The 95020-nt window shown below is 60.3% G+C and carries 90 protein-coding genes and 1 pseudogene; 43 read left to right on the forward strand and 48 right to left on the reverse strand.

Annotation, left to right across the window (positions count from 1 at the left end; all coding sequences use genetic code 11):
* The coding region (locus tag EKA13_RS03795) for a benzoate/H(+) symporter BenE family transporter (protein ID WP_065758076.1) at positions 1-1193 on the forward strand (1193 nt) is incomplete at its 5' end.
* 2 nt (positions 1194-1195) lie between these two features.
* Here EKA13_RS03795 and lpdA read toward each other — a convergent pair.
* A complete protein-coding gene (gene lpdA / locus EKA13_RS03800; protein ID WP_065758077.1) occupies positions 1196-2596 on the reverse strand; it encodes a dihydrolipoyl dehydrogenase in 1401 nt (466 codons plus the stop codon).
* Between the two features lie 154 nt (positions 2597-2750).
* Between lpdA and cfaB the strand changes: the two genes are divergently transcribed.
* On the forward strand, positions 2751-3935 hold the full coding sequence (gene cfaB / locus EKA13_RS03805; RefSeq protein WP_065758078.1) for a C17 cyclopropane fatty acid synthase CfaB: 1185 nt from the start codon (positions 2751-2753) through the stop codon (positions 3933-3935).
* A gap of 13 nt (positions 3936-3948) precedes the next feature.
* Here the strand turns inward: cfaB and cls are convergent, their stop codons facing one another.
* Positions 3949-5388: a cardiolipin synthase gene (gene cls, locus EKA13_RS03810; protein ID WP_065758079.1), complete on the reverse strand. Its 1440-nt coding sequence runs from the start codon at positions 5386-5388 to the stop codon at positions 3949-3951.
* Between the two features lie 127 nt (positions 5389-5515).
* Here cls and EKA13_RS03815 point away from each other — a divergent pair, with 127 nt between their 5' ends.
* Positions 5516-6043, forward strand: coding sequence for a DUF3617 domain-containing protein (locus EKA13_RS03815; protein ID WP_065758080.1), 528 nt, complete (start codon positions 5516-5518; stop codon positions 6041-6043).
* Here EKA13_RS03815 and EKA13_RS03820 read toward each other — a convergent pair.
* From EKA13_RS03820 to EKA13_RS03830, 3 genes are all read right to left on the reverse strand, one after another.
* Positions 6040-6600, reverse strand: coding sequence for a gamma carbonic anhydrase family protein (locus EKA13_RS03820; RefSeq protein ID WP_065758081.1), 561 nt, complete (start codon positions 6598-6600; stop codon positions 6040-6042). The genes EKA13_RS03815 and EKA13_RS03820 overlap by 4 nt on opposite strands.
* Positions 6601-6624: 24 nt before the next feature.
* Positions 6625-7512: a GTP cyclohydrolase FolE2 gene (gene folE2 / locus EKA13_RS03825; protein ID WP_065758082.1), complete on the reverse strand. Its 888-nt coding sequence runs from the start codon at positions 7510-7512 to the stop codon at positions 6625-6627.
* A 71-nt stretch (positions 7513-7583) separates the two neighbouring features.
* Positions 7584-7967, reverse strand: a complete 384-nt coding sequence (locus tag EKA13_RS03830; protein WP_065758083.1) for a glutamine synthetase — start codon at positions 7965-7967, stop codon at positions 7584-7586.
* 121 nt (positions 7968-8088) lie between these two features.
* Between EKA13_RS03830 and zigA the strand changes: the two genes are divergently transcribed.
* From zigA to EKA13_RS03845, 3 genes are read left to right on the forward strand one after another with little or no spacing between them, the layout of a single operon-like run.
* The gene (gene zigA, locus EKA13_RS03835; RefSeq protein WP_065758084.1) at positions 8089-9297 is read left to right on the forward strand and encodes a zinc metallochaperone GTPase ZigA; all 1209 of its coding nucleotides are present in this window, start codon (positions 8089-8091) and stop codon (positions 9295-9297) included.
* Complete coding sequence (locus tag EKA13_RS03840) at positions 9297-9932, forward strand: DUF1826 domain-containing protein (protein ID WP_065758085.1); 636 nt, start codon at positions 9297-9299, stop codon at positions 9930-9932. Before zigA ends, EKA13_RS03840 begins: the two co-directional genes overlap by 1 nt.
* Before the next feature lie 42 nt (positions 9933-9974).
* On the forward strand, positions 9975-10943 hold the full coding sequence (locus EKA13_RS03845) for a CobW family GTP-binding protein (protein WP_065758161.1): 969 nt from the start codon (positions 9975-9977) through the stop codon (positions 10941-10943).
* On the opposite strand, the gene EKA13_RS03850 is transcribed toward EKA13_RS03845, so the two are convergent.
* The gene (locus EKA13_RS03850) at positions 10944-11336 is read right to left on the reverse strand and encodes a DUF3301 domain-containing protein (protein ID WP_065758086.1); all 393 of its coding nucleotides are present in this window, start codon (positions 11334-11336) and stop codon (positions 10944-10946) included.
* Between the two features lie 116 nt (positions 11337-11452).
* Between EKA13_RS03850 and pdxY the strand changes: the two genes are divergently transcribed.
* Complete coding sequence (gene pdxY, locus EKA13_RS03855; protein ID WP_065758087.1) at positions 11453-12325, forward strand: pyridoxal kinase PdxY; 873 nt, start codon at positions 11453-11455, stop codon at positions 12323-12325.
* Here pdxY and EKA13_RS03860 read toward each other — a convergent pair.
* Positions 12322-12807 (reverse strand): acyl-CoA thioesterase, encoded by a 486-nt coding sequence (locus EKA13_RS03860; RefSeq protein ID WP_065758088.1) that lies wholly within the window; start codon positions 12805-12807, stop codon positions 12322-12324. The two genes, pdxY and EKA13_RS03860, sit on opposite strands and share 4 nt — an antisense overlap.
* A 317-nt stretch (positions 12808-13124) precedes the next feature.
* On the opposite strand from EKA13_RS03860, the gene EKA13_RS03865 reads away from it, so the two are divergent.
* Positions 13125-14885 (forward strand): cation:proton antiporter, encoded by a 1761-nt coding sequence (locus tag EKA13_RS03865; protein ID WP_065758089.1) that lies wholly within the window; start codon positions 13125-13127, stop codon positions 14883-14885.
* Between the two features lie 74 nt (positions 14886-14959).
* On the opposite strand, the gene EKA13_RS03870 is transcribed toward EKA13_RS03865, so the two are convergent.
* From EKA13_RS03870 to uvrD, 3 genes are all read right to left on the reverse strand, one after another.
* Positions 14960-15367 (reverse strand): SMI1/KNR4 family protein, encoded by a 408-nt coding sequence (locus EKA13_RS03870; RefSeq protein WP_065758090.1) that lies wholly within the window; start codon positions 15365-15367, stop codon positions 14960-14962.
* A gap of 111 nt (positions 15368-15478) precedes the next feature.
* A complete protein-coding gene (locus EKA13_RS03875) occupies positions 15479-16330 on the reverse strand; it encodes a Tim44 domain-containing protein (RefSeq protein WP_065758091.1) in 852 nt (283 codons plus the stop codon).
* A gap of 245 nt (positions 16331-16575) precedes the next feature.
* Positions 16576-18759 (reverse strand): DNA helicase II, encoded by a 2184-nt coding sequence (gene uvrD, locus EKA13_RS03880; protein ID WP_065758092.1) that lies wholly within the window; start codon positions 18757-18759, stop codon positions 16576-16578.
* Between the two features lie 236 nt (positions 18760-18995).
* On the opposite strand from uvrD, the gene EKA13_RS03885 reads away from it, so the two are divergent.
* The gene (locus EKA13_RS03885) at positions 18996-21866 is read left to right on the forward strand and encodes an EAL domain-containing protein (RefSeq protein ID WP_065758093.1); all 2871 of its coding nucleotides are present in this window, start codon (positions 18996-18998) and stop codon (positions 21864-21866) included.
* Positions 21867-22038: 172 nt separating this feature from the next.
* Here the strand turns inward: EKA13_RS03885 and zwf are convergent, their stop codons facing one another.
* Complete coding sequence (gene zwf / locus EKA13_RS03890) at positions 22039-23481, reverse strand: glucose-6-phosphate dehydrogenase (protein WP_065758162.1); 1443 nt, start codon at positions 23479-23481, stop codon at positions 22039-22041.
* 104 nt (positions 23482-23585) lie between these two features.
* Here zwf and hexR point away from each other — a divergent pair, with 104 nt between their 5' ends.
* The gene (gene hexR / locus EKA13_RS03895; RefSeq protein ID WP_065758094.1) at positions 23586-24452 is read left to right on the forward strand and encodes a transcriptional regulator HexR; all 867 of its coding nucleotides are present in this window, start codon (positions 23586-23588) and stop codon (positions 24450-24452) included.
* Positions 24453-24571: 119 nt separating this feature from the next.
* A complete protein-coding gene (locus EKA13_RS03900; protein WP_065758095.1) occupies positions 24572-24790 on the forward strand; it encodes a PA3496 family putative envelope integrity protein in 219 nt (72 codons plus the stop codon).
* On the opposite strand, the gene EKA13_RS03905 is transcribed toward EKA13_RS03900, so the two are convergent.
* Positions 24732-25679, reverse strand: a complete 948-nt coding sequence (locus tag EKA13_RS03905) for a LysR family transcriptional regulator (RefSeq protein ID WP_176717392.1) — start codon at positions 25677-25679, stop codon at positions 24732-24734. The genes EKA13_RS03900 and EKA13_RS03905 overlap by 59 nt on opposite strands.
* Positions 25680-25882: 203 nt before the next feature.
* Between EKA13_RS03905 and EKA13_RS03910 the strand changes: the two genes are divergently transcribed.
* Complete coding sequence (locus tag EKA13_RS03910) at positions 25883-27298, forward strand: acetyl-CoA carboxylase biotin carboxylase subunit (protein ID WP_065758097.1); 1416 nt, start codon at positions 25883-25885, stop codon at positions 27296-27298.
* A 13-nt stretch (positions 27299-27311) separates the two neighbouring features.
* Positions 27312-29120: a sodium-extruding oxaloacetate decarboxylase subunit alpha gene (gene oadA, locus EKA13_RS03915; RefSeq protein ID WP_065758098.1), complete on the forward strand. Its 1809-nt coding sequence runs from the start codon at positions 27312-27314 to the stop codon at positions 29118-29120.
* Between the two features lie 79 nt (positions 29121-29199).
* On the opposite strand, the gene EKA13_RS03920 is transcribed toward oadA, so the two are convergent.
* Together EKA13_RS03920 and EKA13_RS03925 are read right to left on the reverse strand one after the other, a co-directional pair.
* Complete coding sequence (locus tag EKA13_RS03920) at positions 29200-30021, reverse strand: amino acid ABC transporter permease (protein WP_065758099.1); 822 nt, start codon at positions 30019-30021, stop codon at positions 29200-29202.
* Positions 30018-30839: an ABC transporter substrate-binding protein gene (locus EKA13_RS03925; RefSeq protein ID WP_065758100.1), complete on the reverse strand. Its 822-nt coding sequence runs from the start codon at positions 30837-30839 to the stop codon at positions 30018-30020. The genes EKA13_RS03920 and EKA13_RS03925 overlap by 4 nt, the downstream gene beginning before the upstream one ends.
* Before the next feature lie 110 nt (positions 30840-30949).
* Between EKA13_RS03925 and EKA13_RS03930 the strand changes: the two genes are divergently transcribed.
* Positions 30950-31849 carry a homocysteine S-methyltransferase family protein gene (locus tag EKA13_RS03930; protein ID WP_065758101.1) on the forward strand — a complete coding sequence of 300 codons (900 nt, stop codon included), beginning with the start codon at positions 30950-30952 and terminating at the stop codon, positions 31847-31849.
* A gap of 4 nt (positions 31850-31853) precedes the next feature.
* On the opposite strand, the gene EKA13_RS03935 is transcribed toward EKA13_RS03930, so the two are convergent.
* From EKA13_RS03935 to EKA13_RS03945, 3 genes are read right to left on the reverse strand one after another with little or no spacing between them, the layout of a single operon-like run.
* Positions 31854-32528, reverse strand: a complete 675-nt coding sequence (locus EKA13_RS03935) for a GNAT family N-acetyltransferase (protein WP_065758102.1) — start codon at positions 32526-32528, stop codon at positions 31854-31856.
* A 16-nt stretch (positions 32529-32544) separates the two neighbouring features.
* Positions 32545-32991, reverse strand: a complete 447-nt coding sequence (locus EKA13_RS03940; RefSeq protein WP_065758103.1) for a GNAT family N-acetyltransferase — start codon at positions 32989-32991, stop codon at positions 32545-32547.
* Between the two features lie 11 nt (positions 32992-33002).
* Entirely contained in the window at positions 33003-33632 is a 630-nt protein-coding gene (locus EKA13_RS03945; protein WP_065758104.1) for an FMN-binding negative transcriptional regulator, read from the reverse strand.
* A gap of 90 nt (positions 33633-33722) precedes the next feature.
* Here EKA13_RS03945 and pdxR point away from each other — a divergent pair, with 90 nt between their 5' ends.
* Entirely contained in the window at positions 33723-35252 is a 1530-nt protein-coding gene (gene pdxR, locus EKA13_RS03950) for a MocR-like pyridoxine biosynthesis transcription factor PdxR (protein WP_065758105.1), read from the forward strand.
* Here pdxR and EKA13_RS03955 read toward each other — a convergent pair whose 3' ends face one another.
* The 5 genes from EKA13_RS03955 to aspA all read right to left on the reverse strand — a co-directional run bounded on the left by EKA13_RS03955 (position 35253) and on the right by aspA (position 41238).
* The gene (locus EKA13_RS03955) at positions 35253-36353 is read right to left on the reverse strand and encodes a polyamine ABC transporter substrate-binding protein (protein ID WP_065758106.1); all 1101 of its coding nucleotides are present in this window, start codon (positions 36351-36353) and stop codon (positions 35253-35255) included.
* Positions 36350-37396, reverse strand: coding sequence for a histone deacetylase family protein (locus EKA13_RS03960; protein WP_065758107.1), 1047 nt, complete (start codon positions 37394-37396; stop codon positions 36350-36352). Before EKA13_RS03960 ends, EKA13_RS03955 begins: the two co-directional genes overlap by 4 nt.
* Positions 37397-37528: 132 nt before the next feature.
* On the reverse strand, positions 37529-38521 hold the full coding sequence (locus EKA13_RS03965) for an AraC family transcriptional regulator (protein ID WP_065758108.1): 993 nt from the start codon (positions 38519-38521) through the stop codon (positions 37529-37531).
* Between the two features lie 94 nt (positions 38522-38615).
* Complete coding sequence (locus EKA13_RS03970; RefSeq protein WP_065758109.1) at positions 38616-39611, reverse strand: asparaginase; 996 nt, start codon at positions 39609-39611, stop codon at positions 38616-38618.
* A 202-nt stretch (positions 39612-39813) separates the two neighbouring features.
* Positions 39814-41238 (reverse strand): aspartate ammonia-lyase, encoded by a 1425-nt coding sequence (gene aspA / locus EKA13_RS03975; protein WP_065758110.1) that lies wholly within the window; start codon positions 41236-41238, stop codon positions 39814-39816.
* A 179-nt stretch (positions 41239-41417) separates the two neighbouring features.
* Between aspA and EKA13_RS03980 the strand changes: the two genes are divergently transcribed.
* From EKA13_RS03980 to EKA13_RS04005, 6 genes are all read left to right on the forward strand, one after another.
* Positions 41418-42320: a LysR substrate-binding domain-containing protein gene (locus EKA13_RS03980; protein WP_065758111.1), complete on the forward strand. Its 903-nt coding sequence runs from the start codon at positions 41418-41420 to the stop codon at positions 42318-42320.
* A gap of 160 nt (positions 42321-42480) precedes the next feature.
* Positions 42481-43092 (forward strand): zinc metalloprotease, encoded by a 612-nt coding sequence (locus tag EKA13_RS03985; protein WP_065758112.1) that lies wholly within the window; start codon positions 42481-42483, stop codon positions 43090-43092.
* Between the two features lie 203 nt (positions 43093-43295).
* On the forward strand, positions 43296-43787 hold the full coding sequence (purE, locus tag EKA13_RS03990) for a 5-(carboxyamino)imidazole ribonucleotide mutase (RefSeq protein WP_065758113.1): 492 nt from the start codon (positions 43296-43298) through the stop codon (positions 43785-43787).
* A gap of 10 nt (positions 43788-43797) precedes the next feature.
* Positions 43798-44880 carry a 5-(carboxyamino)imidazole ribonucleotide synthase gene (locus EKA13_RS03995; protein ID WP_065758114.1) on the forward strand — a complete coding sequence of 361 codons (1083 nt, stop codon included), beginning with the start codon at positions 43798-43800 and terminating at the stop codon, positions 44878-44880.
* Between the two features lie 92 nt (positions 44881-44972).
* Positions 44973-45218 (forward strand): GlsB/YeaQ/YmgE family stress response membrane protein, encoded by a 246-nt coding sequence (locus EKA13_RS04000; protein ID WP_065758115.1) that lies wholly within the window; start codon positions 44973-44975, stop codon positions 45216-45218.
* A 52-nt stretch (positions 45219-45270) separates the two neighbouring features.
* Entirely contained in the window at positions 45271-45804 is a 534-nt protein-coding gene (locus tag EKA13_RS04005; RefSeq protein WP_065758116.1) for a DUF3299 domain-containing protein, read from the forward strand.
* 36 nt (positions 45805-45840) lie between these two features.
* Here the strand turns inward: EKA13_RS04005 and EKA13_RS04010 are convergent, their stop codons facing one another.
* Positions 45841-46737, reverse strand: a complete 897-nt coding sequence (locus EKA13_RS04010) for a D-hexose-6-phosphate mutarotase (protein WP_065758117.1) — start codon at positions 46735-46737, stop codon at positions 45841-45843.
* A 72-nt stretch (positions 46738-46809) separates the two neighbouring features.
* On the reverse strand, positions 46810-47211 hold the full coding sequence (locus EKA13_RS04015) for an acyl-CoA thioesterase (RefSeq protein WP_065758118.1): 402 nt from the start codon (positions 47209-47211) through the stop codon (positions 46810-46812).
* Between the two features lie 362 nt (positions 47212-47573).
* On the opposite strand from EKA13_RS04015, the gene EKA13_RS04020 reads away from it, so the two are divergent.
* The 7 genes from EKA13_RS04020 (at position 47574) to EKA13_RS04050 (ending at position 56935) form a co-directional block, all read left to right on the forward strand.
* A complete protein-coding gene (locus EKA13_RS04020) occupies positions 47574-48863 on the forward strand; it encodes an MFS transporter (protein WP_065758119.1) in 1290 nt (429 codons plus the stop codon).
* A 162-nt stretch (positions 48864-49025) separates the two neighbouring features.
* On the forward strand, positions 49026-50027 hold the full coding sequence (locus tag EKA13_RS04025) for a phosphate ABC transporter substrate-binding protein PstS (RefSeq protein WP_065758120.1): 1002 nt from the start codon (positions 49026-49028) through the stop codon (positions 50025-50027).
* A gap of 138 nt (positions 50028-50165) precedes the next feature.
* Positions 50166-52454: an ABC transporter permease subunit gene (locus EKA13_RS04030; RefSeq protein WP_065758121.1), complete on the forward strand. Its 2289-nt coding sequence runs from the start codon at positions 50166-50168 to the stop codon at positions 52452-52454.
* 17 nt (positions 52455-52471) lie between these two features.
* The gene (pstA, locus tag EKA13_RS04035) at positions 52472-54142 is read left to right on the forward strand and encodes a phosphate ABC transporter permease PstA (RefSeq protein WP_065758122.1); all 1671 of its coding nucleotides are present in this window, start codon (positions 52472-52474) and stop codon (positions 54140-54142) included.
* Positions 54143-54224: 82 nt separating this feature from the next.
* Entirely contained in the window at positions 54225-55058 is an 834-nt protein-coding gene (gene pstB, locus EKA13_RS04040; RefSeq protein ID WP_065758123.1) for a phosphate ABC transporter ATP-binding protein PstB, read from the forward strand.
* Positions 55059-55114: 56 nt separating this feature from the next.
* Complete coding sequence (gene phoU / locus EKA13_RS04045) at positions 55115-55873, forward strand: phosphate signaling complex protein PhoU (RefSeq protein WP_065758124.1); 759 nt, start codon at positions 55115-55117, stop codon at positions 55871-55873.
* Positions 55874-56035: 162 nt separating this feature from the next.
* Positions 56036-56935 (forward strand): response regulator, encoded by a 900-nt coding sequence (locus EKA13_RS04050; RefSeq protein ID WP_065758125.1) that lies wholly within the window; start codon positions 56036-56038, stop codon positions 56933-56935.
* Positions 56936-57032: 97 nt separating this feature from the next.
* Here the strand turns inward: EKA13_RS04050 and EKA13_RS04055 are convergent, their stop codons facing one another.
* From EKA13_RS04055 to phoB, 3 genes are all read right to left on the reverse strand, one after another.
* Entirely contained in the window at positions 57033-58373 is a 1341-nt protein-coding gene (locus EKA13_RS04055) for a hemolysin family protein (RefSeq protein WP_065758126.1), read from the reverse strand.
* A 115-nt stretch (positions 58374-58488) separates the two neighbouring features.
* Positions 58489-59763, reverse strand: a complete 1275-nt coding sequence (gene phoR / locus EKA13_RS04060; protein ID WP_245704301.1) for a phosphate regulon sensor histidine kinase PhoR — start codon at positions 59761-59763, stop codon at positions 58489-58491.
* Between the two features lie 97 nt (positions 59764-59860).
* Complete coding sequence (gene phoB / locus EKA13_RS04065; protein WP_065758128.1) at positions 59861-60550, reverse strand: phosphate regulon transcriptional regulator PhoB; 690 nt, start codon at positions 60548-60550, stop codon at positions 59861-59863.
* Positions 60551-60696: 146 nt separating this feature from the next.
* Between phoB and EKA13_RS04070 the strand changes: the two genes are divergently transcribed.
* Positions 60697-61071, forward strand: coding sequence for a COG4315 family predicted lipoprotein (locus EKA13_RS04070; RefSeq protein WP_065758129.1), 375 nt, complete (start codon positions 60697-60699; stop codon positions 61069-61071).
* A gap of 32 nt (positions 61072-61103) precedes the next feature.
* On the opposite strand, the gene ubiA is transcribed toward EKA13_RS04070, so the two are convergent.
* Together ubiA and EKA13_RS04080 are read right to left on the reverse strand one after the other, a co-directional pair.
* Positions 61104-61994 carry a 4-hydroxybenzoate octaprenyltransferase gene (ubiA, locus tag EKA13_RS04075; protein ID WP_065758130.1) on the reverse strand — a complete coding sequence of 297 codons (891 nt, stop codon included), beginning with the start codon at positions 61992-61994 and terminating at the stop codon, positions 61104-61106.
* Positions 61994-62557, reverse strand: a complete 564-nt coding sequence (locus EKA13_RS04080) for a chorismate--pyruvate lyase family protein (RefSeq protein WP_245704300.1) — start codon at positions 62555-62557, stop codon at positions 61994-61996. Before EKA13_RS04080 ends, ubiA begins: the two co-directional genes overlap by 1 nt.
* 157 nt (positions 62558-62714) lie before the next feature.
* On the opposite strand from EKA13_RS04080, the gene EKA13_RS04085 reads away from it, so the two are divergent.
* The 4 genes from EKA13_RS04085 to EKA13_RS04100 all read left to right on the forward strand — a co-directional run bounded on the left by EKA13_RS04085 (position 62715) and on the right by EKA13_RS04100 (position 65108).
* Positions 62715-62882, forward strand: coding sequence for a rubredoxin (locus EKA13_RS04085; RefSeq protein ID WP_065758131.1), 168 nt, complete (start codon positions 62715-62717; stop codon positions 62880-62882).
* 30 nt (positions 62883-62912) lie between these two features.
* Positions 62913-64061, forward strand: a complete 1149-nt coding sequence (locus tag EKA13_RS04090) for an NAD(P)/FAD-dependent oxidoreductase (protein WP_065758132.1) — start codon at positions 62913-62915, stop codon at positions 64059-64061.
* Between the two features lie 188 nt (positions 64062-64249).
* Complete coding sequence (locus EKA13_RS04095) at positions 64250-64525, forward strand: HU family DNA-binding protein (RefSeq protein WP_065758133.1); 276 nt, start codon at positions 64250-64252, stop codon at positions 64523-64525.
* Positions 64526-64733: 208 nt separating this feature from the next.
* Entirely contained in the window at positions 64734-65108 is a 375-nt protein-coding gene (locus EKA13_RS04100; RefSeq protein WP_065758164.1) for a helicase, read from the forward strand.
* Positions 65109-65131: 23 nt separating this feature from the next.
* Here EKA13_RS04100 and EKA13_RS04105 read toward each other — a convergent pair whose 3' ends face one another.
* From EKA13_RS04105 to exbB, 6 genes are all read right to left on the reverse strand, one after another.
* The gene (locus EKA13_RS04105) at positions 65132-66532 is read right to left on the reverse strand and encodes an aminoacyl-tRNA deacylase and HDOD domain-containing protein (RefSeq protein WP_065758134.1); all 1401 of its coding nucleotides are present in this window, start codon (positions 66530-66532) and stop codon (positions 65132-65134) included.
* Between the two features lie 78 nt (positions 66533-66610).
* Entirely contained in the window at positions 66611-68686 is a 2076-nt protein-coding gene (gene recG, locus EKA13_RS04110; protein WP_065758135.1) for an ATP-dependent DNA helicase RecG, read from the reverse strand.
* A 6-nt stretch (positions 68687-68692) separates the two neighbouring features.
* Positions 68693-69613, reverse strand: coding sequence for a hydrogen peroxide-inducible genes activator (locus tag EKA13_RS04115; protein ID WP_065758136.1), 921 nt, complete (start codon positions 69611-69613; stop codon positions 68693-68695).
* A 93-nt stretch (positions 69614-69706) separates the two neighbouring features.
* Positions 69707-70444 carry an energy transducer TonB gene (locus tag EKA13_RS04120; RefSeq protein ID WP_065758137.1) on the reverse strand — a complete coding sequence of 246 codons (738 nt, stop codon included), beginning with the start codon at positions 70442-70444 and terminating at the stop codon, positions 69707-69709.
* The gene (gene exbD / locus EKA13_RS04125; RefSeq protein WP_065758138.1) at positions 70441-70866 is read right to left on the reverse strand and encodes a TonB system transport protein ExbD; all 426 of its coding nucleotides are present in this window, start codon (positions 70864-70866) and stop codon (positions 70441-70443) included. The genes EKA13_RS04120 and exbD overlap by 4 nt, the downstream gene beginning before the upstream one ends.
* Positions 70867-70869: 3 nt before the next feature.
* The gene (gene exbB / locus EKA13_RS04130; RefSeq protein WP_065758139.1) at positions 70870-71844 is read right to left on the reverse strand and encodes a tonB-system energizer ExbB; all 975 of its coding nucleotides are present in this window, start codon (positions 71842-71844) and stop codon (positions 70870-70872) included.
* 192 nt (positions 71845-72036) lie between these two features.
* Here exbB and EKA13_RS04135 point away from each other — a divergent pair, with 192 nt between their 5' ends.
* On the forward strand, positions 72037-72894 hold the full coding sequence (locus EKA13_RS04135) for an SDR family oxidoreductase (protein WP_065758140.1): 858 nt from the start codon (positions 72037-72039) through the stop codon (positions 72892-72894).
* A 12-nt stretch (positions 72895-72906) separates the two neighbouring features.
* Here the strand turns inward: EKA13_RS04135 and EKA13_RS04140 are convergent, their stop codons facing one another.
* The 5 genes from EKA13_RS04140 to EKA13_RS04160 all read right to left on the reverse strand — a co-directional run bounded on the left by EKA13_RS04140 (position 72907) and on the right by EKA13_RS04160 (position 77600).
* Positions 72907-73638 carry a hypothetical protein gene (locus tag EKA13_RS04140; RefSeq protein WP_065758141.1) on the reverse strand — a complete coding sequence of 244 codons (732 nt, stop codon included), beginning with the start codon at positions 73636-73638 and terminating at the stop codon, positions 72907-72909.
* Positions 73639-73697: 59 nt separating this feature from the next.
* Positions 73698-74078: a RidA family protein gene (locus tag EKA13_RS04145; protein ID WP_043861567.1), complete on the reverse strand. Its 381-nt coding sequence runs from the start codon at positions 74076-74078 to the stop codon at positions 73698-73700.
* A 24-nt stretch (positions 74079-74102) separates the two neighbouring features.
* Positions 74103-76211 (reverse strand): bifunctional GTP diphosphokinase/guanosine-3',5'-bis pyrophosphate 3'-pyrophosphohydrolase, encoded by a 2109-nt coding sequence (gene spoT, locus EKA13_RS04150; protein ID WP_065758142.1) that lies wholly within the window; start codon positions 76209-76211, stop codon positions 74103-74105.
* 60 nt (positions 76212-76271) lie between these two features.
* Positions 76272-76535 (reverse strand): DNA-directed RNA polymerase subunit omega, encoded by a 264-nt coding sequence (rpoZ, locus tag EKA13_RS04155; protein WP_065758143.1) that lies wholly within the window; start codon positions 76533-76535, stop codon positions 76272-76274.
* 189 nt (positions 76536-76724) lie between these two features.
* Positions 76725-77600 (reverse strand): LysR family transcriptional regulator, encoded by an 876-nt coding sequence (locus tag EKA13_RS04160; protein WP_065758144.1) that lies wholly within the window; start codon positions 77598-77600, stop codon positions 76725-76727.
* Positions 77601-77842: 242 nt separating this feature from the next.
* Between EKA13_RS04160 and EKA13_RS04165 the strand changes: the two genes are divergently transcribed.
* The 4 genes from EKA13_RS04165 to EKA13_RS04180 all read left to right on the forward strand — a co-directional run bounded on the left by EKA13_RS04165 (position 77843) and on the right by EKA13_RS04180 (position 83193).
* The gene (locus EKA13_RS04165) at positions 77843-79225 is read left to right on the forward strand and encodes a glutamine synthetase family protein (protein WP_065758145.1); all 1383 of its coding nucleotides are present in this window, start codon (positions 77843-77845) and stop codon (positions 79223-79225) included.
* Between the two features lie 18 nt (positions 79226-79243).
* Positions 79244-80737, forward strand: a complete 1494-nt coding sequence (locus EKA13_RS04170; protein WP_065758146.1) for an aldehyde dehydrogenase — start codon at positions 79244-79246, stop codon at positions 80735-80737.
* Positions 80738-80751: 14 nt separating this feature from the next.
* Positions 80752-81522, forward strand: coding sequence for a gamma-glutamyl-gamma-aminobutyrate hydrolase family protein (locus EKA13_RS04175; RefSeq protein WP_065758147.1), 771 nt, complete (start codon positions 80752-80754; stop codon positions 81520-81522).
* 114 nt (positions 81523-81636) lie between these two features.
* On the forward strand, positions 81637-83193 hold the full coding sequence (locus EKA13_RS04180; RefSeq protein WP_065758148.1) for an APC family permease: 1557 nt from the start codon (positions 81637-81639) through the stop codon (positions 83191-83193).
* Positions 83194-83204: 11 nt separating this feature from the next.
* Here the strand turns inward: EKA13_RS04180 and gmk are convergent, their stop codons facing one another.
* Positions 83205-83825, reverse strand: coding sequence for a guanylate kinase (gmk, locus tag EKA13_RS04185; protein WP_065758149.1), 621 nt, complete (start codon positions 83823-83825; stop codon positions 83205-83207).
* Positions 83826-83838: 13 nt separating this feature from the next.
* On the reverse strand, positions 83839-84702 hold the full coding sequence (locus EKA13_RS04190; RefSeq protein WP_065758150.1) for a YicC/YloC family endoribonuclease: 864 nt from the start codon (positions 84700-84702) through the stop codon (positions 83839-83841).
* Positions 84703-84963: 261 nt separating this feature from the next.
* Between EKA13_RS04190 and rph the strand changes: the two genes are divergently transcribed.
* On the forward strand, positions 84964-85686 hold the full coding sequence (rph, locus tag EKA13_RS04195) for a ribonuclease PH (RefSeq protein WP_065758151.1): 723 nt from the start codon (positions 84964-84966) through the stop codon (positions 85684-85686).
* A gap of 14 nt (positions 85687-85700) precedes the next feature.
* Positions 85701-86069 carry a DUF4870 domain-containing protein gene (locus tag EKA13_RS04200; RefSeq protein ID WP_065758152.1) on the forward strand — a complete coding sequence of 123 codons (369 nt, stop codon included), beginning with the start codon at positions 85701-85703 and terminating at the stop codon, positions 86067-86069.
* A gap of 185 nt (positions 86070-86254) precedes the next feature.
* On the opposite strand, the gene EKA13_RS04205 is transcribed toward EKA13_RS04200, so the two are convergent.
* On the reverse strand, positions 86255-87034 hold the full coding sequence (locus EKA13_RS04205; RefSeq protein ID WP_065758153.1) for an exodeoxyribonuclease III: 780 nt from the start codon (positions 87032-87034) through the stop codon (positions 86255-86257).
* Positions 87035-87114: 80 nt separating this feature from the next.
* On the opposite strand from EKA13_RS04205, the gene pyrE reads away from it, so the two are divergent.
* Positions 87115-87756, forward strand: coding sequence for an orotate phosphoribosyltransferase (gene pyrE / locus EKA13_RS04210; RefSeq protein WP_065758154.1), 642 nt, complete (start codon positions 87115-87117; stop codon positions 87754-87756).
* Between the two features lie 81 nt (positions 87757-87837).
* Here the strand turns inward: pyrE and argB are convergent, their stop codons facing one another.
* The 4 genes and pseudogenes from argB to coaBC form a co-directional block, all read right to left on the reverse strand.
* Positions 87838-88743 (reverse strand): acetylglutamate kinase, encoded by a 906-nt coding sequence (argB, locus tag EKA13_RS04215; protein WP_065758155.1) that lies wholly within the window; start codon positions 88741-88743, stop codon positions 87838-87840.
* A gap of 27 nt (positions 88744-88770) precedes the next feature.
* Positions 88771-90150: pseudogene (locus EKA13_RS04220) on the reverse strand (phosphomannomutase/phosphoglucomutase); the annotation flags it as partial.
* A gap of 142 nt (positions 90151-90292) precedes the next feature.
* Positions 90293-90748: a dUTP diphosphatase gene (gene dut, locus EKA13_RS04225; protein ID WP_065758157.1), complete on the reverse strand. Its 456-nt coding sequence runs from the start codon at positions 90746-90748 to the stop codon at positions 90293-90295.
* A 6-nt stretch (positions 90749-90754) separates the two neighbouring features.
* A complete protein-coding gene (gene coaBC, locus EKA13_RS04230; RefSeq protein WP_065758158.1) occupies positions 90755-91963 on the reverse strand; it encodes a bifunctional phosphopantothenoylcysteine decarboxylase/phosphopantothenate--cysteine ligase CoaBC in 1209 nt (402 codons plus the stop codon).
* Positions 91964-92097: 134 nt separating this feature from the next.
* On the opposite strand from coaBC, the gene radC reads away from it, so the two are divergent.
* Positions 92098-92772 carry a RadC family protein gene (gene radC / locus EKA13_RS04235; RefSeq protein ID WP_065758159.1) on the forward strand — a complete coding sequence of 225 codons (675 nt, stop codon included), beginning with the start codon at positions 92098-92100 and terminating at the stop codon, positions 92770-92772.
* Here the strand turns inward: radC and EKA13_RS04240 are convergent.
* Entirely contained in the window at positions 92769-94358 is a 1590-nt protein-coding gene (locus EKA13_RS04240) for an ABC transporter substrate-binding protein (protein ID WP_065758160.1), read from the reverse strand. The two genes, radC and EKA13_RS04240, sit on opposite strands and share 4 nt — an antisense overlap.
* Before the next feature lie 362 nt (positions 94359-94720).
* Here EKA13_RS04240 and rpmB point away from each other — a divergent pair, with 362 nt between their 5' ends.
* Positions 94721-94957 carry a 50S ribosomal protein L28 gene (gene rpmB / locus EKA13_RS04245; protein ID WP_010225868.1) on the forward strand — a complete coding sequence of 79 codons (237 nt, stop codon included), beginning with the start codon at positions 94721-94723 and terminating at the stop codon, positions 94955-94957.
* The last annotated feature ends 63 nt before the right edge of the window (positions 94958-95020 follow it).

Here is a 95020-nt window from a genome sequence, read left to right on the forward strand (position 1 = left end):
TCCGCGACTTTTCTGTGTCCGCCCTGGTGGCCGGCCTGATCGCCACAATGATCTCTTATGCCGGGCCACTGGTGATCGTCTTTCAGGCCGCCCACAGCGCACAGTTGTCGGCGGCCGAATTGTCTTCCTGGGTCTGGGCCATTTCCATTGGCAGTGGTCTGCTCGGGGTGGTCCTCAGCCTGCGCTACAAAGTTCCTGTCGTAATCGCCTGGTCGGCGCCTGGCTCGGCGTTGCTGGTGGCGCTGCTGCCCAACATTGCCTTTGCCGAGGCGGTAGGCGCCTACATCGTCGCCAACCTGATCATCCTTGGCGTGGGCGTGTCCGGGGCGTTTGATCGGATCGTCAGCAAGCTGCCGTCAGCCATTTCGGCGGCCATGTTGGCCGGCATCCTGTTCAGTTTCGGTACGGGTCTGTTCCTGTCGGTGAAAGCGCAGCCCGTGCTGGTCTTGGCGATGTTTGTCACCTACCTGCTGTTCAAGCGCCTGGCCCCGCGCTATGCCGTACTGGCGGTACTGATTTGCGGGGTGAGCCTGTCTCTGGCCAATGGCGAGTTGAAAAGTTCGGAGCTGGTCATTGGCCTTGCGACACCCGTCTTGACCCTGCCGGAGTTCAGTTGGAACGCGGTGCTGAGTATCAGCTTGCCGCTGGTGATGGTCGCACTGACCGGGCAGTTTGTACCGGGGGTTGTCGTGCTGCGTAATGACGGTTATGCCACAGCCGCCAGCCCGATCATCAGCAGCAGTGCGTTCACCAGCCTGTTGCTGGCGCCCTTTGGTTGCCATGGCCTTAACCTGGCGGCGATTACTGCGGCGATCTGCACTGGTCGTGAATCACATGATGATCCACATCGGCGCTACTGGGCGGGTGTTTGCGGTGGTGCACTGTATGTGTTGCTGGGCGTGTTCGGCGCGACATTGGTGTCGTTGTTCAGTGCCTTTCCGGCCGCTTTGATCGCAGCCCTGGCCGGGCTGGCGCTGTTCGGTGCCATTGGTGGTGCGCTTGCCGGTGCGATGAGTGTGCCGGCTGACCGCGAAGCTGCACTGATCACCTTTCTGGTGACGGCATCCGGGATGTCGTTTCTTGGTCTGTCGGCCGCTTTCTGGGGGCTGATCTTTGGCTTGTTCGCTCATCTGTTGCTGAACCTGCGGCGGGTCGCGCCGCAGGTTCGCAGGTCAGGTGTGCAGGCAGACTGAGGTCAGATCTGCATCGCCATGCCTTCGACGTTCATGGCCGCCTGGCGCAAGGCCTCGGAGCGGGTCGGGTGCGGGTGGCAGGTGAGGGCGATGTCCTCGGCCGAGGCGCTGAACTCCATGGCCACGCAGTACTCACCGATCATCTCGCTGACGCTCGGGCCAACCAGATGCACGCCAAGGACTTCGTCAGTGTTGGCATCTGCCAGGACTTTGGCGAACCCTTCGGTTTCATGGTTGATCTTGGCCCGGCTGTTGGCGGTGAACGGGAACTTGCCAACCTTGTAGGCCCGGCCTTCGGCCCTGAGTTGTTCTTCGGTCTTGCCGACGCTGGCCAGTTCCGGGCGGGTGTAGATAACCCCTGGGATCAGGCCGTAATTGACCTCGTGCGCCTTGCCGGCAATTCGCTCGATACAGGCGATCGCTTCGTCCTCGGCCTTGTGCGCGAGCATCGGCCCCGAGGTGACGTCGCCAATGACCCAGATACCCGGAACCGTCGAGCGATGGCCCTCGTTGGCGAGCATGCCGCGCTTGTCGGTTTCCAGGCCGACGGTCTCCAGCCCCAGGCCATGGGTATAAGGGCGCCGTCCGATGGCCACCAGTACATAGTCGGCTTCCAGCGTTTCGGCAGCACCGCCAGCGGCAGGCTCCAGAGTCAGTTGCACGCCGTTCCCGACGACACTGGCCTGGGTCACCTTGGTACCCAGCTTGAAGGTCATGCCTTGCTTGGCCAGTGAGCGTTGCAGGGTTTTCGCGGCCTCTTCATCAGTGCCTGGGCAGATACGGTCCAGGTACTCGATGATGGTGACCTGGCTGCCAAGGCGACGCCATACCGAGCCCAGCTCCAGGCCGATGACACCCGCTCCGATCACGACCAGGTGCTTGGGCACTTCGATCAGGGAGAGGGCGCCGGTGGAGTCGATGATGCGTTGGTGATCAAGGGGCACCCCTGGCAGCGGCGTAGGTTCGGAACCGGTGGCAATGACAATGTCCTTGGCCTGCAGTTCGCTGACGGTCCCTTGCGCGTCGGTTACCTTGACCTTGCCGACGCCGTCGAGACGACCCCAGCCCTTGATCCAGTCGACCTTGTTCTTGCGGAACAGGTACTCGATTCCTTTGGTCAGGCCGGTAACGCTGTCATCTTTTTGCTTCATCATCTGGGCCAGGTTCAAGGTCGGTTTCACCTCGATACCCAGTGTGGCCAGTTCGCCATTGCTGGCGGCGTCGTAGAGTTCAGAGGCATGCAACAGCGCCTTTGACGGCATGCAACCGACATTCAGGCAGGTGCCGCCCAGGGTTGAACGACCTTCCACACAGGCGACGCTAAGGCCCAATTGCCCGGCCCGAATAGCAGCGTTGTAGCCACCCGGCCCCCCGCCAATGATCACGATATCGTAGCTTTTCATTGCTGTACTCCAGGATGAGGTATCGACAATGGGCGCAAGATTAGTCCGTGATTGATGGATTGTATACAATCTGTGGTGTGGACTTATTCAGAAAGTTCTCGCAGATGAACTACCCTTTTCCTCGTGACGTTCTAAGACAACGGGAGGTTTTTTCATGCTTGCGCAACTTCCAGCGGCTCTGCAAAACGTACGGCTGCCACTTCGCCTGAAGTTTTGGAATGGTCTCCACTTCGATCTGGGGCCTGGGCCACACGTCACCATTGTGGTGAAGGACCCACAGCTGATAAGTCAGCTTACCCGTCCTAGCCTTGATGATCTGGGGTCGGCATTTGTCGAAGGCAGGCTGGAGCTGGAAGGTAATATCGGCGAGGTTATCCAGGTTTGCGACGAACTGACTCAAGCGCTGCTTCTGGATGATGACGAGCCACAACCCCAGCGTGCTGCGCATGACAAGACGACTGACGCGGCTGATATTTCCTACCATTACGACCTGTCCAACGATTTCTATCAGCTCTGGCTCGACCAGGAAATGGTCTACTCCTGCGCCTACTTCAAGACGGGCAATGAAACCCTTGAGCAAGCCCAGCAGGACAAACTCGAGCATTTGTGTCGCAAGCTACGGCTGCAGCGCGGTGACTACTTGCTGGATGTCGGTTGTGGTTGGGGTGGCCTGGCGCGGTTTGCCGCCCGCGAGTTCGGTGCCAAGGTCATGGGTATCACCTTGAGCAAGGAGCAACTCAAGCTGGGTCGGGAACGGGTCAAGGCGGAAGGCCTGGAGCAGCAGGTTGATCTAAAAATCCTCGACTACCGGGATCTGCCGCAGGATGGCCGTTTCGACAAGGTGGTGAGTGTTGGCATGTTCGAGCATGTTGGCCATGCCAACCTGGCGTTGTACTGCCAGCGCCTGTTTGGCGCTGTCCGTGAAGGTGGCCTGGTGATGAACCACGGCATCACCGCCAAACATATTGATGGTCGGCCAGTCGGGCGGGGGGCAGGCGAGTTCATTGACCGCTATGTGTTCCCCCATGGCGAGCTGCCGCACCTGTCGATGATCAGTGCTTACATCAGCGATGCCGGGCTAGAGGTGGTCGATGTGGAAAGCCTGCGTTTGCACTATGCCCGGACATTGCACTTCTGGAGTGATCGACTGGAGGCGAAGCTTGATGAAGCCGGACGTCTGGTGCCTGAACGCGCGCTGAGAATCTGGCGATTGTACTTGGCCGGTTGTTCATACGCCTTCGCCAAGGGCTGGATCAACCTGCACCAGATTCTGGCGGTAAAGCCGCTGGCCGATGGCAGTCATACCCTGCCATGGACCCGGGCGGATCTTTATCGCTGACGATGCCTCGCCACTAGAGGATGGGGGAGATCAGCCTGGCGATACGCATGCCCAGCAACTGCAGTCGATGGGTGTCGCGGCTGTCCTCGGCAGTGATTTCCCGAGCCTGTTCGAAGTCGTGCTTGAGCATGGCTTCGACCTGATCGGCAAAGGTCCTGTCGATGGTCAGCAGCATGATCTCGAAGTTCAGGCGGAAGGAGCGGTTGTCCAGGTTCGCGCTGCCGATCGCACTGACTTCATCGTCGATCAGTACAACCTTCTGATGCAGGAACCCGGGCTGGTAGCGAAAGATCCGCACCCCGGCGCGTACCGCCTCTAAGGCAAACAGGCTGGAAGCGGCATAGACGATCCGATGGTCGGGACGTGAGGGCAACAGGATACGCACATCGACGCCACGCAGAACGGCCAGTCGTAGCGCGGCGAAGATCGCCTCATCGGGAATGAAGTACGGGCTGGTTATCCATAGGCGCTCACGCGCTGAATGAATCGCCTCGATGAAGAACAGTGAGCAGGTCTCCTGAGGATCAGCTGGCCCGCTGGCCAGCACTTGGCACAGTACGCCCTCGTCCGGGTACTCATCCGGCAGGATCAATGGCGGCAATTGCCGTGCGGCCCAGAACCAGTCTTCGGCAAAGGATTCCTGCAGGCAGGCCAGCACTGGGCCGCTGACCTGTACGTGGGTATCGCGCCAAGGCGACAGTTTGGGGTTGCCTCCCAGGTACTCATCGCCAACGTTGTGCCCACCGACGAAGCCTTGCAAGCCGTCGACGACGACGATCTTGCGGTGGTTGCGGAAGTTGACCTGGAAGCGATTGAACCAGCCGTGACGGGTGCTGAAGGCACGTATCTCAACGCCGCCTTCACGCAGCGTCTGGCAGTATGCCGAGGGCAGGCCGTGGCTGCCGACACTGTCGTAAAGCACATAGATCTTTAAGCCTTCGGCGGCTTTTTTCAGTAGCAGTGTTTGCAGCCGCCGGCCCAGTTCATCGTCATGGATGATGAAAAACTGCACCAGCACCGTATTACGGGCTTGGGCAATGGCATCAAGGATGGCGCTGAAGGTGGCCTGCCCATCGATCAGTAGTTTGATCTGATTGTTCGCCAAGCAGGGCATGCGACCGAGTTTCGGTAATGCGCGCAAGGCGGCGTAGGAGCTGGAGCTTCGCGCAGCTAATGCTTCTTCCACCCACGGGCGCCAGTTCAGGTCAGTGATGGCCAGGTGCATTTCGCGGTTGGCCTGACGTCGTGCTTTGATGTACGCATCGAAGGTTCGGCTGCCAAACACCAGGTAAGGAATCAGTGTCAGGTAGGGTATGAACAACAGCGACAGGGCCCAGGCGATCGCACCCTGCGCAGTACGGACGCTGACCACGGCGTGGAGTGCAGCACCCACACCCAGCAAGTGGATCAGGCCGATCAGGTAACCGAAGAAGTAGGGGCTGTGGTAATCCATACACATCCTGCTGTCCGCTGGCACTGCCTCTACCAGAGCATGTTCCGGGCAGTACTTGCAACCGAAAGCGTAAATCAGCGTCTAAACCATGTTCCGGCCCGACGCCGGCGTTTCGAGGAGTGACTAGATGAAGATTCGTCTGCCAATACTGGCGCTGGTCTTCGGGTTGGCGAGCCCGTTGGTGAATGCACAGATGTTGCAGCCAGGCCTGTGGGAGTTGACCACCAGCAACATGCAGGTTGATGGCAGGCCGCTGCCGGATATGCAGTTCATGCTCGGCCAGTTGAAAAACCTGCCGCCCGAGCAGCGTGCAATGATGGAGCAGGTGTTGGCCAAGCAAGGTGTCACTGTGGCGGGGAATGGCGTGCGCTCCTGCCTGACTCAGGAGCAGGTCAACAGCGATAACATCCCCTTGCAAGACCCCAAGTCAGGTTGTCGCCAGGAAATCACCGAGCGCAACGGCAATGTCTGGAAATTCCGTTTTAGCTGCCCCAAAGCCCAAGGTGCCGGGCAGGCTCAGTTCCTCAGTGACCGTGAGTTCCTGACCAAGGTCAACGGCACCTTCAACGCTTCGGGAACGCAGCAACAGGGCAGCATGGAAACCCGTGCGGTCTGGCTCGGCAGCAACTGCGGCACCGTTAAGCCACGCACCTAGAACTCGTTCTGCAGCGCCTTGTAGCCCCGCACCAGGTCAACGTTGGTGCGGGCTACGTCTTCGGAGAATTCCGAGGCGCTGATGCTCACAGGAGGAAACTGTGAGAGATCCGTGCTGGCACCCATTCGCGTTGTTGAGGGCACATAAAATTGCGCCGGCAGGTTGCAGCCATCGACCACCGAGTTGTGCCGTACCACGCTGCCGTCGCCGACGGTGCAGTTGAACAGTACGCTGTTGAAGCCGATGAACACCCGATTGCCAACGGTGCAGGGGCCATGGACGATGGAGCGGTGAGCAATCGAGGTGAACTCGCCAATGGTCACCGCGGCCCCTGACTTTGAGTGGATCACCACACCATCCTGAATGTTGGAGTTGGCGCCAATAGTGATGGGCTCCATCGCGCCGTTGCTGTCCACTTCATCAGCCCGAATGACCGCATAGGGCCCAACGAACACATTGTCGGCGATGATCACCTTGCCGCAGATGATTGCCGTTTTATCGACATAAGCGGATTCGGCGATCACCGGTAGATCACCGCTGGGGTTCTTGCGAATCATGGCTATCTCTCCCTTACCAATGAATTACCACTGCCACTGGCTGCGGGCGACTGCATCGTGAGCATGCAAGCTCTCGGCATGTTCAACCTGCAGGCTGAACCCGTCGATCCAGGCATGGCGCCTTAAGGCCAGGTGTAAACGGCGCACGGCATCTTCGCAGAACATCAGGTTCTGACCGTTGGCCAGTGCGAAAGCTTGCTCATCGGCGCGTTTCACTGCGGTCTGCACCGCCGTACCCAGTGCCCCTTCGGCATGATCAATCAGTGCGACGATGGGAAACACACTAACGTCTTGCGTTAAGCGTACCTGCAACGTTGCCAGGCTACGTTGGCTATGGGGCGTGGCAACGATGCCCGCGGCACTGCCTAGCCAGGAGAGCAGCGCATCATGGCTGAGCGGTCGGTTAGCGAAATCGGCGAGAAATTGCTGTTGAATCAGTTGCCTTGCGAGTGCTGCGGAACAGGGGCAGGTTGAGGAATAGGTCACGTGCACATTTAGTTCCACGTGGAACACTTCTTGTTCTAGGCGTGCAGTCAGCACCACGGGATAGGCCTTCCAGCCTGACAGCGGGCTGACCAATGCTGGCTGTTTCAGCATGACTTCAAATTGCAGGCGCAGGTAAGCGCTGTCAGAAAGACCGCAGTGGCTTTCCAGAAAGTGTTCAAGCACCTGATGAATCAGTGCTGGGCAAAGTTCTTTTTGTTCCAGTGCTTCCAGTGCCAGGTACAAGCGCGACATGTGTATCCCGCGTGATTCGCCGTTATCCAGGCTGACGCCGGCATCGGCACTGGCGCGCAGCCGTTGAGCGTTGAACGACACCGGCAAGGCAATGCCGCACATGCCCACCCAGTTCAGTGGTAGTGGCTGGTGTAGTGCCTGAGTGGCAATGTCGGGAAGAGGCAGGGCAGTCATGGGTTGTTCGTCGTGGCGGAAAAGTAGTTTGTTATATTATAACAATGCAGTGTTCTACAAGACTGCAGGGATTACTGGCAACCGCTTACTCGACTGCAGCGCACGCCAAAGCGCTGTCCGTTGGAACTGGATACGCGGTTGATCGTGGTCCAACCGACGCGACGGCTGTAGCCGACCCAGGCTTCACCGTCACTGGCCAGCCCGGTGAAGAAGGTCAGTTGACCGTAGCGGTCGCTGGTTTGTGCCCAGCGACGTTTGCCCTCTATCTCGTACCCGCGCAAAAACACGGTGCTGCCTTTGGTTTGCACACTGTAGTAATTGCCCTCGAGATCCTTGCAGGCCAGCAGGTTTGCGCTGCGCGTGCAGTGCGCCAGCGTGTCGCTGGGTAGTGCCTGCGCGAGGGCGTGCGGGGCAAGTGCAGCGAGGCAAACAAGCCAAGCCCACGGTTGATTCATCAAGACTTCCTCGAGGTGGTTAGCGGTCGTGCGCTTGCGAAGGTGCTTGGAATAAGTGCGCCGTTATAATATAACATCTCGTAAAGCATCTATCGAATGCTGCCCCGATGAGGACCCCACCATGCCCGACCGTCTTCCCGTTACTGTGCTCTCCGGCTTTCTCGGCGCAGGCAAGAGCACGCTGCTCAATCATGTGCTGCGCAATCGCGAAAACCTCCGGGTGGCAGTGATCGTCAACGACATGAGTGAAATCAACATCGATGCCAGTGAGGTGCAACGTAATGTCAGCTTGAACCGTGCCGAGGAGAAGTTGGTCGAGATGAGCAACGGTTGCATCTGCTGCACCTTGCGCGAAGACCTGCTCGAGGAAGTCGGGCGACTGGCTCGAGAAGGTCGGTTCGATTACTTGCTGATTGAGTCGACCGGTATTTCTGAACCACTCCCCGTGGCTGAAACCTTTACCTTCCGGGATGACCAAGGCCGCAGCCTGGCCGACCAGGCGCGGCTCGATACCATGGTCACGGTAGTCGATGGTTTGAATTTCCTGAGTGATTATCAGGCTGCGGAAAGCCTGGCGAGCCGTGGCGAAACCCTTGGCGAAGAGGATGAGCGTTCGATCAGTGATCTCTTGATCGAGCAGGTGGAGTTCGCTGATGTGATTCTGGTCAGCAAGATCGATCTGGTGGGTAGCCACAGCCGTGACGAACTAATGGCGATCCTGCGTAGCCTTAACGCTCACGCGCAGATTGTTCCAATGGTCATGGGACAGGTGCCGCTGGAGCGGATCCTCAACACCGGCTTGTTCGACTTCGACACGGCCGCACAGGCGCCCGGTTGGCTTCAGGAACTGCGTGGCACGCATGTGCCTGAAACGCAGGAGTATGGCATTTGCTCATGGGCCTGGCAGGCTCGGCGTCCGTTGCATCCGCAGCGCTTCTTCGACTTTATCCACAGCCCCTGGACGAATGGGCGACTGCTGCGCTCCAAGGGCTTTTTCTGGCTGGCCAGTAAACTGAGTGATGCCGGTAGCTGGTCTCAGGCAGGTGGCATGGTTCGACACGGATTCGCCGGTCGTTGGTGGCGTTTTGTGCCTCGCGAGCATTGGCCACAGGATCAGGACAGTCAGGCGGCAATCCTCAAGCATTGGAACAGCGCGTGCGGTGATTGTCGGCAAGAACTGGTGTTCATCGGCCAGCATATTGATTTTGCCAGGCTTGAAGCTGAGCTGGCGGCCTGCTTGCTGAGTGACGCTGAAATGGCGCTAGGCGAAGACGCCTGGAGTCAGCTGCCGGACCCCTTTGGTCCGTGGTACGAAGAGGACGCTGCCTGATGTTGGCACCAACGCCTCGTTATGTTCCGCGCCAGGTACTTGGTGAATCACCTCAGGTCCTGGGTGAAGCCTTGCAGGATGGGATCAATCTGGCCGTTTGGGAGCGGCAACTGCCTGTGCATATCGCCGATTTTGCCAGCCTGTTGTTGTCATTGAACCAACCATTGGCGGAGTCGTTCACGTTGGAATTGGACGACGACGGGCAACTTCCGGCATTGCCTGCGGTGGCCAGAGGCTATGCCGACCTGACAGGCTACGATGGCTTCGTCGCCGATGTGGCCTGGCTGGTTGGTGCCTATGCCTGCCTGCTTGATGCTCGTCGGGTTGGGGTACGTCTTACGGCACTGGACAACGCCATGTGCCCGCGTTGGCATGTCGATCACGTACCCTTGCGGCTGCTCACGACCTATGCCGGGCCCGGCAGCGAATGGCTGGAAGAGGCTGTGGATAAACGCGTCCAGCCGCTGCCGGCAGAGGTCGAGCCGGCGCGGGTTCGTCAGTTGGGCTGTGGTGCTGTCGCCTTGCTGAAGGGGGAGAAGTGGTTGGGTAATGAAGGCTGCGGGCTTATCCACAGGTCGCCAGCACTGGCCAACGGTGAGCGCCGTTTGATCCTTAGCCTTGACTGGATGGCCTGAGTCCAGCGCATAGTGTGCGATCTTCCAGGCCTGTTGATGACCATGCTGCAGAACATACCTACCCACGTGATTGCCGGGCCCTTGGGGGCCGGTAAGACCAGTCTGATTCGCCACTTGATGGCTCATCGCCCGGCCACTGAGCGCTGGGCGGTGTTGATAAACGAGTTCGGTCAGATCGGCCTGGATGCGGCGCTGCTCAGCACTGCAGATGACGGCATTGCCATGGGCGAGGTGGCTGGAGGGTGCTTGTGTTGTGTGAACGGCGCACCGTTTCAGGTTGGCCTGGGTCGGTTGTTGCGCAAATCCAGACCAGACCGGCTGTTTATCGAACCTTCAGGGCTTGGTCACCCGGCGCAGCTGTTGGCGCAACTGCGCCAGCCACCATGGCAGGGTGTGCTGGATGTGCAGCCCTTGGTGATGGTGCTGGATGCCCAGATGTTGGCGGGTGGCCAGCCGCTAGCGGACAGTCAGCAAGCCGCATTGGTTGAGGCAGGGTTGTTGGTGCTGAACAAAGCCGAGGCTGTGGATAGTGAAAAACGGGTGTGGATAACCTCCCGATTACCCACCGTGCCGTGCTATTGGACGGAACAAGGTCGGTTACCTCTGGATGAGCTGCTGAAGCAGTCCACCGCAATTGTGGATAAGCCGGCTGTGGATAATTCTGCGTTGCCTGACGGTACCGCACCACTCGGCGCTCTGTGGACAAGTCCATCCGAGCCGATCTGCCTGCACCATCAATCAACTGACGGCTGGAGCATTGGCTGGCGCTGGCACCCGAGTCAGTTGCTCGATGCGCAGCGTATAGAGGGGTTTCTTGCGGGGCTGGTGTGGCGCCGGGCCAAACTGGTTATCCACAGCCCGGAAGGTTGGCAGTCTGCTAACGCATTGGAAGGTAAACCCCTGGTCTGGCAGTCGAGCCACTGGCGGCGTGATTCACGTATCGAACTGATCTTTGCTCAGCCCCAGGATGCTGAAGCGCTGCAACAAGGCATGGCGGCATGCCTGTGTTGATCAGTTGTGCCAGCGGTTGTGCTCCTGGCGCCACTGTTTCATTTCAATCACGTTGTCATGGTGTTGCACTGGCTTGATCTCGAACGGGTAGGGCGCCAGTTCGATTTGCATGGCGTGGGCGCCAAATTGAGTGATGGTGCCGGGGTGGCGTTGCTCCCCGGTTACCGTGAACTCAAAGTTATACACACGGGCCAGGCGCTTCCTGCCATTGGCATCACGGATAAAGGCGATACGTTTGAGCGCGACGTTGCCGTCGAGCAACTCCAGGTCGAGCTTGGCGCAATGCTGTTTGACCCTTTCCAGCGCTTTTTCACGCAGCCCGTGGTTATGCCAAAGCCAAGCACCGACGGTAGCCAGCAGCATCAGTACGGATAGATTTTCGAGGGTCAACATTACATAGGCTCCAACGAGGTGTACTCAGCTTAACCGCCTCCCAGCGCTGTCGTACAGGTGGTATTTAGCGCCATACTGCATGCCTTGTCTCTATTACAACGCATCGGAAGCCTTGCATGAAACGTACGCCACACCTGCTTGCTATCCAGTCTCATGTGGTCTTCGGTCACGCCGGCAACAGCGCTGCGGTGTTCCCCATGCAGCGTGTGGGGGTCAACGTCTGGCCACTCAATACCGTGCAGTTCTCTAACCACACACAGTATGGCCAGTGGACTGGAGAAGTGCTTGCGCCAGCGCAAATTCCTGCGCTGGTGAACGGAATCGCGACGATCGGTGAGCTTGGCAATTGCGATGCGGTGTTGTCCGGTTACCTCGGCAGTGCGGCCCAGGGGCGTGCAATCCTCGCGGTTGTGGCGCAAATCAAGGCGGCCAACCCGGCAGCGCTGTACCTGTGCGATCCGGTGATGGGGCACGCAGAAAAAGGCTGCATCGTGCCCGAAGAAGTCAGCGACTTTCTACGAGAGGAGGCGCTGGCGGCGGCCGATGTGTTGTGCCCGAATCAGCTTGAGCTGGACAGCTTTTGCGGTCGTCGCGCTGAATCGCTCGACGATTGCGTTGCAATGGCACGGTCGTTGTTGAGCCGTGGGCCGAAGGCGGTATTGGTCAAGCACCTGGCCTATCCGGACCGGCAAGCCAATGATTTTGAGATGCTGTTGGTGACCGCTGAAGGCAATTGGCACCTGCGTCGCCCGCTGCTGGCCTTCCCGCGCCAGCCGGTGGGTGTCGGCGACCTCACTGCCGGGTTGTTCCTGGCTCGGCTGCTGTTGGGCGACAGTTGGGTCGCGGCATTCGAGTACAGTGCCGCAGCTGTGCATGAAGTACTGCTGGAAACCCAGGCCTGCGGCAGTTATGAACTGGAACTGGTGCGGGCCCAGGATCGTATTGTGCATCCACGGCTGCGTTTTGAGGCGCAGCGCCTGGCGTTTTAAAGGGCGTCGGCCTTGAGCTCCTGGTAGCGTTTTTCCAGCTCCTGGCGAATCAGGCGGCGCTGCTTACCCTGCAGGAAACGACGCTTTTCTTCGCTGGTTTCCGGCTGACGTGGCGGCACAGGCACGGGCTTGCGGTCGTCGTCGACGGCGACCATGGTGAAGAAACAGCTGTTGCTATGGCGCACCGAGCGTTCGCGGATGTTCTCAGTGACCACTTTGATGCCCACCTCCATGGAGGTGGTGCCGGTGTAGTTGACCGAGGCCAGGAACGTCACCAATTCGCCGACATGCACCGGCTCGCGGAAAATCACTTGATCAACCGAGAGTGTCACCACATAGCGGCCAGCGTAGCGGCTGGCACAGGCATAGGCGACTTCATCGAGGTACTTGAGCAGGGTACCGCCGTGTACGTTGCCAGAAAAATTGGCCTTGTCCGGAGTCATCAGGACGGTCATCGATAGCTGGGCGTTTCCAGGTTCCATAGTGTGCTCACGGTGAGGTTGCGCTGAGTGGGGGGCGCCTGAACGGACGCTTCTTTCCCCGTTACGATTCCCATCATAAAAACGGGACGCTGGCAGGCTCCTTGCCGTCACGCGTTTCAGGTCATTTGGTCGGGCAAATCTGTCGATCTGTTTCTACATATTGCATCGCCAGCCTCATGCAGTGGCGGGTGTTAACCTCAGTTGGCCCATGCAAGGTGGGTTATTCCTACAGATAAAGCATAAAACAGGTGCCGCTCAATCAGATCACTCTGACAGGTACTTGTTTGTTTTTTGTACGTATTCAGGAGGTGTCCGCCATGCATGCCATCAGCTTTATTCAGGATTTGGCGGTGATCATGCTGGTTGCCGGGGTCGTCACCGTGCTTTTTCATCGCCTCAAGCAGCCGGTGGTCCTGGGTTACATCGTTGCCGGGTTCATCATTGGCCCTTATACCCCACCGTTCGGCCTGATTCACGACGAAGACACGATCAAGACCCTGGCCGAGCTCGGGGTGATTTTCCTGATGTTCTGCCTGGGCCTGGAGTTCAGCCTGCGCAAGCTGTTCAAGGTCGGGGCAACCGCCTTTATCGCCGCTTTTCTGGAAATCGTCCTGATGATCTGGATCGGCTTCGAGATTGGCCGCTGGTTTGGCTGGAGCACCATGGATTCGTTGTTTCTCGGGGCGATTCTGGCGATTTCCTCGACCACGATCATCGTCAAGGCGCTCAATGACCTGAAGATGAAGAACGAGCGCTTCGCCCAGTTGATCTTTGGTGTACTGATCGTTGAAGACATTCTGGGTATCGGCATTATTGCCTTGTTATCGGGCATTGCCGTCAGCGGTACGGTCAGCTCCGGTGAGGTGTTTTCCACGGTCGGCAAACTGTCGCTGTTCATGATTGTGGCGTTGGTGGTCGGCATTCTTCTGGTGCCGCGTGTGTTGGCCTACGTGGCGCGCTTTGAAAGCAACGAGATGCTGCTGATTACGGTGCTAGGGCTGTGCTTCGGCTTTTGCCTACTGGTGGTCAAGCTTGAGTACAGCATGGTGCTGGGTGCGTTCCTGATTGGCGCGATTATGGCTGAGTCGCGGCAGTTACTGAAAATAGAGCGCTTGATCGAGCCGGTTCGTGACCTGTTCAGTGCCATCTTTTTTGTCGCCATCGGCATGATGATCGACCCGCGGGTGCTGCTCGACTATGCCTGGCCGATTGCGGTGATTACCGTTGCCGTCGTGCTGGGCAAGATGCTTTCTTGCGGCATGGGAGCATTTATTGCGGGCAACGATGGGCGCACGTCGTTGCGTGTCGGCATGGGCCTGTCACAGATCGGCGAGTTCTCTTTCATCATCGCGGCGCTGGGGATCACCCTGCAGGTCACCAGTGACTTCCTCTACCCGGTCGCGGTGGCCGTGTCGGCGATTACCACGCTGCTGACGCCGTATTTGATTCGCAGTGCAGATCCGTTGTCACAGAGGCTGGCCAAGGTCATGCCGCAGCGTCTGGGCCGAGTACTGTCGCTGTATGGTGAATGGTTGCGCAGTATTCAACCACACGGCGAGGGCGCGATGCTGGCGGCCATGATCCGGCGGATTCTGTTGCAGGTTGGGGTCAACCTGGCCCTGGTGGCCGCGATCTTCTTTAGTGGCGGTTACTTTGCATACCGCATCAGCGCCTGGTTGAGCGGCTGGATCAGCGACACAGGGCAGCACAAGGCCTTGATTTGGGGCGCAGCGCTGTTGTTGTCGCTACCGTTCCTGATCGCGGCTTATCGCAAGCTCAAGGCGCTCTCGATGCTGTTGGCGGAAATGGGGGTGAAACCGGAGGTGGCGGGGCGACATACCCAGCGTGTTCGACGGGTAATCGCCGAGGTGATTCCGCTGCTGTCGTTGTTGGTGATTTTCCTGCTGTTGTCGGCATTGTCGGCCAGTATTCTGCCGACCAGTGAACTGCTGCTGGTGATCGCGGTGGTCGCTGCGGGCGTGGTCGCGTTGCTCTGGCGCTGGTTCATCCGGGTGCACACGCGGATGCAGATCGCTTTGCTCGAAACGCTTGAGCATGATGACGGCCATCACCGCTAGGGTGCGTTGATGGCGCGTCCTGCCAGCGCCAATCGACTGCCCGATGGCCGTTGATGCTTCAGGCGATGTTCAGGTCAGCTTTCCAGCCAGACATCCCGAGCCCAGTGCCAGACCGATTCCCAGTTTTCCTCGGTGACGCATTCTTCTTCGCCCGACCACAACACTACGGTGCCGTCTTCTTCGACGCAGTAGTAGTCATCGCCGTCCTGGCAGAGCGGGATCAGGTCGCGCGGTACGCCCGCATCCCAGGCATTGGCGGCGACTTCAGGCAGGTAGGTGTGCGATTGTGGGTCGGTCGCGGTCACCGGTTCCAGGCTACCGTACACGACATCGCTGACGGTCAGCAGGAACTCTTTGAAGACGAAGGGAATGTTGATGAACAACTGCTCTTCGATCTCGACCAGTTGATCCTCGTCGGGCAACTCCAGTGGAACCGGCACGGGTTCATTGGCTTCACGGAGTTGTTCAATCACTTCTTCCACGGCTCTATCCTCTTACCTTGATGACACGCTGCGCGTTATACCCTAGTAGCGCAATCCGGCAAAAGCAAAACCCCGGGACAGGCCCGGGGTTTTTTGTGCAATGCCTGAAAATCAGCCGTTTTGGCGGATCCCGGCGACCAGCCACGGCTGGTTTTCGCCTTGGGCACGTTCCATGTTCCAGCTTTCGCTGAACACTTCGCCCTGGTCGAAGCGCGAGGTTTTCGACACGCCGCTGAAGGTCAGAGTGGCGATGGTCTTGTCGGCGCGGTCGTCGACACCTTCCAGTTGCACATTCAGGTCATCGATGTAGGTGGACTGGAAGCCCTCGCCCAAGGCCGCGCGCTCCTGCTTGAGGAACTGCAGCATTTGTGGCGTGACGAACTCGGCGATCTTGTCCATCTCGTTCGCGTCCCAGTGCTGCTGCAGCGACTGGAAGTGGTTGCGTGCTGCAGCCAGGAAGCTCTGCTCGTTGAACCAGGCCGGTGCGTTGATGACCGGGCGGGCCGACGAGGCTGGCGAACCACCGAATACCTGCGGCTGTGCTGGTTGCTCGTAGGCTTCACGCTGGAACGGTGCGTGACCTGCTGGCGCCATCTGTGGCTGCTGTTGCTTGCGACGGCGGGCCGCAATGAAGCGGAACGCCAGGAAGGCGATCAGCGCCATGATGATGATGTCGAGGAACTGCATCCCCTCGAAGCCATCACCCATGAACATCGAGGCCAGTAGGCCACCGGCGGCGATACCGGCCAATGGGCCGAGCCAGCGCGAGGCGCCGCTGGCAGCGGCAGGCGCACGGCCTGGCATTGCGGGGGTGGCTGCCGGAGTGGATGGGGCGGCCTGGCGGGTTTGATGGGTCGGTGCTGCGCCCGAGCTCTTGCCGCCGCCGAAGCGTTTGGCATTGGCGTCGAGGCTCATCGTCAGGCCAATGCACAGCGCTAGAGCGATGCTAAGAAAACGTTGCATAGTATGGGAATTCCCGTTTTGTGGATTGCACGCGCGTCATGGTGCACAGGTTGTAGGCTGCATGACCAGCACCATAATGTTTCCAGCTTTTGCTTGATTATGCCTTCATGCTTGACTCAAGCCTGTTGCACGATCAGCTAATACCTGGGGGCCGGTGGCTATGGGGGGCAGGCGGCAATGGCTCAGAACGTTCATGAGGAAAAGAAGCCCGAGCCCATTGCGTTACCTTTGTCCAGAAACGCGACTTAGATGGCTTCCAGCTTGGCATAACCCAGCATCAGCCACTTGCTGCCTTCGGCGAAGTTGACTTGCACGCGTGCCTGCGCGCCGGAGCCTTCAAAGTTCAGGATCACGCCTTCGCCAAACACTGCATGCTGTACCCGCTGGCCGAGGTTGAAGGCGGTTTGCGGGATGTTAGCGCTACCGAACAGGCTGCTCGAATTCTGCTTCTGGCCAGAGCCGAACGGGCGGCTGACGCTGTTGGACAAACGCACTTCCTGAATCAGCCCGGCCGGAATTTCACGTACGAAACGTGACACCTTGTTGTAGGTCTCGCTGCCGTACAGGCGGCGGGTTTCGGCGTAGGTCATGACCAGTTGCTGCATGGCCCGGGTAATGCCGACATAGGCCAGGCGGCGTTCCTCTTCGAGGCGCCCTGGCTCCTCCAGGCTCATCTTGTGCGGGAACAGGCCTTCTTCCATGCCCACCAGGAACACGTAAGGGAACTCCAGGCCCTTGGCGCTGTGCAGGGTCATCAACTGGATGCTGTCTTCATGCTCATCGGCCTGGGCCTCACCGGCTTCCAGCGAGGCATGGCCGAGGAATGCCGAGAGCGGCGAGAGGTCTTCGTCGTCTTCACTGGTTTCAAAGTTGCGCGCTGCGCTGACCAGTTCCTCAAGGTTTTCTACCCGTGCCTGGCCTTTCTCACCTTTCTCTTCCTGGTGATAGACGATCAGCCCTGATTGCTCGATCACTGTCTGGGTCATCAGGTGCAGCGGCATTTCCAGCACCTTCGCCGCCAGGTTTTCGATCAGTTCGATAAAGGCGCTCAGCGCGCTGGCTGCACGGCCCTTGAGGCCCTTGTTGGCGAGCAGCAGGGCCACGGCCTCCCACATCGAGACCTGGGCATGGCGGGCATGCTCGCGAATGGCTTCGACGGTTTTCTCACCGATGCCACGCGGCGGCACATTAATGACCCGCTCCAGTGCCGCGTCGTTGCCACGGCCCTCCAGCAGGCGCAAATAGGCCATGGCGTTCTTGATCTCGGCGCGCTCGAAGAAGCGTTGCCCCCCGTAGATTCGATAGGGGATGCGTTCGCGCAGCAGGGCCTCTTCGAGCACCCGCGACTGGGCGTTGGAGCGGTAAAGGATGGCGATATCGCTACGCGCCGCACCGGTCTTGATCACGCTTTCGATGGTTTCCACCACGTAGCGCGCTTCGTCGTGTTCGTTGAAGGCGGCGTAAAGGCTCAGTGGTTCGCCGTCGCCACCGTCGGTCCACAGCTCTTTGCCCAGGCGCCCGCTGTTGTTGGCGATCAGGGCGTTGGCGGCTTTGAGGATGCCGGCGGTGGAGCGGTAGTTCTGCTCCAGGCGGATCAACTCGGCGTCGGGGAAGTCGCTGGTGTACTGATGAATGTTCTCGATCTTGGCACCGCGCCAGCCATAAATGGACTGATCGTCGTCGCCGACCACCATCAAGCTGTCGCCACCCTTGGCCAGTAGCCGCAGCCAGGCATATTGCACGGCGTTGGTATCCTGGAATTCATCCACCAGCAAGTGGCGGAAGCGGCGCTGGTAATGCTCCAGCAGGCCGGGATGGTCGCGCCAGAGGTCCAGGGCGCGCAGCAGCAGTTCGGAGAAGTCGATGACGCCAGCGCGCTGGCAGGCGGCCTCATAGGCTTCATAAATGCTGCGCATGGTGCCCAGGAACAGGTCGCCGCTGGCTTGAATATGCTGTGGGCGCAGGCCTTCGTCTTTCTGGCCATTGATGAACCATTGCGCCTGGCGTGCAGGCCAGCGCTGTTCGTCCAGGCCCAACTCGCGGATTACGCGCTTGACCAGGCGCTGTTGATCGTCGCTGTCGAGAATCTGGAAATTCTGGTTCAGCCCGGCTTCTTGCCAGTGCGCCCGCAACAGGCGATGGGCCAGGCCGTGGAAGGTGCCCACCCACATGCCTGCCGGGTTGATACCCATCAGTTGCTCGATACGCTGGCGCATCTCGGCGGCAGCCTTGTTGGTGAAGGTCACCGACAGGATCGAGTGCGGTGAGGCCTGCTCGACCTGGATCAACCAGGCGATACGGTGCACCAGCACACGGGTTTTGCCGGAGCCGGCACCGGCCAGGACCAACTGACGGCCAACCGGGGCCGCTACGGCCTGACGTTGGGCATCGTTGAGGGAGTTCAACAGGAGAGAGAGATCATCGCGCATCCGGCCATTCTAGGGGGCAGGGGAGTCAGGGGCAAACCTGGCGTGGAAAATCCGTCGGGGTGACGATCCGCTGGTCATGGCGTGCAGGCTTTGGCCCGCGTGCTTGAGCGGTCGCCATGGTTATGGCGCGTGCATCAGGTTGGTGAATATTTATAACGCAGAGCAGTTTGGTAGTGGTCGATGCTTGTGTATGCTCCGTGCCACGTTTAAGGCTCACCATTACAAGAATACTGCCTATGACCTTCGGTTCAGGCTCTGCGAGCGTCCCTCAGGAAGCACGTCGGAGCATTCGAAAGCAATTTGCCACGCAACTGGCCGTCGAGCGCACCCGCTTGTTGTATCAGGGGTCACTGCTGCCAACGTTGTTCATGCTGCTCAATGGCCTGGTATGCGCCTGGTTGCTGTGGAGCCCGCCACGCTATTTTCAGATCAGTATCTGGATGGTCTGGCTGATGGCCCTGGTTGCCTTGCGAGTGATCCAGGTCGCGGCATTCGACGCGGCCATGCCAGAACGTCAGGCGCAACCGACCTGGTGGCGAATGTTCCTCCTGGGTTCGGCTTTCAGTGGCCTGACCCTGGCCAGCGCAGCGATCGCCCTGGTGCCTACGGATAATTTCGTACAGCAAGCCTGGGTCTTTGGCCTGCTTGGCGCGGCGACACTTTCGGCCAGCATTGCCTACGCTGTCAGCTTGCCCGCCTTCCTCAGCTTCACCTTGCCATGTTTGTTGCCGCCGATCCTCTACCTGTTCTGGAGTGGTGCCGACGAGCACCTGGGTTGGGGCTGGTTGGGCCTCATCCTGCTGGGGGCCTTGTTAGTGGTTGCCTGGCAGGTCAATCGCCTGATTGAGAACGGGTTGCTGCGCCGCTTTCAGAATCAGGCGCTGATTGAACACCTGCAGGCTGCACAGCATCGCAGTGAACAGCTCAACCAGGCCTTGGCCAGTGAAGTCGAGCGGCGACGGCTGATCGAAGACCAGTTGCGTCAGGCCCAGGTCGGCCTGGAGTCGCGGGTTGCGCAGCGCAGCCAGCAACTGGACGCCGCCAATCAGGCGTTGAGCAAGAGCGAACAACGTCTGGCGCTGGCGCTGGACGCCAGTGAGCTGGGTTTATGGGACTGGAACCTGCAGAGCGATGAGGTTCACCACACCCAGCTTCGCGAGTTGTTTGGCCTTGATCCAGAGCAGGTCAAGGCGATGCTGGCTCACCTCAAGCCGCGCTTGCACCCCGACGACCTGCCGTCGCTCAAGCGCACGCTGGTCGAGCATTTGAAGGGGCGCACCGAGGATTACCGTATCGAGTACCGGGTTCGTCACAGCCAGGGCCATTGGTGCTGGATCGAGGACCGTGGCCGGGCTGTCGAGCGCGATGCCGACGGGCGCGTTGTGCGTATGCTGGGGACGCGGCGCGACATCAGCGCAAGCAAGGCTCAGGAAGAGCAGCAACGCTTGGCGGCCACAGTGTTCGAGGCTGCCAGCGAAGGTATTGCGATTCTCGACCCGGATTACGTGCTGCTGGCCGTCAATCAGGCATTCTGTCGGATTACCGGCTACGACCGAGAAGAGTTGCTGGCGCGCAACGTGCTGGAGTTGCCCTGCAGCCGCGACGCGCGGCGGCACCTGTCGGCGATTGACCAGGCTCTGGAGCAGCAGGGCGGGTGGCAGGGCGAGCTGGTTGAGGCGCGCAAGAGCGGTGAGCTCTATCCCCAGTGGCTGCAACTCAATGGTGTGCGGGATGCACAGGGCAACATCAGCAGTATTGTTGGCTTCTTCAGTGATCTCTCCGCGCGGCGCGAGTCGGAAGAGCGTTTGCGCTACCTTGCGCATTACGACGAGCTCACGGGGCTGGCCAACCGTGCGCTGTTCCGATTGCGTTTGCATGAAGCCGGGCAGCGCTTACCTTTGAGCGGTCGTAGCCTGGCCTTGCTGCATATCGACCTCGATCGCTTCAAGCTGTTGAACGAGAGCCTTGGGCATGAGATTGCAGATCAACTGCTGACCCAGATGGCGCGGCGTATCAGCAATGCGTTGCCTGAGGCCGATACCGTTGCGCGGCTTTCCGGGGACGAGTTTGCCGTGCTGTTTGATGGGTACACCAACCTGTCGAGCCTGGTGCGGGTTACGACACGCCTGCTCGACAAGTTGCGTGCACCGTTGCGGGTTGCGGGTCATGAGTTGGTGATCAGTGCATCGGTCGGTATCAGCCTGCTCTCCGACACCACTCGGGAGGTCAGTATGCTGGTCAGCCAAGCGAACATGGCGATGCAGCACGCCAAGCACCTGGGGGGCGACAACTTCCAGTTCTACACCGAAAGCCTGCAGGCCAGCACGTTGGAGCGTCTGCAACTGGAGAATCAGTTGCGCAGGGCGATTGAAGAACGCCAGCTGGAGGTCTACTACCAACCAAAACTGTGCCTGGCCACAGGGCGTCTGACAGCAGCCGAAGCCTTAGTGCGCTGGCATCATCCGCAATGGGGCATGGTACCGCCGAGCGAGTTTATCGGGTTGGCCGAGGAAACCGGGCTGATCGCGCCGATGGGTGAGTTCGTCTTGCGTCAGGCGTGTTGGCAAGCCTGCGAATGGCAGCGTCAGGGCTTGGCACCGATACGTGTCTCGGTAAACCTTTCGGTTCATCAGTTACGTCAGGGCAAGTTGGTCAGCCTGGTGCGTCAAGTGCTTGATGAGAGCGGGCTGGAACCTCATCTGCTGGAGCTGGAACTGACCGAAAGCCAGTTGCTTGACAGTGTCGAGCACATCATTGCGACGTTCCGTCAGTTGCATGAGTTGGGGGTGAAGCTGGCCATCGACGATTTTGGAACGGGTTACTCGTCCCTGAGTTACCTCAAGCGATTCCCGGTGGACTACGTCAAAATCGATCAAACCTTTGTTCGCGGCCTGACCGAAGGCAGTCAGGATGCAGCGATCACCCGAGCAATCATCGTCATGGCCCATAGCCTGGCGCTCAAGGTGGTGGCCGAGGGTGTTGAAACGCAGGAGCAGTTGGCTTTTCTACGTGAGCAGGGCTGCGATGAGGTACAGGGCTATCTGATCAGCCGGCCGGTGGCGGCGTCCAATCTGATGAGTTTGCTGTCGATGCCGCCTGTGTGGTGATGCAGTCGCGTGGCTGAATACCCTGCAAACAAAAAACCTGCCTGGCATTGCGGGTACCAGGCAGGCAAGGGGAGAAGCGTTCGCGCCCAGCCAAGCGCTGGTGTTCAGTATCGGATCAAACGAATCACTATCGGTATTACATAGTAGTCGCTCATTGGCGCGTGTCATGTGCTCAGTTGTGCCATTCCCGGCCTTGATGGGCCAGCAGGCTATGTGCCTGGTCGGGGCCGTTGGTACCAGCGTGGTAGGGCCTGGGGGCCTGGAAGTATTCCTGCCAGCCGTTGAGGATCGGGTCAATCCAGGCCCAGGCGGCCTCGACTTCGTCACGGCGCATGAACAAGGTTGAATCGCCCTCCAGCACATCCAGCAGCAGCCGTTCGTAGGCTTCCCAGCGACGTGTCTGGCCGAACACCTGGGCCAGGTTCAGGTTCAGTTCCACAGGCTCCAGGCGCATGCCTTTGCCTGGGCTTTTGGTCATCATCTGCAGGCTGATGCGTTCGTCCGGCTGCAGCTGAATCAGCAACTGATTGGTCTGTGCGCCCTCGAACAGTTGGTGCGGTACCGGTTTGAACTGAATGACAATCTGCGATGACTTCTTCGCCATCCGTTTACCGGTACGCAGGTAGAACGGTACGCCGGCCCAGCGCCAGTTGTTGATATAGGCTTCAACGGCGACGAAGGTCTCGGTATCGCTGTCGTTGTCGACATCTTTCTCGAAGTAATACGCCGGTACTTCCTGCCCGCCGATCTTGCCCGCGCTGTACTGGCCGCGCACGGTCCGATCCTGGACATCCTGGCCGGTGATCGGCTTGAGGGCCCTGAGGATCTTTACCTTTTCATCGCGCACGGCTTCGGCGTTGAATTGAGCCGGTGGCTCCATGGCTACCAGGCAAAGCAGTTGCAGCAGATGGTTCTGCAGCATGTCGCGTGTCGCGCCAGCGCGGTCGTAGTAGGCCCCGCGGTTTTCGACGCCCAGGGTTTCGCACACACTGATCTGCACATGGTCGATCTGATTACTGCGCCATACCGGTTCCAGCAGGGCGTTGGCAAAACGCAGGGCCATGAGGTTCTGTACGGTCTCCTTGCCCAGGTAATGGTCGATCCGGAACACCTGCGACTCGTCGAGCACGGCGCCAATGGCACTGTTGATTGCCGTTGCCGATTCCAGCGAGTGGCCGATAGGCTTTTCCAGTACGACCCGCGCGTCGCTGTCAGCCAGCCCGGCAATCTGCATATGGCTGATGATCGGCACGAACAGGTCGGGGGCCGTGGCCAGGTAGTAGATCCGCGTCAGCCCGCCTGGTTCGCCGAGGAAGCGTGCCAGACGGCCGAAGTCGGCGCTCTGCGAGGCGTCCATGGGAAAGTAGTCGAGACGCGCGGAGAAGCGCTTCCAGACCTCTTCATCGAAGTCATGGCGGGCAATCTGGGCCCGGCAGCGGCGCTCGGCGAGCAGCCGATAGTCGCTGCGCGGCAGATTTTTTCGAGCCAGCGCAACGATACGCACTTCAGGGTGCAGGCGTGCTTCGCGATACAGGTGGTAGAGCGCCGGAAGCAGCTTGTGCAGGGCCAGGTCACCGGTGCCGCCGAATACCATGATGTCGCAAGGGATAGTCAATACCACCACTCTCCTAGATCGTTTAGCTGGGCGGGTCGCCGGTCATGTAGTATAACTACAAGAAAGCTACAACCCGGTCAGTCGATCATAACCGAGTCCTGCCCTTGAATCTGTTGCAACACATCGCCCAGTCGCGCCATCTGCTACGTAAGTCGGAGCTCAAGGTTGCCGACCACGTGCTGCTCGACCCAGCAGCCGTCATGCATAGCTCCATGGCCGACCTTGCCCACAGCGTCGGCATCAGCGAGCCGACCATCGTGCGCTTTTGCCGCGCCATTGGTTGCTCCGGGTTCCAGGACCTCAAGCTCAAGCTTGCCCAGAGCCTGGCGGCCGGGGCCAGTTTTGGCCAGTTTGCGATCCATGAGGACGATTCGGTTGCCGACTACAGCCTGAAGATCTTCGACACCACCCTGCACACCCTGATGGAAGTGCGTGAGCACCTCGATGCCCAAGCGCTGCAGCGTGCCGTGACCGCCATGGCCCAGGCCCAGCGCGTCGAGTTCTACGGATTTGGCGCCTCCGGCGCAGTGGCTGCCGATGCGCAGCACAAGTTTTTCCGTCTGCTGCTCAGCGCTGCTGCCTATTCCGACCCGCACATGCAGGCGATGTCGGCGGTCACCCTGAAACCGGGTGACGTGGCCATCTGCATTTCCCAGTCCGGGCGCTCCAAGGACCTGCTGATTACCGCCAACCTGGTGCGCGAGAGCGGGGCAACCCTGATTACCCTGTGCCCGAGCCAGACCCCGTTGGCTGAGCTGTCGAGTGTCAACCTGGCCATCGACGTTCATGAAGACACCGAGATCTATACCCCGTTGACCTCGCGGATCGCCCACCTGGTGGTGATCGACGTGCTGGCAATGGGCGTTGCCATGGCCCGTGGCCCGAGCCTGGTCAACCACCTCAAGAGCGTCAAACGCAGCTTGCGCAGCCTGCGCCTGTCGCCCAAGTCGATCAAGGCCCTGGACGACTGACCGCCGCCGACTGTCCCTGTACGGTCGGCAAGGTTCATGGTTTTGTCATCGCCGCGCCGCCAAATCGTCACCGCCATTGCGCACCCTGAAACTCCCGTACTTGACCAGGGAGATTCGCAATGGCTCGTGAATTTGATCGTCCGTACCCGTCCAACGCCAAGGCCCGCAAGCAGCAGGAAAAGGATCAGCGCCGCATGGAGTATCGCCGTGCGATTGAAAGCTATTCCGAGCAGCGCCGCCTGTTGCAGGAAATTGCTGACTACCCCGAATTACAGGCCGTCAACCTCTGGCAGGTATCGGCGGCAGAGTCCCCGAGAAACGCTCAACAAGTGCGCTGATTTGCGCGCGTTCGCTGCGGATGTATGCAAGAAAGGCCAGGGCTACCGGCGACTGCCGCTTGGCCTTGGCCTGTACCACGCACCAGCTTCGGTACAGCGGTAGCTCTTCCACGGGCAGTTCGCGCAACACGCCGGTGGCCAGTTCCAGGTTCAGCGCATGACGCGTCAGCAGTGCGATCCCGAGCCCGGCAATGACGCACTCGCGTTGAGCGTCGGCAGACGCCACCTCCAGTGTCTGGGAGAAGTGTACGCGTTTGTCTTTGAAGTACTCTTCGCAGGCTTTGCGCGTGCCTGAGCCTTGCTCGCGAACCAGCAGCGTGTGGGGCTCCAGGTCTTGCAGGCGCAGGCGTTCGAGCTTGCAGAGCGGGTGGTCAGGTGGCGCCACGGCAACGATCGGGTTGTTCAGGAAGGGCATGAATTCCAGGCCCATGTCCTGCGGCACCATGGACATGATGATCAGGTCATCACGGTTGTCCGAGAGGCGCCGAATCGCCTGGGCGCGGTTGACCACGGTAAGGGTCAGGTTGACCTCGGGATGAAGCTTCTTGAAGGCGGCAAACAGGTGCGGCACGAAGTACTTGGCGCTGGACTCCACCGCCAGTTTCAGTTGCCCCTGCAGAGAGCCTTGCATGTCCGAGAGCTGCATGTCGAAGCTCTCCAGGCGGCCGAAGATGTCTCGGCTGGCGCGCTGCAAAGCCTCAGCGGCTTCGGTGAGGTAGAGCTTCTTGCCCACGTACTCAAACAGCGGCTGGCCGACCAGTTCTTCGAGTTGGCGGATCTGTAGACTAACGGCGGGTTGCGTCAGCGACATCTCTTCGGCGGCTCGGCTGTAGGAGCGCAGATCGCAGACTTCGTTGAAGACTTTCAACTGCCGTAATGTCATACGCATCAATGACTTACGCATCTCTCATCCGGCTCCGGACAAACCTTGTTACGGCACTATAAGCTTTTGCTAATGCAAGGCCTAATAAATATTGATTTTTGTTTATTAAGCGACGGCGCTAGGGTACTTATGCGACTGGCCAGCAACGTATGGTCACGCGCCGACCGGTCTCGCCGGTTCGTCTGTTCCAATGGCTTGGGAATATTCCAGTGATAAAAAAAATCCTGATCGCCAACCGGGGTGAGATCGCAGTACGGATTGTCCGTGCTTGCGCCGAAATGGGCATTCGCTCGGTGGCGATCTATTCCGATGCCGACCGTCATGCACTGCACGTCAAGCGTGCAGACGAGGCTCACAGTATTGGTGCCGAACCCCTGGCCGGTTACCTGAACCCGCGCAAGCTGGTGAACCTGGCGGTAGAGACCGGCTGCGATGCCCTGCATCCTGGCTATGGTTTCCTGTCAGAGAACGCAGAACTTGCAGACATCTGCGCTGAACGTGGGATCAAGTTCATTGGCCCTGCGGCAGAAGTCATTCGCCGGATGGGCGACAAGACCGAAGCGCGACGCAGCATGATCAAGGCCGGCGTACCCGTGACCCCGGGCACCGAAGGCAACGTCGCGGACATACACGAGGCGCTGCGCGAAGGTGATCGCATTGGCTACCCGGTCATGCTCAAGGCCACCTCGGGTGGCGGTGGTCGTGGTATTCGCCGCTGCAACAGCCGTGAAGAATTGGAACAGGCGTTCCCGCGGGTGATTTCCGAAGCGACCAAGGCCTTTGGTTCGGCGGAAGTCTTCCTCGAAAAATGCATCGTCAACCCGAAACACATTGAGGCGCAAATCCTCGGTGACAGCTTCGGTAATGTGGTGCACCTGTTCGAGCGCGATTGCTCGATTCAGCGCCGCAACCAGAAGCTGATCGAAATCGCCCCCAGCCCTCAGCTGACCCCGGAACAGCGCGCCTACATCGGCGACCTGTCGGTACGTGCGGCCAAGGCGGTCGGTTATGAAAACGCCGGTACCGTGGAGTTCCTGCTCGCCGATGGCGAGGTGTACTTCATGGAGATGAACACCCGGGTGCAGGTGGAACACACCATCACCGAGGAAATCACCGGCATCGACATCGTACGTGAGCAGATTCGCATTGCTTCGGGCCTGCCGCTCTCGATCAAGCAGGAAGACATCCAGCACCGCGGCTTTGCCCTGCAGTTCCGGATTAACGCCGAAGACCCGAAGAACAACTTCCTGCCCAGCTTTGGCAAGATCACCCGTTACTACGCGCCCGGTGGTCCTGGCGTGCGTACCGACACGGCGATCTACACCGGCTACACCATCCCGCCGTTCTACGATTCGATGTGCTTGAAACTGGTGGTTTGGGCCCTGACCTGGGAAGAAGCCATGGACCGCGGCCTGCGGGCGCTGGATGACATGCGCGTGCAAGGGGTAAAGACCACCGCCGCTTATTACCAGGAAATCCTGCGCAATCCGGAATTCCGCAGTGGCCAGTTCAATACCAGCTTCGTGGAAAGCCATCCGGAACTGACCAACTACTCGATCAAGCGCAAACCCGAAGAGCTGGCCCTGGCCATCGCTGCTGCCATTGCCGCCCACGCAGGCCTGTGAGGAATACGAAAAAATGTCCAAGAAAATTCATGTAACCGACACGATCCTGCGTGACGCCCACCAGTCCCTGCTGGCAACCCGCATGCGCACCGAAGACATGCTGCCCATCTGCGACAAGCTCGACAAAGTCGGCTACTGGTCGCTGGAAGTCTGGGGTGGCGCGACGTTTGACGCCTGCGTACGTTTCCTCAAGGAAGACCCGTGGGAGCGTCTGCGCAAGTTGCGTGCGGCACTGCCGAACACCCGCCTGCAAATGCTTCTGCGCGGGCAGAACCTGCTCGGCTACCGGCACTACAGCGATGACGTGGTCAAGGCGTTCGTGGCCAAGGCAGCTGTCAACGGCATCGACGTCTTCCGCATCTTTGACGCCATGAACGACGTGCGCAACCTGCGCGTTGCCATTGAAGCGGTCAAGGCCTCCGGCAAGCACGCCCAGGGCACCATTGCCTACACCACCAGCCCGGTACACACCATCGACGCATTCGTGGCCCAGGCCAAGCAGATGGAAGCCATGGGCTGCGACTCGATCGCGATCAAGGACATGGCCGGCCTGCTGACCCCGTATGCCACCGGTGAGCTGGTCAAGGCATTGAAGGCCGAGCAGTCGCTGCCGGTGTTCATCCACTCCCACGACACCGCTGGTTTGGCCGCGATGTGCCAACTCAAGGCCATCGAAAACGGTGCCGACCATATCGACACCGCGATCTCCAGCTTCGCCTGGGGCACCAGCCACCCGGGTACCGAGTCGATGGTTGCCGCGCTCAAGGGCAGCGAATTCGACACCGGCCTGGACCTGGAGCTGCTGCAGGAAATCGGCCTGTACTTCTACGCCGTGCGCAAGAAGTATCACCAGTTTGAAAGCGAGTTCACCGCCGTTGACACCCGTGTGCAGGTCAACCAGGTACCAGGCGGGATGATTTCCAACCTGGCCAACCAGCTCAAGGAGCAGGGCGCGCTGCATCGCATGAACGAAGTGCTGGCCGAAATTCCTCGGGTGCGTGAAGACCTCGGCTTCCCACCGCTGGTTACGCCGACCTCGCAGATCGTCGGTACCCAGGCGTTCTTCAACGTCCTCGCGGGCGAGCGCTACAAGACCATCACCAACGAAGTGAAGCTGTACCTGCAAGGTGGTTATGGCAAGGCGCCGGGCGTGGTCAACGACCAACTGCGTCGTCAGGCGATTGGCAGCGAAGAAGTAATCGACGTGCGTCCGGCTGACCTGCTCAAGCCAGAGATGGCCAAGCTGCGTTCGGACATCGGCAACCTGGCCAAGTCTGAAGAAGATGTACTGACTTTCGCCATGTTCCCGGACATTGGCCGCAAGTTCCTCGAAGAGCGCGATGCCGGCACCCTGACCCCTGAAGTGCTGCTGCCGATTCCGGAAGCCGGTGCCGTGGGCTCGGCCGGTGGTGAAGGCGTCCCGACTGAGTTCGTCATTGATGTTCACGGTGAGACCTACCGCGTCGATATCACCGGTGTTGGCGTCAAGTCCGAAGGCAAGCGTCACTTCTACCTGTCCATCGACGGCATGCCGGAAGAAGTGGTGTTCGAGCCGCTCAACGAGTTCGTCGGCGGTAGCGGCAGCAAGCGCAAGCAGGCCAGCGAGCCAGGGCATGTCAGCACCACCATGCCGGGCAACATCGTCGATGTGCTGGTCAAGGAAGGCGACACGGTGAAAGCCGGCCAGGCCGTGCTGATCACCGAAGCGATGAAGATGGAGACCGAAGTGCAGTCGGCCATCGCCGGTAAAGTTGTCGCTATCCACGTCGCCAAGGGCGACCGGGTCAACCCGGGCGAGATCCTGATCGAGATCGAGGGCTGAAACAGCCCTCGGTAGTAAACGGTTAACCTCTGGGGGGCATATGCCCCCCTTTTTTTATGCGCGATTTGGCGATGCGGCGTCAGTGCCGATAGCCTTTGCCGTAGTGCCGTTCCAGGCGCACCTGGAGCAACTCCAGGGCAAACGACAGCAGCCAGTAGATGGCGGCTGCAGTGGTCAGCATTTCCAGGTAGCGGTAGCTGGAGCGGCCATAGGACTGCGCCAGAAACATCACTTCCCAGACCCCCATCACCGAAATCAGCGACGAATCCTTGAGCATGGAAATGAACTGGTTGGCGCTTGGCGGAATGATCGTACGCATGGCCTGGGGCAGGGTGATGTGCCAGAAAATTGCCCGTGGGCGCATCCCCAGGGCCATGGCCGCCTGCCGCTGGCCGGGCGCCACGCCAATGATACCGGCTCGGAAAATTTCACTCAGGTAGGCACCGTAGTTCAACGACAAGGCAATGATCCCGGCGCTGATCGCACCAGGTACAACGCCAATTTGCGGCAGGCCCAGGTAGATCAAGAGGATCTGGATCAGCAGCGGCGTGCCGCGAAAGAACGAGGTGTAGAAGCTGGCGATGCCCAAGGCGACAGCGCTGTTCGACAGGCGCGCCAGCGCCGCAGCGAAACCCAGTATCACCGAGCTGAGCATCGAGCACAGGCAAAGGAACAGGGTCAGTGCTGCGCCTTGCAGGAAACCATTCGGTGCCAGGTGCAGCCCGAGCAGGTTAGGCAGCTTGTCGAGGATGATCGAAAACTTCAGGTCGAAGCTCAGAAAGAACCCGACGAACATCACGAACAACGCTGCCCACGTCAGGTAAAGGCGCGTGCGAAAACCGAACAGGCGCTGGCCCAGCGTGCGCGTAGCCTGGCTGGGCGGTGGCTGATAGGCACTCATTTACTGATATCGGCGCCGATCCACTTCTGCGACAGGCGGCTCAGGGTGCCGTCCTGTTTCAGCTCGGCGAACACTTGCTGAACCTTGGCATTCCAGGCCGCATCACCTTTCTCGATGGCCACCGAGTTAGGTTCTTCATACAGCGCCTGGCCGGCCAGTTTGAAGCGCGCATCCTGATTCAGGCGCGGCTGGGCGGTGACCAGGTTGGTGAGGATCGCATCGAGGCGCACGCCGGCACCCAGGCCCAGATCCTGAAAGGCCACGTTGTCGGTGTCATAGGGGGCGATCTGGACGTTCTCGAACGGGTAGTCCAGCGCCTTGTCTTCCGCGCCTTCAATGACGAGGTTCTTGTTCAGGTAGCTTTCGTAGCTGGAGGCGCTGGTCAGGCCGACTTTCAGGCCGCTGAGGTCTTTAGCGCCGTGAATACGGTCATCCTTGGCGTTGACCACGATGACGGCAGGCGAAGCGTAGTACTCCACCGGGAAGTCGAAGACCTGGGCGCGAGCCTTGCTCGGCGTCATCGAGCAGATGCAGATATCGTATCGACCGCTCCAGCGACCGGCGGCGATCACGTCCCAGGATGGGGTTTCCAGGCGCAGTTTGACACCGAGTTTTTCGGCTACGGCCTTCGCCACATCGACATCGAAGCCGTCCAGCTGGTTCTGCTCGTTGAGGAAAGAGAATGGCGGGTAGCTTTCCATCAGCACGCCGACCAGTTCCTTGCGTTCTTCCACGCGTTGCAGCGTTGCCCCCGCCAGGGCTTGGGTGGTCACACTCAGTGCCAGCAGGCTGGCGCCCAACAAGGTGGAAAAACGCATGGAAAATCACCTGAAAAAAGAGTTGTTAAATTGAATGTCCGGCGTATTAAATAGTTATAAAAAAAACTCTACTAGTAAGTTTTATTTATATTCATAGAAGTGGACGTTATATGGGTGAAAGTGCGGTGGTGATTCTCGATGGTGGCATGGGCCGTGAGCTGCAGCGCCGTGGCGCGCCCTTTCGGCAACCGGAATGGTCGGCGCTGGCCTTGAGTGAGGCCCCGGAGGCTGTGGTGGCCGTGCACGCGGCCTACATCGAAAGCGGGGCGCGGGTCATTACCAGCAACAGCTATGCCGTGGTGCCATTCCACATCGGCGAGGCCCGCTTTGCCGCTGAAGGGCGGGCCTTGGCCTCGACCGCCGGGCAACTGGCCCGCGCTGCTGCGGACGCCAGTGGTCAGCCGGTACGGGTTGCCGGTTCATTGCCACCCCTGTTCGGCTCGTACCGTCCCGACCTGTTCGATGCCGCTCGGGTCAGCGAAGTCCTGACGCCGTTGGTTGAAGGTCTGGCTGAGCATGTCGACCTGTGGTTGGCCGAGACCCAGAGCTCCATCGTCGAAGCGCGGGCCATTCGTACCGGCCTGCCCAACGATGGCAAGCCGTTCTGGCTGTCCTTCACCCTGCAGGACGACGATGTCGATGACCTGCCGCGTTTGCGCTCTGGTGAGCCCGTCAGTGAGGCCGCCGAAGTGGCCGCACAGCTGGGTGTGCAGACCTTGCTGTTCAACTGCAGCCAGCCGGAAGTCATCGGCGCGGCTATCGATGCCGCACGCGAAACCTTCGAGCGGTTGGGTGTACAGATTGCCATCGGCGCCTACGCCAATGCGTTCCCGCCGCAACCCAAGGACGCTACCGCCAACGATGGGCTGGACGAGCTACGCGAAGACCTTGATCCGCCGGGCTACCTGCACTGGGCCGAAAATTGGCGTCAGCGCGGTGCAAGCCACCTGGGTGGTTGCTGTGGCATTGGCCCGGAGCACATAGCCGTCCTGGCGCAACGCCTGCGCTGATCCTTCAGGCGGATTCGCGACACGCCTCCAGCGTTCTGAGCTGACCGTCAGGGCGCTGGTTTTCTGCCGCGAGCCAGCGCTCGAAACCGGCAGCGATGGCAGGCCATTCATCGTCGGTGATCGAGTACCAGGCCGTATCGCGGTTCTGCCCCTTGATCACCATATGCTTGCGAAACAGCCCTTCATAGTGGAAGCCGAAGCGTTCAGCCGCCCGTTTGGAACGGCTATTGGCGTCGTTGCACTTCCATTCCAGGCGGCGGTTTCCCAGCTCAAAGGCCAGCTTGCCCAGCAGGTAGATGGCTTCGCTACCTTTCGGCGTGCGCTGCATGGCGGCGCCGAAGGCGACATGGCCAATCTCGATACGACCGTGTGCTGGCACTATCGACATCAGGCTGAGAATGCCCTGGGCCTGGCCGTTGTGCAGGTCAATGACGGTGTAGAACAACGGGTCACTGGTGGCGGCATTACTGTCGAGCCAGTGGTCGAACGCTTCACGCTCCTCGAAAGGGCCGTAGGGCAGGTAGCTCCATAGCGCAGCGTCAGCATCGGGGCCATTGAACACTTCCCAGAGGTCGTCACGGTGCTGGCGCGGGTTGAGTTTCTCCAGGCGGATGAAACGCCCGGTCAACGGGGTGGCGGGTGGCAGTTTGGCGGGGTGCCAGTTCAGCAGAGTGTTCATGGGACGGCTCCTCGAATTACAACAGTTTGCGGAACTGAATGAAGCCCGGACGTTCGGCCAACTGCTCGTAGAGAGCGATGGCGGTGGTGTTGGTCTCGTGGGTCAGCCAGTGGACCTTGGCGCATCCCGCAGCGCTGGCAGTCGCGTAGACGAACTCGATCAACTGCCGACCAATGCCCAGGCCACGGTGCTCCTGAGTGACCAGCAGGTCTTGCAGGTAGCATGAGTTTTCCGTGGTCCAACAGGAACGATGATAGATCCAATGAACCATGCCCACGGCCTTGCCGTCGACCCAGGCCAGGGCTGCATTAATGGGTTCGGCGGGGTCGAGCATGCGTTGCCAGGTCACTGCGCTGACCTGCTCATCAATCTGGGTTTCGTAGAAACGCTGGTAGGCCTGCCACAGGGGCAGCCAGGCGCTATGGTCGTCGGCTTCGACCGGGCGGATCTGTACGGTGGGCATTTCAGGCTCCTTCAGGGTTGGCGCATCAGGGCGGCCAATTGGTTGTCCAGTGGGTCTGGGCTTTCGCTCAGGCCTTTGCGTACGCCTTCAATGTCGGCGCTGTTGCGGTTCTGGCTGGTCTTGCGTTTGCCTTGCAAGCGCTCAATCGGCAGGGCGAAGCCGACAATCGCTTTGAGCATGCCGTTGATATAGTCGACGGGCGCGTCGTCGATCGACCAGGGCTGTGGGCGGCCACGCTCATGGCGCTCACTGAGGCTGTCGAGCAATGAGTGCAAGCGTTGCGGGTCGTCAAACACCTCGGCGCAGCCGTAGGCATGCACCGCCAGGTAATTCCAGGTGGGTACGGCTTTACCGTCCACGGCTTTGCTTGGGTAGAAGGTTGGGCTGACATAGGCGTCGGCTCCCGCGAAGATCAGCAGCGCTTCGCTGCCAGTGGCCAAGTCCTGCCACTGGGGGTTGGCTTTGGCCAGATGCCCGTAGAGTGTGCCGTTAGGGCCTTCGTCGCGTTTCAATAGCAACGGCAGGTGGCTCGCCTGCAAGCCCTGCTGGCCGTGTGTGACAAGAACGGCAAGGCGGGTCTGTTCGATTTGCTGGTGCAGGCTGTCGAGATCGGTGTCCCGGAACGCACTGGGTATATACATGGCGATAGTCCTTGGCGAATGCAGCCATCCTAGGCAGGCTATTGGCCTATGGTAAGAGCCATTCACTATCGATTTTATAGGTCCAATACCGTGCGCGAGCAGCCCCTGTCATTGCCCTTTGATCCAACGGGTATCGTACTTGATCGGCGTCTGGGGTTGAGTCGCCAGTTGTATCAAGTCTTGCGTGCCAGAGTGCTGGATGGGCGACTGGGCAGCGGTACACGTTTGCCGGCCAGTCGCGACCTGGCCAAGGCATTGGCGCTGTCGCGCAACAGTGTGGTGCGTGCCTATGACCAGCTTTACGCCGAAGGTTTTATTGAAAGCCGGGTAGGGGACGGCACCTATGTTGCTCAGTTGCCAAAACTATCCACAAATATATCCACAGGGTTATCCCGGGGTTTTTCCACAGCCTTATCCACAAAATCGCCAGAAAGCACTGAGCATCTAACCAGTAAAGTTATCCACACCGGGTCTTTGAGTCGGCTTGAAAAGCATCATTTGCCAGCACCGAAAAGCGGGCCACCGAGGGCATTCCGAGTCGGTGCACCCGCTTTCGATCTATTCCCCTTCGAGACGTGGGCCAAGCTACAAGCGGGTTTCTGGCGTAAGCCCGATCCGGCCTTGCTCGGTTACGGTGATCCAGCAGGCGAGCCGATTTTGCGCGAACTGATTGCGACCTACCTGCGTCGTTCGCGGGGGCTTTCCTGCAGCGCTGAACAAATTGTGATCACCAGTGGCGCACAGCAGGCGATCAGCCTTTGTGCACAGTTGTTGCTGGAGCCTGGCGATGGGGTGGCTGTGGAAAACCCTGGGTACCGGGCTGCCGGGCATGCGTTCGCGCTTGCCGGGGCGCGGGTGTTCGGTGTCGCGGTAGATAACGAAGGGATGGATTGCGCAGCCTTGTCGGCACTGCCCCAGTGCCGCCTGAGCTACGTGACGCCTTCACACCAGTACCCTACGGGCGTCACCATGAGCCTGGCCCGGCGTCTGGAGCTGCTGGCCTGGGCTGAACGCAGCGATGGCTGGATTGTCGAGGACGATTATGACGGCGAATACCGCTACAGCGGTGCGCCCCTGGCGCCCTTGGCAGCCTTGGACCCACATGGCCGTGTGCTGTATGTCGGTACTTTCGGCAAGATCGCCTTTCCGGCCCTGCGCATGGGTTATCTGGTCGTGCCGCCGCCATTGGTCGAGGCATTTTCCCGCTGTCGGGCACTGGCGGTGCGGCATTCGGAAATCGGTAATCAGGTGGTGATGGCGCAGTTCATGGCACAAGGGCATTTTCAGCGGCATATCCGTCGTATGCGCCGGGCTGCGTTGAGTCGGCGCAATGTGCTCAAGGCGGGGTGGCCTGTGGATATCCCCGGCTGTGGGGCAATGCCTGAGGTGGCGGCGGGCCTGCATGTCAAAGTCGATGTGGACAACCTGGCACGTGAGCGTGAACTGATCGCCCGCGCGGAGGCCGTCGGGGTTGAACTGAATCCACTGAGCGATTACTGGCTGGAGGACTCAAGCACCCCTGTGGATAAACGCGCCGGCCTGGTACTGGGCTTTGCTGCGGTGCCTGAAGCCGCGATCGCCGATGCCTTGGCACGCCTGCGGCGTGCCTGGCGTCGCTGATCAGGTGCCGGACTTGATCTTGGTCCAGGCCCGGGTACGTGCCCGTTCCGCATCGCGAGGCAGTGGCTTCAGTGCATAAAGTTTCGCCATGGCCTCTTCGGTCGGGTACAGGTTCGGGTTGTTACGGATGGCTGGATTGACCCGTTCTGTAGCGTCCTTGTTTGGGTTCGGGTAGCCGACGAAGTCGCTGATCGGTACAACGACCTCTGGTTGCAACAAGTAGTTGATGAAAGCGTGCGCATCTTCGGGGTTGGCCGCACCTTTGGGGATGGCCAGCATGTCGAACCAGATCGGTGCGCCTTCCTTCGGCAAGCGCATGTCCACGATTACACCGTTCTTCGCTTCCCTGGCGCGGTTGGCTGCCTGAGAGAAGCTACCCGAGTAGCCGACGGCTACGCAGATGTCTCCATTGGCGATATCGGCCATGTATTTAGAAGAATGGAAGTAGGTAATGTATGGACGAATCTTCAGCATCAGATCCTCGGCTTTCTTGTAGTCGGCCGGCGCGCTACTGTTCGGTTCCAGTCCCAGGTATTGCAGCGCCAGTGGAAGGATCTCTGACGGTGAATCAAGCAGCGCGACACCACACTGCTTGAGTTTGGCGATGTTCTCTTCTTTGAAGATCAAGTCCCAGCTGTCCACCGGGGCGTTGTCGCCGAGCACTGCCTTGACCTTGGCCGGATTGAAACCGATTAGCACGGTGCCGTACATATAGGGCACGGCGAATTGGTTGCCGGGGTCGTTGGCCTCGATCAATTTCATCAGTTTTGGGTCCAGATGCTCCCAATTCGGCAACTTGCTGCGATCCAGCGGTTGGAACACCCCTGCTTCGATCTGCTTGGCCAGGAACACGTTGGACGGTACCACCACGTCGTAACCGGAGTTACCGGTCAGCAGTTTGGCCTCCAACGCTTCGTTGGTGTCGAAAATGTCGTAGATCAGCTTGCTCTCGGTTGTCTTGCGGAAGCCGTCCAAGGTTTGCGGGGTGATGTAGTCGAACCAGTTGTACACCCGTAGCGTGCGTTGCTCGGCGGCTTGAAGGCTGCTGGCGAGTAGTGTGCTGCAGAGCAGTGGGGTGAGTAGGCGTTTGAGTCGAATCATGGGTGTACCTCCTGTAGAGCGCGTTCGAAACCTTCCAGCACGTTCACCGCGTTGATACCGATTTCCGCTACGGCATACCCGCCCTCCATGACGAACAGCGTCGGTATGCCCAAGCGCGCGATGCGCTCGCCCATGCGCAAGTAATCGGGGCTGTCCAGCTTGAACTGCGAGATCGGATCGTCCTTGAAGGTGTCGACGCCCAATGAAATCACCAGCACCTGCGCAGCATGGGCCTCGATCCGCTGGCAGGCCATTTCCAGTGCTGCGCTCCAGGTCGCCCAGTCGCTCCCGGCTGGCAGCGGGTAGTTGACGTTATAGCCAACACCTTCGCCGTCGCCCTCCTCGTCGGCATAGCCGAGGAAGAAGGGGAACTCTGCCTGTGGATGGCCGTGGATCGAAGCAAAGAACACGTCGCTGCGCGAGTAGAAGATTTCCTGAGTGCCGTTGCCGTGGTGGTAGTCCACGTCAAGGATCGCCACGCGCTCATGGCCCTGGTCCAAGAACGCCTGAGCGGCAATCGCAGCGTTGTTCAGGTAGCAGTAACCGCCCATTACATCGCTCGCTGCGTGGTGTCCTGGCGGTCGGCATAGGGCAAAGGCACTGTGCGCGCCGGCCTGGATAGCCGCTTGCGCAGTCAGGGCAACCTGAGCTGCACTGTAGGCAGCCTGCCAGGTGCCTGCAGTGATCGGTGCGCCGGCGTCAAAGCTGTAATAGCCCAACTCGCCCAAAAGGCCGCGTGGTTTGACCTGTCGCAATGTGCGAGCGGGCCAGGTGAAAGGCAGCAGGTCTCCCGTATGACCCATATCGCTCCAACGCTGCCAGGCATGCTCAAAAAAGGCGAGATAGTCGGGTGTATGCACCCGTAGTATCGGTTCTCGGCCGAAGTCTTGTGGTGCCTGTACTGGGCCTATTTCGCGTACTTTTATGCGCTCCAGCACATGATCAGCGCGTGAAGGCATTTCAAAGCAGGGCATCAGTTGCCCGTCGATCAGCTCGCAGCGGCCGTGGTGGAGGCGGTGGTCATCAGAATAGATCGTCAGCATTTATTGTTCTCCGCGTTGACTGGCTTGGCCCATTGTTGATGGGTACGTTGCCTGTGGAGAACGTCGAATACGGCCAAAAGGGGATCGATATGGCCAGCCTGACTGTCCGCATTTCGCCCTTTATACGGCTATTCAGATGCGGAAATGACTTGGTGCCACGCCACTCCAGCGCAAGAAAGCGTGGCGAAAACTGGCGGTCTCGCTGAAACCGAGCAGTTCGGCAATGCGATGGATCGGCATCTGGTCTTCGCTCAGTAGTTGTTTGGCGCGTTCAAAGCGCAACTCATCAAGCAACTGTTGGTAGCTGCTGCCCAGTTCTTGCAGGTGGCGGCGCAAGGTGCGTGAAGAGCAGTTCATCTGGCGGGCCAGACCCTCAAGGCCGGGCGGTGCATCAAGCTGTTGCAGTAGCAACTGGCGAATTCGGCCGAGCCAGGCCTGGCGCCCGGTAAACTCCAGGTTCTGCTGCCGACAGCGTTCGGCCATGGCCCTGTGAGTAACGGCATCCGCCAGTGGCAGGGGGTGAGCCAGCCAGTCAGCGCAGAACGCAAAGGCATTATCGATGGCGTCGAAATGCAATGGGCAGGAAAACGTCTGGCGGTAACGCTCATGGTAGTCGGGTTGCGGATAGGCGAATCGCGCACCGAGCAACGGCAATGGGCAGCCTAACAGGTCGTCGCAAATCACTTTCAGCGATCCTATGCACAACTCGGCATTGAACGCCGCCAGTTGGGGTTGTTCGCGGTAGTCACTGGCGCTGAGCCATATTTTGTCGCCGTCTTCGATCAGGCGCAGATGAAAAAGTGTTCCCAGCAGCGCGGGGTAGCGCAGGGCCAATCGTAAAGCGTCACCTAGGGTGGCACTGGAAAGTAGCGCATAACCGAGCATGCCGTAGGACGAGACATGCATGCGCGGCCCAAGTTCCAGGCCGATTTCACGACGCAGGGCAACGGCGTTGGCACACACCAGCATCTCCTGGCGGGTGGTGATGCGCGGGTCTGAGCGCTTTAGGTCGGTCAGGCTGATACCGCTGCCGACAAGTAATTTCTCGCTGCACAGGCCTTCGCTCTGAAAGGCGTTCAGCATGAGCGACACAGCATTGAGGGTGGTCAGGTGCGAGTGCAGCATGTTTGAGATCCGACAAAGGGCTGCCTGAAACTCAGCAATTTATGTGCCTTCAAGGCGCCTTTGCCAGCAAGGTCTATTTTTGCCGGCGATGCACTCAACGCAGTTCCCCGCACACATCGAGTTCAACCAGGCGACGTACTTCGTCCACCGGCAGCCCCGCGCCCAGCAAGGCCTGCAATTTACCGAAGGCTGCTTCGCGGGTCATGCCGCCGCCAGACACTACGCCCACTTCACGCAGCCGACTGCCGGCTTCATAGACATTCAGGTCGACGCCACCCTCGTGACACTGCGTGATTGCCACCACCACAATGCCGCGGGTCTGGGCAAGCTTCAGGCTGGCAAGAAACTCGACGTCATCGCAGGGGCCCGTGCCGCTACCGAAGCATTCCAGGATGACGGCTTGAACACCACTGTCGAGTACCGCCAGCAGTGGCTGGGCAGCAAAACCGGGCACCAGTGGCAGCACCGCAACCTGGGCGGTTTGCTTGGCGTGACGGTAGTCCAGTTCGGCGGGTAGCGATGCAGCCTTGGCTGCACCACCGAAGCGCTTCAGTGTGGCAAAGGGATGGCGGCCATAACTGCGGACCTTGGCGCAGCGGGTCGGCGTAAGCAGCTCGCCGTGGAAGTACAGTTGCACGCCCGATACGTGCCCGGCGGCCAGTGTCTGCAAAGCGCCAACGATATTTTCTTCGGCATCGCTGTCGGGGGCGCCGGCTGGCAGCATCGAGCCGGTAAACAGCAGCGGTGCCGGCAACCCCAGCAACTGGAAACTCATGGCGGCCGCGCTGTAGGCCAGGGTGTCGGTACCGTGTAGCACCAGCACGGCATCGCAGCCTTGGCTGTCGACCGCGTCGATAATGGCTTCGCGCAGGCGCAGCCAGTATTGCGGGGTCATGTTGGCGCTGTCGATCAGCGGCAGCAGTTCGCGAAACTGCCAATGGGGCAACGCCAGGCCCGTCAGTTGTTCGCGCATCCGTTGTTCAAAGCCTGAGGCCGGCGTCAGGCCGTGGGCGCTGGCCTGCATGCCGATGGTGCCACCGGTGTAGAGCACCATGATATTTCGAGCGGGATGCGCGGTAACGGGGTTCATTCGCCTGTCTCCGTGGTCAGTCTTGTTAGAAGCAGATCACAGTACGCCATCGTCGGGAGCCTTGTCTGCGTCAGCAGGGTAAAAGCTGTAGATGAAATCGCAGGCAAAAAAAAGGGCCTGGAGCATTCGGCTCCAGGCCCTCAAAAGGTGAGAGGTGTCTAGTCCCTCGACCTGGTGAGCGGTGTGCGTGAGGTACTGAGGGTTAAGCCTTCAGCGGTACCAGACGCGGTGCAATCATGTTTTCCGGGCGCAGGATGTCGTCGAGCATGGCGTCGTCGAGCAAGCCTTCTTCGCGCACCAGTTCCAGTACGCCGCGGCCGCTTTCCAGCGCAATACGGGCGATACGGGTGGCGTTTTCGTAGCCGATGTACGGGTTCAGGGCAGTGACCAGGCCGATCGAGTGCTCGACCAGTTCACGGCAGCGCTGCTCGTTGGCAGTGATGTCGACGATGCAGTGCTCGCGCAGCATGTCCATGGCGCGTTGCAGCAGGCGGATCGAATCGAAGATCTTGTAGGCGATCAGCGGTTCCATCACGTTCAGCTGCAGTTGGCCGCCTTCGGCTGCAATGGTCAGGGCCAGATCATTACCGATGATGGCGAAGGCCACCTGGTTGACGGCTTCCGGGATCACCGGGTTGACCTTGCCTGGCATGATCGAGCTGCCCGGCTGGCGTGCTGGCAGGTTGATTTCGTTGATGCCGGTGCGCGGGCCGCTGGACAGCAGACGCAGGTCATTACAGATCTTCGACAGCTTGACCGCAGTGCGCTTGAGCATGCCGGAGAACAAGACGAAGGCGCCCATGTCCGAGGTGGCTTCGATCAGGTCGGCAGCCGGTACCAGCGGTTGGCCGCTGATTTCTGCCAGGCGCTGTACAGCCAGGTGCTGGTAGCCTGGGTCGGCGTTGATGCCGGTACCGATTGCGGTACCGCCCAGGTTGACTTCCGTCAGGACTTCCGGCGCCAGGGTGCGCAGGCGGTTGAGGTCTTCGGTCAGGGTGGTGGCAAAGGCACGGAATTCCTGGCCGAGGGTCATCGGTACCGCGTCCTGCAGCTGGGTACGGCCCATCTTCAGTACGTGGTTGAACTCTTCACCCTTGGCAGCGAAGGCCTGGATCAGGCTGTCGAGGCTGGCCAGCAGGGCATCGTGACCGAGCAGCAGGCCCAGACGGATTGCGGTCGGGTAGGCGTCGTTGGTCGACTGCGCCATGTTCACATCGTTGTTCGGGTGCAGGTACTTGTACTCACCCTTTTGATGGCCCATGGCCTCAAGTGCGATGTTGGCGATGACTTCGTTGGCGTTCATGTTGGTCGAAGTACCAGCACCGCCCTGGATCATGTCCACCACGAACTGCTCGTGGTAGTCGCCGCGGATCAGACGGGCGCAAGCCTCGCTGATGGCAGCGTGCTTGGTATCGTTCAGGTGACCCAGCTCGCGGTTGGCGTCAGCAGCAGCCTGTTTGACCATGGCCAGGGCCACAACCAACTTAGGGTAGTGCGACAGCGGTACGCCGGAGAGGTGGAAGTTGTTGGCAGCACGCAGGGTCTGGATGCCGTAGTAGGCATCAGCAGGTACTTCGAGGGTGCCAAGCAGGTCTTTTTCAACACGGAACGATGCAGCAGCGGACATGATAGATATCATCTCGAGTTTGGCCCGGCACATGCCGGAATGGCGCCAATCCTAGGTCTGCGGGAGTTTTGCGGCCAATGCTGTTGCACGCTAACCTATGCACAAACGGCATAATGGTCGATGTGACGCCAACAGCTATTCGAGCGTGTGCCATTTTGGTGCATGCCTGGAGACCCTTGATGAACCTTGAAAGTAAATGGCTGGAAGACTTCAGTGCGCTGGCCGCTACCCGGAGCTTTTCGCAAGCGGCCGAGCGCCGTTTCGTGACCCAGCCGGCCTTCAGTCGGCGTATTCGCAGCCTGGAGGCGGCGTTGGGCCTGACCCTGGTCAACCGTTCGCGTACACCCATTGAGTTGACGGCTGCTGGCCAGTTGTTTCTGGTGACGGCGCGTACTGTGGTCGATCAGTTGGGCGAGGTACTGCGCCATTTGCATCACCTTGAAGGTGGGCAGGGCGAGGTCATTCAGGTGTCCGCGGCGCACTCTCTGGCACTGGGCTTTTTCCCGCGCTGGATCGCCCAATTACGCAACGATGGGCTCAATATCGCGACACGTTTGGTTGCAACTAACGTTGGTGATGCGGTGCATGCCTTGCGTGAAGGGGGTTGCGATCTGATGTTGGCGTTCTATGACCCGGATGCCGCGCTGCAGATGGATGCGGAAATCTTCCCGTCGCTGCACTTGGGGCATACCGAGATGCTCCCAGTCTGCGCGGCAGGCGCGGACGGCAAACCGCTGTTCGACCTCGAAGGCGAGGGCAGTGTGCCGTTGTTGGCGTACAGCGCCGGGGCATTCCTCGGGCGCTCGGTGAACCTGTTGTTGCGTCAGCGCAACCTGCGCTTCACCACAGTCTACGAGACGGCCATGGCCGACAGCCTCAAGAGCATGGCGCTGGAGGGGCTCGGTATCGCCTGGGTGCCACGGCTGTCGGCAAGGGCTGAGTTGGAACGGGGGGAACTGGTGATTTGTGGTGGCAGCCAGTGGCACGTGCCACTGGAGATCCGCGTGTATCGCTGCGCGCTGGTGCGCAAGGCCAACGTTCGATTGCTCTGGCGCAAACTGGAGCAGGCTGCGGCAAGCTGATGTCTTTGCGGGCTTCCTACACCGTTTAGCTGCAAGCGCTACACGATGAAGGGGCGATGGCTGAATGCCGGGCGTTGGCATGACTTGTAGGTTATGTCGACGGCTTCTTCACGCCGCGCCTGTCATTAGGACGGGCGCACTCTTCTGAAAGGATTTCGGAATGCTCTATAAAAAATACGATCTTTACGAAAAGTACGGGGACTTTGACAAGTACGAGAAAAAGCCCGTGTTCCTCTACCTGTTCTGCCACGATGATCTCGATGAAGGCTATCGACCGATCATCTACCGCGACTATCTGAAGGACTTGATGTATGAGCTGGAGCAGGTATTCCAGCGTGAAATCATTGTCGAGCTTCACTACGCCATCCCAGGTGTGACCGACTTCAGTTACAAGACCGAACTGGGCAGGGAGCGGTCGAGTCTCGATGAGTTCGCCTCGCGCGGAGCAACGTTTGCCCAGGAGAACGATCTGTCCTACCGCCACAACTATCGTTATGGGCTCATCACCCAGGACGGGATCTCCAGCAGCGTGCATGGCATGGCCCAGGTTGGCGGGAATTTTTTCCTGGCGTCCGTTCAGGGTTACCAGCATATCGCCCATGAACTGGGCCATACATTCAACGCTTCACATGAGCATGCGGAAGTGACGTTTGGCATCCCGCCAACACAAACCTACATGCATGAAGCCAACAATCCGCTCTATGCGAAGGACTACAGATTCTCTGACGTCAATCGCAGCCGTATGGCCGATTTTCTCGCATCGGTAGAGTAATACCGGGTACAAAAGCAATGCGCCCTTGCTGCACTGACTAATGGTCGGCAAGGGGGCTTTCTTCTGGCTGCTTTACGGTATACTGCGCGGCCCTTGGCCGGTCCCACCTGCCAATGAATTCGCATAACAAGCCACGCCGGTCGTCCCGCGTGGCTTGTTGTTTTTTGACGCGCCTGAAGGCGCCCAAGAGAAGAGGCTCGACGATGAGTGCACTGGTTGGCGTGATCATGGGCTCCAAGTCCGATTGGTCCACCCTTAGCCACACCGCCGATATGCTGGAAAAACTCGGCATTCCCTACGAAGTGAAGGTGGTCTCCGCCCATCGCACGCCGGACCTGCTGTTCCAGTATGCCGAAGAAGCTGAGGGCCGTGGCATCGAGGTGATCATCGCCGGTGCAGGGGGCGCAGCCCACCTGCCGGGCATGTGCGCTGCCAAGACTCACCTGCCGGTTTTGGGTGTGCCTGTGCAGTCCTCGATGCTCTCGGGTGTCGACTCGTTGCTTTCGATCGTGCAGATGCCAGCCGGTATTCCGGTGGCAACCCTGGCTATCGGCAAGGCCGGTGCGATCAATGCCGCGTTGCTTTCAGCGAGCATCCTGGGGGCCAAGCACCCTCAGTTCCACGCCGTGCTGAAGCAGTTCCGCGCCGAGCAGACAGACAGCGTTCTGGACAATCCAGATCCACGCCAGGCCTGAGGTCACGAGCATGAAAATCGGTGTAATCGGTGGCGGCCAGTTGGGTCGCATGTTGGCCCTGGCAGGCACTCCGCTGGGCATGAATTTCGCTTTCCTTGACCCTGCACCGGACGCCTGTGCTGCGTCGTTGGGCGAGCACCTGCGCGCCGATTACGGTGACCAGGACCACTTGCGCCAATTGGCCGACGAAGTCGATCTGGTAACGTTCGAGTTCGAAAGCGTGCCAGCCGAAACTGTCGCGTTTCTGTCGCAGTTCGTACCGGTTTACCCAAGCGCCGAATCCCTGCGGATTGCGCGTGATCGCTGGTTCGAGAAGAGCATGTTCAAGGACCTGGGTATTCCAACCCCTTCCTTCGCCGATATCCAGTCGCAAGCCGACCTCGATGCGGCGGTGGCCAGCATCGGCCTGCCTGCAGTGCTGAAAACCCGTACCTTGGGTTATGACGGAAAAGGCCAGAAAGTACTGCGAACTGCAGCCGATGTAGTGGGTACTTTCGCCGAACTGGGTAGTGTGCCGTGCCTGTTGGAAGGCTTTGTGCCATTTACGGGTGAAGTCTCGTTGATCGCCGTGCGCGCCCGTGACGGTGAAACCCGTTTCTACCCGCTGGTCCACAACACTCACGAGAGCGGCATCCTGCGCTTGTCGGTTGCCAGCAGCGAGCATCCATTGCAGGCGTTGGCGCAAGACTATGCCGGGCGCGTACTGAAGCACCTCGACTACGTGGGTGTTCTGGCGTTCGAATTCTTCGAGGTGGATGGCGGCCTGAAAGCCAACGAAATCGCGCCGCGGGTTCACAACTCCGGGCACTGGACCATCGAAGGCGCCGAGTGCAGCCAGTTCGAGAACCATCTGCGCGCCGTTGCGGGCCTGCCGCTGGGTTCGACCGACAAGGTCGGCGAAAGCGCCATGCTCAACTTCATCGGCGAAGTGCCGGCGGTGGAGCAGGTCATCGCTATCGACGACTGCCATCTGCATCACTACGGCAAAGCCTTCAAGGCCGGGCGCAAGGTTGGCCACGCCACCCTGCGTTGTGCCGACAAGGCCACGCTCGAGCAGAAAATCCAGCAGGTTGAAGCATTGATTTCCGCTTGAGCGGAACCTTCCTGCTCCCGCGTCCCTCTGATGGCAGGATGCCAAAGCGCTGACTAGGCTTTGGCCAATGCACGCACTTCAGAGGGATCGCCATGGGCATCATTGGAACCATCTTCATCGGCCTGGTCGTGGGTCTGCTGGCACGCTTCCTCAAGCCAGGCGACGACAACATGGGCTGGATCATGACGATTGTGCTCGGCATCTGTGGATCCGTGGCTGCCACCTATGGTGGCCAGGCTTTGGGGATCTACCATGCCGGAGAAGGCGCAGGCTTCTTCGGTGCGCTGGTCGGTGCGATTGTGCTGTTGCTGATCTTCGGTTTCATCAAAAAGAACTGACGTCAGGCTAGAATGCTCGGCAACTTACGTTCCCCTTGTTGCCGAGTTTTTCATGCGCCGTATTTTCCTGTGTGCTCTCCTGTTTTGCAGTGGCCTGGCCCATGCCGAGTTGCCGGAAACCGACTGGTTGGAACTGATGCCCAAGTCGGACCAGAAGGCGCTTGAGGAAATGCCCGAGATTGACCACAACTCTCCCGAAGCCAATGGCACGTTCAGCAACAAGGGCGGCTTGAAGCAAAGCAAGGGACTGCCAGCGGTGATGTACTCGAGCAAGACCGTTGCGTCCATGAACGGCAAGCACATCCGCCTGGGTGGCTATCCGGTACCTCTGGAAACCGATGCCAAAGGCAAAAGCACCTTGTTTTTCCTGGTGCCCTACCCAGGTGCCTGCATTCACGTGCCGCCACCGCCACCGAACCAGTTGGTACTGGTGCGCTACCCCAAAGGCTTGAAACTGGACGATATCTACACGCCGTTATGGGTCACTGGCACGTTGACGGTCGAGAAGGTCAGCAACGACCTGGCGGACGCAGCCTATGCGCTGGACGCCGGGCAGGTGCGGGTGGTGACGGACGCTGACCTTTGATGGCGTTGGCAAGCCAACGCCCACAGTAGTCCGGGTTTAGAGCGGCTCGCTGCCGATACTCAGGCTCAAGGTGTGACGGGCGCCTGGTGCCAGTTGCACCAGATCGTCCCAGACATTCGCCGTCTCTATGCACAGCATGCGCTGCCAGCCATCGTTGGCCATGTCGATCAGCTCGGCGGCGCGGTCGGTCCAGGGGTTCCAGATGACGGCCGAGCGCGAGCCACTGCTGCGCAACAGGATGCGACGGTTCCAGGCCGGGTCGACAATGCTCAGTTGCTCAGGCGCTTGCAGGTAGATACGGTCGGTTTCCCCGGCAAAACCCAGGTCACCCTGTTGGTTGCGTTGCTCCCAGTTGGCCAGCGTTTCGATGTAGTTCAGCCCGGCCACGCCCTCGACCCGAACCTGACGTACATCACTGACAGCGAAGTAGCTGTGCAGCGCCTGGCTGATGGTGACAGGGTCGCTACCCAGGTTTTCGCTGCTCAGGGTCAGGCTGAGTTGCTCGCCCATGACGATGCTCAGGTTTAGCGCGACGGTATGCGGCCAGCCGGGCAGGTTGCCCAGGGCTTGCGGCAGGGTGAAGTCGATACGCAACTCTGTGCTGCTGCTGTCGATGCCCAACAGTTGCCAGTCGCGCCCGCGTGCCAGGCCGTGGGCGGGCGCTTCACTGGCCTGGTACATGGCCTGCACGCTTTGCGGGTTGCGCGCCAGGTTGCCAAACCAGGGCCAGCATACCGGCACGCCTGCGCGTACCGACTTGCCCTGCTTGAACAGGGCCTGGTCGCTCAACCACAGCAGCGGCGGCTCGCCAACCCGTTGGTAGCTCAGCACCTGGGCACCCTGCTGGGCGATCAGTAGCTCAGCGCTGTCGCTGGTGATGCGCCAGCAGTTGAGCTCGCCGTGTTTTTCCGACTCTACCTTGGGTGTGGACATGCGTCTGATCTCGTTCGGTTGCCGTAAGGTCGTTGACCTCTCGTCTACCGCCGAGTGTACCGCGCCAGCCGCTCAGCGACGAGGTGGAACCGAGCGGGTGCGACCGCTGCCGTCGATGGCAACGAAGACGAACACCGCTTCGGTGACCTTGCGCCATTCGCTGGACAGCGGATCGTCGCTCCACACTTCGACCATCATCTGGATCGAGCTGCGGCCGATCTCCAGGGTCTGGGTATAGAAGGACAGTTGTGCGCCGACGGCGACAGGCACCAGGAAGGCCATGCGATCAATTGCGACGGTAGCCACGCGGCCTCCTGCAACACGGCTGGCCATGGCCGTGCCGGCGAGGTCCATCTGGGCGACCAGCCAGCCGCCATAGATATCGCCGAAACCGTTGGTTTCACGTGGCAATGCAGTGATTTGCAGGGCCAGGTCGCCTTGCGGGATAGGATCTTCTTGTTCGAGTTCAATCATGCCGGGGTAGCCTCTGACCCGTGACGCTTCATTGGTTAGCGCAGTGTGGACGCCTCGACAAACGATTCAGCATACGCACGCTACGCTGCGTTCGCTTTAGCCAGGCGGCGAAAGGAAACTCTGCGAAACCGACTAAGTATATTCAGCGGCGCTTTCGCACAACATCCTCCATAAGGCGTAGCCTTTTCCTGCATGGGGCCAGTATATAGAGCCTCGCGTGCAGCGACGACCATACGGTCACCATTATCTGTCGTGAATGTGTACATCCTGTACGTTTTCAAGCAAATTGCCTCGGATCCAACATTTTTCCCTGGCTGCAACCAGCGCTGTTGCCGCTTTAACCATCAATAAGAGACGCGTCGATGACCTCCGTGCCCACCAGTATCGCGCAGCCCTCGCGGCCGCTGACTCGCAGTGACTACAAGACCTTGTCGCTTTCCGCCCTGGGTGGTGCGCTGGAGTTCTACGACTTCATTATCTTTGTGTTCTTCGCCAAAGTGGTCGGCCACTTGTTCTTCCCCGCCGACATGCCTGAATGGCTGCGCCTGATGCAGACCTTCGGCATCTTTGCTGCCGGCTACCTGGCACGCCCACTGGGCGGTATCGTCATGGCACACTTCGGTGACCTGTTGGGGCGCAAGAAGATGTTCACCCTGAGCATCTTCATGATGTCTGTGCCGACACTGATCATGGGCTTGCTCCCGACCTACGCGCAGATTGGCATGTGGGCGCCGATCCTGCTGTTGTTGATGCGGGTGATCCAGGGCGCAGCCATCGGTGGCGAAGTCCCAGGCGCCTGGGTGTTCGTCTCCGAGCATGTCCCGGCACGCAATACCGGCTATGCCTGCGGCACCCTCACGGCGGGGCTGACCTCCGGCATTCTGCTCGGCTCGCTGGTGGCTACCCTGATTAGCAGCCTCTACAGTGAGCAGGAACTGTCTGACTACGCTTGGCGGATTCCGTTCCTGCTGGGGGGTGTGTTTGGTCTGTTTTCGGTTTACCTGCGTCGCTGGTTGCACGAAACCCCGGTGTTCGCCGAGATGAAGGCGCGCCAGGCGTTGGCCGAAGAAGTGCCGCTGCGTGCGGTGCTGCGCGATCACCGCAGTGCCATCATCCTGTCGATGTTGCTGACCTGGCTGCTGTCGGCGGGCATCATCGTGGTGATCCTGATGACCCCGACCGTGCTGGAGACGGTCTACGGTATTCCCATGACCGTTGCGCTGCAGGCCAATAGCCTGGCCATTGTCCTGCTCAGCTTCGGCTGTGTCGCCGCCGGCATGCTCGCTGATCGCTTCGGTGCCGGGCGGGTGTTCGTGGTGGGCAGCCTGTGCCTGCTGGCCAGCTCATGGGCGTTTTATCACAGCCTGGCGACCCATCCCGAGTGGCTGTTTCCGATGTATGCACTGACCGGGTTGTGCGTCGGCATCGTCGGTGCAGTGCCTTATGTGATGGTACGGGCGTTTCCGCCTGTGGTGCGGTTCAGTGGCCTGTCCTTCTCCTACAACCTGGCGTACGCCATTTTTGGTGGCCTGACGCCGATGGTCGTGACCTATCTGCTCAAGCTCAGCCCCATGGGCCCGTCCTATTACGTGGCCGGTATTTGCACCATTGGTCTGCTAGTGGGTTGCTATTTACTGGCAACGAAGCGCTGAAAGCGCTCTAGCCCAGCAGTCGTTACATTTTGAAAAGGCCTTCCTGCCTGAGCGGTGATGGCCATTCATCTAATTGTCATATTCACTTCATAGAGTGGTCATACGCCCTGCAGATACTGGGGCCCGATTCATCTCAACCCCAATTCCTGCTAGGAGCAAGGCATGAAACTGAAGCGTTTGATGGCGGCCCTGACGTTTGCCGCCGCTGGCGTTGCCACCGCTAATGCGGTTGCCGCTGTTGACCCTGCTATTCCGACTTACGTCAAAACCACTGGCGTGTCGGGCAACCTCTCCAGCGTCGGTTCCGATACCCTGGCCAACCTGATGACCCTGTGGGCTGAAGCCTACAAAAAAGAATACCCGAACGTGAACATTCAGATTCAGGCTGCCGGTTCCTCCACCGCACCGCCTGCACTGACTGAAGGCACCGCTAACCTGGGCCCGATGAGCCGCAAGATGAAGGACGTCGAGCTGCAGGCGTTCGAGCAGAAGTATGGCTACAAGCCAACCGCAATCCCGGTTGCTGTTGATGCCCTGGCTGTCTTCGTGCACAAGGACAACCCGATCAAGGGTCTGACCATGGCTCAGGTCGATGCGATCTTCTCGTCGACTCGCCTGTGCGGTGGCAAGAACGATGTCAAAACCTGGGGTGACCTGGGTGTGACCGGCGACCTGGCCAACAAGCCGGTTCAGTTGTTCGGTCGTAACTCGGTGTCCGGCACCTACGGCTACTTCAAGGAAGAAGCCCTGTGCAAAGGCGACTTCAAGCCTAACGTCAACGAACAGCCAGGCTCGGCTTCGGTCGTGCAGTCGATCAGCAGCTCGCTGAACGGCATCGGTTACTCGGGCATTGGTTACAAGACCGCCAGCGTGAAAACCGTGGCACTGGCCAAGAAGGAAGGCGGTGCCTTCGTTGAAGACAACGAAGCCAACGCACTGAACGGCACCTACCCGCTGTCGCGCTTCCTCTACGTTTACGTCAACAAGGCACCGAACAAGCCTCTGGCACCGCTGGAAGCCGAGTTCGTCAAGCTGGTCCTGTCGCAGGCCGGTCAGCAAGTCGTGGTGAAAGACGGCTACATCCCGCTGCCAGCCAAAGTGGCTGAAAAAGCGCTGGCCGACCTCGGTCTGAGCCAAGGCGCCAAGGGCGTCGCGCAGAACTGAGTGTGAACCTGGCAGGGTTCGGTATTGGCCGAATCCTGCTGCAAATTGCGAGTCCGCTGCCAGGACACCTGAGCGGCGGGCTTTTTTGCGTCACTGCATTGTCATGTTTCTGTCATACGGGACCGCTAGGGTGTGCGCATGAATGATCTGGCCAACTCCACAATGACCCAAAATTCTCCCCCCGTGCGGATTGACTTCAATACGCCCGAATTGCAACGCAAGCGCCGTCTGCGCGCACTCAAGGATCGCCTGACCCGCTGGTATGTTCTGGTGGGCGGGTTGGCCGTGCTGGCCGCGATTACCTTGATCTTCTTCTACCTTGCGTACGTGGTCATGCCACTGTTCCAAGGTGCTGAACTGACCAGCAAGAAAGCGCTGACTCCAGCCTGGCTGCAACAGGATGCCGGCAAACCGCTGATGATCTCCCTGGAAGAGCAGAACCTTGTGGGGATGCGTGTTTCCGACAAAGGTCGAGTGCTGTTCTTCGACACCAAGACCGGTGACGAGCTGCAACACCTCGACCTGCCGTTGCCCGCCGATACCCAGGTAACTTCGATTGGTGTCGATCAGCCAGGCAACCCGCTGGTGGTGCTGGGCCTCTCCAATGGCCAGGCGCTGGCGTTCAGCCACAGCTACAAGATCACCTACCCGGACAACAAGAAAACCATCAGCCCAGCCATCGACTACCCCTATGGGCAAACACCGTTCACCCTTGATGACGAAGGGCGTCCGCTGGAACACGTGAGCCTGAACGTCAATGGCGACACGCTGGTGGTAGCAGGTTCGACCGGTTCACACCTGCAGGTGCTTTCGCTGGCCCGTGAAGAAAACATGATGACCGGTGAAGTCACCAGTGAGCAGAGCCGTATCGACCTGCCGCAGATGACCGAACCGGTGAAGGCCATCTTCATCGACCCACGCCAGCAGTGGCTGTACGTGCTGAACGGTCGTGCTCAGGCGGACGTCTTCAGCCTGCGCGAAAAGAGCCTCAACGGTCGTTACAAACTGCTCGACGACGGCAATGCCGAAGTCACTGCCAGCACTCAGTTGGTGGGTGGTATCTCGCTGATCATTGGTGACTCCAAAGGCGGTCTGAGCCAGTGGTTCATGGCCCGCGACCCTGATGGCGAGCAACGCTTCAAACGTATTCGCGACTTCAAGATGGGCACCGCCCCGGTGGTACAGATCGACGCCGAAGAGCGCCGCAAGGGCTTTGTCGCCCTGGACGCCAGTGGCAAGCTGGGTGTGTTCCACAGCACCGCCCACCGTACCCTGTTGATCGAGCCGGTCGCTGAAGGCGCGGGCATCCTGGCGCTGTCGCCACGTGCCAACCGGATCATCATCGAAGAAGGCAGCAAATTGCTGCCAGTGAGCCTGCGCAACCCGCACCCGGAAGTGTCCTGGAGCGCGCTGTGGAGCAAGGTCTGGTACGAGAACTATGACGAGCCGAAGTACGTCTGGCAGTCCACCGCGTCCAACACCGACTTCGAGCCCAAGCTGAGCCTGTCGCCACTGACCTTCGGTACCTTGAAGGCGGCTTTCTACGCCATGATCCTGGCAGCGCCGCTGGCGATTGCTGCAGCGGTCTATACCGCTTACTTCATGGCGCCCGGCATGCGTCGCAAGGTCAAGCCGGTGATCGAACTGATGGAGGCGATGCCGACGGTCATTCTCGGTTTCTTCGCCGGTCTGTTCCTTGCGCCTTACCTGGAAGGCCATCTGCCGGGTGTATTCAGCCTGTTGCTGCTGACACCGATTGGCATTCTGGTCGCCGGTTTTGCCTGGACTCGTCTGCCGGAGTCGATCCGCCTGCGAGTGCCGGATGGCTGGGAGAGCGCGATCCTGATTCCGGTGATCCTCCTGACCGGTTGGTTTGCCCTGTACATGAGCCCGTTCCTTGAAACCTGGTTCTTCGGCGGTGACATGCGCCTGTGGATCACCAATGACCTGGGCATCACCTACGACCAGCGCAACGCCCTGGTAGTCGGCCTGGCCATGGGCTTCGCGGTTATCCCGAACATCTACTCGATTGCCGAAGACGCCGTGTTCAGCGTGCCACGCAGCCTGACCCTGGGCTCCTTGGCTCTGGGCGCCACGCCATGGCAGACCCTGACCCGTGTGGTCATCCTGACCGCCAGCCCGGGGATCTTCTCGGCGCTGATGATCGGTATGGGCCGTGCGGTCGGTGAAACCATGATCGTGCTGATGGCCACGGGTAACACCCCGGTCATGGAGCTGAACCTGTTTGAAGGTATGCGCACCCTGGCGGCCAACGTCGCGGTGGAGATGCCGGAATCGGAAGTCGGTGGCAGCCATTACCGCGTGCTGTTCCTCGCCGCGCTGGTACTGCTGATGTTCACCTTCGTGATGAACACCTTGGCCGAGCTGATTCGCCAGCGTCTGCGCAAGAAATACTCGTCGCTTTGATAGGAAGGTAGAGATCCGTGAAAAAGGATTCCCTCAAAAGCTGGTTCAAGAGCGGCGCCCCTGGCGTCTGGATCAGCGGTGGCGCCGTGTCCATCGCGGTAATCATGACGATCGGCCTGTTGTCGGTGATCGCCGTGCGTGGCCTGGGTCACTTCTGGCCTGCTGATTTGGTTCAGACCACCTATAACGTGCCGGGCCAAGCCAGTCACATCGTTGTCGGCGAAGTGGTGCAAAAGGAAGAAGTACCCCGTGCACGTCTGAAGGGGGCCGGTTTGCCGGTGCCCGATGAAGGCCCGGAGTTCATGACCCGCGAGCTGATCAAGGTCGGTAACCGCGACCTTAACGGCACGGACTTTACCTGGGTGGTGGGCGAGTGGCTGACTGAGCAAACCACGCCGGTTGATCTGATTGCCCTTGAGCGTCGCGAGTGGGGCAACTTCTACGGCTACCTGGTCAGTGTCAAGGAGGACGGCAAGGTCGTCGCCGAAGGCCAGGCCGCCTGGAATGAACTGCAGGCACGCCTCAAGCGCGCCGATCAGTTGGCTGGCGAACTGCAGAAGCTCGAAAAAAAGGACATTGGTGCGATCAACTACGGTCTTGAGCGCCTGCGTCTGCATAGCCGTAAGCTGGAGCTCGACGGCAAGCTCGATGCTGCTGCGCAAGCGGATATCGAGAGTGAGCGTGCCGAGCTGAACAACCGCTACAAGGCCGTTGAGGACCGCCTCGGCAGCCTGCACCAGGCATTCGCCCGCGACAGCCTGGTGGCTCGCGATGCGAATGGCCGGGAAGTCGAGATCAACCTGAGCAAGGTGGTTCACGCTTACCAGCCAAACGCCATGGGCACGCTGACCAAGCTGGGCGTTTATTTCAGCAAGGTCTGGGAGTTCCTCAGCGACGATCCACGTGAAGCGAACACCGAGGGCGGGATCTTCCCGGCGATCTTCGGTACCGTGATGATGACCCTGATCATGGCCGTGATCGTCACGCCGTTCGGCGTACTGGCGGCGGTGTACCTGCGTGAATATGCACGTCAGGGCCCGGTCACGCGCTTGATCCGTATTGCGGTGAACAACCTGGCGGGTGTTCCGGCCATCGTTTACGGCGTGTTCGGCCTTGGCTTCTTCGTCTACGTGCTGGGCGGCTCGCTCGATCGGCTGTTTTTCCCCGAAGCGCTGCCGGCGCCGACCCTGGGTACTCCAGGCTTGCTCTGGGCTTCGTTGACACTGGCCTTGCTGGCAGTACCGGTGGTGATCGTCGCCACCGAAGAAGGCCTGGCGCGTATCCCGCGTACCGTGCGTGAGGGCTCGTTGGCCCTCGGTGCGACCAAGGCCGAAACGCTGTGGAAAATCGTTCTGCCAATGGCCAGCCCGGCGATGATGACCGGCATGATCCTGGCCGTTGCGCGTGCCGCCGGTGAGGTGGCGCCGCTGATGCTGGTAGGTGTGGTGAAACTGGCGCCGTCGTTGCCAGTGGACGGTAACTACCCGTACCTGCACCTGGACCAGAAAATCATGCACCTGGGCTTCCACATCTATGACGTGGGCTTCCAGAGCCCGAACGTCGAGGCTGCGCGGCCGCTGGTGTACGCCACCGCCCTGTTGCTGGTGCTGGTGATCGCCACCCTCAACCTTTCGGCGGTGTGGATCCGTAACCACCTGCGCGAGAAGTACAAGGCGCTGGACAGCTGATCGACAGTCCCCTGAATTGCAAGTGCCGCCCGGTCGCCGGGCGGTTCGATGAAACGAAATTGATAGCGTATGGAGTCTAACCATGCAGCATGAATCCCACGCCCACGGCATCGATATGTCGGCCCTGGGTCGCGACAAGCAGAGCCTGCGCCTGGCGGAAGAAACCGTTGCCATCGAAGTGCCGGGTTTGAGCCTGTACTACGGCGAGAAGCAGGCACTGTTTGACGTCAGCATGAATATTCCCAAGCAGCGCGTTACTGCCTTCATCGGCCCGTCCGGTTGCGGCAAGTCGACCCTGCTGCGAACCTTCAACCGGATGAACGATCTGGTCGACGGTTGCCGTGTCGAAGGCGCGATCAACCTGTATGGCAACAACATCTACCGCAAGGGCGAGGATGTCGCCGAGCTGCGTCGTCGCGTCGGCATGGTGTTCCAGAAGCCGAACCCGTTCCCCAAGACCATCTATGAGAACGTGGTCTACGGCCTGCGTATTCAGGGCATCAACAAGAAGCGTGTGCTCGACGAGGCCGTTGAGTGGGCGCTCAAGGGCGCGGCACTGTGGGATGAGGTCAAGGATCGCCTGCATGAGTCGGCGCTGGGTTTGTCCGGTGGTCAGCAGCAGCGTCTGGTGATTGCCCGTACCATCGCCGTTGAGCCGGAAGTCTTGCTGCTTGACGAACCGTGTTCGGCACTCGACCCGATCTCCACGCTGAAGGTCGAAGAGCTGATCTACGAACTGAAATCCAAGTACACCATCGTCATCGTCACCCACAACATGCAACAGGCTGCACGGGTATCGGACTACACCGCGTTCATGTACATGGGCAAACTGGTCGAGTTTGGTGATACCGACACCCTGTTCACCAACCCGGCGAAGAAACAGACCGAAGACTACATCACCGGTCGCTATGGCTAGGGCTCAGCGCCTGAACGCCGCCTGACCGTATTCACCGGATGCCCCAAGGATTCTCCATGATCGATAAAGACAGCCTTACCCATCACATCTCCCAGCAGTTCAACGCCGAGCTTGAAGAAGTGCGCAGCCACCTCCTGGCGATGGGTGGCCTGGTCGAGAAACAGGTCAACGACGCGGTGACCGCGCTGATCGAGGCCGACTCGGGCCTTGCCCAGCAGGTGCGTGAGGTGGACGAGCAGATCAACCAGATGGAACGCAACATCGACGAAGAGTGCGTACGCATTCTGGCCCGTCGACAGCCGGCTGCCTCCGACCTGCGTTTGATCATCAGCATTTCCAAGTCGGTGATTGACCTGGAGCGCATTGGTGACGAATCGACCAAGATCGCCCGTCGAGCCATCCAGCTGTGCGAAGAGGGCGAGTCGCCACGCGGTTATGTCGAAGTCCGTCACATTGGCGACCAGGTGCGTAACATGGTTCGTGATGCGCTGGACGCTTTCGCCCGCTTCGACGCCGACCTGGCGTTGTCGGTGGCCCAGTACGACAAGACCATCGACCGTGAGTACAAAACGGCGCTGCGCGAGCTGGTGACCTACATGATGGAAGACCCGCGTTCTATTTCGCGGGTATTGAGCGTGATCTGGGCGTTGCGCTCGCTCGAGCGTATCGGTGACCACGCACGCAACATCGCCGAGCTGGTGATTTATCTGGTGCGCGGCACCGACGTTCGCCATCTGGGCTTGGCAAGGATGAAAGAAGAGGTTCAGGGCGGCGCCGAAAAGGCTAATGTTCCCGGCAAATCGGACGATAAGTAAGACTGCCCCGAGAATGAACGCCCGGCCTTGGCCGGGCGTTTTCGTTTGCGGTCGAGCAAGTGAGGTGGCACCCCGCGAACGCAAGAGAGTCCCGGCGTGACCCGTTTTTGGCAGATGGCCATCAGTCAGCGTTATGCTAGCCGGGGTTGAAAAGGAGTGGCGATGAGTAAAGTCAGTGTTTTGGTGGTGGATGATGCGCCCTTCATCCGCGATCTGGTAAAGAAATGCCTGCGCAATGCCTTTCCCGGCATCGTGACCGAAGATGCGGTCAACGGTCGCAAGGCTCAGGCAATCTTGTCCCGTGAGGCCTTTGACCTGGTGCTGTGCGACTGGGAAATGCCGGAAATGTCGGGTATTGAGCTGCTGACCTGGTGTCGCCAGCAGGAGTCGATGAAGGCGTTGCCCTTCATCATGGTGACCAGCCGTGGCGATAAAGAAAACGTTGTCCAGGCTATCCAGGCTGGCGTTTCGGACTTTATCGGCAAGCCGTTCACGAACGAGCAGTTGCTGACCAAGGTCAAGAAAGCCTTGTCCAAGGTGGGCAAGCTCGACGCACTGCTGTCCAGCGCGCCGACCCGCGCCAACTCCGCGTTTGCCAATGATTCGTTGAGCGCCCTGACCGGCGGCAAGGCCGAAACCGTCAAGCCGACGGCTGCACCCGCGGTTGCCCCAGCCAAGCCGCTGATCAATGCACCCACGCCACAGGCCAAAGCGGCAGCTCCGGCCGGTCGTGGTCAAGGCCAACTGCGCTTGCCAAGTGGTACTCAGCCCTGTGTGATCAAGGCCCTGAGCCTCAAGGAAGCCCTGATTGTGGTGCGCCGCAGTGAGACACTGCCGCAAGTGCTGGAAGGCGCGGTGCTCGACCTGGAGCAGGGCGAAAGTGCTGAAACCGCACGCTTGAACGGCTACCTGCATGCGGTAGCGGCCTTGGAGCCAAGGCCGGACAGCGACTGGTTGCAGATTACGTTCCGTTTCGTCGACCAGGACGCGCAGAAGCTCGACTACGTTTCGCGGCTGATTGCCCGGGGTACGGCGCAGAAGCACTTCACCCCCGGCGCCTGATCCGCCTCGTCGACGCCTGTAGGGCCTGCTGCATGCCCTACAGGTCAGTTCTACCAGGCCATCCTGCGGGTTACCCTGCCGGTAACCCGCAGTGCGGTCAGTCGAGCTTGAGAACCTTGGCCAGCACGATCTTCGGCCCTTTCATCTTTTTGATGATGATTCGCAGGCCTTCGACTTCCAGCACTTCTTCCTCTTCCGGTACCCGCTTGAGGGTCTCATAGACCAACCCGGCGAGCGTTTCGGCTTCGATGTGGTCCAGGTCAACGCCAAGCAGGCGTTCAACCTTGAACAACGGCGTATCGCCCCGCACCAGCAGTTTGCCCGGTTGGTAGGCGAGAATGCCGCGTTCGGCCTTGCGGTGCTCGTCCTGAATATCGCCGACCAGCACTTCCAGTACGTCTTCCATGGTCAGGTAGCCGATGACCTTGCCGTCGGCTTCCTCGACCAAGGCGAAGTGCGCACCGCCCTGGCGGAACTGCTCCAGCAGTTGCGACAGCGGCATATGCCGGGAAACGCGCTCCAGTGGTCGGGTCAGCTCGGCCAGGTTGAAGGACTCCGGAATATGATCCAGGTCGGCCAGTTCCAGCAGCAGGTCCTTGATATGCAGCAGGCCGATAAATTCACCACGCTCCGTGTCATAGACCGGGTAGCGGCTGAACTTGTGTCGGCGGAACATCGCCAGGATGTCCTTGAGGGGGGCGTTGGCTTCCAGGCTGACCATGTCTTCCCGGGAGTTTGCCCAGTCGACGACTTCCAGCTCACCCATCTCCACTGCCGAGGCCAATACGCGCATGCCTTGGTCGCTTGGGTCTTGCCCACGGCTTGAGTGCAGGATCAGCTTGAGTTCTTCTCGGCTGTAGTGGTGCTCATGGTGTGGCCCAGGCTCGCCTTGGCCAGCGATCCGCAGGATGGCGTTGGCACTGGCGTTGAGCAGGTAGATCGCCGGGTACATCGTCCAGTAGAACAGGTACAGCGGCACGGCTGTCCACAGCGACAACAGCTCAGGCTTGCGAATGGCCCAGGATTTTGGCGCCAGCTCACCGACCACGATGTGCAGGTAGGAAATGACAAAGAAGGCACTGAAGAACGAGACCGCCTTGATCACTTCTGGCGACTGCACGCCAACGGCGCCCAGCAGGGGTTCGAGCAGGTGAGCGAAAGCCGGCTCACCGACCCAGCCCAGGCCCAGCGAGGCGAGGGTGATGCCGAGTTGGCAGGCCGACAGGTAGGCGTCCAGTTGGCTGTGTACGGTGCGTAGGATGTGCCCGCGCCAGCCATTCTTATCAGCGATGGCCTCGACCCGGGTCGAGCGCAGCTTGACCATGGCGAACTCGGCGGCAACGAAGAAGCCGTTGAGCAGAACCAGTAGCAGCGCGAAGAGAATCATGCCGAAATCGGCGAAGAGTGAAGCGAGGCTAAAACCAGCGGAAGGGTCCATGATGGATTTTTAAGGGGTCCGTCTTCTGAAGAAATAGAGAGATGCTGCGCCGACTTCTGTCGGCGCAAGTGGGCCAATGTAGCGGCTGAAGGCGCAAATGCCTAGTGGCGCGCGTTCAGGAGACGTTTTGCAGGGCCAGTTGTGTGGCCGCAAAATGGCAGGTAAAGGTGCTGCCGTGGCCCAGGACGCTGCTGATCTCCAGGCGACCACGATGGCGCAGCAGCACATGCTTGACGATTGCCAGGCCCAGGCCGGTGCCGCCGGTATTGGAGGCACGGCTGGAGTCGACCCGGTAGAAACGCTCAGTCAGGCGCGGCAGGTGCTTGGGGTCGATGCCGATCCCGGAGTCCTGCACGCTCAGGTGCGCACCTTGGCTATCGCTCCACCAGCGGATGCGGATCTGGCCGCCATCCGGGGTGTATTTCACGGCGTTGAAGATCAGGTTGGAAAAGGCGCTGCGCAGTTCTGCTTCGCTGCCTTTGAGGTACACGTCGCCTTCGGTTTCCAGCGTGATGTTCTGGTTGCGTTGCCCGGACAAGGCTTTGGCGTCACCTTTGATCGACTGCAGCAGGGCATTGATCGCCACCGGTTGGTTGTCCGAGGGGTAGTCGGTGGCTTCCAGCTTGGCGAGCAGCAGCAGGTCGTTGAGCAGGGTTTGCATCCGCCCACCTTGCTGCTGCATCTGTTGCAGCGCCCGTACCCAGCGCGGGTTGACGTCTTCGACGTTGTCCAGCAGGGTTTCCAGGTAACCGGCTATTACCGTCAGCGGTGTGCGCAGTTCGTGGGACACGTTGGCGACGAAGTCCTTGCGCATCTGTTCAAGCTGATGAATGCGGGTGACATCGCGCACGAGCATCAAATGCTCGTTGTTGCCGTAGCGGGTGATGTGCAGCTGCACGCGCAGGCGGTCATTGATCGGCGAGGGAATTTCCAAGGGTTCAAGGTAGTTCTCCTGTTCGAAGTACTCCTTGAAGCGAGGATGGCGAACCAGGTTGGTGACCGGTTGGCCGCTGTCCTGTGGGGTCTTGAGGCCCAGTAGGGTTTCTGCGGCACGGTTCCACCACTCCAGGTTACCGTCGCTGTCGAGCATGATCACCGCATCCTTCAGTGCGGCGGTCGACTCCTGAACGCGGTCGATGACCGCTTGCAGGCGTCCGCGAACGCGCTGATCGCGACGTTGCAGGTGATAGATGCTATCGAAAACCTCGCCCCACAGGCCGTAGCCATCGGGCGGCGCTTCGTCGACCTGATGCAGCCGCAGCCATTCGTGCAGGCGCAGGAGTTGCTTTAAGGTCCAGCCCAGATAGAGCCCCAGGCCCAGCGCCAGGCTCCATCCATAATAGCCGCTGACAAGGCCTGCCAGCAGGCAGACCGTGATCAACAGCAACATGTGGCGAATCAGTGTGCCATGCCAGTTCTGGTTCAATTAGCGGAACATCCTTTCCAGAGGCAGCTGCGCGCTGCAAGCCGATGCGCGCGTTGACGCTTCAGCTTTTAGTCGAAAAACGGTAGCCGGTGCCACGAACGGTTTGTACCAGATTCTCGTAGGCTTCACCCAGCGCTTTGCGCAGGCGACGAATATGCACATCGACAGTGCGCTCTTCAACGTAGACGTTTCCGCCCCAGACCTGATCAAGCAGCTGACCACGGGTGTAGGCGCGCTCCTGGTGGGTCATGAAGAACTGCAGCAAGCGGTATTCGGTCGGCCCCATTTCGGCAGGTTTGCCATCGATGGTTACGCGGTGGCTGATCGGATCGAGCAGCAACCCACCCACTTCGATGGGTGCTTCGCCGTCACTTGGGCCGGCGCGGCGCAACACGGCTTTGAGGCGTGCCACCAGCTCTCGTGGCGAGAATGGCTTGGTGATGTAGTCGTCAGCGCCGACTTCCAACCCCTGGATCTTGTTGTCTTCCTCACCCTTGGCAGTGAGCATGATGATCGGGATGTCGCCAGTCAGTTCATCGCGCTTCAGGCGTCGGGCCAGTTCGATGCCCGAGGTGCCAGGCAGCATCCAGTCGAGCAGGATCAGGTCGGGCTTGCGGTCGACGATGATGGCATGCGCCTGCTGCGAATTTTCTGCTTCAAGGCATTCATAGCCGGCCATTTCCAATGCAACGGCGATCATCTCGCGAATCGGCGCTTCGTCGTCGACGATTAGAATGTTTCTGCCAACCATGCTTTAACCTCTTACCATTCAGGTGTCTTGGCCCGCATTAGATAACGGAATTATTGCAGTCGTGTGACAGGTCGTAGGCGCTTGCAGCAACATTCTGTTACTGAGCTAGGCTTAAAGCTCACTCCCGAGAACAGAAGGTGGATCCAATGACACGACATACGCTGAACTGGATGGCGCTTTTCACGGTAGCGGCACTGGCCTTGCCGGGGGTGGCCTTGGCCGAATATGCCATGGAAAAGGACGGCATGCTTGTCGATGCACATGGCATGACCCTTTATACCTTTGACAAGGATATGGGGGGCAAGTCGATGTGCAGTGGTGAGTGTGCCAAGAACTGGCCGCCGCTGATGGTCAAGGCCGGCGAGAAAGCCGAGGGTGAATGGACGCAGATCAAGCGTGATGACGGTACGATGCAGTGGGCCTACGATGGCAAGCCGGTGTACACCTTTATCAATGACAAGAAAGCCGGCGATATGTTTGGCGACGGTATGAAGGACGTCTGGCACGTGGCCAAACCCTGAGCGCCGCCCAAATGCTGACCGCCCAAGGGCGGTCAGCGTAGTGCGTAGTCGAGCACGATACCGATAAACACCAGCAGGCCTGCCCAGTGGTTGTGCAGGAAGGCCTTGAAGCATGACTCGCGATCCAGTTTGCGGGTCGACCAGTATTCCCAGGCAAAGCACAGTGCCGCGGCCACCAGCCCCAGGTGGAACCAGCCACCGAGGCCGAAACGATTGCCGGCCATCAGCAGGCAGGCCAGCGACAACCCCTGAAGCGTCACAATGATGAACCGGTCGGCTTCGCCGAACAGGATGGCGGTGGACTTGACCCCGATTTTCAGGTCGTCATCACGGTCAACCATGGCGTAGTAGGTGTCGTAGCCTACGGTCCAGAGCAGATTGGCAATGTACAGAAGCCAGGCGATGGCCGGCAGCTCGCCGGTTTCGGCGGTGAAGGCCATGGGAATGCCCCATGAATAGGCCGCACCCAGGACTACCTGTGGGTAGTAGGTATAGCGCTTCATGAACGGGTAGCAGGATGCCAGCGCCACTGCGCCGAACGACAGCCAGACCGTGGTGGTATTGGTGCACAGCACCAGTGCGAAGCTTACGCCTACCAGCAGGGCGAACAACGTCAGGGCTTCGCGGCCGCTGATCTTGCCGCTGGCCAATGGCCGTTCGGCGGTGCGTTTGACATGGCCATCGACCTTGCGGTCGGCGAAGTCGTTGATCGCGCAGCCTGCTGCCCGCATCAGGACGACCCCGAGGGTGAAAATCAGCACGTTGGCCAGCGACGGCGAGCCCTTGCCGGCGATCCATATGGCAGACAAGGTCGGCCAGAGCAGCAGGTAGATGCCGATTGGCTTGTCCATCCGGCTCAGTTGGATGAAGTCCCAGGCACGGGGGTGCAGGCGATTGAGGGACTTGAGCAGGCTCAGGTACATCAGCAGTCCTCCTGACGGATATTCGCGGCGTGCCACAGCGCCGGTAGAAAAGTTTCAGCAACCAAAACGCTCAACGCGCCACGGTCGAAGCGAGAACGCCTTGCCCACAGTCGATCACAGGCAGCATCCGGCGGTAGCCAGGCCGAAGGGTAGCGGCATACTTCAATGGCCTGGCGGGTAAACCCGCGATCACAAAACAACAGTTCGCCGAGCGACCGACTGCCAAGGCTCTCCAGGTCCAGCCCATCCTCTTCCAGTGCACTGCGGGCCGCCACGCTGCGGGCGAACACCCAGGGCTGGTCTTGCCCGAGCAAGTACACTTCGCGTACCCAGCCTTCGCTGCCAGGTGCCAGCCCGAGTGCCTGGCACTCATCGTCGCGGAGCATCTGCCAGCCTTCGCAAAGGGGTGTCACGCAGAATTGATCGGCGGATAATTGAGTCAGTCGACGGGTCAGGGAACCTTGGTCGAACAACCAGTCGAGGGTTGGCGCGTCGACAGAGGCGGTCGGCAGCGACTGTGGCTGCCAGTACGGAGTAGGCGCTAGCGAAGTTTCGTACGGCACGGTAGGTATGCGGTTACAGGCCAGTGAGGTGGCGAGCTTAGCATGATTGCCCGTTCCGGCTTGCATCGTGGCGTCGCCCTCCAGTACAAAGCCTTCCTGATGGTCGCCACCGCACGTTGCAGAGCGACCACGCCAAGCCTGAGTAGGAACCTTAGCAATGAAAAAGTGGCAATGTGTGGTGTGTGGGCTGATTTACGACGAGGCCGAAGGCTGGCCGGATGACGGTATCGAGCCGGGTACCCGCTGGGAAGATGTGCCTGCAGACTGGTTGTGCCCGGACTGCGGTGTGGGCAAGAGCGATTTCGAAATGATCGCCATCGGCTGATCGATTTTTTAACGTACAAGGAAGCACTTCATGACGGCTCCAGTGGTGATTGTCGGTACGGGTCTTGCGGGATACAACCTCGCCCGTGAGTTTCGCAAGCTCGACGGCGAAACGCCGTTGCTGCTGATCACCGCCGATGACGGGCGCTCCTATTCCAAGCCCATGCTGTCCACCGGCTTTGCCAAGCAGAAGGATGCTGATGGCCTGAGCATGGCCGAGCCTGGCGCCATGGCTGAACAGCTCAAGGCGGAAGTGCGCACGCACACCCGTATCAGCGGCATCGATCCAGGGCACAAGCGGGTGTGGATTGGCGAAGAGGCCGTGGCCTATCGGGACCTGATCCTGGCCTGGGGCGCGGAAACCGTGCGGGTATCGGTTGACGGCGATGCGAGCGAGGCGATTTTCCCGATCAACGATCTGGAAGACTATGCGCGCTTTCGGGCTGCTGCCGCAGGCAAGCAGCGGGTGCTGATTCTCGGTGCCGGCCTGATCGGTTGCGAGTTCGCCAACGACCTGAGCAGTGGTGGTTATCAGGTCGAGCTGGTCGCGCCGTGCGAGCAGGTCATGCCCACCCTGCTGCACCCGGCGGCGGCCCGAGCCGTGCAGGCTGGCCTGGAGGGGTTGGGTGTGCGCTTTCACCTTGGCCCGGTACTGACCCGTCTGCAGCGCGCAGCGGATGGCCTGGAAGCCCACCTGTCCGATGGCCGAGTGATTGCCTGCGACCTGGTGGTATCGGCGGTCGGGTTGCGCCCACGTATTGATCTGGCTGCGGCGGCGGGCCTGTTGGTGAACCGTGGCGTGGTGGTCGACCGTACATTGCGCACCTCGCATGCGAACATCTACGCGCTGGGCGACTGTGCCGAAGTGGATGGGCTCAACCTGCTCTATGTGATGCCATTGATGAGCTGTGCACGTGCCTTGGCCCAGACCCTTGCGGGCACGCTGACAACGGTTAGCTATGGGCCTATGCCGATCACGGTGAAAACACCGGTATGCCCGCTGGTGATTTCACCGCCGCCGCGTGGCAGCGAGGGGCAATGGCAGGTCGAAGGGCAGGGTGCTGACCTCAAGGTGCTGTGCCATGATGCCGATGGGAACCTGTTGGGCTACGCACTGACCGGTACTGCGGTGATGGAAAAACTGGCGCTGAACCGCCAGTTGCCCGCGCTGATGGCGTGAATACCGGGCGTTTTGTCGGATTTACCTCTCCTTTGCCAACACAAAGGTCGCTCAGAGACTGGCGCGGCTTTGGGCGGCGTGCCATTCTCACACCCGTCTGCCGCAGTTTAGAGCCTGCGGCCCCTTGGGCGCTGCTCCCTGGGAGCAGCACGGCATAACAACAAAAAATCCGTCAAAGAGGCTTCACTATGCGTAAACCAGAACTCGCCGCAGCTATTGCTGAAAAGGCTGACCTCACCAAAGAGCAGGCCAATCGCGTGCTCAACGCCGTACTCGAAGAGATCACCAGCGCCCTGCACCGCAAAGACAGTGTGACCCTGGTGGGTTTCGGCACCTTCCTGCAACGCCATCGTGGTGCCCGTACGGGCAAGAACCCGCAAACCGGCGAGCCGGTGAAGATCAAGGCCAGCAATACCGTCGCGTTCAAACCTGGCAAGTTCCTCAAGGACAGCGTCAACCCATGATGCCTCCAGGCAACTGATGTCATGAAAAACGGGTGCCCAGGCGGCGCCCGTTTTTATTTGCCTGCTCCGGCGTGTTATTGAAACACACCGTTTTGGCGGCTTTCACGACAATTGCCGGGCGCCTTTGTGAAAAGCTGGAAGGCGTATGGTGTTTTCGCAGCGAGACTATAAACTGCTTCGCCAGTCACTTTTTAGCCGAGGCGTGCACATGAAGTTTCGCTTTCTTCTCTGGGCTCTGGGATTGCTCATGGCCAAGGCCAGTCGTAACAACCCAGCGTTCCAGCAGCAACTGACCGACAAGAACCTGGTGTTTCAACTGCAGACCCTGGATGGCAAGGTCGCTCGGCATTTCATCGTCAAGGACCTTCGCGTCAGCAGCAAGGCCGGCACCCATCCGCAGCCGGCGTTTGCGATAGCCTTCAAGGATGCGGCCTACGGTTTTGCCACGTTGCAGGCCAAGAACAAGCAGTTGGCTTTCATGCAGGGGATTCAGGACAAGAGCATTCAGATCAAGGGTAATCCGGCCCTGGTGGTCTGGTTCCAAGGCCTGACCAAGTTCCTGAAACCGAAAAAGCAGGCCTGACCGCCGAGGGCCAGGCCACGTGGTCAGGTCTGGTTGAACTGTGAGGCCAGCTCGCGCAACAGCGACTCGGCTTCAAGTACCTTGTTGACCACATCTTCGGCCTTGCTGCGGCTCATGCCCAGGCGCTCAAGCAACTCATCCGGGATGCTTTCTTCCGGCCCTGAGCCGATGCCGCGGGCGCGCAGCAGGCGAACGGCCAGGCAAACCAGGTTGGGGAATGCAGCGTGGTCACCGTCGTAATGTGGGTCATGCTGGAAGCGCAGGGCCGTGGCCAGTTCGTCCGGCAAGTCCCAGAAACGCACCAGCCAGGCACCGATCTGTTCGCGGCTGATGCCCAGCAGATGCTTCTCGACATAGCTGTGACACAGGTGCGGGTTGACCTCCAGATGCCGGCAGATCAGTGAGAAATGCGGCGGGAACACATGCGCCAGCAGCAGATAGCCAAAGTTGTGCAGTAGCCCGGCGAGGTAAGTCAGCCCAGCCTCCGGCCGCTCGGCACGAGGCATGGCGCGGGTCAGGCCTTCGATGACAGCTGCGGTGTAGATCGATTGCTGCCAGTACGGTGTGGTCTGTTGTGGGTGATCTTTGGGCAGGCTGAGGGTTTTGCCCAGGGCCAGACCGAGAGCCAGGTTGATCACCAGGTCGAAGCCCAGCACGCGGACGATGGCGTCTTCCACCGAGCGAATCTTGCCCGGTGAAGCGTAGTACGGTGATCCTGCCCAACTGACTACCTGAGCAGCCAGTGCCGGATCGGTTTCCACTACGCCGGTGATGTCGTCGATGGTGGCGTTGGGATCGACCCGCAACTTGATGATTTTCTGCGCCGTTTCTGCCAGCGGTGGAATCTCGATGGTCGATTCCAGACGCTGCTGGATGCGCCGTGCGGTGAACGCATGGACAGCCTGGGTGATCTCCTCGCGGTCATCATCCGGGCGGTCGAGGTTGGGCTGAATACTGCTCAGCAGTTCGCCGAAGCGCCCGGCACTGGCCTTGCTGAGCATTCTCTTGAACGTGTCACGTTCAATTTCCAGCAGCACGCCGGCTTCACCTGAATGAATCAGCAGGCTCGGCACGTCCAGCAAGCTTTCTTCGTACAGGCAGGGCGAACTGGTAAGGGCCGGAATGCCCGGCAGAATCTTCAGGCCGTGCTTGGCCAGCATCTGCTCCAGGCGTTTCAACGGCACGGCGGCAAGATCACGCCCGGTCAGTTCGGTAAGGCGCTTGAGGTCCAGTAGCTGGTTCTGCGGAAACAACACCATCAGCGCACCGACTGCATCGTCGAGCAGTACAGCCTGCACCCGACGCTCGGGCGGCAGCTGTGGGTGCTCGGTCACTTCACGGTAGGCGATATCCAGTTTGTCGAGCAGCAACCGGATAACAGACGGGGCTTGGGGGGTTGCGGCGTCCAGTGCAACTTCAGTCATGGTCTGTATCCAAATTCTTTACAGTCGCGAGAGTATAACCAGCTTGCACCGTGAGCTGGATCGATTCCGTCGGGCGGATTACACCTGGCCATACTGCTGGCCATGGCGCAGCCAGCGTTCGAGCAGCGGGCTGACATGTGTTGGCCAACGAGCCAATAGTGCCTGTGCCGCATCGCGCACAGCAGGCAGCAGGTCGGCGTCACGCATCAGGTCGGCGACCTTGAACTGCAGCAGGCCGGTCTGACGGGTACCCAGCATCTCGCCAGGACCGCGCAGCTCAAGGTCTTTTTCGGCGATGACGAACCCGTCGTTGGTTTCCCGCATGATTCCCAGGCGTTCGCGGCCGATCTGCGACAACGGCGGATGGTAGAGCAGCACACAGTGGCTGACGGCACTGCCACGGCCCACGCGCCCGCGCAACTGGTGCAATTGGGCCAGGCCAAGGCGTTCGGGGTTTTCGATGATCATCAGGCTGGCGTTGGGGACGTCTACGCCGACTTCGATGACCGTCGTCGCCACCAGCAGTTGCAGACGGCCTTCCTTGAATTCGGCCATGACGGCGGCCTTCTCCGCAGGTTTCATGCGCCCGTGAATCAGGCCGACGCGCAATTCGCCCAAGGCGCTGCTGAGTTCTTCAAAGGTGGTTTCGGCGGCCTGGCAGGTCAGCTCCTCGGACTCTTCGATCAGGGTGCAGACCCAGTAGGCTTGACGGCCTTCAGCGCAGGCGGCGCGCACGCGCTCGACCACTTCAAGGCGGCGGCTGTCGACCACCAGTACGGTGTTGACCGGGGTACGTCCAGGCGGCAGCTCGTCGAGGATCGAGGTGTCCAGGTCGGCATACGCGCTCATGGCCAGGGTGCGTGGAATGGGTGTTGCGGTCATGATCAATTGATGGGGGCAGAGCCGGCCACCCACGCCTTTCTGGCGCAAGGCCAAGCGCTGCTGGACACCGAAGCGGTGCTGTTCGTCGATGATCACCAGCGCCAGGTTGTGGAACTTTACTTCGTCCTGGAACAGGGCGTGGGTACCGACCACCATCGGTGCGCCGCCTGCGATCTGCTCCAGGGCCGAAGCGCGTGCCTTGCCTTTGAGCTTGCCCGCCAGCCAGGCGACTTCGATGCCCAGCGGCTCCAGCCAGCGCTTGAAGGTAATGAAGTGCTGCTCTGCCAGAATCTCGGTCGGCGCCATCAGTGCCACTTGGTAGCCGGCCTCCAAGGCCTGCAGGGCGGCGAGCGCAGCAACAACGGTCTTGCCAGCGCCGACGTCCCCCTGAACAAGCCGCAGCATGGGCTCGGGTTGGCTCAGGTCGTAGGCAATCTCGTTGCCGACCCGCTGTTGGGCGCCGGTGGGAGCAAAGCCCAGGTTGGCCAGGTATTGCTGTGGCAGCCGGCTGGCCTTGGGCAGTGCGGGAGCCCGTTGGGCCCTGAGGCTTTCGCGCAGGCGCTGCTGGGATAGTTGATGGGTCAACAGCTCTTCAAAGGCCAGGCGGTGCTGAGCCCAGTGCTGGCCCAGGGCGAGTTCGTCGACGTCGGCATCGGCGGGAGGGTGATGCAGGTAGCGGATCGCATCGTCCAGCGGCGCCAGTTGGTAGTCGCGGGCCAGCTCCTCGGGTAACCAGTCGGGCAGGCTGCGCGGGCCAAGCATCGCCAGGCTCTGTTGGCAGAGCTGGCGCAGACGCTGTTGGGTCAGGCCTTCGGTGGTGGGGTAGATCGGTGTCAGGGTCTGTTCCACCGGTGCCGGTTCATCGCCTGTAAGGGCGCGGTACTCCGGGTGGTAGATCTCCAGCCCTGATGCGCCCGGACGGGCCTCGCCGTAGCAGCGCAGGTGCGTTCCGCGCTTGAGGCCTTCCTTCTGCGCATTGCTGAAATGATAGAAGCGCAGGCTCAGCACGCCACTGCCGTCGCCTAGACGCACCAGCAGGCTGCGGCGTTTGCCCATGACCACGTCGGCACCGCTGACCACCCCTTCGATCACGGCGTCCTGGCCAGGGCGCAAGGCCCCGATCGGGACGACCCGGGTGCGATCCTGATAGCGCAGTGGCAGGTGGAAGAGCACATCCTGAAGGTTTTCCAGACCGACCTTGGCGAGCTTTTCCGCCATGGCTTCGCCTACGCCCTTCAGCGCAGTGACCGATACCTTGGACAACTCGGTCATGGCTGCTTACTGGCTGACGGGTGGCTTGGCCACCGAGCACAGGCGGATCGAGTCGGCGAGGATCTCGATAGCCTTTGGCCGCGGGAAGCTCGCACGCCAGGCAATGGCCACGGTGCGAAACGGCGCTGGCGGGCTCAACGGGCGAACTTCAATGATGCCGGGTGCATAGTGATGACTGTGGACCGCCGACAGTGGCAGCACCGAGACACCGAGGCCGGAGGCGACCATATGACGGATGGTTTCCAGCGAGCTGGACTCGACCGTGGTGTGCTTGGCCGCATCGCTGCCCTTGTTCAGGGTGGGACAGGCTTCCAGTACCTGGTCTCGGAAGCAGTGACCTTCGCCCAGCAACAGCAGGCTCTTGTCGTTGAGCAGGCTGGCATCGATGGTTTGCTTCTGCGTCCAGGGGTGCTCGCTGGGCATCAGTACGTAGAACGGTTCGTCGTACAGCGGCAGGGTCAGCACATCGGCTTCATTGAACGGCAGGGCAACGATCACCGCATCCAGTTCGCCATTGCGCAGCTTGTCGCGCAGCACGTGAGTGAAGTTTTCTTCAATGTACAACGGCATCTGCGGGGCGACCCGGTGCAGTTGCGGAATCAGGTGCGGAAACAGGTAGGGGCCGACGGTGTAGATGGCGCCGACCTTCAGCGGTGCAGTCAGCTGATTTTTGCCTGCCTGGGCCAGCTCGCGGATGCCTTGAGCCTGCTCCAGTACTTTCTGGGCTTGCGCGACGATGCTTTCACCCACCGGCGTGAGGCGCACGGCGCTCTTGCTGCGCTCGAAAATCAGTACGCCAAGCTCGTCCTCCAGCTTTTTCACGCCCACCGACAGGGTCGGTTGGCTGACATGGCAGCGCTCGGCGGCGTGGCCGAAGTGCTGCTCCTGAGCGAGGGTGACGATGTAGCGTAATTCTGTAAGGGTCATAACGTGCGTCCAAGAAGTTGCGGCCCCAGCATAGCGGCTGCACTCGATAGACGCACGTTATCAGACTTGCCTGTTTATGACAGGATTACCCGTTCAGCGTCTGTCCAGCGAGTAAACGAATGGGGCAACCACTTCGATACTGCCATTGTTGAGAAGCTCTTTTGGCGGCGCGGGTACCGGTTGAGCCTTGCGGATCATGTCCAGCGTCGCACGGTCCAGCGCTGCACTGCCCGAACCAGCGGCCAGGGAGTAGGACAGAATCCTTCCTTCGCCATCGACCACGAAACGTAGCCGGTTGATGCCTTGCAGCCCACGTCGACGCGCGTCTTCCGGGTAGCGCTTGTACTTGCCCAGATGGCGCAACAGGTCGCTTTGCCACGTGGGCAAGGCGTTGCTGTTGCTCGCGATGCTCGGCTTGGGCGCGGCGGATTGCTGCGCGGGCGCGGTGCTCGGCGGTGTATCGACGGCTTTCTCTTCTGCCGGCTTTTGCTCCACAGGCTCCGGCTTTTTCTCCGGTTTCGGTGGTTGTGGCTTCGCCTTTGGCTTGTCCGGTTTTGGTACGGCGATCTTCGGCTTTGGCGCCTCGGCCAGTTTCGGCATTGGCGGGGCTTCGACCGGTGCCGGTGGCTGTGGCGGTGTCACGACCTTGGGCGGAGGCGGTGGTGCCGGCTCCGGCATCGGGGCCATTGCAACCATCATTGCTGCCGGTGGCAGCTCAATGGCCTGAGGCACCGACCAGTTGAGCATCAGCAGGACGGCAACGGCATGCACCGCCAGCACAATCGCCAGGCTACCGCCGTAACGCGTCAGTTTATGCCGCGTCTTGATCATTTCTTGGCTGCCGTCTCAAGTCCGACCAGGCCGACCTTCAGGTAGCCGGCCGCCCGCAGGGCATTCATCACCTCCATCAGGTCTCCGTAGTCGACGCCTTTGTCGGCCTGGAAGAAGATGGTGGTGTCCTTGTCGCCTTTGGTCCTGGCGTCGAGTACAGCGCCGAGTTGCTCACGCTGAACCTGCTCGTCGCCGACATACAGGTTTTGATCGGCCTTCACGCTGAGGAAGACCGGTTTCTCCGGCCGCGGTGCCGGCTTGGCCGTGGAGGCGGGCAGATCGACCTTGATATCGACGGTGGCCAGGGGAGCTGCGACCATGAAGATGATCAGCAGCACCAGCATCACGTCGATGAACGGCGTGACGTTGATTTCGTGGTTTTCGGCGAGATCGTCGCCGCCCTCGTTAAGATGCAGGCCCATCGCTTACCCCACTTTCACCATGTGTGGCTGAGCGATACGCTCGCCTGGCTGTTGGTCCAGATCGCGGCTGACCAGCAGCAGTACCTGGGCCGACGCGTCGGAAACCTGTGCCTTGTAGCCGGCGATGGAGCGGGCGAAGACGTTGTAGATGACCACCGCAGGAATCGCTGCAACCAGGCCCAGGGCCGTCGCCAGCAGGGCTTCGGCGATGCCGGGGGCGACCACAGCCAGGTTGGTGGTCTGGGTCTTGGCGATGCCGATGAAGCTGTTCATGATGCCCCAGACCGTACCGAACAGCCCGACGAAGGGGGCAGTGGAGCCGATGGTTGCCAGCACGCCGGTGCCGCTGCTCATGTTGCGACCGCTGGCGGCGACCAGGCGCTCCAGGCGGAAGCTGACACGCTCCTTGATGCCTTCTTTCTCGCGGGTATTGGTCGAAAGGCGCATTTCTTCGAGGGCATCATGGACCAGCAGGTGGGCCAGGGTGCCTTCGGTATTGGCAACGCCGCTGGCTTCCTTGAGGCTCAAGGATTTCTTCAGCAGGGCGATGTCACCCCGCAGGCGACGTTTGGCGCCCATCAGCTCCAGGCCTTTGGCAATCCAGATGGTCCAGGTGATGATCGAGGCAATGGCCAGACCGATCATGACCGCCTTGACCACCACGTCGGCGTTTTTGTACATGCCCCACGGCGACAGATCGTGGGCCATGCCCAGGCTGGTGTCTTCGGCAACGGCTGCTGCACCTTCGCTGGCGTGGCCTTCTACGGGTGCTACGGCAGGGGCGGCGGATTCGGCAGCTGTTTCGGCGCCAGGCGTAGCGGGTGCAGCAGGGGCAACCGCTGCCGCTGGCGAGCTGTGTTGTACAGCTGGCTCATCGGCCATGGCCGCAGGCGCCAGTACCAGGCTGAACATCAGCGCGGCGATAGTGCGCCAGGCGCGCGACGGGGTTGGCAAAGCGGAAGAAGGGATACGTGTCATGCTGGCCCGACCTGATGAAAAAGAAAGAGGTGGATGCTCTCCAGGCCTCGAGGCAGGCCGAGAACAAATTGGGTTGCCATTATTGCAAGTAATTCTTGTTAGCAAAAGTAATAAAGTAACTTTCTTCCATATTCTCTAGCTACCTATCGATTTTCGCAGATAGGCTGTGCCTTTGATAACCGGAGTTTCGAGATGTCTGCGCCCTCTGTTTTGATTGTCGGTTGTGGCGATGTCGGTGGCCGCCTGGCGACCCAATTGCAAGCTGCGCACTGGCAGGTAAGCGGCCTGCGCAGAAACATCGCGCAGTTGCCTGCAGGAGTCAGCGGAATTGCTGCTGACCTGAGCAATGCCTCGTGCCCTCCCGCCTGGCCGAAGGTTGCGCCGGACTATCTGGTCTATTGCGTGGCGGCTAGCCAGCACGATGAGGCGGGTTATCGGGCGGCGTATGTCGATGGCTTGCGGCATGTGCTGGGTTGGCTTGGCGAGCAGGGGCAGCAGCCACGACGGTTGCTGTTTGTGTCCAGTAGCAGTGTCTATGCGCAAAAGGATGGGGAGTGGGTTGATGAAACCTCGGCCACTGAACCTGAGGGCTATTCGGGGCGGCTGATGCTCGAAGCCGAGCAGGTGGCCTTGAACAGCGCCGTACCGGCGACGATTGTGCGTCTGACCGGCATCTATGGCCCTGGGCGTGAGTGGTTGTTGACGCAGGTGCGCCAAGGTTACCGGGTGACCGAGACGCCGCCGTTGTATGGCAACCGGATTCATGCCGAGGACGCTGCCGGGTTGCTGGCGTACCTGTTACAGGCGGACAGCGAGGGGCGAGCGTTGGAAGATTGCTACATCGGTGTGGACGACGCGCCAGCACCACTGTTCGAGGTGGTGGCCTGGTTGCGGGAATACCTGGGTGTCACCCAATGGTCGGAACAGGAGCGCGTGCGGCGCACAGGCAGCAAGCGCTGCCGGAACGCGCGAGCACGCTCGCTGGGTTGGGTCCCGCGTTACCCGAGTTATCAGGAAGGCTACGCGGCAATCCTTGCAGGGCGCGATTGACGCGCCCCGGGTTTACTTACGCTCCAGCAGCCAGCGGCGGGCGCCTGGACGAAGTTCAGGCATCTCGTCGTCGCGGGCCTGGTTGATGGCCTGGAAAATTTCCAGTGTCTTGCCATCACGCTTGAAGATCCACGGGCTACCCTGCTGGTTCTTCTCCAGCCACAGGCTGTCGTACTCGCCGGTCATGGTGGCGCAGTCGCCGTCCAGGCACAGGGCGTAGCGGTCCAGGTTCGGCATGCCCTCGAGGCTGCCATTGGGGCTGAACTTCATGGTCGCGCCTTGGCCTGGGCCTTCGACGATTGACCAGTCACCTTTGAGGTAGGCCTCATAGAGGGCCAGTTCAAACGTCGTGCGGGGCGGTGCGTCGAGCTGTGGCTTGTCGGCTTTATGGAAGCGCTGCTCTGGGTCGTTTTCGCTGGCCGCCTGGACCAGTTCGTCGCCATCCAGGGTCAGGCCAATGCTGTAGTTGGGATAAAACACAGCGTTCCAGCCCTTGTCGGCGGGCTGCAGTTTAGCTTCGCTGAGTTCAAAGCCGCTGGTAACCAGGGCCTGGTTGGCGGCGGTATTGATACGCCACTCCAGGTTCGGGCCGTTGCTTTGCAAGGCCTGACGCAGGTTGCCGCCTTTGGCGGCCGCATTGATGGCGTTCTGGTTGATCCAGATGCCGTTGAAATCTTCAGGTTTATGACTGGCGCAGCCACCGAGCAGGGCGGCAACAAACGACAGGACGAGCGCGTAGCGCATGGCGGGGTCCTTTCAGGGAAAAGCGATGGCGAACCCTGCAAGGTTCGCCATCTGGGGCATTACTCGAGGACCAGGATCGCGTCCATTTCTACTTGCGAGCCGCGAGGCAGTGCGGCAACGCCGATGGCGGCGCGAGCAGGGTAAGGCTGTTCGAAGTAGCGGCCCATGACTTCGTTGACCTTGGCGAAGTGGCTCAGGTCAGTCAGGAAGATGTTCAGCTTGACGATGTCCTTGAACGAACCGCCAGCAGCTTCGGCGACGGCTTTCAGGTTCTCGAACACCTGGACGGTCTGGGCTTCGAAGCCTTCAACCAGTTCCATGGTTTTTGGATCGAGCGGGATCTGCCCGGACATGTAAACGGTGTTGCCGGCCTTGATCGCCTGAGAGTAGGTGCCGATGGCCGCTGGGGCCTTGTCACTGGTGATGACGGTCTTGGTCATGGATGACTCCTTGCTGTTGTCGGGCTACGTGCGCATGCGGGTGATGCGAATCACACCAGTCAGTGCACGCAGTTTCTTGATCACGCGGGCCAGGTGTACGCGGTCGTGTACGCTGACCACCAGTTGGACCACGCTGATGCGACCATCGCGTTCGTCCATGCTGATTTTCTCGATGTTGCCGTCGGCAGCGTTGACGCTGCTGGCTAGCAGGGCAATCAGGCCGCGCTGGTGTTCCAGTTCGACGCGCAACTCCACATTGAATTCGCCGGTGACGTCCTTGGCCCAGGAGAGCTGGATGCACTTTTCCGGGTTGTGGCGGATTTCGCTGATGTTGCGGCAGTTTTCCAGGTGCACGACCATGCCTTTGCCGGCCGACAGGTGGCCGACGATGGGGTCGCCCGGAATCGGTGTGCAGCATTTGGCATAGCTCAGCACCAGGCCTTCGGTGCCGCGGATGGCCAGCGGGCCTTCAGGGCTTGGCAACTGCTCGCCTTCGCTGGACAGCAGGCGGCGAGCCACGACATAGGCCATGCGATTGCCCAGGCCGATGTCTTCGAGCAGGTCTTCGATCAGTTCCAGGCGGTATTCGCTGAGCATGGCCTGGATGCGTTCCTGAGGGATTTTCTCCAGTGCGCTGTCGAAACCATGGAGCACTTTGTTCAGCAGGCGCTCACCAAGGCTGATCGACTCGGAGCGGCGTTGTAGCTTGAGCGCGTGACGGATGTGCGTACGGGCTTTGCCGGTCACCACGAAGTTGAGCCAGGCCGGGTTTGGCCGTGCCCCTGGCGCACTGACGATCTCGACGGTCGAGCCGCTCTGCAGTGGCTCGGATAGCGGTGCCAGGCGACGATTGATACGGCAGGCAATGCAGCTGTTGCCGACGTCGGTGTGCACGGCATAGGCGAAGTCGACCGCCGTGGAGCCCTTGGGTAGCTCCATGATGCGGCCTTTGGGCGTGAACACGTAGACCTCGTCCGGGAACAGGTCGATCTTCACGCTCTCGATGAATTCAAGGGAGTTGCCTGCACGTTGCTGCAACTCCAGCACGCCCTTGACCCACTGACGGGCACGGGCATGGGTACTTTTTGGCTGTTCGTCGTCACTGGATTTGTACAGCCAGTGGGCGGCGATACCGTTGTTGGCCATCTCTTCCATTTCGCGGGTGCGGATCTGGATTTCGATGGGAACACCGTGCATGCCGAACAGCGTGGTGTGCAGTGACTGGTAGCCGTTGGCCTTGGGGATCGCGATGTAATCCTTGAAGCGACCCGGCAGCGGCTTGTACAGGTTGTGAACTGCACCGAGTACGCGGTAGCAGGTGTCGACCTTGTCGACGACGATGCGGAACGCGTAGACATCCATGATCTCGTTGAAGGCCCGGCGTTTGCCGCGCATCTTTTTGTAGATGCCATAGAGGTGTTTCTGTCGCCCGCTGACTTCGCCTTCGATCCCGTCGACCGCCAGGCAATGGCTGAGCGATTCTTCGATCTTGTTGACGAGTTCCTTGCGGTTGCCGCGGGCGCGTTTCACCGCCTGATGGATGCGTGCGGAGCGCATCGGGTACATGGCCTTGAAACCCAGGTCTTCGAATTCCACGCGCACGGCGTGCATGCCCAGGCGGTTGGCGATGGGGGCGTAGATTTCCAGGGTTTCCTTGGCGATGCGTCGGCGCTTCTCGCCGGACAGCACTTCCAGGGTGCGCATGTTGTGCAGGCGGTCGGCCAGCTTGACCAGAATCACGCGGATGTCCCGGGCCATGGCCATGGCCATTTTCTGGAAGTTTTCCGCTTGGGCCTCGGCCTTGGTTTCGAAGTTCATCTGGGTCAGCTTGCTGACCCCGTCGACCAGTTCGGCGACAGTTTCGCCAAATTGCGCTGAAAGCGCTTCCTTGGCGATACCGGTGTCTTCGATCACGTCGTGCAGCATGGCGGCCATCAGGCTCTGATGGTCCATGTGCATGTCGGCAAGAATGCTCGCTACCGCAAGGGGATGGGTAACGTAAGGTTCGCCGCTGCGACGGCGTTGGCCATCGTGGGCTTGTTCGGCGTAGAAATACGCTCGGCGCACCAGGTTGACCTGGTCAGCGCCGAGGTAGGTCGACAGGCGATCGGCAAGGGCATCTATGCTCGGCAACGTACTACCTCCTGCCGATGGCTGGTGCCTTGCGCCGTGCAATGTCGACCAGGCATGAACTTAGACGGCCTCGTTGGCCTCGTCTTCAAATGCGGCAAAGATAGGCTCTTCAACGACCACATCTTCTTGAGCGACGAATTCGTTGTCGACCAGGCCGGCAGCGATTTCACGCAGTGCAACTACGGTTGGCTTGTCGTTTTCCCAGGCCACTTTGGGTTCCTTGCCACCGGTTGCCAGCTGGCGGGAACGCTTGGTGGCGAGCATGACCAGCTCGAAACGGTTATCGACGTTGTCCAGGCAATCTTCAACGGTCACGCGGGCCATGGTATTCCTCGTAGCAAATGCAATAGGCAAGCAGCCCGGATGGGCGAGCGGACTCGGTAGTTTAAAAAATCACCAGCCAATAGGGAAGCGCTGATTTCAGTTCTCGCTCAGGCGGCATGCTTTGGCCGAGAGTTTTAGCGTTAGAGCAGACGATAACCATTTGCGTGGGGTTAGCACAACTCCCTCGTGCTACTCGCCCATCGCCGCGCGCAAGCGTGGGGTCAGTTCGTCGAACAGCGTCTGTACTGAGCGCAGTGCGCGGCAGTCGGGGCGAGTCAGCAGCCAGAGTTCGGTATCGCAGCCGGGCAGGGCATCGCTCAGCCGCTCCACCCCGGGGAGGCTGTCGGCCATGTAGTCAGCCAGCGCTGCGACGCCCAGCCCTGCACCTACCAGTTGCGCGACGGCGGCCATGCTGCTGCAGCGGTAGCGTGGTACCACGCCAGGTAGGTGCTGCTCGCGCCAGACCACCGAGGCATGATCGGACATCGAGTCGTCCAGTGCGATCCAGGGCAGTGATGCCGGAGCCTCTGCCAGGCGCTGGCGATAATCGGCGTGCCCATAAACAAGGTAGGAGGCCGTGCCCAGGCAGCGACCGACCAGGTGCTCGGGGGGGGAGTTGGTCAGTCGCAGGGCGACATCGGCATCGCGTCGGCTGAGGTTGGCGAAGGAGTTGGAGGTTGCCAGCTCCAGCGACAGCGCCGGGTAGGTTGGCATGAAATGGGCCAGCGCCGGCAGCAGCAGGCTGTGCAATACCGCTTCGGTGCAGGTCAGGCGCACGGTGCCGCTGACCACCTGGTCGCCGTGTTCCACCGCCACCTGGGCCGCATCCAGTGCCTGTTCGGCGCGCTCGGCTTGCTCCGCCAGCGCTTGAGCTGTGCCAGTGGGGACGTAGCCCTTGCGGCTTTTATCGAACAGCGCCTTGCCCAGTGAGGCCTCGAGCCTGCGAATCGAGCGAAAGACGGTCGATACGTCCACCTTGAGCAGTTCGGCAGCTTTTGCCAGGGATCGCCCGCGAACCAGGGCGAGCACCAGGGTGAGATCGGTATGGCTGACCTGATATTGCATGAGTGCACTCTTAGCTTGCCGAAATGCCAATGTCTGTTGCGTTGAGGCCATTCTATAGTGAAGCAGCAGCCGCGAATCAACCTCGCCGCCGGCCAGAGTGCCGAGTGCAGCGCACAAGGATGTTCATTCGGCTGTTTCCCACGATGGGAATACTAGAAAAATAAACCAACCATCGACGCCCACAGGGCGCCTGCAACACCCCTTCATATTGTCGCCCGATAAAAATCAAAGGATGCATAGCCATGACGTCGGTCTCCCCGTGCGCCAGCCCTTCCAGCGAGATGAGCGAGTTTCTCCAGGCTTATCCTGAAGTCCAGTTCGTGGACCTGCTCATTTCCGACATGAACGGTGTCGTGCGCGGAAAGCGAATCGAGCGTGCGAGCCTGCACAAGGTTTACGAAAAAGGTATCAATCTGCCGGCGTCGCTGTTTGCGCTGGATATCAACGGCTCGACCGTGGAAAGCACCGGCCTGGGCCTGGATATCGGTGATGCCGACCGTATTTGCTTTCCCATTCCCGGCACGCTGAGCTATGAGCCTTGGCAGAAGCGTCCTACCGCGCAGCTGCTGATGACCATGCACGAGCTGGATGGCACCCCTTTCTTCGCTGACCCGCGAGAAGTGCTGCGCAGCGTGGTGGAGAAGTTCGATGCGCTGGGCCTGACCATCTGCGCCGCCTTCGAGCTGGAGTTCTACCTGATCGATCAGGACAACGTGAATGGCCGCCCACAGCCGCCCCGTTCGCCGATCTCGGGTAAGCGTCCGCAGTCGACTCAGGTCTACCTGATCGATGATCTGGACGAGTACGTCGATTGCCTGCAGGACATGCTTGAAGCGGCCAAAGAGCAGGACATCCCGGCTGACGCCATCGTCAAGGAAAGCGCCCCGGCACAGTTCGAGGTCAACCTGCATCACGTCGAAGATGCGATCAAGGCCTGCGACTACGCGGTCCTGCTCAAGCGTCTGATCAAGAACATCGCCTACGACCATGAAATGGACTCCACTTTCATGGCCAAGCCGTACCCTGGCCAGGCGGGCAACGGTTTGCACGTGCATATCTCGTTGCTGGACAAGAAAACCGGCAAGAACATCTTCACCAGTGATGAGCCCGAGCAGAACGACGCGCTGCGCCACGCCATTGGTGGCGTGTTGGAAACCCTGCCGGCGTCGATGGCTTTTCTCTGCCCGAACGTCAACTCGTACCGGCGTTTCGGTGCCCAGTTCTATGTGCCGAATGCGCCAAGCTGGGGCCTGGACAACCGTACTGTAGCCCTGCGCGTACCCACCGGCAGTGCTGACGCAGTGCGCATCGAGCACCGTGTTGCCGGTGCTGATGCCAACCCGTACTTGATGATGGCGGCAATTCTCTCCGGCATTCATCACGGCCTGACCAACAAGATCGAGCCGGGTGCGCCGGTGGAAGGCAACTCCTACGAGCAACTGGAGCAGAGCTTGCCAAACAACTTGCGCGACGCACTGCGCGAGCTGGATGACAGCGAAGTGCTGAACAAGTACATCAGCCCGGACTACATCGATGTCTTTGTCGCCTGCAAGGAAAGTGAGCTGTCAGAGTTTGAAGTATCGATCTCGGATCTCGAATACAACTGGTACCTGCATACGGTGTAAGGCCTGGAGCACACGAACATGACCACCTTGTCCCGCGCACAATGGGAATCCCTTTTCCAGAGCCTGAGCATCGAAGGGCGTGCCTTTATCGATGGCCAGTACCAGGCTGCTGTCTCGGCTGAAACCTTCGAGAGCTTGAGCCCGGTCGATGGCCGTCACCTGGCCAATATCGCCAGTTGTGATGCCGCAGATGCCGAGCGTGCTGTCCTGGCAGCCCGCCGCAGTTTTGAAAGCGGCGCCTGGTCGGGCCTGGCACCTGCACAGCGCAAGCGTGTGCTGATTGCTTTCGCTGACGCGCTGTTGGCCAACGCCCAGGAGCTGGCGCTGCTGGAAACCCTGGATATGGGCAAGCCGATCAGTGACTCGCTCAGCATCGACGTGCCGGGCGCGGCGAATGCCATCCGCTGGAGCGCAGAGGCCATTGATAAGGTCTACGACGAAGTGGCGCCAACGCCGGTCGACCAGCTGGGTTTGGTTACCCGCGAAGCGGTAGGTGTGGTGGCGGCGATCGTGCCGTGGAACTTCCCTCTGATGATGGCCTGCTGGAAGCTCGGCCCGGCGCTGGCCACCGGTAACTCGGTGATCCTCAAGCCTTCGGAAAAGTCGCCACTGACCGCCATTCGCATCGCTCAACTGGCTATCGAAGCCGGTATCCCTGCGGGCGTGCTGAACGTGCTGCCAGGCTATGGCCACACCGTCGGCAAGGCCCTGGCCCTGCACATGGACGTGGACACCTTGGTGTTTACCGGTTCAACCAAGATCGCCAAGCAACTGATGATCTATGCCGGCGAATCGAACATGAAGCGTGTCTGGCTGGAGGCTGGTGGCAAGAGCCCGAACATCGTCTTTGCCGACGCCCCTGACCTGCAGGCAGCAGCTGACGCCGCCGCTTGCGCCATTGCCTTCAACCAGGGCGAAGTGTGTGTGGCGGGCTCGCGCCTGCTGGTCGAGCGCAGCATCAAGGATCGCTTTCTGCCGATGGTCATTGAGGCGCTCAAGGCTTGGAAGCCCGGCCATTCGCTGGACCCGACTACTCGGGTTGGCGCCCTGGTGGACGGCACCCAGCTGGATACCGTGCTGGGCTATGTCGAGGCCGGTGCCGCCGACGGTGCGACGCTGGTCGCTGGTGGCAAGCGCGTGCTGGAAGAAACCGGCGGCGTCTATGTGGAGCCGACGATCTTTGATGGTGTGGACAATGCCATGCGTATTGCCCGTGAAGAGATCTTCGGCCCGGTGCTGTCAGTGATTGCGTTCGATACCGCCGAAGAAGCCATCAGCATTGCCAACGACTCACCGTTCGGCCTGGCCGCAGCGGTCTGGAGCAGCGACCTGTCCAAGGCGCACCGCACGGCCAAGGCCCTGCGCGCTGGTAGTGTCTGGGTCAACCAGTACGACGGTGGTGACATGACGGCGCCGTTCGGCGGCTTCAAGCAGTCCGGTAACGGGCGTGACAAGTCACTGCATGCGTTCGACAAGTACACCGAACTCAAGGCGACCTGGATCAAGTTGTAAACGAGGGCTGACAGATGAAGCAGGTTACCCCACTGATTGGCGTCACTGCCTGCCGCCAGCAACTGGAAAAGAATTCCTCGCACACGGCGGGTGACAAGTATGTCGAGGCTGCAGGCTTCGCCGGGATTCCCCTGATATTGCCTGCGCGTGCCGAGCCTGTGGCTGCAGAGCTCGTGCTAGAGCGGTTGGATGGCATTCTTTTTACCGGTTCGCCTTCAAATGTGGAGCCGCATCATTACAATGGCAGCCCCAGCGCGGAGGGAACCCGACACGATGTGTACCGTGATCGCCTGACCCTGCCGTTGTTGCGTGCGGCGATTGCGGCGGGCGTGCCTGTGTTTTGCATTTGCCGTGGTTTCCAGGAGCTGAATGTGAGCCTCGGTGGCAGCCTGCATCAACAGGTTCATGAGTTGCCTGGCTACCTGGACCACCGCGAGCCGAAAGACGTTGCGCTGGAGGTGCAATACGCACCGCAGCACTCAGTGAGCGTGCAGCCGGGTGGGCTTTTCGAGCGCTTGGGGCTGCCCATGGTTTTCGAGGTCAACTCGTTGCATGGCCAGGGCATCGAGCGCCTGGCCAGTGGCCTGCGGGTCGAAGCCGTTGCGCCGGATGGATTGGTCGAGGCGGTCACGCTGGATAACGCGCCAGGGTTTGTTCTTGGCGTTCAGTGGCATCCGGAATGGCGTTTTACCGACAACCCTGTCTCGTTGCGCCTGTTTCAGGCGTTCCGCGAGGCTTGTATCGCCCATGCGGCGGGAAAGCGTGTTGAGGTGGCGGCCATTTGAGGCTGTCCGGCGCCCCCGGATGTCATGAATCAAGCAGTGAGCTTTCCATGAGTGAAAGCGGGTGCCTTGCAAGACGCCCATCTAGAACAATACCAATAGCGACGGCAAATACTCATGAGTGAATACACAGAAGCGAGTCGGCCCTCGGGCTCGGCAGAGTCGGCGCAGGCCAGCTCAGGCGCTTCCACCCATCGCAGCAAAGGGCTGGCCAAGGGCCGGCTCGGGCTGCTTGCCAGCATTGTGCTTGGCATCTCCACCATTGCGCCGGTTTACACCCTGACCGGCGCGCTCGGGCCTACCGTGCGCGAAGTCGGCGCACACCTGCCAGCGGTGTTCCTTGTCGGCTTCCTGCCCATGCTGCTGGTTGCGCTGGGCTACCGCGAGCTGAACGCTGCCGAGCCCGATAGCGGCACGTCATTCACCTGGTCTGCCCGTGCCTTTGGCCCGATGATTGGCTGGATCGGTGGCTGGGGCCTGGTCACCGCGACGACCATTGTGTTGTCCAACCTGGCGGGTGTGGCGGTGGACTTCTTCTACCTGTTCCTCGGCCAGCTCAGCGGCAGCCATGAGGTGTCTGCGCTGAGCGATAACCTGTTGGTCAACGTCACCACCTGTTGTGTCTTTATTGCCATGGCCGTGTGGATCTGCTGCCGTGGCATGGGTACTACCATGACGGTGCAGTATGGCCTGGTGGCCTTGCAACTGGTGGTGCTGATCGGTTTCTCCATGGCCGCGTTCGGTGGGTCGCCGACCATCCCGCCGCTGCAATTCGACTCAGACTGGTTCAACCCGTTTGGCGTCGAGTCGTTCTCCTCGTTTGCAGCCGGGCTGTCGCTGTCGATCTTCATTTTCTGGGGGTGGGACGTCTGCCTGACTGTGAGCGAAGAGTCGGTGGGCAGTGAAGAAGTCCCTGGCAAGGCTGCCACCTGGACCGTGCTGTTGATCCTTGGCCTGTACCTGGTGACCGGTATTGCTACCTTGCAGTTCGCCGGTATCGGTGACATTGGCCTGGGGCTGGGCAACCCGCGCATTCAAGAGAACGTCTTCGCACACCTGGCCGGCCCGGTCATGGGGCCGCTGGCTATCCTGATGTCCATTGCGGTACTGGCCAGTACCGCGGCGTCCCTGCAGTCGACCTTCGTCTCGCCAGCGCGCACGCTGCTGGCCATGGGGTACTACGGTGCCGTGCCTGAGCGATTTGCCAGCATCTGCCCGCGCTCACAGACGCCACGCTACGCGACCATCTGCGCAGGCGTTGCAGCCGGCCTGTTCTACGTCACCATGCGCACCCTGAGTGAAAACGTATTGGCCGACACCATCACCGCGCTGGGGATGATGATCTGCTTCTACTACTCGCTGACGGCGTTCGCGTGCGTGTGGTACTTCCGCGACAGCCTGTTCGACAGCCTGCGTCACTTCATGATGCGCGGCCTGTGCCCCTTCGTGGGCGGCGGGATTCTGTCGGTGATCTTCGTTCAGACCGCCATCGACAGTGCTTCCCCGTCGTTCGGCAGTGGCTCGCATGTCGCAGGCCTGGGCCTGGTGTTCGTGATCGCGATGATCATTCTGTTGCTGGGCATCTTCCTGATGGTGCTGTCGCGCATGCGTGCACCAGCGTTCTTCCTGGGGATGACCCTGCATCGGCAGGCAACGCTGCCCTGCCGACGCTGAGACGGCGCCAATCAGGCGAGCAACTGTTTGAGTAGCTCGCTGTGGCGCTGTTGCTGGCTCTTCTGCTGCAGGCGATTGGCCCTGAAGATCGCCTTGAGGTCTTCAAGGGCCATGGCGAAGTCGTCGTTGATGATGACGAAGTCGTACTCGTTGTAGTGGCTCATCTCGCTGACGGCTTCACGCATCCGACCCTCAATGATCTCATCGCTGTCCTGGCCACGGTTGGTCAGGCGCTGGCGTAGGGCCTGCTGGCTCGGCGGCAGGATGAAGATCGAGCGTGCCTGTGGCATCTGCTTGCGTACTTGTTCGGCACCCTGCCAGTCGATTTCCAGAATCAGGTCGTGGCCTTCGTCCAGGGTTTGCTGCAGCGTGCTCTGCGACGTGCCGTAGAGGTTGCCGAAGACTTCGGCCTGCTCCAGAAAGTCGCCGTGTTCGGTCATGCGGATGAACTCGGCGCGATCGACGAAGTGGTAGTTCACCCCATTTTCTTCGCCCGGACGCATGGCGCGGGTGGTGTGCGAGACCGAAACGCGAATGCTCGGCTCGGCGTCGATGAGGGCTTTGACCAGGCTGGTCTTGCCGGCGCCGGAAGGGGCCGAGATGATGTAGAGGATGCCGCTGCTGTGGTTCATGGTCGGGGTGGCCTTACTCAATGTTCTGTACTTGTTCACGCATCTGCTCGATCAGGACCTTGAGGTTGACCGCTGCTTGGGTGCTACGTGGGTCGAAGGCTTTGGAGCCAAGGGTGTTCGCTTCGCGGTTCAGCTCCTGCATCAGGAAGTCGAGACGCCGGCCTGCGGCACCACCGGACTTGAGTACACGGCGTACCTCGGTCATGTGGGTGCTCAGGCGGTCCAGCTCTTCGGCGACGTCGCTTTTCTGGGCCAGTAGCACCATTTCCTGTTCCAGGCGCTGCGGGTCGAGTTCGGCTTTCATGTCCGTGAAGCGATCCAGGACCTTCTGGCGCTGAACGGTCAGCATCTGCGGTACCAGGGCACGCAGGGTCGTGACCTCGGTGGCCATGTTGTCCAGGCGTTCGTTGATCAGCCTGGCCAGCTCGGTGCCCTCGCGGTTGCGACCGTTGCGCAGCTCCTTCAGGGCCTCTTCAAACAGGCTCATGGCCTCGATATTCAACGCTTGCGGGTCTGTCGCGTCTGCCACCAGCACGCCTGGCCACGCCAGCACTTCCAGCGGGTTGAGCGCAGCAGGCTGCTTGATCAGGCTGGCGACGGTCTCGGCGGCGGCAACCAGTTGCGCAGCGCGCTCGCGATCAACCTGCAAGGGTTTGCCAGTGCTTTCTTCATTGAAGCGCAACGTGCATTCGACCTTGCCGCGTGACAGGCCCTGACGGAGGGCTTCACGTACCGTGCCTTCAAGGTCGCGGAAGGCATCAGGCAGACGTAAGTGGGGTTCCAGGTAGCGGTGGTTGACCGAGCGCAATTCCCAGATGAGGGTACCTTGGGCGCCAGCGCGTTCGGCGCGGGCAAAGGCGGTCATGCTATGCACCATGGGAAGTACCTCGCAGTAGGTTGAAGGGAAGCCGACAGGCTGCAAAGGCGCAGGATTGTAGCGCAGTGCGAGGTGTGCTCCCAATCCACTGATGTTACAAACACTCTCTGGATTGCCGGAAAAAACCGACCAACGTCTCTGGCTCAAGGCTGGCGCGTACCCTGCGGGTGCATAAACAGCTGTTTCTGCCTTGGGCATGTCCAGCGGAGCCTGGGCGCTCTATAATGCTGGGCAGATTCAAGTCCAGTACAGGTATCCCCTATGAAACGTCCAAGTGGTCGCGTTGCCGATCAGCTCCGCTCGATCCGCATCACCCGCAACTACACCAAGCACGCCGAAGGGTCGGTACTGGTCGAGTTCGGCGACACCAAAGTCGTCTGCACGGTCAGCGTCGAAAATGGTGTTCCCCGGTTCCTCAAAGGTCAGGGCCAAGGCTGGCTGACAGCAGAGTACGGCATGCTGCCGCGCTCCACTGGCGAGCGTAACCAGCGCGAAGCCAGCCGTGGCAAACAGGGTGGCCGCACCCTGGAAATCCAGCGTTTGATCGGCCGCTCGCTGCGTGCTGCGCTGGACATGAGCAAGCTCGGCGACATTACCCTCTACGTCGACTGCGACGTGATCCAGGCCGATGGCGGTACCCGCACGGCGTCGATCACCGGTGCCATGGTCGCGCTGGTCGATGCCCTGCGTGTCGTCAAGAAGCGTGGCGGCCTCAAGGGCGGAGACCCGCTCAAGCACATGATCGCTGCCGTTTCGGTGGGCATGTACCAAGGCGTTCCAGTGCTCGACCTGGACTACCTGGAAGACTCCGCTGCCGAGACTGACCTGAACGTGGTCATGACCAGCGCCGGTGGCTTCATCGAAGTGCAGGGCACCGCTGAAGGCGCGCCGTTCCAGCCCGAAGAGCTCAATGCCATGTTGGCATTGGCGCAAAAAGGCATGAGCGACCTCTTCGAGCTGCAGAGCGCTTCGCTGGCTGACTGAGTGAGGATGGCCTGATGGGCGAACAACCTCTGAATGCATCCACCCCGAGTGCCGATGTGCGCCAGTGGGCGATGTTCTGCCACCTCGCGGCGTTCTGCGGGTTGTTGTTCCCCTTCGGCAACTTGCTGGGGCCGTTGATCATCTGGCAATGGAAGCGTGAGCTGGACCCGTTCATCGATGCCCAAGGTAAGGAATCGCTGAACTTCCAGATTACTGTGACCATTGCCTACGTGATCTGCATCGCACTGTTCATCATATTGATTGGCTTTGCGTTGCTCGGCCTGCTGGTAGTGGCCGCAGCCATCCTGATGATCATCGCTTCGGTCAAGGTCAATGAGGGGCAGGCGTATCGCTACCCCTTTACCTGGCGGGTGATTCAGTAGCGGCAGGGTTGTTGGCTTTTCCTGTGGGATGCAGGCTTGCCTGCGATGGCGTCGGCGGGGTGCCAATGAGTACGCGGCGCCTGCATCGTTGGCAAGCCAACTCCCACAGGGTGTCTTGCGCTATTTTTGGCACATAAAAACGAACCCCCGCTGAAAAGCGGGGGTTCGTTTTTGTGCGTGACCGTTTAAATGGTCAGCGTCCAGTCATAGTCCACGATCAGTGGCGCATGCTGGGAGAAGCGTGGCTGGCGTGGCAGGCGTGCGCTACGCACGAAGCGACGCAGGCCTGGTGTCAGCAACTGGTAGTCGAAGCGATAGCCCAGGTTGAGCATCTCGGCCTGTTCGTTGTCCGGCCACCAGCTGTACTGCTCGCCTTCGCGGCTGACTTCGCGCAGGGCATCGACATAGCCCATGTCGCCGACGATGGTGTCCATCCAGGCCCGTTCCGGTGCCAGGAAGCCCGGGGACTGCTGGCTGTCGCGCCAGTTCTTGATGTCGAGCTTCTGCTGCGCGACATACAGCGAGCCGCAGTAAATGTATTCACGACGCTTGCGACGTTGCTTGTCCAGGTATTTGGCGAAGTCGTCCATCAACTTGAACTTCTGGTTCAAGTCTTCGTCGCCGTTCTGCCCGGAAGGCAGCAGCAAGGTGGCAATACTGACTTTGTCGAAGTCTGCCTGCAGGTAACGTCCGTAGCGGTCGGCTGTCTCGAAGCCCAGGCCGCTGATGACTGCCTTGGGCTGCAAGCGCGAGTAAAGTGCCACACCGCCTTGGGCGGGGACTTCTGCGTCGCAGGCATAAAGGAAGTAGCCATCGAGCTGGAAAGCTGGGTCGTCGAGTTCAAAGGCCGAGGCGCGGGTATCCTGAAGGCAGATGACGTCGGCATTCTGGGCTTGCAGCCAACTGAGCAAACCACGCTCGACTGCAGCCTGAATGCCATTTACGTTCACACTGATGATCCGCATAAATGGCCCCAAAAATCTCGTGCGTGTATGATACCCGAGCTGTACTCAATTAGCTAAATCCGTGGCATCCGGGACTCTACATGCAGCCGTATCAGCGCGACTTTATTCGTTTTGCCATCGATCGTGGGGTTCTGCGCTTCGGTGAGTTCACCCTCAAGTCGGGGCGTACCAGCCCGTATTTCTTCAATGCCGGCCTGTTCAACAGCGGCGCGGCCCTGGCTCAGCTCGGGCGTTTCTATGCTGCGGCGATTGTCGACAGCAAGATTCCGTTCGACGTGCTGTTCGGCCCGGCCTACAAAGGCATCCCGCTGGCTGCAGCGACCGCTGTAGCGCTGGCTGAGCATCACCAGCTCGACGTGCCGTGGTGCTTCAACCGCAAGGAAGCCAAGAGCCATGGCGAAGGCGGCAGCCTGGTCGGCGCGCCACTGACCGGCGACGTATTGATCATCGACGACGTGATCACTGCCGGCACGGCGATCCGCGAGGTCATGCAGATCATCCAGGGGCAGCAGGCCAAGGCCGCTGGCGTGCTGATCGCACTGAACCGTCAGGAGCGCGGCAACGGCGAGCTGTCGGCGATCCAGGAAGTGGAGCGTGACTTTGGTATCCCGGTGGTCAGCATTGTGTCGCTGACTCAGGTGCTGGAGTTCCTCGCTGACGATCCAGCGCTCAAGCAGCATCTGCCTGCGGTCGAAGCGTACCGGGCCCAGTACGGTATCTGAAGCCCATGCGCAACAAAAAGGCCCTGCAATGCAGGGCCTTTTTGCTTCTCTGGTGTGCCACCAGATCGGGAGCTGAGGCTGTTACTCAGGCTTCTGATTGGTAATCAGGGTGCCGACGCCGCTGTCGGTGAAGATTTCCAGCAGGACCGCATTCGGAACCCGACCGTCGATGATGTGCGAGCTGTTGACGCCACCCTGGACGGCTTCCAGCGCGCAGCGAATCTTCGGCAGCATGCCGCCGTAGATGGTGCCATCGGCGATCAGGTCGTTGACCTGCTCGGTGGTCAGACCGGTCAGCACGTGACCTTGCTTGTCCATCAGGCCTGCGATGTTGGTCAGCAGGATCAACTTCTCGGCCTTCAGGGCTTCGGCGACCTTGCCAGCGACCAGGTCGGCGTTGATGTTGTAGGACTCGCCGTTGGCACCAACACCAATCGGTGCGATCACCGGGATGAAGTCGCCCTTGACCAGCATGTTCAGCAGGTCGGTATTTACCCCAACCACTTCGCCTACATGGCCGATGTCGATGATTTCAGGCGAGGTCATTTCCGGGGTCTGACGGGTGACCTTGAGCTTCTTCGCACGAATCAGCTCAGCGTCCTTACCGGTCAGGCCGATGGCGCTGCCGCCATGACGGTTGATCAGGTTGACGATGTCCTTGTTGACCTGGCCACCGAGAACCATCTCGACCACGTCCATGGTTTGTGCGTCAGTGACGCGCATGCCATCGATAAAGTGGCTTTCGATCGACAGGCGCTTGAGCAGATCGCCGATCTGCGGGCCGCCGCCGTGTACGACCACAGGGTTGATACCCACGGCTTTCATCAGGACCACGTCACGGGCGAAACCGGTTTTGAGCTCTTCGCTCTCCATCGCGTTGCCGCCGTACTTGATCACCAGGGTCTTGCCGACAAAGCGGCGGATATAAGGCAGCGCTTCGGACAATACCTGGGCGACATGGGTGGCGGCATCACGATCGAGGGTCATGCAAAGCTCCAGTGGAACAGTAGTCGGTCAGAACGGTAGTTGCAGGTTGGGTTCAACACGCTTCAGTTGCGCGTGGAAAACATCCTTGATGCGTTGCAGTTCGGCGTCGGTTTCGGCTTCAAAGCGCAGCACCAGTACCGGGGTGGTATTGGAGGCGCGCACCAGGCCCCAGCCGTTGGGGTAGTCGACTCGAACACCGTCAATGGTGGTCAGGCTGGCTTCGCCCCAATCCGCATCACGCTGCAGTGCATCAATGATGCTGAATTTACCTTCGTCGGTCACTTCAATGTTGATTTCCGGCGTGGAAATATCATTTGGGAAGGCGGCGAATAGAGTTTCGGCGTCGACCGACTCCTTGCTGAGGATTTCCAGCAGCCGCGCGGCGCTGTAAATACCGTCGTCGAAGCCGAACCAACGCTCCTTGATGAAGATGTGTCCGCTCATCTCGCCGGCCAGCAGGGCGCCGCTCTGCTTCATTTTCTTCTTGATCAGCGAATGACCGGTTTTCCACATCAGTGGACGACCACCGTACTGCTCGATCAATGGGCTCAGGCGGCGGGTGCATTTGACGTCGAAGATGATTTCGGCGCCCGGGTTGCGGGCCAGTACGTCCTTGGCAAACAGCATCAGCAAGCGGTCCGGGTAGACGATGTTGCCGGTGTTGGTCACGACACCGACGCGGTCGCCGTCGCCGTCAAAGGCCAGGCCCAGGTCCGCGCCGGTCTCTTTCACCTTGGCGATCAGGTCGACCAGGTTTTCGGGCTTGCCTGGGTCTGGATGGTGGTTCGGGAAGTTGCCGTCCACTTCGCAGAACAGCGGAATCATCTCGCAGCCCAAGGCTTCGATCAGTTGTGGGGCAATGACACCGGCTGCGCCGTTGCCGCAGTCCACAACGACCTTGAGCTTTTTCGCCAGCTTGATGTCGCCAGTGATCTGCTGGAAGTAGCGATCAAGGATCTCGACGCGCTCGACATGGCCTTGGCCATGGCTCAGGTCGTTGGTCTTCAGGCGGGTCAGCAGCGCTTGGATCTGCTCGTTGGCCAGGGTGTCACCGGCGATGACGATCTTGAAACCGTTGTAGTTCGGCGGGTTGTGGCTGCCGGTCAGCATGACGCCGGATTTGCCGGCGAGGACGTTGGCGGCGTAGTACAGGGCAGGCGTAGGCACCAGGCCCACGTCGCTGACCTGGCAACCGGCCTCGGCCAGGCCTTTGATCAACTGCTCGACCAGCATCGGCCCGGACAGGCGGCCGTCACGGCCCACTGAAACTTGCGGCTCGCCTTGAGCCAGGCTCTGGGCACCAATGGCCCGGCCAATCCAATAGGCAGTCTCGGCGGTCAGGGTGTCGCCAACCACGCCACGAATGTCATAGGCGCGAAAGATGCTTTCAGGGAGTGTGGGTACCAGTTGTGTCATGTCATTCATCACTGGGGAGCTCCAATCTCAAGGGCGTGCGGTGCAGGCTCAAATTGAGCGCTTTGACAGTGTTTCTGCCAGAGCGTTCGCCAATCCGTTGGGTTGCGTTGGGCAGCCGAGGCTGCCCGGTGGGTCAGTGGCTGCCGGAGTGGCCGAAGCCACCCGCGCCGCGTTGGCTTTCATCGAACGTTTCGACGATGTCGAAATGGGCTTGTACCACCGGCACCAGCACCAGTTGGGCGATTCGCTCGCCAACAGCGATGGTGAATGCAGTCTGGCCGCGGTTCCAGCAGGACACCATCAGTTCGCCTTGGTAGTCGGAGTCGATCAGGCCGACCAGGTTGCCCAGTACGATGCCGTGCTTATGACCAAGGCCCGAGCGTGGCAGGATCAGGGCTGCCAGGCCGGGGTCACCGATGTACACCGACAGGCCAGTCGGGATCAGCAGGGTCTGGCCTGGCTCCAGGACGGTGTCTTCCTTGAGCATGGCACGCAGGTCAAGGCCGGCGGAGCCTGGGGTGGCGTACTGTGGCAGCGGGAATTCGTTGCCGATGCGAGGGTCGAGAATCTTGGCTTGTAGAGCGTGCATGCGCGATTAAACCTGGTTAAGACGTTCAGCAATAAAGGCGATCAGCTGACGGGCGATCTTGCCTTTGCTGGTCTGGGCGAAAAGGGTTTCTTGCAGTTGCCGGTCGATCACGCTGCAGGCGTTCTCTTCGCTGTTGAAGCCAATGCTGGGGTTGGCGACATCGTTGGCGACGATCAGGTCAAGGTTCTTGTCCTTGAGCTTGCGTGCGGCGTAGTCGAGCAGGTGTTCGGTCTCGGCGGCAAAGCCGACACTGAACGGACGGTCCGGACGGGTGGCGATGGTGGCAAGGATATCGGGGTTGCGCACCATCTGCAGCAGCAGGCCGTCACCGGTGGTCGGGTCTTTCTTGAGCTTTTGTGGGGCTACGACCTCTGGCCGGTAGTCCGCAACCGCTGCCGAGGCGATAAACAGGTCGCAGGGAATGGCGGCTTCACAGGCGGCGAGCATGTCGCGGGCGCTGACCACATCGATGCGGGTCACCCGGTCAGGGGTTGGCAGGTGTACAGGGCCGGTGACCAGCGTGACCTTGGCACCCGCTTCGACCGCTGCTTCGGCCAGGGCAAAGCCCATTTTGCCGGAGCTGTGGTTGGTGATGTAGCGCACCGGGTCGATGTTTTCCTGGGTCGGGCCGGCCGTAATCAGTACATGCTTGCCGGTCAGCGACTCGCGCTTGAAGCATTCGGCGGCATGCCACGCCAGGTCGTTGGCTTCAAGCATGCGGCCCAGGCCTATATCACCACAGGCCTGGCTACCGGACGCCGGGCCGAATACCTGGATCTGGCGGCTTTGCAGCAGTTCAAGGTTGGCCTGGGTGGCCGGGTCGCGCCACATGGCCTGGTTCATGGCCGGGGCGACGGCAACCGTCGCGTCAGTGGCCAGCACCAGTGTGGTCAGCAGGTCATTGGCGACGCCTTGGGCCAGGCGTGCGATCAGGTCAGCGGTGGCCGGTGCGATCAGCACCAGGTCGGCCCACTTTGCCAGCTCGATATGGCCCATGGCGGCTTCGGCGGCCGGGTCGAGCAGGTCCAGATGAACCGGGTGCCCGGACAGGGCCTGCATCGTCAGGGGGGTAATGAATTCAGCACCGCCACGGGTCATGACGACACGGACTTGCGCGCCGTGCTCAAGAAGTCGGCGAACCAGTTCGGCACTCTTGTAGGCGGCGATGCCGCCGCCGACGCCGAGAACAATGCGTTTCCGATACAGCCGCTGCATAGGCTTGCCTTGTCAAATCAGGGTTTGCACGTGCCGATCAGGCTTGTAGGAAGCCAAATCGGCGAAGAAAAAGAGGGGCTAAGATAGCACAGCACTCAAGCCAGACAGCAGTACCCAGTGGGCAGGGAGGTAGCATGAGCATCAAGGATTGGCCGGCCGCGGAGCGGCCTCGGGAGAAGTTACTGGCGCGAGGGGCCACCAGCCTCTCGGACGCCGAATTGCTGGCTATTTTTCTACGAACCGGGGTTCGCGGGCGCAGTGCCGTCGACCTGGCGCGTTACCTGTTACAGCAGTTCGGCAGCTTGCGAGCGCTGTTGGAAGCAGACCTCAGGCGGTTCAGCACCGAGCCAGGGCTGGGGCCTGCCAAGTTTACCCAGTTGCAGGCGGTCATGGAGATGGCCCGGCGCCATCTGGCCGAGCGTTTGCGCCGGGACTCGGCCCTGGAGAGCCCGCAGGCCGTCAAGGACTACCTCAAGGCCGAGTTGCGTCACGAGCCGCATGAGGTGTTTGGCTGCCTGTTCCTGGACAGCAAACACCGGGTGCTTGCGTTTGAAGTGCTGTTTCGCGGGTCTATCGATAGCGCCAGTGTCTACCCACGGCAAGTGATCAAACGCTCGCTTGCACACAATGCGGCCGCCTTGATCCTGTGCCATAACCACCCGTCGGGGGTTTCGGAGCCCAGCCAGTCGGACGTGATCCTCACCCGGCGGCTCAAGACGGCGCTTGAGCTGGTGGATGTCCGGGTGCTGGATCACTTCATCATCGGCGATGGCGAACCCTTGTCGATGGTCGAGTACGGCTGGTTTTAGCGGGCCACATTCACCTTCGAGAAGTCCTGCCGGCCAAACGGGCTTACCTGATAGCCCTCCACACCCTTGCGGGTGAGGGCAGCAGCAGTTGGGTGCGCCAGTGGCAGCCACAATGCCTGCTGCTGGATCAGCGTCTGCGCCTGCTCGTACAGGCGGCTGCGCACGCTCTGGTCGTTGGTGGTCTTGCCGGCGCTGATCAACTGATCCAGGCGCGGGTCGCAATAACGGGCAAAGTTGGTACCGGACTTCACGGCTGCACAGGAAAACTGTGGGCTGAGGAAGTTGTCGGGGTCACCATTGTCACCAGCCCAGCCCATGAACAGCAGGTCATGCTCGCCCGCCTTGGCCCGGCGGATCAGCTCGCCCCATTCGATAACGCGAATCTCGGCCTGAATGCCGATCTTGCCGAGGTCGGCCTGCAACAACTGTGCGCCCAGGCTTGGGTTAGGGTTGAGCAGACTGCCCGAAGGGCGCGTCCAGATCGTGGTGCTGAAGCCCTTCGCCAGGCCAACCTTGGCCAGCAAGCCGCGGGCTTTGTCCACGTTGGTGGGGTAGCCGGGCAGGTCCTTGGCGTAACTCCAGGTGTTGGGCGGGTAAGGGCCGTTAGCGGCGACGGCGGTGTCTTCAAAAACCGCCTTCAGGTAGCTGGCTTTATCGAATGCCAGGTTGATGGCCTGGCGGACTTCCACTTTATCCAGTGGCGGATGCTGGCTGTTGATGGCGACAAAGGCGGTCATGAAGGCATCGGTCTTCTCGGCCTTCAGGTTGTCATCCTTGGCGGCTTCGGCGATGTCCAGTGGCTTGGGCGACAAGGCGATCTGGCATTCGTTGCGCCGCAACTTCTGCAGGCGCACGTTGGCATCGGGGGTGATCGTGAAAATCAACGGGTCGACCGCCGGTTTGCCGGCAAAGTAGTCCGGGTTGGCCCGATAACGGATGTTGGCGTCCTTCTGGAAGCGACCAAAGACAAACGGCCCGCTGCCGATGGGCTGGCTGTTGAGCTTCTCCGGGGTGCCGGCCTTGAACAGTTGGTCGGCGTATTCGGCCGAGTAGATCGAGGCGAAGCCCATGCTCAACGTGGCCAGGAAGGTGGCGTCCGGGTGGTCGAGGGTGAAGCGCACGGTGAGCGGGTCTGGCGCTTCGATCTGCTTGATCAGCTCAGGCAGTTGCAGCGATTGCGCATGAGGGAAGCCGCTTTGTGCAATCTTGTGCCAGGGATGAGCGGGGTAGAGCATGCGCTGGAAGCTGAACAGCACGTCGTCGGCATTCAGTGTGCGACTGGGCTTGAAGTAGGCGGTGCTGTGGAACTTCACCTCGGGACGCAGTTTGAACTCGTAGGTCAGGCCATCACTGGAAACTGTCCAGCGCTCCGCCAGGCTCGGCACCACCTGGCCTTGGGTCGCGTCGAATTCGACCAGCCGGTTCATCAGCACATCGGCTGACGCGTTGGTGGTGGTCAGCGAGTTGTACTGAACCACGTCGAAGCCTTCAGGGCTGGCTTCGGTGCAAACGCTCAGTGCCGCTGCCTGGGCCAGTGCAGGCGCAAATACAGCGGCGAACAGTAACGGTAGAGCGGCAGGACGCATGGGGACTCCTTGGCTGATCGATGGCCCATCTGCCGATGCAGTCTGGAAGAGTCCTACCCTAGTGCGCGCCGGACTAAATGGCTATATCCTTTTTGGCTTATCTTGCGACGAGTGGTCGAGGGTGCTCAAAGCCCACGGCCGTGCTGTTCGCGTATGATTCGTTGCACTGCAATTCGTATCTGCTGTTGTTGTACTCCGGTCTTTCTGGTATAAAGCAGCGCTCTTTTCTAGGGGCCCGGTTTGTCGCGTCTGTGCGTATAACCGATAAGACCCTGAAGAAACACGGCGCCTGGCGCCATAGACTGAGAGATTAAGCGGCCAACCCATGCCGGGTTGGGCATGTGGTTTTAGAGGGCTGAGGCATGTCGAGAGTCTGTCAAGTTACCGGTAAGGGTCCGGTAACCGGGAACAACATTTCCCACGCAAACAACAAAACCCGTCGTCGTTTCCTGCCGAACCTGCAGCATCATCGCTTCTGGGTCGAGTCTGAGAAGCGTTTCGTGCGTCTGCGCGTATCCGCCAAAGGCATGCGTATCATCGACAAGCGCGGCATCGATGCCGTTCTGGTTGACATCCGCCGCAACGGCGCCAAGGTTTAAGGGAGAGAATCATGCGTGAATTGATCCGTCTGGTGTCGAGCGCTGGTACTGGCCACTTCTACA

Origin of the sequence: Pseudomonas defluvii (genome assembly GCF_001695625.1) — a bacterium.
Lineage (GTDB): Bacteria > Pseudomonadota > Gammaproteobacteria > Pseudomonadales > Pseudomonadaceae > Aquipseudomonas > Aquipseudomonas defluvii.

Excerpts from the sequence above, each read along its gene's own strand:
- EKA13_RS04095 (WP_065758133.1), top strand. The coding sequence starts at position 64,250 with ATGCGTAAACCAGAACTCGCCGCAGCTATTGCTGAAAAGGCTGACCTC.
- exbB (WP_065758139.1), bottom strand. The coding sequence starts at position 71,844 with ATGACACGTATCCCTTCTTCCGCTTTGCCAACCCCGTCGCGCGCCTGG.
- EKA13_RS03970 (WP_065758109.1), bottom strand. The coding sequence starts at position 39,611 with ATGAACCCCGTTACCGCGCATCCCGCTCGAAATATCATGGTGCTCTAC.
- argB (WP_065758155.1), bottom strand. The coding sequence starts at position 88,743 with ATGACCCTCGATCGTGATGCCGCCACCCATGTCGCCCAGGTATTGTCC.
- purE (WP_065758113.1), top strand. The coding sequence starts at position 43,296 with ATGAGTGCACTGGTTGGCGTGATCATGGGCTCCAAGTCCGATTGGTCC.
- EKA13_RS04025 (WP_065758120.1), top strand. The coding sequence starts at position 49,026 with ATGAAACTGAAGCGTTTGATGGCGGCCCTGACGTTTGCCGCCGCTGGC.
- EKA13_RS04055 (WP_065758126.1), bottom strand. The coding sequence starts at position 58,373 with ATGGACCCTTCCGCTGGTTTTAGCCTCGCTTCACTCTTCGCCGATTTC.
- EKA13_RS03905 (WP_176717392.1), bottom strand. The coding sequence starts at position 25,679 with ATGCGTATGACATTACGGCAGTTGAAAGTCTTCAACGAAGTCTGCGAT.
- EKA13_RS04090 (WP_065758132.1), top strand. The coding sequence starts at position 62,913 with ATGACGGCTCCAGTGGTGATTGTCGGTACGGGTCTTGCGGGATACAAC.
- EKA13_RS04170 (WP_065758146.1), top strand. The coding sequence starts at position 79,244 with ATGACCACCTTGTCCCGCGCACAATGGGAATCCCTTTTCCAGAGCCTG.
- EKA13_RS03850 (WP_065758086.1), bottom strand. The coding sequence starts at position 11,336 with ATGTTGACCCTCGAAAATCTATCCGTACTGATGCTGCTGGCTACCGTC.
- EKA13_RS03820 (WP_065758081.1), bottom strand. The coding sequence starts at position 6,600 with ATGATTCGCAAGAACCCCAGCGGTGATCTACCGGTGATCGCCGAATCC.
- EKA13_RS04180 (WP_065758148.1), top strand. The coding sequence starts at position 81,637 with ATGAGTGAATACACAGAAGCGAGTCGGCCCTCGGGCTCGGCAGAGTCG.
- uvrD (WP_065758092.1), bottom strand. The coding sequence starts at position 18,759 with ATGCGCGATGATCTCTCTCTCCTGTTGAACTCCCTCAACGATGCCCAA.
- EKA13_RS04015 (WP_065758118.1), bottom strand. The coding sequence starts at position 47,211 with ATGATTGAACTCGAACAAGAAGATCCTATCCCGCAAGGCGACCTGGCC.
- EKA13_RS03815 (WP_065758080.1), top strand. The coding sequence starts at position 5,516 with ATGAAGATTCGTCTGCCAATACTGGCGCTGGTCTTCGGGTTGGCGAGC.
- EKA13_RS04070 (WP_065758129.1), top strand. The coding sequence starts at position 60,697 with ATGACACGACATACGCTGAACTGGATGGCGCTTTTCACGGTAGCGGCA.
- phoU (WP_065758124.1), top strand. The coding sequence starts at position 55,115 with ATGATCGATAAAGACAGCCTTACCCATCACATCTCCCAGCAGTTCAAC.
- radC (WP_065758159.1), top strand. The coding sequence starts at position 92,098 with ATGAGCATCAAGGATTGGCCGGCCGCGGAGCGGCCTCGGGAGAAGTTA.
- EKA13_RS03960 (WP_065758107.1), bottom strand. The coding sequence starts at position 37,396 with ATGCTGACGATCTATTCTGATGACCACCGCCTCCACCACGGCCGCTGC.
- phoR (WP_245704301.1), bottom strand. The coding sequence starts at position 59,763 with ATGTTGCTGTTGATCACGGTCTGCCTGCTGGCAGGCCTTGTCAGCGGC.
- EKA13_RS04145 (WP_043861567.1), bottom strand. The coding sequence starts at position 74,078 with ATGACCAAGACCGTCATCACCAGTGACAAGGCCCCAGCGGCCATCGGC.
- EKA13_RS04115 (WP_065758136.1), bottom strand. The coding sequence starts at position 69,613 with ATGACCCTTACAGAATTACGCTACATCGTCACCCTCGCTCAGGAGCAG.
- EKA13_RS03900 (WP_065758095.1), top strand. The coding sequence starts at position 24,572 with ATGGCTCGTGAATTTGATCGTCCGTACCCGTCCAACGCCAAGGCCCGC.
- dut (WP_065758157.1), bottom strand. The coding sequence starts at position 90,748 with ATGCACGCTCTACAAGCCAAGATTCTCGACCCTCGCATCGGCAACGAA.
- EKA13_RS03940 (WP_065758103.1), bottom strand. The coding sequence starts at position 32,991 with ATGCCCACCGTACAGATCCGCCCGGTCGAAGCCGACGACCATAGCGCC.
- EKA13_RS04030 (WP_065758121.1), top strand. The coding sequence starts at position 50,166 with ATGAATGATCTGGCCAACTCCACAATGACCCAAAATTCTCCCCCCGTG.
- cfaB (WP_065758078.1), top strand. The coding sequence starts at position 2,751 with ATGCTTGCGCAACTTCCAGCGGCTCTGCAAAACGTACGGCTGCCACTT.
- zigA (WP_065758084.1), top strand. The coding sequence starts at position 8,089 with ATGCCCGACCGTCTTCCCGTTACTGTGCTCTCCGGCTTTCTCGGCGCA.
- pstB (WP_065758123.1), top strand. The coding sequence starts at position 54,225 with ATGCAGCATGAATCCCACGCCCACGGCATCGATATGTCGGCCCTGGGT.
- EKA13_RS04005 (WP_065758116.1), top strand. The coding sequence starts at position 45,271 with ATGCGCCGTATTTTCCTGTGTGCTCTCCTGTTTTGCAGTGGCCTGGCC.
- pyrE (WP_065758154.1), top strand. The coding sequence starts at position 87,115 with ATGCAGCCGTATCAGCGCGACTTTATTCGTTTTGCCATCGATCGTGGG.
- EKA13_RS03920 (WP_065758099.1), bottom strand. The coding sequence starts at position 30,021 with ATGAGTGCCTATCAGCCACCGCCCAGCCAGGCTACGCGCACGCTGGGC.
- EKA13_RS04135 (WP_065758140.1), top strand. The coding sequence starts at position 72,037 with ATGTCTGCGCCCTCTGTTTTGATTGTCGGTTGTGGCGATGTCGGTGGC.
- EKA13_RS04020 (WP_065758119.1), top strand. The coding sequence starts at position 47,574 with ATGACCTCCGTGCCCACCAGTATCGCGCAGCCCTCGCGGCCGCTGACT.
- aspA (WP_065758110.1), bottom strand. The coding sequence starts at position 41,238 with ATGTCCGCTGCTGCATCGTTCCGTGTTGAAAAAGACCTGCTTGGCACC.
- EKA13_RS04050 (WP_065758125.1), top strand. The coding sequence starts at position 56,036 with ATGAGTAAAGTCAGTGTTTTGGTGGTGGATGATGCGCCCTTCATCCGC.
- rph (WP_065758151.1), top strand. The coding sequence starts at position 84,964 with ATGAAACGTCCAAGTGGTCGCGTTGCCGATCAGCTCCGCTCGATCCGC.
- EKA13_RS04120 (WP_065758137.1), bottom strand. The coding sequence starts at position 70,444 with ATGATCAAGACGCGGCATAAACTGACGCGTTACGGCGGTAGCCTGGCG.
- EKA13_RS04100 (WP_065758164.1), top strand. The coding sequence starts at position 64,734 with ATGAAGTTTCGCTTTCTTCTCTGGGCTCTGGGATTGCTCATGGCCAAG.
- EKA13_RS04165 (WP_065758145.1), top strand. The coding sequence starts at position 77,843 with ATGACGTCGGTCTCCCCGTGCGCCAGCCCTTCCAGCGAGATGAGCGAG.
- cls (WP_065758079.1), bottom strand. The coding sequence starts at position 5,388 with ATGGATTACCACAGCCCCTACTTCTTCGGTTACCTGATCGGCCTGATC.
- rpmB (WP_010225868.1), top strand. The coding sequence starts at position 94,721 with ATGTCGAGAGTCTGTCAAGTTACCGGTAAGGGTCCGGTAACCGGGAAC.
- EKA13_RS03945 (WP_065758104.1), bottom strand. The coding sequence starts at position 33,632 with ATGTATATACCCAGTGCGTTCCGGGACACCGATCTCGACAGCCTGCAC.
- EKA13_RS04175 (WP_065758147.1), top strand. The coding sequence starts at position 80,752 with ATGAAGCAGGTTACCCCACTGATTGGCGTCACTGCCTGCCGCCAGCAA.
- EKA13_RS03965 (WP_065758108.1), bottom strand. The coding sequence starts at position 38,521 with ATGCTGCACTCGCACCTGACCACCCTCAATGCTGTGTCGCTCATGCTG.
- phoB (WP_065758128.1), bottom strand. The coding sequence starts at position 60,550 with ATGGTTGGCAGAAACATTCTAATCGTCGACGACGAAGCGCCGATTCGC.
- EKA13_RS04140 (WP_065758141.1), bottom strand. The coding sequence starts at position 73,638 with ATGCGCTACGCGCTCGTCCTGTCGTTTGTTGCCGCCCTGCTCGGTGGC.
- EKA13_RS04160 (WP_065758144.1), bottom strand. The coding sequence starts at position 77,600 with ATGCAATATCAGGTCAGCCATACCGATCTCACCCTGGTGCTCGCCCTG.
- EKA13_RS03955 (WP_065758106.1), bottom strand. The coding sequence starts at position 36,353 with ATGATTCGACTCAAACGCCTACTCACCCCACTGCTCTGCAGCACACTA.
- EKA13_RS04010 (WP_065758117.1), bottom strand. The coding sequence starts at position 46,737 with ATGTCCACACCCAAGGTAGAGTCGGAAAAACACGGCGAGCTCAACTGC.
- coaBC (WP_065758158.1), bottom strand. The coding sequence starts at position 91,963 with ATGCAGCGGCTGTATCGGAAACGCATTGTTCTCGGCGTCGGCGGCGGC.
- EKA13_RS03985 (WP_065758112.1), top strand. The coding sequence starts at position 42,481 with ATGCTCTATAAAAAATACGATCTTTACGAAAAGTACGGGGACTTTGAC.
- lpdA (WP_065758077.1), bottom strand. The coding sequence starts at position 2,596 with ATGAAAAGCTACGATATCGTGATCATTGGCGGGGGGCCGGGTGGCTAC.
- EKA13_RS04205 (WP_065758153.1), bottom strand. The coding sequence starts at position 87,034 with ATGCGGATCATCAGTGTGAACGTAAATGGCATTCAGGCTGCAGTCGAG.
- EKA13_RS03885 (WP_065758093.1), top strand. The coding sequence starts at position 18,996 with ATGACCTTCGGTTCAGGCTCTGCGAGCGTCCCTCAGGAAGCACGTCGG.
- EKA13_RS03865 (WP_065758089.1), top strand. The coding sequence starts at position 13,125 with ATGCATGCCATCAGCTTTATTCAGGATTTGGCGGTGATCATGCTGGTT.
- EKA13_RS04085 (WP_065758131.1), top strand. The coding sequence starts at position 62,715 with ATGAAAAAGTGGCAATGTGTGGTGTGTGGGCTGATTTACGACGAGGCC.
- exbD (WP_065758138.1), bottom strand. The coding sequence starts at position 70,866 with ATGGGCCTGCATCTTAACGAGGGCGGCGACGATCTCGCCGAAAACCAC.
- EKA13_RS04000 (WP_065758115.1), top strand. The coding sequence starts at position 44,973 with ATGGGCATCATTGGAACCATCTTCATCGGCCTGGTCGTGGGTCTGCTG.
- EKA13_RS03925 (WP_065758100.1), bottom strand. The coding sequence starts at position 30,839 with ATGCGTTTTTCCACCTTGTTGGGCGCCAGCCTGCTGGCACTGAGTGTG.
- EKA13_RS03935 (WP_065758102.1), bottom strand. The coding sequence starts at position 32,528 with ATGAACACTCTGCTGAACTGGCACCCCGCCAAACTGCCACCCGCCACC.
- rpoZ (WP_065758143.1), bottom strand. The coding sequence starts at position 76,535 with ATGGCCCGCGTGACCGTTGAAGATTGCCTGGACAACGTCGATAACCGT.
- EKA13_RS03930 (WP_065758101.1), top strand. The coding sequence starts at position 30,950 with ATGGGTGAAAGTGCGGTGGTGATTCTCGATGGTGGCATGGGCCGTGAG.
- folE2 (WP_065758082.1), bottom strand. The coding sequence starts at position 7,512 with ATGACTGCCCTGCCTCTTCCCGACATTGCCACTCAGGCACTACACCAG.
- EKA13_RS03995 (WP_065758114.1), top strand. The coding sequence starts at position 43,798 with ATGAAAATCGGTGTAATCGGTGGCGGCCAGTTGGGTCGCATGTTGGCC.
- EKA13_RS03845 (WP_065758161.1), top strand. The coding sequence starts at position 9,975 with ATGCTGCAGAACATACCTACCCACGTGATTGCCGGGCCCTTGGGGGCC.
- EKA13_RS03980 (WP_065758111.1), top strand. The coding sequence starts at position 41,418 with ATGAACCTTGAAAGTAAATGGCTGGAAGACTTCAGTGCGCTGGCCGCT.
- EKA13_RS03875 (WP_065758091.1), bottom strand. The coding sequence starts at position 16,330 with ATGCAACGTTTTCTTAGCATCGCTCTAGCGCTGTGCATTGGCCTGACG.
- EKA13_RS04190 (WP_065758150.1), bottom strand. The coding sequence starts at position 84,702 with ATGGTGCATAGCATGACCGCCTTTGCCCGCGCCGAACGCGCTGGCGCC.
- EKA13_RS04105 (WP_065758134.1), bottom strand. The coding sequence starts at position 66,532 with ATGACTGAAGTTGCACTGGACGCCGCAACCCCCCAAGCCCCGTCTGTT.
- EKA13_RS04200 (WP_065758152.1), top strand. The coding sequence starts at position 85,701 with ATGGGCGAACAACCTCTGAATGCATCCACCCCGAGTGCCGATGTGCGC.
- oadA (WP_065758098.1), top strand. The coding sequence starts at position 27,312 with ATGTCCAAGAAAATTCATGTAACCGACACGATCCTGCGTGACGCCCAC.
- pdxY (WP_065758087.1), top strand. The coding sequence starts at position 11,453 with ATGAAACGTACGCCACACCTGCTTGCTATCCAGTCTCATGTGGTCTTC.
- gmk (WP_065758149.1), bottom strand. The coding sequence starts at position 83,825 with ATGAACCACAGCAGCGGCATCCTCTACATCATCTCGGCCCCTTCCGGC.
- ubiA (WP_065758130.1), bottom strand. The coding sequence starts at position 61,994 with ATGTACCTGAGCCTGCTCAAGTCCCTCAATCGCCTGCACCCCCGTGCC.
- EKA13_RS03840 (WP_065758085.1), top strand. The coding sequence starts at position 9,297 with ATGTTGGCACCAACGCCTCGTTATGTTCCGCGCCAGGTACTTGGTGAA.
- EKA13_RS03860 (WP_065758088.1), bottom strand. The coding sequence starts at position 12,807 with ATGGAACCTGGAAACGCCCAGCTATCGATGACCGTCCTGATGACTCCG.
- EKA13_RS04240 (WP_065758160.1), bottom strand. The coding sequence starts at position 94,358 with ATGCGTCCTGCCGCTCTACCGTTACTGTTCGCCGCTGTATTTGCGCCT.
- EKA13_RS03830 (WP_065758083.1), bottom strand. The coding sequence starts at position 7,967 with ATGAATCAACCGTGGGCTTGGCTTGTTTGCCTCGCTGCACTTGCCCCG.
- recG (WP_065758135.1), bottom strand. The coding sequence starts at position 68,686 with ATGACCGAGTTGTCCAAGGTATCGGTCACTGCGCTGAAGGGCGTAGGC.